100 protein-coding genes, 1 tRNA gene and 2 pseudogenes (1 of these 103 only partly in view) are annotated in these 99,441 nt (G+C 69.3%); 79 read left to right on the top strand and 24 right to left on the bottom strand.

Annotation, left to right across the window (positions count from 1 at the left end; genetic code table 11):
- From VGU65_RS04495 to VGU65_RS04485, 3 genes and pseudogenes are all read left to right on the top strand, one after another.
- Positions 1-145: pseudogene (locus VGU65_RS04495) on the top strand (IS481 family transposase); the annotation flags it as partial.
- 79 nt (positions 146-224) lie between these two features.
- Positions 225-380, top strand: a complete 156-nt coding sequence (locus VGU65_RS04490) for a hypothetical protein (protein WP_327473251.1) — start codon at positions 225-227, stop codon at positions 378-380.
- Between the two features lie 155 nt (positions 381-535).
- A complete protein-coding gene (locus VGU65_RS04485; RefSeq protein WP_327473249.1) occupies positions 536-1,306 on the top strand; it encodes an isocitrate lyase/PEP mutase family protein in 771 nt (256 codons plus the stop codon).
- 67 nt (positions 1,307-1,373) lie between these two features.
- On the opposite strand, the gene VGU65_RS04480 is transcribed toward VGU65_RS04485, so the two are convergent.
- Entirely contained in the window at positions 1,374-1,682 is a 309-nt protein-coding gene (locus VGU65_RS04480) for a 2-hydroxyacyl-CoA dehydratase (RefSeq protein ID WP_327473247.1), read from the bottom strand.
- Positions 1,683-1,844: 162 nt separating this feature from the next.
- On the opposite strand from VGU65_RS04480, the gene VGU65_RS04475 reads away from it, so the two are divergent.
- Positions 1,845-2,168 carry a hypothetical protein gene (locus VGU65_RS04475; protein ID WP_327473245.1) on the top strand — a complete coding sequence of 108 codons (324 nt, stop codon included), beginning with the start codon at positions 1,845-1,847 and terminating at the stop codon, positions 2,166-2,168.
- Positions 2,169-2,226: 58 nt separating this feature from the next.
- On the opposite strand, the gene VGU65_RS04470 is transcribed toward VGU65_RS04475, so the two are convergent.
- Positions 2,227-3,675: a DHA2 family efflux MFS transporter permease subunit gene (locus VGU65_RS04470; protein WP_327473244.1), complete on the bottom strand. Its 1,449-nt coding sequence runs from the start codon at positions 3,673-3,675 to the stop codon at positions 2,227-2,229.
- 149 nt (positions 3,676-3,824) lie between these two features.
- On the opposite strand from VGU65_RS04470, the gene tsaB reads away from it, so the two are divergent.
- Positions 3,825-4,514, top strand: a complete 690-nt coding sequence (gene tsaB / locus VGU65_RS04465; RefSeq protein ID WP_327473242.1) for a tRNA (adenosine(37)-N6)-threonylcarbamoyltransferase complex dimerization subunit type 1 TsaB — start codon at positions 3,825-3,827, stop codon at positions 4,512-4,514.
- Positions 4,515-4,548: 34 nt separating this feature from the next.
- Positions 4,549-5,409, top strand: a complete 861-nt coding sequence (locus tag VGU65_RS04460; RefSeq protein ID WP_327473240.1) for a class I SAM-dependent methyltransferase — start codon at positions 4,549-4,551, stop codon at positions 5,407-5,409.
- A gap of 12 nt (positions 5,410-5,421) precedes the next feature.
- Here the strand turns inward: VGU65_RS04460 and VGU65_RS04455 are convergent, their stop codons facing one another.
- Complete coding sequence (locus VGU65_RS04455; protein WP_327473238.1) at positions 5,422-6,441, bottom strand: YeiH family protein; 1,020 nt, start codon at positions 6,439-6,441, stop codon at positions 5,422-5,424.
- Positions 6,442-6,537: 96 nt separating this feature from the next.
- On the opposite strand from VGU65_RS04455, the gene VGU65_RS04450 reads away from it, so the two are divergent.
- Entirely contained in the window at positions 6,538-7,413 is an 876-nt protein-coding gene (locus VGU65_RS04450) for a LysR substrate-binding domain-containing protein (RefSeq protein ID WP_327473236.1), read from the top strand.
- A gap of 154 nt (positions 7,414-7,567) precedes the next feature.
- Complete coding sequence (locus tag VGU65_RS04445) at positions 7,568-8,230, top strand: UdgX family uracil-DNA binding protein (protein ID WP_327473234.1); 663 nt, start codon at positions 7,568-7,570, stop codon at positions 8,228-8,230.
- Between the two features lie 87 nt (positions 8,231-8,317).
- On the opposite strand, the gene VGU65_RS04440 is transcribed toward VGU65_RS04445, so the two are convergent.
- From VGU65_RS04440 to lexA, 4 genes are all read right to left on the bottom strand, one after another.
- Positions 8,318-11,407, bottom strand: a complete 3,090-nt coding sequence (locus VGU65_RS04440; RefSeq protein ID WP_327473232.1) for an error-prone DNA polymerase — start codon at positions 11,405-11,407, stop codon at positions 8,318-8,320.
- Positions 11,404-12,807, bottom strand: coding sequence for a Y-family DNA polymerase (locus VGU65_RS04435; RefSeq protein WP_327473230.1), 1,404 nt, complete (start codon positions 12,805-12,807; stop codon positions 11,404-11,406). Before VGU65_RS04435 ends, VGU65_RS04440 begins: the two co-directional genes overlap by 4 nt.
- Positions 12,808-12,817: 10 nt before the next feature.
- Positions 12,818-13,489: a translesion DNA synthesis-associated protein ImuA gene (imuA, locus tag VGU65_RS04430; RefSeq protein ID WP_327473228.1), complete on the bottom strand. Its 672-nt coding sequence runs from the start codon at positions 13,487-13,489 to the stop codon at positions 12,818-12,820.
- Positions 13,490-13,655: 166 nt separating this feature from the next.
- The gene (gene lexA / locus VGU65_RS04425) at positions 13,656-14,255 is read right to left on the bottom strand and encodes a transcriptional repressor LexA (RefSeq protein WP_327473226.1); all 600 of its coding nucleotides are present in this window, start codon (positions 14,253-14,255) and stop codon (positions 13,656-13,658) included.
- Between the two features lie 139 nt (positions 14,256-14,394).
- Between lexA and VGU65_RS04420 the strand changes: the two genes are divergently transcribed.
- Both VGU65_RS04420 and VGU65_RS04415 read left to right on the top strand, forming a co-directional pair.
- Positions 14,395-17,988, top strand: coding sequence for a hybrid sensor histidine kinase/response regulator (locus tag VGU65_RS04420; protein ID WP_327473224.1), 3,594 nt, complete (start codon positions 14,395-14,397; stop codon positions 17,986-17,988).
- Between the two features lie 147 nt (positions 17,989-18,135).
- Positions 18,136-18,999, top strand: coding sequence for a LysR family transcriptional regulator (locus VGU65_RS04415; protein ID WP_327473222.1), 864 nt, complete (start codon positions 18,136-18,138; stop codon positions 18,997-18,999).
- Positions 19,000-19,003: 4 nt separating this feature from the next.
- On the opposite strand, the gene VGU65_RS04410 is transcribed toward VGU65_RS04415, so the two are convergent.
- The 6 genes and pseudogenes from VGU65_RS04410 to ftsY form a co-directional block, all read right to left on the bottom strand.
- Positions 19,004-19,549 carry a lipocalin-like domain-containing protein gene (locus tag VGU65_RS04410; RefSeq protein WP_327473220.1) on the bottom strand — a complete coding sequence of 182 codons (546 nt, stop codon included), beginning with the start codon at positions 19,547-19,549 and terminating at the stop codon, positions 19,004-19,006.
- Positions 19,550-19,716: 167 nt separating this feature from the next.
- Positions 19,717-19,792: transfer RNA gene (locus VGU65_RS04405), tRNA-Phe, on the bottom strand.
- A 67-nt stretch (positions 19,793-19,859) separates the two neighbouring features.
- Complete coding sequence (locus tag VGU65_RS04400) at positions 19,860-20,138, bottom strand: oxidative damage protection protein (RefSeq protein WP_327473218.1); 279 nt, start codon at positions 20,136-20,138, stop codon at positions 19,860-19,862.
- A gap of 112 nt (positions 20,139-20,250) precedes the next feature.
- Positions 20,251-21,309 carry an A/G-specific adenine glycosylase gene (mutY, locus tag VGU65_RS04395; RefSeq protein WP_327473216.1) on the bottom strand — a complete coding sequence of 353 codons (1,059 nt, stop codon included), beginning with the start codon at positions 21,307-21,309 and terminating at the stop codon, positions 20,251-20,253.
- Positions 21,306-22,355 (bottom strand): AsmA family protein, encoded by a 1,050-nt coding sequence (locus VGU65_RS04390; RefSeq protein WP_327473215.1) that lies wholly within the window; start codon positions 22,353-22,355, stop codon positions 21,306-21,308. Before VGU65_RS04390 ends, mutY begins: the two co-directional genes overlap by 4 nt.
- 12 nt (positions 22,356-22,367) lie before the next feature.
- Positions 22,368-23,291, bottom strand: a pseudogene (gene ftsY, locus VGU65_RS04385) (signal recognition particle-docking protein FtsY); the annotation flags it as partial.
- Positions 23,292-23,631: 340 nt separating this feature from the next.
- Here ftsY and rsmD point away from each other — a divergent pair.
- The 7 genes from rsmD to VGU65_RS04350 all read left to right on the top strand — a co-directional run bounded on the left by rsmD (position 23,632) and on the right by VGU65_RS04350 (position 29,384).
- Positions 23,632-24,207 (top strand): 16S rRNA (guanine(966)-N(2))-methyltransferase RsmD, encoded by a 576-nt coding sequence (gene rsmD / locus VGU65_RS04380; protein ID WP_327473211.1) that lies wholly within the window; start codon positions 23,632-23,634, stop codon positions 24,205-24,207.
- Between the two features lie 31 nt (positions 24,208-24,238).
- Positions 24,239-24,772 (top strand): pantetheine-phosphate adenylyltransferase, encoded by a 534-nt coding sequence (gene coaD / locus VGU65_RS04375; RefSeq protein WP_327473209.1) that lies wholly within the window; start codon positions 24,239-24,241, stop codon positions 24,770-24,772.
- The gene (locus VGU65_RS04370; RefSeq protein ID WP_327473207.1) at positions 24,765-25,262 is read left to right on the top strand and encodes a hypothetical protein; all 498 of its coding nucleotides are present in this window, start codon (positions 24,765-24,767) and stop codon (positions 25,260-25,262) included. Before coaD ends, VGU65_RS04370 begins: the two co-directional genes overlap by 8 nt.
- A 122-nt stretch (positions 25,263-25,384) precedes the next feature.
- Positions 25,385-25,645, top strand: coding sequence for a YfhL family 4Fe-4S dicluster ferredoxin (locus VGU65_RS04365; RefSeq protein ID WP_327473206.1), 261 nt, complete (start codon positions 25,385-25,387; stop codon positions 25,643-25,645).
- Positions 25,642-27,366 (top strand): gamma-glutamyltransferase, encoded by a 1,725-nt coding sequence (ggt, locus tag VGU65_RS04360; protein ID WP_327473205.1) that lies wholly within the window; start codon positions 25,642-25,644, stop codon positions 27,364-27,366. Before VGU65_RS04365 ends, ggt begins: the two co-directional genes overlap by 4 nt.
- A 105-nt stretch (positions 27,367-27,471) precedes the next feature.
- Positions 27,472-28,338, top strand: a complete 867-nt coding sequence (locus VGU65_RS04355) for an MBL fold metallo-hydrolase (RefSeq protein WP_327473204.1) — start codon at positions 27,472-27,474, stop codon at positions 28,336-28,338.
- The gene (locus tag VGU65_RS04350) at positions 28,335-29,384 is read left to right on the top strand and encodes a TMEM43 family protein (RefSeq protein WP_327473203.1); all 1,050 of its coding nucleotides are present in this window, start codon (positions 28,335-28,337) and stop codon (positions 29,382-29,384) included. Before VGU65_RS04355 ends, VGU65_RS04350 begins: the two co-directional genes overlap by 4 nt.
- 54 nt (positions 29,385-29,438) lie before the next feature.
- Here the strand turns inward: VGU65_RS04350 and VGU65_RS04345 are convergent, their stop codons facing one another.
- The 5 genes from VGU65_RS04345 to VGU65_RS04325 all read right to left on the bottom strand — a co-directional run bounded on the left by VGU65_RS04345 (position 29,439) and on the right by VGU65_RS04325 (position 33,686).
- On the bottom strand, positions 29,439-30,701 hold the full coding sequence (locus VGU65_RS04345) for an EAL and HDOD domain-containing protein (protein WP_327473201.1): 1,263 nt from the start codon (positions 30,699-30,701) through the stop codon (positions 29,439-29,441).
- An 89-nt stretch (positions 30,702-30,790) separates the two neighbouring features.
- Positions 30,791-31,240, bottom strand: a complete 450-nt coding sequence (locus tag VGU65_RS04340) for a flagellar protein FlgN (protein ID WP_327473200.1) — start codon at positions 31,238-31,240, stop codon at positions 30,791-30,793.
- A gap of 7 nt (positions 31,241-31,247) precedes the next feature.
- Positions 31,248-31,574 carry a flagellar biosynthesis anti-sigma factor FlgM gene (gene flgM, locus VGU65_RS04335; RefSeq protein WP_327473198.1) on the bottom strand — a complete coding sequence of 109 codons (327 nt, stop codon included), beginning with the start codon at positions 31,572-31,574 and terminating at the stop codon, positions 31,248-31,250.
- A 97-nt stretch (positions 31,575-31,671) separates the two neighbouring features.
- The gene (gene flgA / locus VGU65_RS04330; protein ID WP_327473196.1) at positions 31,672-32,382 is read right to left on the bottom strand and encodes a flagellar basal body P-ring formation chaperone FlgA; all 711 of its coding nucleotides are present in this window, start codon (positions 32,380-32,382) and stop codon (positions 31,672-31,674) included.
- Positions 32,382-33,686, bottom strand: coding sequence for a methyl-accepting chemotaxis protein (locus tag VGU65_RS04325; RefSeq protein WP_327473194.1), 1,305 nt, complete (start codon positions 33,684-33,686; stop codon positions 32,382-32,384). The genes flgA and VGU65_RS04325 overlap by 1 nt, the downstream gene beginning before the upstream one ends.
- Before the next feature lie 233 nt (positions 33,687-33,919).
- Here VGU65_RS04325 and VGU65_RS04320 point away from each other — a divergent pair, with 233 nt between their 5' ends.
- From VGU65_RS04320 to VGU65_RS04080, 49 genes are all read left to right on the top strand, one after another.
- On the top strand, positions 33,920-34,849 hold the full coding sequence (locus tag VGU65_RS04320; RefSeq protein WP_327473192.1) for a chemotaxis protein: 930 nt from the start codon (positions 33,920-33,922) through the stop codon (positions 34,847-34,849).
- Positions 34,850-35,042: 193 nt separating this feature from the next.
- The gene (gene flgB, locus VGU65_RS04315; RefSeq protein WP_327473190.1) at positions 35,043-35,447 is read left to right on the top strand and encodes a flagellar basal body rod protein FlgB; all 405 of its coding nucleotides are present in this window, start codon (positions 35,043-35,045) and stop codon (positions 35,445-35,447) included.
- On the top strand, positions 35,447-35,869 hold the full coding sequence (gene flgC, locus VGU65_RS04310) for a flagellar basal body rod protein FlgC (RefSeq protein ID WP_327473188.1): 423 nt from the start codon (positions 35,447-35,449) through the stop codon (positions 35,867-35,869). The genes flgB and flgC overlap by 1 nt, the downstream gene beginning before the upstream one ends.
- 9 nt (positions 35,870-35,878) lie before the next feature.
- The gene (locus VGU65_RS04305; protein WP_327473186.1) at positions 35,879-36,529 is read left to right on the top strand and encodes a flagellar hook assembly protein FlgD; all 651 of its coding nucleotides are present in this window, start codon (positions 35,879-35,881) and stop codon (positions 36,527-36,529) included.
- A 19-nt stretch (positions 36,530-36,548) separates the two neighbouring features.
- The gene (gene flgE / locus VGU65_RS04300; RefSeq protein WP_327473184.1) at positions 36,549-37,769 is read left to right on the top strand and encodes a flagellar hook protein FlgE; all 1,221 of its coding nucleotides are present in this window, start codon (positions 36,549-36,551) and stop codon (positions 37,767-37,769) included.
- A gap of 21 nt (positions 37,770-37,790) precedes the next feature.
- Positions 37,791-38,531 carry a flagellar basal-body rod protein FlgF gene (gene flgF, locus VGU65_RS04295; protein WP_327473182.1) on the top strand — a complete coding sequence of 247 codons (741 nt, stop codon included), beginning with the start codon at positions 37,791-37,793 and terminating at the stop codon, positions 38,529-38,531.
- An 18-nt stretch (positions 38,532-38,549) separates the two neighbouring features.
- The gene (flgG, locus tag VGU65_RS04290) at positions 38,550-39,335 is read left to right on the top strand and encodes a flagellar basal-body rod protein FlgG (RefSeq protein ID WP_327473180.1); all 786 of its coding nucleotides are present in this window, start codon (positions 38,550-38,552) and stop codon (positions 39,333-39,335) included.
- Between the two features lie 4 nt (positions 39,336-39,339).
- Positions 39,340-40,020: a flagellar basal body L-ring protein FlgH gene (gene flgH, locus VGU65_RS04285; RefSeq protein WP_327473178.1), complete on the top strand. Its 681-nt coding sequence runs from the start codon at positions 39,340-39,342 to the stop codon at positions 40,018-40,020.
- A gap of 191 nt (positions 40,021-40,211) precedes the next feature.
- A complete protein-coding gene (locus VGU65_RS04280; protein WP_327473272.1) occupies positions 40,212-41,279 on the top strand; it encodes a flagellar basal body P-ring protein FlgI in 1,068 nt (355 codons plus the stop codon).
- A 17-nt stretch (positions 41,280-41,296) separates the two neighbouring features.
- Entirely contained in the window at positions 41,297-42,391 is a 1,095-nt protein-coding gene (flgJ, locus tag VGU65_RS04275) for a flagellar assembly peptidoglycan hydrolase FlgJ (protein ID WP_327473176.1), read from the top strand.
- 117 nt (positions 42,392-42,508) lie between these two features.
- Positions 42,509-44,380, top strand: a complete 1,872-nt coding sequence (flgK, locus tag VGU65_RS04270) for a flagellar hook-associated protein FlgK (RefSeq protein WP_327473174.1) — start codon at positions 42,509-42,511, stop codon at positions 44,378-44,380.
- 11 nt (positions 44,381-44,391) lie between these two features.
- The gene (gene flgL / locus VGU65_RS04265) at positions 44,392-45,582 is read left to right on the top strand and encodes a flagellar hook-associated protein FlgL (RefSeq protein WP_327473172.1); all 1,191 of its coding nucleotides are present in this window, start codon (positions 44,392-44,394) and stop codon (positions 45,580-45,582) included.
- Positions 45,583-45,797: 215 nt separating this feature from the next.
- A complete protein-coding gene (locus tag VGU65_RS04260) occupies positions 45,798-47,216 on the top strand; it encodes a flagellin N-terminal helical domain-containing protein (RefSeq protein ID WP_327473170.1) in 1,419 nt (472 codons plus the stop codon).
- A gap of 60 nt (positions 47,217-47,276) precedes the next feature.
- Positions 47,277-48,674, top strand: a complete 1,398-nt coding sequence (gene fliD, locus VGU65_RS04255; RefSeq protein ID WP_327473169.1) for a flagellar filament capping protein FliD — start codon at positions 47,277-47,279, stop codon at positions 48,672-48,674.
- An 11-nt stretch (positions 48,675-48,685) separates the two neighbouring features.
- The gene (gene fliS / locus VGU65_RS04250) at positions 48,686-49,096 is read left to right on the top strand and encodes a flagellar export chaperone FliS (protein WP_327473167.1); all 411 of its coding nucleotides are present in this window, start codon (positions 48,686-48,688) and stop codon (positions 49,094-49,096) included.
- On the top strand, positions 49,093-49,377 hold the full coding sequence (fliT, locus tag VGU65_RS04245) for a flagellar protein FliT (protein ID WP_327473165.1): 285 nt from the start codon (positions 49,093-49,095) through the stop codon (positions 49,375-49,377). The genes fliS and fliT overlap by 4 nt, the downstream gene beginning before the upstream one ends.
- 112 nt (positions 49,378-49,489) lie before the next feature.
- A complete protein-coding gene (locus VGU65_RS04240) occupies positions 49,490-50,044 on the top strand; it encodes a PilZ domain-containing protein (RefSeq protein WP_327473163.1) in 555 nt (184 codons plus the stop codon).
- Between the two features lie 374 nt (positions 50,045-50,418).
- Positions 50,419-51,843: a sigma-54 dependent transcriptional regulator gene (locus tag VGU65_RS04235; protein WP_327473161.1), complete on the top strand. Its 1,425-nt coding sequence runs from the start codon at positions 50,419-50,421 to the stop codon at positions 51,841-51,843.
- 195 nt (positions 51,844-52,038) lie between these two features.
- Positions 52,039-52,362 (top strand): flagellar hook-basal body complex protein FliE, encoded by a 324-nt coding sequence (gene fliE, locus VGU65_RS04230; protein WP_327473159.1) that lies wholly within the window; start codon positions 52,039-52,041, stop codon positions 52,360-52,362.
- Between the two features lie 60 nt (positions 52,363-52,422).
- Complete coding sequence (gene fliF, locus VGU65_RS04225; protein ID WP_327473157.1) at positions 52,423-54,105, top strand: flagellar basal-body MS-ring/collar protein FliF; 1,683 nt, start codon at positions 52,423-52,425, stop codon at positions 54,103-54,105.
- A 6-nt stretch (positions 54,106-54,111) separates the two neighbouring features.
- On the top strand, positions 54,112-55,116 hold the full coding sequence (fliG, locus tag VGU65_RS04220) for a flagellar motor switch protein FliG (RefSeq protein WP_327473155.1): 1,005 nt from the start codon (positions 54,112-54,114) through the stop codon (positions 55,114-55,116).
- Positions 55,116-55,730 carry a flagellar assembly protein FliH gene (locus VGU65_RS04215; RefSeq protein WP_327473153.1) on the top strand — a complete coding sequence of 205 codons (615 nt, stop codon included), beginning with the start codon at positions 55,116-55,118 and terminating at the stop codon, positions 55,728-55,730. The genes fliG and VGU65_RS04215 overlap by 1 nt, the downstream gene beginning before the upstream one ends.
- Positions 55,731-55,962: 232 nt before the next feature.
- On the top strand, positions 55,963-57,306 hold the full coding sequence (gene fliI / locus VGU65_RS04210; RefSeq protein WP_327473151.1) for a flagellar protein export ATPase FliI: 1,344 nt from the start codon (positions 55,963-55,965) through the stop codon (positions 57,304-57,306).
- Positions 57,303-57,734 (top strand): flagellar export protein FliJ, encoded by a 432-nt coding sequence (fliJ, locus tag VGU65_RS04205; protein WP_327473150.1) that lies wholly within the window; start codon positions 57,303-57,305, stop codon positions 57,732-57,734. Before fliI ends, fliJ begins: the two co-directional genes overlap by 4 nt.
- Before the next feature lie 77 nt (positions 57,735-57,811).
- Complete coding sequence (locus tag VGU65_RS04200) at positions 57,812-58,825, top strand: flagellar hook-length control protein FliK (RefSeq protein WP_327473149.1); 1,014 nt, start codon at positions 57,812-57,814, stop codon at positions 58,823-58,825.
- Between the two features lie 428 nt (positions 58,826-59,253).
- Positions 59,254-59,772, top strand: a complete 519-nt coding sequence (locus VGU65_RS04195) for a flagellar basal body-associated FliL family protein (RefSeq protein ID WP_327473148.1) — start codon at positions 59,254-59,256, stop codon at positions 59,770-59,772.
- Between the two features lie 13 nt (positions 59,773-59,785).
- Complete coding sequence (gene fliM / locus VGU65_RS04190; protein WP_327473147.1) at positions 59,786-60,799, top strand: flagellar motor switch protein FliM; 1,014 nt, start codon at positions 59,786-59,788, stop codon at positions 60,797-60,799.
- Positions 60,796-61,131: a flagellar motor switch protein FliN gene (gene fliN / locus VGU65_RS04185; protein WP_327473145.1), complete on the top strand. Its 336-nt coding sequence runs from the start codon at positions 60,796-60,798 to the stop codon at positions 61,129-61,131. The genes fliM and fliN overlap by 4 nt, the downstream gene beginning before the upstream one ends.
- A 4-nt stretch (positions 61,132-61,135) precedes the next feature.
- A complete protein-coding gene (gene fliO, locus VGU65_RS04180) occupies positions 61,136-61,516 on the top strand; it encodes a flagellar biosynthetic protein FliO (RefSeq protein ID WP_327473143.1) in 381 nt (126 codons plus the stop codon).
- 20 nt (positions 61,517-61,536) lie between these two features.
- Positions 61,537-62,352 carry a flagellar type III secretion system pore protein FliP gene (gene fliP, locus VGU65_RS04175; RefSeq protein WP_327473270.1) on the top strand — a complete coding sequence of 272 codons (816 nt, stop codon included), beginning with the start codon at positions 61,537-61,539 and terminating at the stop codon, positions 62,350-62,352.
- A 286-nt stretch (positions 62,353-62,638) separates the two neighbouring features.
- Positions 62,639-62,908, top strand: a complete 270-nt coding sequence (fliQ, locus tag VGU65_RS04170; RefSeq protein ID WP_327473141.1) for a flagellar biosynthesis protein FliQ — start codon at positions 62,639-62,641, stop codon at positions 62,906-62,908.
- A gap of 24 nt (positions 62,909-62,932) precedes the next feature.
- Complete coding sequence (gene fliR, locus VGU65_RS04165; protein ID WP_327473139.1) at positions 62,933-63,703, top strand: flagellar biosynthetic protein FliR; 771 nt, start codon at positions 62,933-62,935, stop codon at positions 63,701-63,703.
- Positions 63,704-63,710: 7 nt separating this feature from the next.
- Complete coding sequence (flhB, locus tag VGU65_RS04160; RefSeq protein WP_327473137.1) at positions 63,711-64,847, top strand: flagellar biosynthesis protein FlhB; 1,137 nt, start codon at positions 63,711-63,713, stop codon at positions 64,845-64,847.
- Between the two features lie 12 nt (positions 64,848-64,859).
- Positions 64,860-66,953: a flagellar biosynthesis protein FlhA gene (gene flhA / locus VGU65_RS04155; protein WP_327473135.1), complete on the top strand. Its 2,094-nt coding sequence runs from the start codon at positions 64,860-64,862 to the stop codon at positions 66,951-66,953.
- A 123-nt stretch (positions 66,954-67,076) separates the two neighbouring features.
- Positions 67,077-68,534: a flagellar biosynthesis GTPase FlhF gene (gene flhF, locus VGU65_RS04150; RefSeq protein WP_327473133.1), complete on the top strand. Its 1,458-nt coding sequence runs from the start codon at positions 67,077-67,079 to the stop codon at positions 68,532-68,534.
- The gene (locus VGU65_RS04145) at positions 68,531-69,475 is read left to right on the top strand and encodes a MinD/ParA family protein (RefSeq protein ID WP_414655793.1); all 945 of its coding nucleotides are present in this window, start codon (positions 68,531-68,533) and stop codon (positions 69,473-69,475) included. The genes flhF and VGU65_RS04145 overlap by 4 nt, the downstream gene beginning before the upstream one ends.
- Before the next feature lies 1 nt (position 69,476).
- Complete coding sequence (locus VGU65_RS04140; RefSeq protein WP_327473131.1) at positions 69,477-70,280, top strand: RNA polymerase sigma factor FliA; 804 nt, start codon at positions 69,477-69,479, stop codon at positions 70,278-70,280.
- Between the two features lie 45 nt (positions 70,281-70,325).
- Positions 70,326-70,733 carry a chemotaxis response regulator CheY gene (locus VGU65_RS04135; protein ID WP_327473129.1) on the top strand — a complete coding sequence of 136 codons (408 nt, stop codon included), beginning with the start codon at positions 70,326-70,328 and terminating at the stop codon, positions 70,731-70,733.
- On the top strand, positions 70,730-71,371 hold the full coding sequence (locus VGU65_RS04130) for a protein phosphatase CheZ (RefSeq protein ID WP_327473127.1): 642 nt from the start codon (positions 70,730-70,732) through the stop codon (positions 71,369-71,371). Before VGU65_RS04135 ends, VGU65_RS04130 begins: the two co-directional genes overlap by 4 nt.
- Before the next feature lie 2 nt (positions 71,372-71,373).
- Positions 71,374-73,320, top strand: a complete 1,947-nt coding sequence (locus VGU65_RS04125) for a chemotaxis protein CheA (protein WP_327473125.1) — start codon at positions 71,374-71,376, stop codon at positions 73,318-73,320.
- A gap of 1 nt (position 73,321) precedes the next feature.
- The gene (locus VGU65_RS04120) at positions 73,322-74,062 is read left to right on the top strand and encodes a flagellar motor protein (RefSeq protein ID WP_327473123.1); all 741 of its coding nucleotides are present in this window, start codon (positions 73,322-73,324) and stop codon (positions 74,060-74,062) included.
- On the top strand, positions 74,059-75,105 hold the full coding sequence (gene motD, locus VGU65_RS04115) for a flagellar motor protein MotD (RefSeq protein WP_327473121.1): 1,047 nt from the start codon (positions 74,059-74,061) through the stop codon (positions 75,103-75,105). The genes VGU65_RS04120 and motD overlap by 4 nt, the downstream gene beginning before the upstream one ends.
- 31 nt (positions 75,106-75,136) lie before the next feature.
- A complete protein-coding gene (locus tag VGU65_RS04110) occupies positions 75,137-75,598 on the top strand; it encodes a chemotaxis protein CheW (RefSeq protein WP_327473119.1) in 462 nt (153 codons plus the stop codon).
- Between the two features lie 544 nt (positions 75,599-76,142).
- Positions 76,143-76,718: a GspH/FimT family pseudopilin gene (locus tag VGU65_RS04105; protein WP_327473117.1), complete on the top strand. Its 576-nt coding sequence runs from the start codon at positions 76,143-76,145 to the stop codon at positions 76,716-76,718.
- An 11-nt stretch (positions 76,719-76,729) separates the two neighbouring features.
- Positions 76,730-77,221, top strand: coding sequence for a type IV pilus modification protein PilV (gene pilV, locus VGU65_RS04100; RefSeq protein ID WP_327473116.1), 492 nt, complete (start codon positions 76,730-76,732; stop codon positions 77,219-77,221).
- A gap of 23 nt (positions 77,222-77,244) precedes the next feature.
- Complete coding sequence (locus tag VGU65_RS04095) at positions 77,245-78,297, top strand: PilW family protein (RefSeq protein WP_327473114.1); 1,053 nt, start codon at positions 77,245-77,247, stop codon at positions 78,295-78,297.
- Positions 78,294-78,818, top strand: a complete 525-nt coding sequence (locus VGU65_RS04090; protein ID WP_327473112.1) for a pilus assembly PilX family protein — start codon at positions 78,294-78,296, stop codon at positions 78,816-78,818. The genes VGU65_RS04095 and VGU65_RS04090 overlap by 4 nt, the downstream gene beginning before the upstream one ends.
- Before the next feature lie 16 nt (positions 78,819-78,834).
- Complete coding sequence (locus VGU65_RS04085; protein WP_327473110.1) at positions 78,835-82,554, top strand: pilus assembly protein; 3,720 nt, start codon at positions 78,835-78,837, stop codon at positions 82,552-82,554.
- An 8-nt stretch (positions 82,555-82,562) separates the two neighbouring features.
- Positions 82,563-83,066: a type IV pilin protein gene (locus tag VGU65_RS04080; protein WP_327473108.1), complete on the top strand. Its 504-nt coding sequence runs from the start codon at positions 82,563-82,565 to the stop codon at positions 83,064-83,066.
- An 81-nt stretch (positions 83,067-83,147) separates the two neighbouring features.
- Here the strand turns inward: VGU65_RS04080 and VGU65_RS04075 are convergent, their stop codons facing one another.
- From VGU65_RS04075 to VGU65_RS04055, 5 genes are all read right to left on the bottom strand, one after another.
- Positions 83,148-83,780, bottom strand: coding sequence for a DsrE family protein (locus tag VGU65_RS04075; protein ID WP_327473106.1), 633 nt, complete (start codon positions 83,778-83,780; stop codon positions 83,148-83,150).
- A gap of 129 nt (positions 83,781-83,909) precedes the next feature.
- A complete protein-coding gene (locus tag VGU65_RS04070; RefSeq protein WP_327473104.1) occupies positions 83,910-84,806 on the bottom strand; it encodes a c-type cytochrome in 897 nt (298 codons plus the stop codon).
- Entirely contained in the window at positions 84,803-85,444 is a 642-nt protein-coding gene (locus tag VGU65_RS04065) for a c-type cytochrome (protein ID WP_327473102.1), read from the bottom strand. Before VGU65_RS04065 ends, VGU65_RS04070 begins: the two co-directional genes overlap by 4 nt.
- A 141-nt stretch (positions 85,445-85,585) precedes the next feature.
- Positions 85,586-85,852, bottom strand: a complete 267-nt coding sequence (locus VGU65_RS04060; RefSeq protein ID WP_327473101.1) for a flagellar biosynthesis protein — start codon at positions 85,850-85,852, stop codon at positions 85,586-85,588.
- Complete coding sequence (locus VGU65_RS04055) at positions 85,849-87,006, bottom strand: flagellar hook-length control protein FliK (RefSeq protein ID WP_327473099.1); 1,158 nt, start codon at positions 87,004-87,006, stop codon at positions 85,849-85,851. The genes VGU65_RS04060 and VGU65_RS04055 overlap by 4 nt, the downstream gene beginning before the upstream one ends.
- 185 nt (positions 87,007-87,191) lie before the next feature.
- On the opposite strand from VGU65_RS04055, the gene VGU65_RS04050 reads away from it, so the two are divergent.
- The 10 genes from VGU65_RS04050 (at position 87,192) to VGU65_RS04005 (ending at position 96,734) form a co-directional block, all read left to right on the top strand.
- Positions 87,192-87,506 carry an STAS domain-containing protein gene (locus VGU65_RS04050; protein ID WP_327473097.1) on the top strand — a complete coding sequence of 105 codons (315 nt, stop codon included), beginning with the start codon at positions 87,192-87,194 and terminating at the stop codon, positions 87,504-87,506.
- An 18-nt stretch (positions 87,507-87,524) separates the two neighbouring features.
- Positions 87,525-87,887 (top strand): response regulator, encoded by a 363-nt coding sequence (locus VGU65_RS04045; protein WP_327473095.1) that lies wholly within the window; start codon positions 87,525-87,527, stop codon positions 87,885-87,887.
- A gap of 24 nt (positions 87,888-87,911) precedes the next feature.
- Complete coding sequence (locus VGU65_RS04040; RefSeq protein WP_327473093.1) at positions 87,912-89,876, top strand: chemotaxis protein CheA; 1,965 nt, start codon at positions 87,912-87,914, stop codon at positions 89,874-89,876.
- A 211-nt stretch (positions 89,877-90,087) separates the two neighbouring features.
- Positions 90,088-90,591: a chemotaxis protein CheW gene (locus VGU65_RS04035; RefSeq protein ID WP_327473091.1), complete on the top strand. Its 504-nt coding sequence runs from the start codon at positions 90,088-90,090 to the stop codon at positions 90,589-90,591.
- A 12-nt stretch (positions 90,592-90,603) separates the two neighbouring features.
- Positions 90,604-92,334, top strand: coding sequence for a methyl-accepting chemotaxis protein (locus tag VGU65_RS04030; protein WP_327473089.1), 1,731 nt, complete (start codon positions 90,604-90,606; stop codon positions 92,332-92,334).
- Positions 92,335-92,336: 2 nt separating this feature from the next.
- Complete coding sequence (locus VGU65_RS04025; RefSeq protein WP_327473086.1) at positions 92,337-93,209, top strand: CheR family methyltransferase; 873 nt, start codon at positions 92,337-92,339, stop codon at positions 93,207-93,209.
- Entirely contained in the window at positions 93,206-93,856 is a 651-nt protein-coding gene (gene cheD / locus VGU65_RS04020; RefSeq protein ID WP_327473084.1) for a chemoreceptor glutamine deamidase CheD, read from the top strand. The genes VGU65_RS04025 and cheD overlap by 4 nt, the downstream gene beginning before the upstream one ends.
- A gap of 133 nt (positions 93,857-93,989) precedes the next feature.
- Positions 93,990-95,087, top strand: a complete 1,098-nt coding sequence (gene cheB / locus VGU65_RS04015; RefSeq protein WP_327473082.1) for a protein-glutamate methylesterase/protein-glutamine glutaminase — start codon at positions 93,990-93,992, stop codon at positions 95,085-95,087.
- Between the two features lie 16 nt (positions 95,088-95,103).
- Positions 95,104-96,285 carry a methyl-accepting chemotaxis protein gene (locus VGU65_RS04010; RefSeq protein ID WP_327473081.1) on the top strand — a complete coding sequence of 394 codons (1,182 nt, stop codon included), beginning with the start codon at positions 95,104-95,106 and terminating at the stop codon, positions 96,283-96,285.
- 149 nt (positions 96,286-96,434) lie between these two features.
- A complete protein-coding gene (locus VGU65_RS04005) occupies positions 96,435-96,734 on the top strand; it encodes an STAS domain-containing protein (RefSeq protein ID WP_327473266.1) in 300 nt (99 codons plus the stop codon).
- A gap of 46 nt (positions 96,735-96,780) precedes the next feature.
- Here the strand turns inward: VGU65_RS04005 and VGU65_RS04000 are convergent, their stop codons facing one another.
- Entirely contained in the window at positions 96,781-97,107 is a 327-nt protein-coding gene (locus VGU65_RS04000; RefSeq protein ID WP_327473080.1) for a hypothetical protein, read from the bottom strand.
- Positions 97,108-97,218: 111 nt separating this feature from the next.
- Here VGU65_RS04000 and VGU65_RS03995 point away from each other — a divergent pair, with 111 nt between their 5' ends.
- The 3 genes from VGU65_RS03995 to VGU65_RS03985 form a co-directional block, all read left to right on the top strand.
- On the top strand, positions 97,219-97,800 hold the full coding sequence (locus VGU65_RS03995) for an RNA polymerase sigma factor (protein ID WP_327473078.1): 582 nt from the start codon (positions 97,219-97,221) through the stop codon (positions 97,798-97,800).
- Positions 97,797-98,231 (top strand): hypothetical protein, encoded by a 435-nt coding sequence (locus VGU65_RS03990; protein WP_327473077.1) that lies wholly within the window; start codon positions 97,797-97,799, stop codon positions 98,229-98,231. Before VGU65_RS03995 ends, VGU65_RS03990 begins: the two co-directional genes overlap by 4 nt.
- Before the next feature lie 206 nt (positions 98,232-98,437).
- A protein-coding gene (locus tag VGU65_RS03985; RefSeq protein ID WP_327473075.1) for a M13 family metallopeptidase crosses the window boundary here: on the top strand, positions 98,438-99,441 show its start. Its footprint extends 1,066 nt past the window's final position; the window shows 1,004 of its 2,070 coding nt (coding positions 1-1,004); the start codon lies at positions 98,438-98,440; its stop codon lies beyond the right edge, outside the window.

The raw sequence follows: 99,441 nt of genomic DNA, 5'->3' as shown, positions 1-99,441 counted from the left end.
CAGCTACGAGCACTCTGCCCAGCGCGCCGCCCATTGGCTGACCTGGCTACACCAGTACAACTGGCATCGGCCACACGCCAGCCTGGATTACCGGGCCCCAATCACCCGCATCACCATGAACAACCTGGTGGGTTTACACAGCTAGTCCCTAAAGTTTTCGACAGCGCGCGGGTCCGCTGCGGGGTCTACTGTCCCCAGCCCATCGGGGGCTCAAGGAGACCGACATGAGCGAGAAGACCTGCGCGGCCTGCGATTGCGACCTGGACGAGAATGCCATCCAGGTGCGCATCGGCGGGCAGGCCGTGGAAGTGTGCTGTGACGATTGCGCCGTGAAACTCAAGGAGGCGCACGCATCGGCCAGCGCATCGCAGCGAGGCTGAACCGCCCGCCCCGCTCGCCTCCTGCACGAGCCGGACCGCTTTCCAAGTTGAACCTGGGCCAGCGCTGCCTTTGCGGCCGTGGCGCCAGCCGGCAAGTAACGCGCGCCTCTTCGGTGGCTTAGGCTGACCTGCAATTCCCATCATGGAGACCCACAGTGACCACGCAAAACGACAAGGCCCGGCTGTTCCATTCCCTGCACGTGCGCGGCCAGCCGCTGGTGCTTTTCAACGCATGGGATGCCGGCAGCGCGCGTGCCGTCGCCGCGGCCGATGCCAAGGCGATCGCCACCGGCAGCTGGTCGGTCGCCGCCGCCAACGGCTTCAGGGACGGCGAATGCCTGCCGCTTGCGTTCGCGTTGGATAACCTGCGCAGGATCGTCTCTGCGGTAGCGCAGCCGGTGACGATCGACCTGGAAAGCGGCTATGGCGATGCGCCCGGCCAGGTCGGCGCCACCGTCGCGGCGGCGCTGGCGGCCGGCGCGATCGGTTGCAACCTGGAAGACAGCTTTCCTGCGGACGGCCGCCTGCGCGATACCGGCGAACAGGCCGTGCGACTGGAGGCGGCGCGCCGCGCGGCGCAGGGCGCAGGCGTGGCGATGTTCATCAACGCGCGTACGGACGTGTTCTTCCAGAAGCCGGCCGAGGAGCACGACATGGCCATGGTGGAGGAAGCGCTGCAGCGTGCGCGTGCCTATGCCGATGCCGGCGCCGACGGCTTGTTCGTGCCCGGCGTGGTCGCCGCGCCGCTCATCGCCCGCCTGGCCGAAGCCTCGCCACTGCCGATCAACGTGATGGCGATGCCCGGGGTCCCCGGCCGCGCCCGCCTGGCCGAGCTGGGCGTGGCCCGCATCAGCCACGGCCCCGGTCCCTACCGCGGCGCCATGCACTGGGTGACCGAGGCCGCCAGGGACGCGATGGCCGGGTAGGCGCCTCGCGTCGACGGGCAGATCCTTTCCACCAAGGGACGCTGTGGCCTGGGGCTAAGCTCGCCGGCTAGCCCGGCTTCTTAGGGCGACGCTTGCCCTTGGCCTCCTGCCCGGCGATGAGGCCTTGCAGGTAGGCGATTCCTTGCTCTTCCGGGAAGAAGGCCACCACGTCGGCCACGGTCAGCGAGTAGCGCTCACACAGGACCATGAATTCCGCCCTGGCCTGGGCCAAACGGTCTCCGGATGATGCATTCCTTGGCATATGCCTCTCCTTGGCTTGTGGTTCGCTCTTGCGGTCCAGTGCGGCGAGGTCTTCCTGAAACTGGCGAAAGTCGTAATTGCTGGGCTTCATAGGCGCACGTTCAATATGCTTCATTCTTGCATGGGCCGGTGACCATGCTGCCAGACCAGCCGCCGTGCGCCTCGGCCTCGGGCCACCGCATCGCCTGCGGGCGGATGCCTCCAACTCAGGCTCCCGGCTTCTCGCGGTGGCGACGCCGTGCGCGGGATGCTCGCTCCACTTAGAAGGAGCACGGCCATGAACAGGCAACCGAAACAGGCCGGTCACGGGCTTCGCGGCAAGCCATCCCGGGCCGGCGCCGCGGAACCGACCCGCGCAGCCGACGCGCCGCACCAAGATGGCGGCCACCTCAATGACATCCGGCGTGAGCGGCTGGACACGCTCGAGTGGGCCGATGACCGCACCGCCGCCCTCGACCCCAACCGCGGCGGCGTCGAGCAGGATCCGATCGACGATCTGCTGGGGGGCCGGCAGGCGAATGCGGACTACCGCGAAGAAGCCAACCGCGTGACGCCTACGCTCGGTCCCGAAGACCCGGCCGAGGACAGGGGCGACCATTGACCGCCCGCGGCGCGGGCAGGGTTCCGTCCCGGTCAGCGGGCGGACGGGCCCGACCCGCTCAGTGCGCCGCGGCGGGCGCATCGCCGGATGCCAGGGCCGGGCGAGGGCGCAGCAACGTGCCGCCCAGCAACGCCGCCAGCAGCGCAAAGCCGGTGCCGGCCAGGAATGCCGTGCGATAGCCCATGTTGAGCGCGACCGCCTGGGCCGCGCCGGCGTCCAGCGCCGCCCCGGTGCGCGCGGCGGCCAGGCTGGCTAGCACCGCCAGGCCCAGCGCGCCGCCCATCATGAAGGCGGTGTTGACCACGCCCGAAGCCAGGCCGGAGTCGCGCGGCTGGACGTCGCCCATCGCTGCCAGCAGCACCGGGTTGAAGGCGATGCCCGCCCCCAGGCCCAGCAGCACCATGCCCGGCAGCACGTCGATCAGGAAACGCCCGTCCGCCGGCGCCCGCGCGAACAGCGCCAGGCCCATCGCCGCCACCAGCAGGCCGCCGGCGAGCGGGCGACGGATGCCGAAACGCATCACGATGCGCGCGGACAGGCCCAGCGAGCAGGCCGCCATCACCAGGTTGCCCGGCAGGAAGGCCAGGCCCACCTGCATCGGCCCGTACCCCAGCACCAGCTGCAGGTAGAGCGCCGAAAGGAAGAACCAGGCGAACATCGCGCCGGCCCACAGCACGCCGACCACGTTGGCGATCGCCAGGTTGCGCAGGCGGAACAGGGTCAGCGGCACCAGCGGCGCGCGCACGCGCGCCTCGATGGCCAGGAACAGCACGAACAGCATCGCCGCTCCGGCCAGCATGCCCAGCGTGCGTGCCGACAGCCAGCCGGCCTCGTTGCCGCCCACCACGGCGTACACCGCCAGGATCAGCGCGGCAGTGACCGCCAGTGCGCCGCCCACGTCCAGATGGCGCATATCGCTGCTGCCGTGCATCGCCGGCAGCAGCCTTAGCGAGGCGGCGAACACCGCCAGGCCGATCGGCAGGTTCACCAGGAACACCCAGTGCCAGCTCAGCGTGCTCACCAGCAGGCCGCCCAGCAGCACGCCCACGCTGCCGCCGCCGGCGCAGACGAAGCCGTACACGCCCATGGCCTTGGCGCGCTCGGCCGGTTCGGTGAACAGGTCCATGATCAGCGACAATGCCACCGCCGTGACCACCGCGCCGCCCAGGCCCTGGATGCCGCGCGCGATCACTAGCCATTCACGCGAGTGCGCCATGCCGCAGGCCAGCGAGGCGACCGTGAACAGCGTGAGCCCGAGCAGGAACAGCCGCCGGTGTCCGAACAGGTCGCCCAGCCGCCCGCCCAGCAGCAGGAAGCCGCCGTAGGTCAGCACGTAGGCGTTCACTACCCAGGCCAGCGTGGCCTCGGAGAAGCCGAGGTCGGCGCGGATCGAGGGCAGTGCTACGTTCACGATGGTGGTGTCCAGCACGATCATCAGCACGCCCAGGCACAGCACGGTGAGCGCGAGCCAGCGGCTGTCGCGTGAAGCGGTGGAGGCGGTCGGCATGTTCGGACTCCTTGGGCGCGGCGCGCATGGCAGAGACGGGTGGGGGGAATCACGCTTGTGCTCCACGACGCGTGGGCGGTCAGCGGATCGACATGCCGCGTCGGCGGCCTTTTCCCGCGAGGCCGGCGCGGATGCGACAATCTGCGCTCATGAACCTGCTCGCCCTCGAAACCAGCACCGAAGCCTGCTCCGTCGCCCTCGTCCACGGCGAGGAAGTGATCGCTCGCAGCGAACTGGCACCCCGCAGACATGCCGAACTCGCGTTGCCGATGGCTGACGCGCTGCTCGCCGAGGCCGGCATCGGCCGGCACGCGCTGGATGCCATCGCGGTCGGCCGCGGCCCCGGCGCGTTTACCGGCGTGCGCCTGGGCGTGGCGTTGGCGCAGGGCATGGCGCTCGCGCTGGATCGCCCGGTGGTGCCGGTGTCCTCGCTCGCCGCCCTGGCGCTGGAGGCGCCGGAGGACGAGCCGGCGATCCTGGCGGTGATCGATGCCCGCATGGGCGAGGTCTACGCCGCCTGCTACCGCCACGACGCCGCCGGCGGGCTGGTCGCGCTGGACGAGGAGCGGGTGTGCCTGCCGCAGGCGCTGGAGCTTCCGGAAGCCGATCGGTGGATCATCGTCGGCAGCGGCTGGTCGACCTATGCGGACGTGCTGCGCGGACGCCTCACCGGCGCGCTCGTGCAGGCTCACGGCGAGCGCTATCCGCAGGCCCGCCATGTCGCCGAGCTCGCCGTGCGCGAGTTCCGCGCCGGCCGCGCCGTATCGGCCGAGCAGGCGCTGCCGGTGTACCTGCGCGACAAGGTGGCGTTGACGCTGGCGGAGCAAGGCAGGGCTTGAGCGTGCTGCCACCTGCCGTTGCCGGGGGTGTGGGGTGAGCCGGGCACTGCACGACCTGCTCGGGGAGATCGAACGGGATCGCACCCTGCTCGAACCCGGCCGCCTGCGCGAGCGCGGTGCGGCGCTCGACCGGCTGGAAAACCATCGCCTCGGCGCGCCGGCTGCGGAGGCGGGCCTGCACGAGCGCATCGGTGCCTTGTGCGCCGCCCTGGAGGCCATCGATGACCAGCTGCACCGCAGTATCCGCCAGGACATCCGGCGCGGCGCCGGTGCGCAGGCGCTGCTCGGGCATGCGCGCGTGGCCGGCCCGGATCCGAATGCGGCAGACGGCGCCACTGCCGGCGACGGCTACGACCACCTGGACACGCTGGTCAGCGGCGTCCTGCAGATCGAGGCGCCCCAGGGCCGGCTCGCCGGGCTCTCGCAGGAAATGGTGTTCTACCAGCCCACGCCTGCGCGCCACATCTTCGACCTGCTTGCCCGCACCGGGCTGGGCGCGGACGACGTGCTGATCGACCTGGGCTCCGGGCTGGGCCAGGTCGCGCTGATCGCCGGCATCTGCAGCGGCGCACGCTGCATCGGCATCGAGTGGGAGGCGTCCTACGTCCAGAGCGCCCGGCGTTGCGCGCAGGCGTTACAGCTGGATCGGGTGGGCTTCGTGCAGGGCGATGCGCGGACGGCCGACCTTTCGGCCGGCACGGTGTTCTACCTGTACACCCCCTTCAAGGGCGCGATGCTGCGCGAGGTGCTGGACCGGCTCGAGGCCGAGGCGTCCATCCGCGAGCTGCGCATTTGCACGCTGGGGCCATGCACCGCGACCGTCGCGCGGGAACCCTGGCTGCAGGCGGCCGACGCGTGGGAGCTGCATCGGCCGGCGGTGTTCCGCAGCGGCTGAGGACCACCCGGTCTAGAGCCGCCCGATCACCAGTTGCACCAGCAGGCTGCTCACCGCCACCGCTGCCCACACGCCCAGCCCCAGCAGGATCGGTCGCGGGCCGCTGGCGATCATCTTGCGCAGGTTGGCCGACAGGCCGATCGCGGTGAGCGCCACGATGATCAGGAACTCCGCCGCGCCGTGGATCGACGGCTGGATCGCCACTGGCACCAGCCCGGCGGTGCGCGCCGCCGAGGCGACCAGGAACCACAGGATGAACCACGGGAAGATGCGCTTGAGGCTGAAGTCGCTGGCGCCTTTCTTCTTTTCGCGCATCGCCACCATCACCGCCAGCGTGATGCAGACCGGGATGATCAGCGTGGCGCGGGTCAGCTTGACGATGGTGGCGTAGTCGCCTGCCGCGTGGCTGTAGCTGTAGCCGGCGGCGACCACCGAGGAGGTATCGTTGATCGCGGTGCCGGCCCAGAGCCCGAAGCCCAGGTCCGACAGGTGCATCAGATGGCCCAGCAGCGGGAACAGCAGCACCGCCACCACGTTGAACAGGAAAATGGTGGAAATGGCGAACGCGGTGTCGTGCTCGTCGGGCTTGATGATCGGCGTCACCGCCGCGATGGCCGAACCGCCGCAGATCGCGGTGCCCACGCCGATCAGCACCTTGAGCTGATCGTGCACGCCGAGCGCGCGACCCAGGCCCCAGGCGGCGAGGAAGGCGGTGCTCATCGTGACCAGGGTGACCGACAGCGACTCCAGCCCCGTCTTCGCCACCTGGTCGAGGCTGAGCCCGAAACCCAGCGCGATGATCGACCACTGCAGCACCTGCTTGCCGGCGAACTGGATGCCCGGCGCGAAACGCGGCCCGGGCGCGGCGGTGTTGCGCACGAGAATGCCCAGCACGATGCCGATCACCGGCCCGCCGACCAGCGGCGCCCGATGCCCGAGCCACCAGGCCGCCAGCGCGATGGCCAGCGCCAGGCCCAGGCCGGGCAGGCGGTCGGACAGGGTGGGAGCGGTGGGGGCGGCAAGGGCACTCATCGGGGTATGCGCGTACTGAAAACGATGCGTGCATTGTCCGTATGGCAAAGGATCAGGAAAACTTTGCATTCCTGATGGCTGCTATAAGATTGGCTGATGCTCAACATCACGCCCCGCCAGCTCGACGTGTTCGTGCAGACCGCGCTGCACGGCAGCCTGCGCGCCGCCGCCGGGCGTGTACACCTGACCCAGCCCGCCGCCAGCATGGCGCTGGCCGAACTGGAGCGGCAGCTCGGCGCACCGCTGTTCGACCGCGAGCGCGGGCGGCTGCGCCTCAACGCGCGCGGCCGCGAACTGTTGCCGCGCGCGCAGGAGTTGCTGGAACGCCATGCGGAACTGGCCCGCATCGGCCAAGGCGACGCGGATGCGCTTGCCGGCGAGCTGCGCATCGGCGCCAGCAATACGGTGGGGAACTACCTGGTCGGCGACCTGCTGGGCGACTTCGTGCGCGCGCAGCCGCAGGTGGCGATCCGCCTGCGCGTGGCCAATACCGACACCATCGCTGCGCTGTTGCTGGACCACGCGCTGGACCTCGGCTGCGTGGAGGGCCTGGTCGCGCATCCGCAACTGGAGCTCAAGCCCTGGCGCGAAGACCGGCTGCGCGTGTGCGCGGCGCCGGACCACCCGCTGGTGCGCAAGCGCTCGCTCAAGCCGGCGGACTTCGCCGGCGCACGCTGGGTGCTGCGCGAGCCTGGCTCGGCCACGCGCGCCACCAGCGAGCGCGTGCTGGCGCAGTTGCCGCCCGGCGAGACGGTGCTGGAGCTGGACCAGATCGAAGCGATCAAGCAGGCGGTCGCCGCGGGTTTCGGACTGGCCTGCCTGCCCGAGGTGGCGCTGGCCGATGCGCTGGCCACCGGCCGGCTGGTGGCGCTGAAGACGCCGTTCCTGGACCTCAAGCGCACGCTCTCGCTGCTCTTGCACCGGCAGAAGTACCGTAGCGCCTTGCTGGAAGCCTTCCTGCGCACGATCTAGCCGGGTCCCTTTCCTTCCTGCATTCGGGGGAAGGCTCATGAGTGGACGGTTTGATCCTTCCCCTGAGTCCGCAGGGATAGGGTTAGGTCGTGTGGATCAAGCAGCGGCACCCTTGCCGGCGGATTCACCCCAGCGCCGCTAGCGTCCGGTGGCCATGCCCACGCGTCCGGCCAAGAACCCCTTCGGCGTCCCGCTGGCCAAGCCGGTGGACGAGGTGCCGGCCGGCGCGCTCACCACGCTGCGGCGTAAGGCCCGCGATTGCCACGCCTGCCCGCTGTGGCGCTACGGCACGCAGACCGTATTCGGCCAGGGGCCGTCCAGCGCATCGGTGATGTTGATAGGCGAGCAGCCTGGCCTGCACGAGGATCGCGAAGGCGTGCCGTTCGTGGGGCCGGCCGGGCAATTGCTCGATCGCGCGCTGGGCGAGGCGGGGCTGGATCGCGCGACGCTCTACCTCACCAACACCGTCAAGCATTTCAAGTACGAGATGCGCGGCACCGCCAAGCTGCACAAGCGCGCCAATGCCGCCGAGCAGGCCGCCTGTCGCATGTGGCTGGCGGCCGAACTGCTGCGGGTGAAGCCGAAGCTGATGGTCGGCCTGGGTGCGATGGCGGCGCACACGATGTTCGGCAATACCTTCCGCATCACCGCCGAGCGTGGGGTATGGCGTCCGCTGGGCGAGGGTGCGCAAGGGTTGGCGACCTGGCATCCATCGGCCGTGTTGCGCATGCCGGAGGAGGAGAAGCGGCACCAGGCGTTCGATGAGCTGGTTGCGGATCTGCGGGCGGTGACGCAGGCGCTGGAGAGGTTGGGCTAGGGCGAAAAGCCTCCCCCTCTCCCCAGCCCTCTCCCCCGGCCCCGCCGGGGGAGAGGGTTGGGGAGAGGGGGAGGCCTTTGCTCCGGATCAATGGAAATTCCGCGATCGCACGTCGAGCTCTCCCAGCAGCGGCGTCAGGTCCTCGAGCTCGCGTGCGATGAGGTGCTGCACGCCGTGCTGGCTTTCCAGGTGCCCCTCCACCGCGAGCAGCCGCGAGGCGAGCAGCACGCGGCGCTGGCGCAGGACCACGCGGCGCCAGATCACCACGTTGGTGAGGCCGTGCTCGTCCTCCAGCGTCACGAACACCACGCCGCTGGAGGTCTGCGGCTGCTGGCGCAGGGTGACCAGCCCGGCGACGCGCACGGGACGGCCGTTGGGCAGGTCGGGCAATTCGTTGGAGGCTCGGTAGTGCTGCGCGCGCAGCCGTGATCGCAGCAGGCGCAGCGGATGCGGCCCGAGCGTGGTGCCGGTGAGCGCGTAGTCGGCGCGCAGGTCCTCGCCGCGGGTCGGCAACGGCAGCGTGACCGGCTCGCTCTCGGGCGTGCAGCCGGGGAACAGCGGCAGCTGCGGCTCAACCCCGGCGATCGCCCAACGCGCGCGATGGCGATGGCCTGCCAGCGCGCGCAGGGCGCCGGCATCGGCGAGCAGGGCCTGGTCGCGGCGGTCGAGCCTGGCGCGGGCGCACAGGTCCGCCACGTCGGCGAACGGGCATTGCTTGCGGGCTGCTGCGATGGCGTCTGCAGTCGATTCGGAGAAGCCGCGCACCAGCCGCAGCCCCATGCGGATCGCCGGCTGCATGCGCGCGTCGCGCTCGGGCTCCAGCGAGCAGTCCCAGTCGCTGTGGCGCACGTCGATGGGCAGCGTGCGCATGCCATGCCGCCGCGCGTCCTGCAGCAATTGGTCGGGCGAGTAGAAACCCATTGGTGCGGAGTTGATCAGCGCGCAGGCGAACGCCGCCGGCTCGTGGCACTTGAGCCAGCTGCTCACGTAGGCGAGCAGGGCGAAGCTCGCCGCGTGCGATTCGGGAAAGCCGTAACTGCCGAAGCCCTTGATCTGCTCGAACAGGCGCTCGGCGAAGTCGCGGGTGTAGCCGTTCCTGAGCATGCCGGCGAGCAACTTGTCCCGATGCGGTTCCAGTCCGCCTTTGCGTTTCCAGGCGGCCATCGAGCGGCGCAGCGCATCGGCTTCGCTGCCCGTGAAATCGGCAGCCTCCATGGCGATCTGCATCACCTGTTCCTGGAACAAGGGGACGCCCAGCGTGCGTTTCAGGACCTTCTTGAGCTTTTCCGAAGGGTAGTCGACCGGATCCTCGCCATTACGCCGGCGCAGGTAGGGATGCACCATGTCGCCCTGGATCGGGCCGGGACGCACGATCGCCACCTCGATCACCAGGTCGTAGAACTCCTTCGGCTTCAGGCGCGGCAGCATCGCCATCTGTGCGCGCGATTCGATCTGGAAAACGCCGATGGTGTCGGCGCGGCTGATCATGTCGTAGGTGGGCTTGTCGTCCTTGTGGTCCTTGTTGATGCCGGCGATGGTGTAGTCGCCGCGACCGTTCGCTCTCAGCAGGTCGAAGGTCTTGCGCAGCGCCGTGAGCATGCCCAGCGCGAGGCAGTCGACCTTGAGCATGCGCATGGTGTCCAGGTCGTCCTTGTTCCACTGGATCACCGTACGCCCGTCCATCGCGGTGTTCTCCACCGGCACCAGCGTCGAGAGCGGGTGCTCGGAGATCATGAAACCGCCCGGGTGCTGGGAGAGGTGGCGCGGGAAACCGATCAGCTGCGCGGTGAGGGCGAGTACCTGGCGCATCAGCGGCGTGTCCGGATCGAAGCCGCGTTCGCGCAAGCGGTCCATGGGCGGCACTTCGCCGCTCCAGCGATCCAGCGTGGCGGACAGTTCGCCGGCAAGCTCCGGCGACATGCCCAGTGCGCGCGCCACGTCGCGGACCGCGCCGCGGCCACGGTATTCGGTGGCCACCGCGGTGAGCGCGGCGCGGTCGCGGCCGTAGCGGTTGAACACGTACTGCAGCACTTCCTCGCGCCGCTCGTGCTCGAAGTCGACGTCGATGTCCGGTGGCTCGTCGCGATCGGCCGAGATGAAGCGCTCGAAGAGCAGGTTGCTCGTTTCGGGATCGGCCTCGGTGATGCCGAGCACGTAGCAGACCAGCGAGTTGGCCGCCGAGCCGCGGCCCTGGCAGAGGATCTCCTTCGAACGCGCGAAGTGCACGATGTCTTGCACGGTGAGGAAGTAGGACTCGTATTGCTTGGTCCCGATCAGGGCCAGTTCGCTCTCGATCTGCTCGCGCCACTGCGCCTTCGCGCCGCCCGGCCAGCGCCAACGCATGCCTTCTTCGACCAGCTGCCGAAGCCAGGTGGTCGGCGTGTGACCTTCCGGCACCAGCTCGTGCGGGTAGGTGTACTCGATCTTGTCCAACTCGAATACGCAGCGCTGCGCGATAGCCACGCTCTGGGCCAGCAATTCGGACGGATAGATGGCCGCGAGTGCGCGTCGCGTGCGCAGGTGGCGCTCGCCGTTGGGGAACAGGCGATGGCCGGCCTGCGCCACGGTGGTGTGGTGGCGGATCGCGGTCATCACGTCCTGCAGCCGGCGGCGGGCGCGCACGTGCATGTGCGCGTCGCCGGCGGCGACCAGCGGCAGGCTCAGGCGCTCGCCCAGGGCACGCAGCGCGGCCAGGCGCGCGTCGTCGTCGGGACCGCGATGCAGCTCCACGGCGAGCCAGCAGCGGCTGGGGAAGCGCTCCTTCAGCCACGCGGCTTCGCTTGCGTCCGGCTCCTGGCCGGGCAGCCACAGTGCGAGCAGGCCTTCGGTGTCGCCGAGGTCTTCGCGCAGCGACTTGTAGCTGCCCTTGGGCGCGCGGCGGCGGGCGGCGGTGATGAGCTGGCACAGCCGCGCGTAGCCCTGCCGGTTCTCGACCAGCAGCACGCACTTGGGGCCGCCGTCGAACTGGAATTCGCTGCCGACGATCAGCTTGAGGCCGGTTTCGCGCGAGGCTTCCAGTGCGCGCACGATGCCGGCGAGGGTGCATTCGTCGGTGATCGCCAGCGCGGCGTAGCCCTGTTCCTTGGCGCGCTCGAACAGCTCCATGGCGACCGACGCGCCTCGCTGGAAGCTGAAGGCGGAAAGGCAATGCAGTTCGGCATAGTCGGGGAGGCTCATGCGAACCACCCGTGCAGCATGAAGCCCGCGCGTTCGCCGGCGGGACAGAACGCCCAGGCCCGCTGCCCGGCTTCCGTCTCGACCACGTAGTAGTCGCGCCGCACCTCGCCGTCCCACCAGCCGCTTTCGATGCGCTCGGGGCCGGCCAGGATGCGCGAGATGCGTTCGCGCAGCGGGATCGGCTGGGGCAGCAGCCAGCCGGGGCGCGGCAGGGGCGGCGGCGTGTCGCTGCTGCCGTGGTCGCGCCAGGCGCGTTCGGGGCGGTGGTCGGCGTGGATCGCCAGGCCGTGCACGGCCTCGTCGCCCAGCCGCGCGCGCAGGCGTTCGCGCAGTTGCTCCCAGGGCACCGCCTGCTGCGGGCGCACGTCGAACAGGTCGCGTCCGGCAGGCACGAATGGCGGCAGCTCGCGTGCGATCAGTTGCAGCGCGCGCACCGGCGCGGCCAGCTGCACGGGATCGAGCCGGCCGCGGGCCAGTTCGAACAGCATGGCGGCGTCGCGCTCGGGCGCGAGCAGGCCGACCGGCACTTCGGTGGCGGCGCCGCGGTCGTGCTCGAGCTTCAGCACGAAACGCTGCACGCCGCCGTCGCGGCCGGCGAGGTAGGCGGCGAGATCACCGGTCAGGCGCCGCAGCGGGAACAGCAGCTGGCCGGTGGCGCCGATCTCGTAGTTGAACTCGATGCGCGATTCGAAATGGTCGGGCGGCTGGTAGCAGTCCAGCGGCGTGGCCAGTGCACCGGCGAGGCGGTCGAGTTGGTCGAGGGTGTCGGTGCCCGCGCGCCGGCCCAGCGCCGCGCGCGGCAGCGCGTAGACCTGGGCCAGCCGGCGCAGGCCCATGCGGCGCAGGCTTATGGCCGCCTGGGGAGGAAGTCCTGCGCGCTCCACCGGCAACTGTCCGAGCGCCTGCTTGAGCGGCGCGTCGTGCGTGATCGCCAGGCCGTCGTGCACGCCGGCGAGGGCACGTGCGGCCCACGGGTTGGGCGCCAGCGCGATGCGATGGCGGAAACCGAGCGCGGCCAGTTCCTCGCGCATCAGGGTTTCCATGCGCGGCCACGGGCCGAACAGGCGGAAGCTCGCCTCCACCTCGATCAGCAGCGACGCGGCCATCTGCCGGCTGACCTGGGCGCCGTAGCGATACGCCCAGGCGGCGAGGAAATCGTGCCAGCGCCCGGTCTCGGCCGGATCGTGCTCGACCGCGGCGAAGCGCGCGCAGATCGCCTGCGCGGTGGCCAGCGGCATGCCGGCACGCAGGCCCGCCGCCTTCGCCGCGGCGTTGGCCGCGCGCAGCATGCGCCGCTGCACCGGGCCTTCGACCAGCACCAGCGGCTCGTCCGGCGCGGCATGGCGGCGCAGCACGCCGTCGAGCGCGAGTTGCGGCAGCAGGATGCAGGCCCACAGCATGGCGCGTGCCTCAGGCGCGGTCCGGCACGGCGGTACGCGGGTCATTCGGAGGCGCCGGCGATTCGCCCACCGGCAGCGGCCAGGACAGAGGCCGTGCCGGCGGGTTGCCGCCGCGGCACTTGAGCACGCGCAATTGCGGCGGGCGCACTTCGAGCGCCAGGCGCAGCGCCGCGGGCGAGGCGTGCGCGGCGGCCGAGGAGGGGCGCAGCGCCAGTCCCAGGCACTGCCCGGTTTCCGCCGCCAGCTGCAGCCGGCGCAGCGTGCGGTCGTCCGGCTGCTGCGGCCAGCACAGCACGGCGGCACAGGCCGCCGAGCGCAGGCATTGTTCGGCGGCCCAGGCCGCGTCGCGCGGTTCGGCGCGCACCACTTGCAGACGGTCCAGCCGCACGCCGGCGTTGGCCCAGGCGGCAGGGAAGGGCAGGTAGGGCGGTGCGACCAGCGCGACCAGACCGCCCGCTTGCGTGAGCCGCGCCAGCGTGGGCCACAGCAGAGCCAGCTCGCCGATGCCGTCCAGCGGCAGCAGTGCCTCGCTCAGCGCGGCCTCGGGCCAGCCGCCGCTGGGCAGTACGGCATCCAGCGCGGGGAAGCCGGTCGGCTGGCGCGAGGATGGGCGCGCCTGCGGCTGGCCACGCCACAGGCGGCGGGCGTCGAGCAGGCTGTCGAGGGCGACGACGCTGTTCATGCGTGCATACCCGTAGGGTGGGCTGCGCACGAGGCGACCGCTCGGCAAGGCTTCCACCTGCGGGGGAAGGTACTCGAAGGGCGGGTGGGGGCGAACGGAGCGCGGCCTTCCCTACTGGCCGCCGCCGGGAGGCGCATGCGCCCGCCACGGCCTGCACGGGCGTCCATCAGCCAGACCTCACCAGCCCCGCGAACAGGCCTTCGATGGCGAAGTCGCCGGCGCGCGGATCCACCTCGATCGGCGCGTACGCCGGGTTGCGCGGCAGCAGGCGGATGCGGGCGCCCTTGCGTTCCAGCCGCTTGACGGTGAACTCGCCCTCCAGCCGCGCCACCACGGTCTGGCCATGACGCGCCTCGGGCGTGCGGTGCACGCCGATCAGGTCGCCTGGGAGGATGCCGTCGAGCAGCATCGAGTCGCCGACCACTTCCAGCAGGTAATCGGGCCTGAGCCGGAACAACGAAGCATCCAGCGCGACCTCACGGCGCACCTGCGCGTCCGAGCCGATCGGCCGCCCCGCCGCCACGCGGCCGAGCAGCGGCACCTGCAGCGTCTCGACGGCTGGCCTCTGGCGCAGGCGGATGCCGCGCGCCTGCCCGGGCACCAGCTCGAGGTGGCCCTCGCGCGCCAGCGCCTCCAGGTGCAACCGCGCGGAACGGTTCTGCTTGAGCCCCAGCGCCGCGGCAATCTGCATCTGCGAGGGCGGGTAGCCGTGCGCGGCGATGTGCCGGTGCAGGTAATCGAGCAGAGCTTGGCGGATCGGGGTCATGGTTTACTAATCTTAGTACATCGGGGAAGGTCGCGGCAGGGGTGGGCTTTTTGGCATCATTTCGTGAAGGGGAATCCGGCGGCTTGCCAAAGGCGTGAAGACCCAGGGGACTGCGATACGTCCACGACGGACTTCAAGCATGTGGGGGAAACTCATGGTGTCCGCTTTGCTGCTGGGCGTTGGCTTGCTGCTCGGCGCGCCCGCGGCAGGCGTGAACGTGCCCGCCTCGCTGCCGGCCGGGACCCTCTCGACCAGCGCATTGCCGACCCCGCAGTTCCGCCGCTACGGCAGCGCCAACGGCCTGCCCAGCAGCCTGGTCTACACCGCGGTGCAGGCGCCGGACGGCACCATGTGGTTCGGCACCAAGAACGGCATCGCCCGCTTCGACGGCGTGGAGTTCAGGACCTACCGCCACGTGGCCGGTGACCCCGGGTCGCTGTATGGCAATGGCATCTCCTCGCTGCTGATCGACACGCAGGGCCGGTTGTGGGCCGGCGGACTGGACGCGGGCCTCAACCGCTTCGATGCGGCCAGCGGCACATTCCAGCACTGGGCCCACGACCCGGCCGATCCGGCCAGCCTGGTGAGCGAGAAGGTCTGGGCACTGGCGCAGACGGCCGACGGCAGCCTCTGGGTGGGCACGCGATACGGCCTGGACCGGATGCGCGCGGACGGGCAGTTCGAACACGTGGTCAACCCCTTGCTCGGGTCCACGCCTGCCGATTTCGGCGAAGTGGCCTCGCTCTACGTCGATCCGCACCAGCGTTTATGGGCCGGCAGCAGCCATGGCCTGTTCCGGCGCGATCCGGACGGCAGCTGGTACCGCGTGCTGCCGGCCGATCCGGAGCAGACCGTGGATGCCTGGCACATCGACGGCAACGGCGAGGAGGTGCGCATCGCCACCGTGCGCGGGCTGCTCGTGGTGGGCGCCGATGGCCTGGCGCACCGCTTCGCCGAGAACCAGCTGCCCGACACCAACGTGATGGTGAGCACCCGCGATCACGACGGCCGGTTATGGATCGGCACCCAGCGCGGGCTGTTCCTGCAGCAGCGGCCCGAAGACCCGGTGATTCCGGTGATGGACCGGCCTGTCCTCTACGGCAACCTGCCCGGCACCTGGGTGTGGCAGCTCTACGTCGATCGCGAAGGCGGCCTGTGGGTGACCATGCTCGACGGCGGCGTGGCCTACCTGGCGCCGGGCTGGTACGGTTTCAGCCGCTACACGCACATCCCGGACGACCCCGCCAGCCTGCGCGACTCGGTCGCCACCACGATGGCGCGCGGGCGCGATCGACGGCACGTCTGGGTGGGCGAGCGCGGCGGCCGCGTGGACCGGCTCGATCCCTATACCGGTGCGGTCGAGCACGTGCTCTCGGGCCTGCGCGGCGACGTGGTCGGCATGACCGAGGGCGACGGCGGCAAGCTCTGGGTGGCCGTGCAGGGCGCGCTCTACCGCGCCCAGGGCAACCAGGCCGACCGCGTCGATCCGGACGGGGCGATGATCCGCCATCCACTGGAGGTCGAGCCCGGCCCCGACCGACGTCTGTACGTGCGCACCTTCGGCGAGGGCCTGTTCCGGATCGATCCGGACACCCTCGCTGTCGCCCCGGTGCCGATGCGACACGCCGACGACAAGATGCTCTGGGGCGCGCAGATGACGCTGAACGACCGCGGCGCGTTCTTCTACGCCAGCGAAGGCGGCCTGATGCGGCTGGACCCCACGCACACCTTCTTCGAGCCGGTGCCTGGCGGGCCGACCGGCGTCTCGGTGGAAGCCTTCGGCTTCTCGCCCGATGGCCTGTGGCTGGCGACCCCCGACGGGCTGGAGCACTACCGCTACCGCGGCGACGGCCTGGCGCTGGCGCGGCGCGTGGACATGGCGCAAGGCTGGCCCTCGGTCGTGGTTGTCGACATGCGCGTGGACGCGCGCGGGCGCGTGTGGATCTTCGGCAGCGGCGGCCTGTGGCGTTTCGACCCGGATTCGGGCCACTTCCGCTCGTTCGGCCTGCAGGACGGCCTGAGCAACACCGAATTCGCCCGCGGCTATGCGTTGATGCCCGACGGCAACCTGTACTCGCCGACGCTGGGCGGCGTGGTCGCCTTCAATCCCGATCGCGTGCGCGAGCAGGCGACCGTGCCGCAGCTGGCGCTGACCCGCGTTCGGGTGCGTCGCCACGGTCACCTGGTCGATCTGCCGCTGGGTCCGGGCCCGATCGAGGTGGACTGGCGCGACCGCGAGCTGGGTATCGAGGCGCGGGTGTTTTCCTACGTCGACCCTTCCGCCAACCGCTACCGGTTCCGGCTCGATGGCCTGGACAGCAGCTGGGTGGATGTCGACAGCCGTGGCGAACGCGAGTTCGCCGGCCTGGGTGCCGGCGACTACACGCTCCAGGTGATGGCCGCCGGCGCCGGCGGGGCCTGGGCGCACCTGGACGCGCCCTTGCGCATCCACGTCGAAGCGCCGCCGTGGGCGCGCTGGTGGGCCTGGCTGGGCTACGCCCTCACGCTGGCGCTGACCGTGTGGCTGGTGCTGTGGGTGTGGCGCCGGCGCATCGCGCAGCGCCACCGCATCGCCCTGGCCGAGCAGCAGCGCAGCCTGGCCGAGGAGGCCAGCGCCGCCAAGACCCAGTTCCTGGCGACGCTCAGCCACGAAATCCGCACGCCGATGACCGGCGTGATGGGCATGGCCGAGCTGCTGCTGGCCACGCCGCTGAAGCCCGAGCAGCGCGAATATACCCTGGCCATGCAGCGTTCCGGCGGCATGCTGCTCAAGCTGCTCAACGATGCGCTGGACGTCGCGCGCATCGAGGCGGGGCGGCTCAACCTCGAGCCTGCGCCGTTCGATCCGCGCCAGCTGGTCGAGGACGTGGCGCAGCTGCAGCTGGGCCACGCGCAGGCCAAGCGCCTGGGCTTCCTGGTGGAGGTGGCAGAGGACCTGCCGTCGCGGGTGGTCGGCGACGCGGTGCGCATCAAGCAGGTGTTGCTCAACCTCACCCACAACGCGCTCAAGTTCACCGAGTACGGAAGCGTCGAATTGCGCGCGCTGCGCTGCAACGAGGGCCTGGTCTTCAGCGTCACCGATACCGGTCCGGGCATTCCCGAATCGGCGCGGGCACGCCTGTTCCAGCGTTTCGAGCAGGTCGACGGCCCGCAGCGGCGAGCCGGCACGGGCCTGGGCCTGGCGATCTGCCGCGAGCTGGTCGGCATGATGGGCGGCAGCATCGAGCTGGAATCGCGCCTGGCCCACGGCAGCACTTTCCGCGTGCGCCTGCCGCTGCAGCCGCCCGAGGGGGCCGCCGCTGCGCTGCCCGCCGCGCACGCGCCGCTCGGCCGCGCACTGCGCGTGCTGCTGGTGGAAGACGACGCCATCGTCGCGGCGGTGATCCGCGGCCAGCTCGAGCGCCAGCACCATCGCGTCTGCTACGTCGCCAACGGGCTGGGTGCGCTGGCCGAACTGGAGCAGTCCTCCTTCGACGTCATGCTGCTGGACCTGGACCTTCCCGGCGTGGATGGCTTCCAGGTCGCCCGCCTGGTGCGCCAGCGCGAGGAGCCCGGCCAGCGCATGCCGATCGTCGCCATCACGGCCCGCGCCGGCGGCGACGAAGAGGCGCGCGCGCACGAGGCGGGGATGGATGCGTTCCTGCGCAAACCGTTCAGCGGCGAGGCGCTTGCCGAACTCTTCGTGCGGCTGGTGCCGCAGGCGGTTGCCCTCGAGGCCAGCGTACCCGCCTGACCGGCGCGCAGCGAACGGGGCGGGCCGCCCTGCGCTTGGCGCCTGCGCGGGAGCTTGTGTTCGGCGGCGACATCCGGATCATGGGAAAAAGCGGCGCTCCTGAAACCGCTTCGGTAAGCATTCCATCCTTCCCCGGCCTTCTCCGCGATGAAGCCTTCCAAAGCGCTCGATCTGGATGCGGTCAACGCGTTCGTCCTCACCGCCGACCTGCAGAGCTTCACGCGCGCGGCAGCTGCCCTGGCCACCACGCAGTCGGCCATCAGCCTCAAGCTGCGGCGGCTGGAAGACCAGTTGGGCCGGCGTTTGCTGGAACGCACGCCGCGGCAGGTGCGGCTGTCCGCCGAGGGCGCGCTGTTCCTCGAGGCGGCCCGCTCGCTGATGGGTGCGCACGAGCGGGCGATGGCATCGTTCAAGATCGAACGGCGCCGACTCACCGTCGGCATCAGCCAGCTCATCGTCGGCAGCGAGCTGCCGGCGTTGCTGCGCCACATGAGCGAGCACGATCCGCACCTGCTGCTGGAGTTGCGGGTGGCCGGGTCGCGCGAAGTCATGCAGGCCTACGAAGAGGGCACGCTCGATGCCGCCCTGGTAGTGCAACCGGAAGGCCGGCATGCCCAGGGGGAAACGATCTACAAGGAGCAGTTCGCCTGGGTCGGTGCCGCCGGCTGGCGGCCGCGGCCGGGCGAACCGCTGCCGCTGTCGACCCAGGGCGAATCCTGTTCGATCCGTGCCGCCGCCGTGCGCGCACTGGACCAGGCGGGCGTGGCCTGGACCGAGGTCTTCATCGGCAAGGGCGCCGCGGTGCTCGGAGCGGCTGCCGCGGCCGGGCTCGCCATTGCGGTGCTCGCCCGGCGCGCGGCCCCGGGCGGTACCGCCGATCTGGGATCGGCCTTGTCGCTGCCGCCGCTGCCCAGCCACGACGTGGTGCTCTACACAGCGCTCAACGACCACCGTTCACGCCAGGCACTGCACGCGCTGGCCGGCGCGTTCAGGCAGCTGGCCCAGGGCTAGCGGATCAGTCGACCCGCCGCCACACCACTTCGCCGTGGGCACCATCCGACGCGCCGCTGCTGGGCTTGGCGACGATGTAGGTGAGCTGGTCGCCGTCGCGGGTGTAGTGGGTGGTTGCGCCGCGGCCGTTCCAGTTGGGGAACGAGGCCTGCTCGATGTGCGTGGTCATCTTGTCGCCCTGGATGGCGATGCTGCCGTAGTGCGCGTTCACATCCAGCGACGCGGCGCGGTATTCCCCGGGCGTGCCCCTGGACTTGTCGCCCGTGGCGAACGGCATGCGCTTGGCGCGGGCGATCAGCATCATGTAATGGCCTTGCGCGTCGATCATCCAGCGGCCTTGCGGGTCATGGCCATAGAGTTCCACGCGGTGCCCGCCGGGATAGACGTTGTCGCAGCGGACCAGCGTCCACGCGCCGACCAGCCAACCGGGTACCGATGCCGACATCGCACCGGCAGGAGCCGCTTTGCCCTGCGGTGCCGCATGCACCGCCGTGGTGGCCAGCGCCAGGGCCGCGACGCAGAAAAGAACGAGGTTTCGATAGGCTTGCATGGCAATCCTCATGGATAGGGAAGCACGCGCAGACTAGTAGTCGCGCCACGCCGGCCAACAGGGGGCCAAACCGCATTTCAGCCATGGTCGAATCGAATGGCTCGCTGTCCTGCTGGACACCGGGCAAAAACAAAGCCCGCCGAAAGGGCGGGCTGAGTCATCTTCGATGGTGGCCGGGGACGGAATCGAACCGCCGACACGGGGATTTTCAATCCCCTGCTCTACCAACTGAGCTACCCGGCCAGGAAGAGGGCAGCGCGCGGGGCGTGCTGCGTGGAGCCGCGCATTTAAGCGGATGCGCGCGCGTGCGTCAAGGTTCGTCGGGGGAGACGTAGCCGGCCGGCTGGGCGACTTCGCCGCCGCCGAAGAAGTATTTCTCCATCTCGCCTGCGAGGAACTGGCGGGTCTTGGCCTCCAGCGGATTGAGGCGGTATTCGTTGATCAGCATGGTCTGGTGAGCGAGCCACTGCTGCCAGGCCTGCTTGGACACCTGTTCGTAGACGCGCTGGCCGAGCGGGCCGGGCCAGGGGGCGAAGTCCAGGCCTTCGGCGTCGATGTCGAGCTTGGCGCAATGCACAGTGCGGGGCATGGTGGTTTCCGGGGACTTTGGAGCGTCCTTCGACATCTGCCTGCGGCCTACGCTCGGGACGAACGGTTGGGGTGGATTCGAGCGCCGTTGGCCTGTGCCCGGGACGGAGGGATCAGGCTGAGACCAGGGTCTCGAGCAGGCTGCGCACCGGGGCGGGCAGGCCCAGGTCAGGCCATTCGTCGTGGGCGCACCAGCGCAGGGTCTGATTATCGGCGATGGCAGGGTGGGCTGTCGCGCCGTCGAAGAGCAGTGGCTCCACGGCGAGGCGGTAATGGCTGAAGACATGCACGAACGGCGCGAGCGCCTGCGCATCGTCCAACTGCGCGTGATTCTGCGCCAGACGCCACGCGGAGTCGTGGTCCGGCGCTTCGGGCAGGCTCCACAGGCCGGACCAGACGCCCTGGGGCCCGCGCCGCTGCAGCAGCACGCGTCCGCCGGTATCGCGCAGCACCAGCATGGTGGTATGGCGCGTGGGCAGCACCTTGCTGGGCTTGGGCGTGGGCAACTGGGCGGTGCGGCCTTCGCGGCGCGCGATGCAGGCTTCGGAAAGCGGGCAGGCCGGGCACAGCGGGCGCGAGCGCACGCAGAGGGTGGCGCCCAGGTCCATGATGGCCTGGGTGTAATCGGCCACGCGCTCGCGCGGGGTGTGGGCGTCGGCGTGCTCCCACAGCTTCTTCTCGATCGGGGCCGTGCCGGGCAGGCCTTCGATGCCGTGGAAGCGCGCAAGCACGCGCTTGACGTTGCCATCGAGGATGGGGAAGCGCAGACCATGCGCCTGGGCGAGGATGGCGCCGGCGGTGGAGCGGCCGATGCCCGGCAGCGCGGCGAGCGCATCGAACTCGCGTGGCAGTTCGCCGCCGTGGCGTTCCACGCACAGCTGCGCGGCGCGATGCAGGAAGCGCGCGCGCCGGTAGTAGCCCAGGCCCGACCAGAGCGCGAACACCTGGTCCTCCGAGGCGGCGGCGAGCGCGGGGAGGGTCGGCAGAGCCTCGGTGAAGCGCAGGAAGTAGGGGATCACCGTGACGACCTGGGTCTGCTGCAGCATCACTTCGGACAACCAAACGCGGTAGGCGTCGCGGCGACCTTCGGGTGCCGGCGCCTGCCAGGGAAGGTCGCGGCGCCCGTGGCGGTCGAACCAGGGCAGCAGGTGGGCAGCGAGCGTGGAGGTCATCGGGAGGTGCTGGTGGCGGGAGCAGGACCGCTCGCCGCGGGCGAGGGCGTGAGTTCCAGCCGCAGGCCCTCAACGCGTACGCCGCCAAGGTCGAGGCTGGTTGCGTCGAGGTGGCCGCTGCCCGGCGGCGCCGCCAGCTGCGGCCCATGCTCGTCGTGCATGCGCGTCCACCACTGCGCGACTCCCAGCGGCGGCAGGCGCAGGTCGATATGGTTGCCCGGGCCGTCGAGCTTGAGCGCCAGCAGCAGCGGATCGTTCTGGTTGGCCGGCGTGAGGTGCAGCGACATCTCGTAGCGGCCGGCGTCCGCATGCTCCAGCGAACCGGCCAGCGTGGCCGCCGCGTCGGCGGCGCCGTGCCAGTGTGCCTCGCCGGTCAGGCGCATGGACAGCGTGGCGCCTTGGGTAAAGTCCAGGTCGATGTCGTTCAGCTGCAGCGCGTTGCCCTGGATGCGCGGCGTGGCGGTGAGGCGCAACTGCATGGGCGTGCCTTCGGCGTCCTTGGCCGAGACCACCAGCGGAAACGCCCGGCCCGAGAGCAGGCTGCCGGCGTCCAGCGAGAAGTCGCGCAGCAGCAGCTGGTTGCCGCGCACGAGCGTGCCGCGGGCGATGCGCACGCCAGTGTCGATGCGCGGAATGTTGGGCGGCGCGTTGGCCGGCCGCGGCGGCATGCCGGACAGCCACGCCTGCAGCGCGTCCAAATCGACCCGGGGCGCATCGATCTCCAGACGCGAGATCACTGTCGGGCCGCCGAAAAGCGTGCGCCAGGGCAGCGCGAGGCGGCCGCTGGCGGCCAGCAGGATCGGCATGCTGGCGCCTTGCGCGGTGAGGGTGAGGCCCTGCAGTTCCAGCGCCGGGCGCGGGAACAGCGTAGGGCTGGCCGGGCTGGCCAGGCTGAGCTCGAGACCGGCGGCTTGCGCCTGTTGCTGCAGCATCGCGGTGAAGCGATCCGGCTGCAGCAGCAGGTAGACCGTGACCAGCAGCGCGACCAGGCCGGCGGCGAGCACCCCGGCCAGTCCCAGCAATGCGAGGCGCAACCGGCGGGTCATCGCCGCGCGCGCTCAACCACGCGCCAGCGTCGCCGGCAGCAGGCCATCGACATAGGCGCGCGCATCGAAGCTGCGCAGGTCGGTGGCACTCTCGCCCAGGCCGACGAAGCGGATCGGCAGACCGAACTCGCGGGCCAGCGCGAACACCACGCCGCCCTTGGCCGTGCCGTCGAGCTTGGTGACCACCAGCCCGGTCACGCCTACGATCTGCTGGAACTGGCGAACCTGGCTGACAGCGTTCTGGCCGGTGGTGCCGTCGATCACCATCAGCACCTCGTGCGGCGCGTCGGCGTCAAGCTTCTTCATCACGCGGGCGATCTTGGACAGTTCGTCCATCAACCCGCCCTGGGTGTGCAGGCGGCCGGCGGTGTCGGCGACCAGCACGTCGGCGTTGCGCGAGCGGGCCGCCTGCAATGCGTCGAAGATGACGCTCGCCGCATCGGCGTCCTGGCCCTGCGCGATCACCGGCACGTTGTTGCGCTCTCCCCAGGTCTTCAGCTGCGCCACCGCGGCGGCGCGGAAGGTGTCGCCGGCGGCGAGCAGTACCTGGCGGCCCTCGTCGCGCCATCGGCGTGCAAGTTTTCCGATCGTCGTGGTCTTGCCCACGCCGTTGATGCCTACGGTGAGCACGACGAAGGGCTTGTGGCCACCGACCTCCAGCGGCTGCTGCACCGGCAGCAGCATCGCCACCAAGGCCTCGCGCAGTGCGGCGAGCAACGCGTCGGCGTCGGCGAACTCGCGTTTGTGCATGCGCTTGCGCAGACCCTCGACCAGCGTGGTGCTGGCCTCCACGCCGACATCGGCGGTGATCAGGATGGTTTCCAGCTCATCGAGCAGGTCGTCGTCGAGCTTGGGATGGCGCACGAACAGCGAGCTCAGACCCTTGGCGAATCCGCTGCCGGCAAGCCGTTCGCGCCAGCTGCGCCTGGCCGGCGCAGATTCGGCCGTGACGGCCGGCGGCGGTTCGTCGACCACGTCCGGCTCGGCGGCAGCGAGCTCGGCGCGTGCCTCGTCCAGCACCGGGCTGGCGTTGTCCAGGGCAGCCACGTCGGCGGCATGCGTGTCGGCGGGTGGTGTCGGGGCCTGCTCGGCGGGCTGCTCCGAAATCGTTTCGGTGGTCTTTTTCTTCCAGAACTTGAGCATCGCGGCAGCGCTTCTAAGACAATGCACGGATGCTAGCACCGGCAACCAGACTGCCCGCTGAGGGCCCATCCATCCGTGCGCGACCGCCATCGGCCGGCCGGCGCGCGGCGGCGGTACTCGGAGCGGCAAGGGCATGAAGGGGGCGCCCGGCCGCATCCGCATCATTGGCGGCACGCTGCGCAATTCGCGCCTGGACGTACCCGATCTGCCGGGGCTGCGTCCGACGCCCGAGCGGGTGCGCGAGACGCTGTTCAACTGGCTTGCGCCGGTGCTCGCCGGCGTGCGGGCGCTGGATCTTTGCGCCGGTACCGGCGCGCTGGGCATCGAGGCGCTCTCGCGCGGGGCGGCATCCGTGCGTTTCGTCGAGCGCGACCCGCGCGCGGCGCAGGCGTTGCGCCAGAACCTGGCGCGGCTGAAGGCCGCAGGCGGCGTGGTTGCCGTGGCTGATGCGCAGGCCTTCCTCGAAGGCCCGTCCGAGCCGTTCGGCCTGGTGTTCATGGACCCGCCGTTCGCGGCGGATCTCTGGGCCCCACTCGCAAGGCGGCTGGAGGACAACGGCTGGCTCGCCCCGCAGGCGTGGATCTATGTCGAATCGCCGCGCGACCACGTACCCGTGCTGCCGCGCCACTGGGCGCTGCACCGCGAAGGCCGCGCGGGCGAGGTGCGCCATGCGCTCTATCGCCGCTGCACGGAGCTTCCGTTAAGCTAGCGGGCAACCTTCGCGGTGCAGCGCCTCCCAAGTGAACAAAGCTCCGGTCAACAAGCGCCTGGCCGTGTATCCAGGCACCTTCGACCCGATCACCAACGGCCATGCCGACCTGGTGACCCGCGCCGCTCCGCTGTTCGAGCGGGTGGTGGTCGCGGTGGCGGAGAGTTCCGGCAAGGGGCCGGGCTTCAGCCTAGACGAGCGCATCACGCTGGCGCGCCTGGCGCTGGCCGACCTGCCCAACGTGGAGGTGCGCGGCTTCAACAGCCTGCTGGCCACCTTCGTCAGCGAGATCGGCGCGGGCGTGATCATCCGCGGCCTGCGCGCGGTATCGGACTTCGAATACGAGTTCCAGCTCGCGAGCATGAACCGCCATCTGATACCGCAGGCCGAAACGCTGTTCCTCACGCCCGCGGAGCAATACAGCTTCATTTCCTCGTCGCTGGTGCGCGAGATCGGTCGCCTGGGTGGCGACATCTCCAGCTTCGTCCACCCGGCAGTGCAACAGGCCATGCGGCAGCGCTGGCGCAAAACCCAAATCCATTCACAGGGAGACACCCATGCGTAAGTACCTGATCGCCGCGACGCTGGCCATGGCCGGCACCCTGGCCCTCTCCGCCTGCAACAAGCAGGAGGACAACCAGCAGGCCACCCAGCAGGCCGCCGCCGCCAAGCCGACCAACCCCAACGACGCCCAGGCCTGGAATGCCTACCTCGGCCAGATCGTGCAGAACAACATGCAGGGCATGACGGCCGAGCGTCCGTACGCCTACCTGGTGCCGGCCGGCGACGACCAGGATTCCAAGGCCAAATACGACCGCCAGATGCAGAACGTGCAGGACACCATCGCCCGCGGCGTGCTGCCGGGCAACCTGCTCGCCTTCGCCGGTCCGAGCTCGGCCAAGACCGCGGATTTCGTGATCGCCGCCTTCAAGGACGCCAAGCCCGGTTCCTTCAAGGACGTGATCGTGCTGTTCATCGGCGACCAGGCCGACAAGGACCGCGTGACGACCGCGCTGCAGCCGACCGGCGCGAACGTGCGCTTCGTGGCGATGTAAAGCCACGCGCGAACCGCTCGAGTGCGCCCGCGATGCCGACGGCACCGCGGGCGTTTTCTTTTGGGCGAAACGAGAGAGCGCGACAGGAAGTAAGGGCGGCGTCTCCGCGCTACCATTGCCCGATGTCCCTGAAAATCCTCGACACCTGCGTCAACTGTGACGTCTGCGAACCCGCGTGCCCGAACAAGGCGATCTCGATGGGCGCGGATTACTACGTGATCGACCCGGCGCTGTGCACCGAGTGCGTGGGCCACCATGACGAACCGCAGTGCATGCTGGTGTGCCCGGTCGAATGCATCGTCGTCGACGACGCGCTGGCCGAGACGCGCGAGCAGCTCGAACTCAAATACCGCCAGTTGATGGCCAAGGAGACCACCGAATGAGTCCTTTTCCGCGTTGGCGCATCCTGCTGCTGAGCCTGCTGCTGACCTGCGGCAGCGCGTCCGCCGCGGACCGGTCGGTACCGGCGGCTCATGCGCCTGCCGCCGCCGTGCAGGCGCAGAGGCCCGGCCACGCGGCCATCGCCAGCGCCAACTTCCGGGCCACCAACGCGGGGCTGGAGGTGATCGCCGCCGGCGGCAACGCGTTCGACGCCGCGGTGGCGGTGGCGTCCACGCTGTCGGTGGTCGAACCGGAAAGTTCGGGGATGGGCGGCGGCTTCATGGCCGTGCTGCGGCGCGCGAGCGACGGGCGCGAGGTGTTCATCGACGCGCGCGAAGTGGCGCCGGCGGCGGTGAACACGAAGGACTATCTCAACAGCGACGGCACGCCCAACCGCGACGCCGCGCTCAACGGCCCGCTGTCGGCCGGCATCCCGGGGGAGCCGGCCGGGCTGGCCTGGCTTGCCGAACACTACGGACGGCTCCCGTTGAAGCAGTCGCTGGCGCCGGCCATCCGCACCGCGCGCGACGGCTTCGAGCCGGACAGCCGCCTGCGCGGCGCGATCGCCGAGCGTGCCGACGACCTCAGGCGCTGGCCCGCCTCCGCCGCCAAGTACTTCGTCGACGGCAAGCCGCCGGCGGCGGGCAAACTCTGGCGCGACCCGGACCAGGCACGCACGATCGAGCTGCTGGCCGAGCAGGGCCGCGACGGTTTCTACAAGGGCGAGGTGGCCAGGAAGCTGGTCGCCGCCGTGCGCGCCGCCGGCGGCAACTGGAGCGAGGCCGACCTCGCCGCCTACCAGGTGAAGGAGCGCGCGCCGATCAGCGTGGACTACCGCGGCTACCGCATCGTCACTGCGCCGCCGCCGTCCTCCGGCGGCGTGGCGGTCGCTGAGATACTCAACATCCTGCGCGGCGTGGAAACCGAGAAGCTCGACCGCGCGCACCGCATCCACTATGTGATCGAGGCGATGCGCCGCGCCTTCCGCGACCACAACGACTACCTGGGCGATCCGGACTTCGTGAAGATGCCGCTGGACATGCTGCTCTCGCCGTACTACGCCGACGGCCTGCGCCAGAGCATCCTGCCCGACAAGGCCACGCCTTCCTCGATGCTGCCCTCGAGCGCAGCGCGCGACCCCGGCCCGCACACCACCCATTTCTCGATCATCGACAAGGACGGCAACATGATCGCCGTCACCTCGACCGTGAATTACACGCTCGGCTCCACCTTCGTCGCCGCGGGCACCGGCGTCCTGCTCAACGACGAGATGGACGACTTCGCGCTGGTGCCCAACAAGCCCAACGTGTACGGCCTGCTCGGCAGCACGGCCAACGCACCCAAGCCGGGCAAGCGCATGCTTTCCTCGATGACGCCCAGCCTGGTGATCGGCGCCGACCGCACGGCGGTGATCGGTTCGCCCGGCGGCTCGACCATCATCACCCAGGTGCTGGAGGGCATCCTCGCCTTCATCGACGGCAAGGACGCCAGCGACATCGTGGCGCAGAAGCGCTACCACCACCAGTTCATGCCCGACCGCGTGGACGTGGAGCCCGGCGTGTTCGACGCGGCTACCACGGGAGAGCTCGAGCGCATGGGCTATACGCTGCATCCGCGCGAGCCCTGGGGCTTCATGAACGTGGTCACCTGGGATCACCGCGACAACAAGCTCGACGCGGCGAGCGACCCTCGTAGGCCATCGGGGCTCGGGAAGGTGCAGTAGGGCGGGCGCCCCGCCCCGGGAGGTCCGGCGCAGGGCACCGGCAGACAGCACCGCCCCCCCTGCGTAGAATCCCCAGGGGCATCCTTTCAGGCACAGGCGACATCCATGCAGCTGTGGTCCCTCGAGGGCAACACGCAGAAACTCGATGGCGGCGCGATGTTCGGCAACGCGCCCAAGGCCATGTGGGCGCGCTGGATCGAGCCGGATGCGGAAAACCGCATCCCGCTTGCCTGCCGCTGCCTGCTGGTCAGGGACCTGGACGGCCGCAACGTGCTGTTCGAAACCGGCATCGGCGCGTTCTTCGAGCCGAAGCTGCGCGAACGCTACGGCGTGGTGGAGGACCGCCACGTGCTGCTCGAATCGCTGGCCGAAGCCGGCCTCTCGCACGAGGACATCGACGCGGTCGTGCTCTCGCACCTGCATTTCGACCACGCCGGTGGCCTGCTGGCGCCGTGGGCCGAAGGCGAGCCGCCACGGCTGCTGTTTCCCAACGCCACGTCCCTGGTCGGCGCCGAGCACTGGCGGCGCGCGCAGTCGCCGCACCCGCGCGACCGCGCCTCGTTCATTCCGGAACTGGCCGGCCTGCTCGAGGCGAGCGGGCGGCTGGAGCTGGTCGAGGGCGAGCATTCGCGGGCGCTGGGCCACTCGGTGCGCTTCCACTTTTCCAACGGTCACACGCCCGGGCTGATGCTGGCCGAGGTCGGCGGCGTGGTGTTCTGCGCCGACCTGATTCCCGGTCGCTCCTGGGTGCACCTGCCGATCACCATGGGCTACGACCGCGCGCCGGAAACCCTGATCGACGAGAAGCGCGCGTTCCTTGAGGACAAGCTGGCCCGCGGCGTGCAGCTGTTCTTCACGCATGACCACGCCTGTGCGCTGGCGCGGGTGACCCGCGACGAGCGCGGGCGCTTCGGTACCGCGGACGAGAAGGCACGCCTGCGCGGCGAGCCGGCCGGTGGGATCGCCGGGTGAGCGGGCCCTCGCGTATCGGTACGCGTGCCTTGCTGCTGCGCGGGAGCGGCGCGCTGCTGCTCATCGCCGGCCTGGGCACGGCTGCGATCACCGAGCGCAGCCTGCTGGTGCATCACCTGGCCGCGGTGCGCCATGGTGGCGATATCGTCGAAGCCGGCTCGCAAGGTCCGCAGCCGGGAATGCATGGCAGCATGGTGCTGGTCTCGGGCACGCCCGAGGTGGTCGAGGCGCCGCGCGATGCTGACTTCAACCTGAGCGTCCCGACGCCGGTGCTGGAGCGCCACGTGGAAATGTTCCAGTGGCGCGAGGTGCGGGTGGGCACCGACCTGCACTACGAACTGGACTGGTCCGAAGAGCTGCAGGACACGGACAAGTTCCGGCAGCCGCACGGTCACGCCAACCCCAGCGCCATGCCGCTGAAGAGCGAGCGTTTCGAAGCGGGCATGGTACGCGTGGGCGGCTTCGCGCTGGGGCCGTTGCTGGTGCACGCGCTGCCTGGCTCGCAGGCGGTGGCTCCCGATCCGTCGAAGCTTCCGGCCAACCTGGCGGCGAGCTTCAGCCTGTACCACGACTACCTGACCACCAGCGCGGATCCCGGTTCGCCGCGCCTGGGCGACATCCGGGTGAGCTGGCAGGCGGTGCCGCTGCAGCCGGTGACGATCCTGGCGCGGCTGGACGGCGATCGGCTGGTGCGCGCCAGCAAGGCGGACGACGGCCAGGGCTACCAGGTGCAGGTCGGCCTGCGCTCGCTCAGCGACGTGCTGCCGGATGTGCCCGAGCCGCCGGAGTTCACCATGGCGCGACGCGGCGCGGCGATCGTGTTGGCCGCGCTGGGATCGTTCCTGTTGCTGTGGGAGCGCCGCCGTCGCGTGAGCGATCCGCTGCTGGCGCTGGCGGTGGGCGTGACCGCGATCGGAGCGGTGTCCTGCGCTTCCTGGCTCGGTGGCGACTGGCCGCCGGTGCTCAACTGGTTCGGAGTGACCGCGGCCGGCGTGCTGGTGGTGGCGCTGCTGCACCGGCGCACCGGGCGGGCCGGCCGAGCCTAATGTCGCCGCCCGTACGGGACGGGCAGGCCGCGGGCGGAACGATAGAGAGCGTCGTCAGGCTGCGGCCGCCGGCGCCTTCGGGTCGGCGAAGGCGTACACCTGGTCCGCCCACTGCGTCGCCTCCAGGTAGATCGCGGCCATGCGCTGGATCTGCTGCGGCTGGACCTGGCCGCTGAGCTGGCCCGCCTCCCAGGCATGGATCTGCTCCAGCAGCGGTCCGAACGGGCCGCCGCCGCCGACCAGTGCGTCGCGGATTTCCGGCACCAGCGGCAGCTGCGCGAGCACGAACTCCATCGGCGCGCACATCAGCGTGTCCAGCAGCGAGAACAGGCCGACAGTGAAGGCCATTTCCTTCTGCTGGCGCGGCATGTTGCCGGCCAATTGTTCGCACATGTGCGCGCGGATCAACGCGGTACGCAAAAGCTCCGGCGGACGGTCGTCCATGCCGCCCAGCGACATGGTGTAGATCCAGTTGCGCATGCGCGTGACGCCGAAGAAGATCGCCGCCTGCTGCACGGACTTGAGCTGCTTGGGCAGGCCGAAGTAGGCCGAATTCACGCAGCTCAGGAGCTTGTAGGAAAGGATCGCGTCGTTGCGGATGATGTCGCCCAGCTCGACCGGGCCGGGGCTGTTCTCCTGCAGCTCGCGCATCAGGCGCAGCATCGACAGGCGGTTGGCCGAAAGCACCGGCACCTCGACCTGGTCGGGAATCAGCAGGTAGCGACCCTGGATCGCCTGCAGCGGCAGCTCCAGGCAGCGCTGGTAGGTGGCGTGATCATCCACTTGCCCCGCGACCACCCAGATGCCGCGCTCGTGCAGGTGTTCGGCGCGCTCGCGCAGTTGCTCGGGGCTGAGCGCCTTGGCGTCCAGCCGCACGAACTGCACCATCTGGACCAGCGCCTCGATCGCGACGGAGCCGTGCAGGTCGGTCGCGCCGGCGTCGTACATCAGCAGGCAGCCGCGCTGCGCCATCTTCTGCAGGCGCTCCATCAGCTCGGCGTCCTCGGCCATGGCCGGCTGCAGCACCACGCCGAAGCGCGGCTGGTGCAGCAGGACGTCCGTCTGCTCCAGCAGCAGCTCGCGCGACAGGGTGAGGAAGGTGCGGTTGCCGCGCACCAGCCGGGTCAGCGCGCCATCGGCCAGGGTCGAGAGCACGCGCTGCATCAGCTCCTGCTCGTCGCCGGCGTGGCGATGGAACATGACCTCGTAGGCGAACAGCTCGCGCTTCTGGTCCAGCATGGGCACCCGCACCACCGGCAGGGGCATTTCGCGGTTGCCGGCGAGGCGGGACTGGGCGGAAGCGGCGGTATCGCTCATGGCTTTGATCTGCTCGCGGGCGGGCCCGCCTTTGGTTGGATCGCCACCGGCCCTGCGGCCCGGTGTCCGTAAGGTTTGTCGTTCGTGCGTCAGGCCGAGGCCAGATGGTGCGAGCGCAGCGCCGTGCGCACCTCGCCAGCCGGGCCGTAGAGTCCCTTGGCGTCGCCGCCCTGGCCGGCCAGCACGGCCAGCGCTTCGCGCACCTGGGTCAGCCGCTGGCTGACCAGGTTGCCGTTGCGCTGGTTCAGTTCGTGGCAGCGCCTGAGCTGCTCGAGCACTTCGCGCCAGCGCGTTTCCACGCGCGCGGCGGCGGCCGGCTCCAGCTTGAGCATCTGCACCCGCTCGGCATCGAGCTGTTCCAGTTGCCGCATCAACGCCTGCTTGCGCTCCCCGGTGCGATCCAGCGCGAGCGCGTCGGCGGCGATCAGCGCCTCGCGTTCGTCGGCCAGGGTCGCGGCAAGCTCGGTGACGGACCGGGAGAGGTCCTCCACCACCGCGGCCAGCGCGGCTTCCAGCTCGTGATGCAGCAGCTTGCCCATGGCTGGATTACGGCTTGGCGGTGCCGGCGATCTGCGCGTCGAGCGCGATCATCTTGTCGGCGATGCGGGCCGGGTTGACCTGGTAGCTGCCGTCGGCGAGCGCCTTGCGGATCTGCTCGACCCGCTTGGTGTCGATCGCGGCGTTGCCGTCGACCTTGGCAGCGTCCTGCAGGGCGCGCGCCGAATCGGTCAGGCGGACACTGTCGTCCTTGCCCGGCACGCTTGCGGGAGCGTCGCTGGCCGTGCTGCCGGTGCCGGTAGCCGTGCCGTTGGTCTGACTGCCCGGTGCCTGGGGCAGGAACGGCAAGCCGTTGTTGGAAATGGTCGTGTTCATCGGTCCTTCTCGAGTCGGTTAGGCCCTGTTCCTTGGGGAATCGGCCGGGGCCCGGAAAACTTTAGCCCCTTCCAATGCTTCGGTTACTGCGGTTCGTTCAGGGGAGCGCCACCACCACGCCGGGGGCGCGTACGACGGCATCCACCACGCGCCCGGAGCTGCCGTTGCGCACGCGCAGGCGGGCGCCCGAATCGCCGCTGCCAAGCGCGGTGCCCTCGGCGCGTACCGCGATACCGCCCAGTTCGGCCACCAGCTGCACGTGGTCGCCTGCGCGCACCATCTGCCGCCCACCCAGCGCGCCGGGCGTGAGCACGCTGCCCGCGGCGAGCGGCCGCGACAGGCTGCGCTCGGCGACCTGGTCCATGTTGTCGATGTAGCCGTAGGGCAGGCGCGCGACGTCGCGTTCCTCGGCGTGCACGTCGGCCGGCACGATGCCGTCGCCGCGGACCAGCGGCCGGCTGGCCACCAGCACCTGGCGCCAGACCGACAACCTTACCGGCACGCGCACGCTCCAGCCGCCGGCCGCCGGGCAGCGCACCAGCACGCTCAGTCGGGGCGCGATGCGGTCGCCTCCCGGCAGGCTCGCCTGCAGCGGCGCGGCGCAGTCGGCTATGCGCAGGCGGGCATCGAGCGGGTCGGACTTCACTTCGACGCGGCTCCCCGGCGCCGCGAGGTGCTGCTGTACGTAGCGTTCGGCCTGGCTGCGCACGTCCGCTTCGGGCGGCGGCGCGGCCAGGGCCGGCAGGGCGGCCACGCCCTCCAGTGGCAGGAGCAGCGCGAGCAGCAGGCAGCGGCGGGGCAGCGTCATCAGGCCTGTGCCAGCAAGGCGGCGAGCTGGCTGACCAGTGCCTCGCGGTCGGCCTCCAGCCGCTGGCTGATCTGCTGGGCCTGGTCGAGCTGGCCTTCGACCAGCAGGCCGACGAAGGCGTTGCCGTGTTCGGACAGGCGCGTGCCCGCCTCGCTCAGCGCGCTGGCGGCCGGATGTTGCGGATGCTGCGCGGCCAGCCGGCGCACGGTGCGGTCCAGCGCTTCGGTGTCGAACCAGCGCCGGTCCAGCGCGCCAGGCTCCAGCAGCGCCAGTTCCATCGCCTGGCGGATGCCCTGCGCCGACTCGCGCACGGTCAGGCTGAGGCTGGCCGGGTCGTTGCCGGCCTCGTGTTCCAGCCAGCCCAGCGCCAGGCGATGGGCCAGCAGCGCGGCGCGGCTGAGCGCCTCGCTCTGCCGGCGTGCCTCGGTGCTGCGCCGTTGCAGTGCGCCCAGCGAGGCCTGTGCCGCGGCGGCGCGAGCCTGCTGCACGTCCTGGCCCTGGCGCAACTGGGCGACCTTCTCGCTGGCGCCGGCCAGCGCCTCGCCACTCTGGCGCATGGCGCCATCGGCCTGGCTCACGCCGGCCTGCGCCTGCTCCAGCCGCTGCATGCCCTGCCGCACGTCGCCGTCCAACTGCTGCGAGAACTCGCCGATCGAACCGGTGACGGTCTCGATCTCGGTGGTGGCCTGGGTGGTCTTCTCGGCCAGTTGCTTGACCTCGTCGGCGACCACCGCGAAACCGCGGCCAGCCTCGCCCGCACGGGCCGCTTCGATTGCGGCGTTGAGCGCGACCAGGTTGGTCTGGTGGGCGATTTCCTGCACCACGCCGGTGAGCTTGCGGATCTGCTCCACCTGTTCGGCCAGGCGTGCCTGGTTGCGGTTCATCGCCGACAGCGCGCTGCGCAGCAGGCGCAGCTGGCCATCGAGCTCGCTCACCCCGGCGCTGCCGCTCTGGCGCGCCTGTTCGACCTGCGTCAAAGCGGTGGCGACCTGTTGCAGCGCCGTCGATATTCCGGCGCTGGCGTCCGTCAAGCGGCCGACGCCGTCGCGGCTTTCCTGGCTGGCCTTGTCCAGGGCGGACTGCTCGCGCCCGAGCATCTGCGCTGCCGCCAGCACCAGGCCTTGCTGTTCGAGGGTCTGCAAGGCCATCGCCGCGGGCTGGCCGGCGTGGAGGCGGGCCAGCAGCGGGGCCAGCACGCGGGCTGCCGCCGGATGCTGGAGCGACAACTGTTCGAGGCGTGCCTCGTCGCCAGCGGCGGCCGCTTGGACCAGCGCGGCCAGGGACCGGCTACGGATCAGGCTCATGGAGATGCGGTTTCCTGCGAATGAGTGTTCAGGACATCGTCTGGATGCGTCGAAACTTGAACAAGCAACGCGTGTGCCAGTGCGAACCGCCGATCCTTCCCCCGCATTGGCCGGAGGAAGGGAGGATCCCGGCGCGGGTGCTGAGGCTGGGGGAGGGATCAGCTCAAGCGGCGGATGGTCCGGCCGATATGCGGTGACGGGCCTGCGGCCCACCGTTCCCCGAGGAGTAACGCATGGCCGGCGCCCTGCTGGAAAACGTCGAACGCCAGACCCGCCTGGCGGGGCACAACCGCGTGGCGATGCTGCTGTTCCGCCTGGGCGAGCCGCAGCTGTTCGCGATCAACGTATTCAAGGTGCGCGAGGTGCTGCGCCGACCGCCGCTGGAGCGCATGCCCGGCGCGCATGCGCTGATCGCCGGCAGCTGCGACTACCGCGGGCAGACCATTCCGGTGATCGACCTGGCCGCGGCGCTGGGCTATCCGCCCCTGACAGACGAGCCGTCCGCGCACCTGATGGTCACCGAGTTCAGCCGCTCCGTACAGGGTTTCCTGGTGTCGGACCTGCAGCACATGGTGCATTGCGAGGGTGCCTCCCTGGTGGCGCCCAGCAGCGCGCTGGGCTTCGGCTCGCGGGTCAACGCGGTGACCCGCATCAACGGCGCGCTGGTCGCGGTGGTCGACGTGGAGCACGTGCTGGCCAGCATCGACGCCTCGCCGCACGAGCTCTCGGCGCAGATGCAGCGCGCCGCCGGTGCCCACCCGCTGAGCCCGCGCCGGGTGCTGGTGGCGGACGATTCGCTGATCGCACGTCGCCGCCTGGTCAGCCTGTTCAAGCAGATGAACATCGAATGCGTGGTGGCGCAGGACGGCCGCGAGGCGCTGGACCGCCTGCACGAACTGGCCGCGCTGCCGCCGGAGGAGGGCGTCAGGCTGGTGGTGTCCGACATCGAGATGCCGCAACTGGATGGTTACGCACTCACCCGCGCGATACGCGAGACGCCCACGCTGCGTCGCCTGAAGGTGGTGCTGCACAGCTCGCTCTCCGGGTTGTTCAACGAAGCGATGGTGCGCGAGGTCAACGCCGACCGCTTCGTCGCCAAGTTCCAGCCGGACCTGCTGGCGCAGGCGGTGATCGAGTTGCTGCCGGACGAAGCGACGGACTGAGGCTCTCCCCGGCCCAGCCGGACGAAAGGGTGGGCGTACGGCGGCGTCGGAAATCCGTCTCCGCCCATGAAACCGGGTTCGGGGGAAAACCGGCACGCCGCGCAAAGCCTTTTGCAGCAAGGCTTCGGGCGGCCATGGCACACAACTTGCCTCCAGCCCCGTGCGGACGTATCGACCCGCGCGGAGGCAAGCGATGAGCCAACCCATCGACAACCTGTTCGGCATGCACACCGGCGCGCTCGCGCTGTGGCAACGCCGTACCGAGGTGCTGGCCAGCAACCTGGCCAATGCCGACACCCCGGGCTACCTCGCCCGCGACGTCGACTTCCGCAAGGCACTGGCCGCCGCCGGCGGCAGCGGCGACGGCAGCCTGCCGCTGGCCGCCCCCACGCCCGGCCAGATCGACCCGACCGCCCAGGCGCGCGACACGCTCGCCTACCGCGTGCCCACCCAGCCCAGCATGGACGGCAACACCGTCGACGCGCAGCAGGAGCAGGCCGCCTTCGCCGCCAACGGCGTGCACTACCAGGCGAGCCTGGCCTTCATCACCGCGCAGATCCGCATGCTGCGCACGGCCATCACCGGGGGCCAGGGCTGATGTCGCTCTTCAACATCTTCAACGTCGCTGGCTCCGGCATGGCGGCGCAATCCACCCGCCTCAACACCGTGGCCAGCAACCTGGCCAACGCCGACAGCGTGGCCAGCACGCCGCAGGCCGCCTACCGCGCCAAGGAGCCGCTGTTCGCGGCGATCCGCAACGGCCTGGACGGCCAGCCGGCCGAGGCCGGCAGCGAGGGGGTCAAGGTGCTCGGCGTCACCGAGAGCCCCAACGCGATCACCAGCCGCTACGAGCCAGGCAACCCCATGGCCGATGCCGACGGCTACGTGTACCAAAGCAACGTCAACCCGGTGGACGAGCTGGTCAACATGATCTCGGCCTCGCGCTCTTACCAGAACAACGTCGAAGTGATGAACACCGCGCGCCAGTTGATGCAGAAGACGCTGGACCTCGGAAAGTAAGGAGCGGCCATGAGCGACATCGCAGTCAATTCCTCCAGTTCCGCCGGCGCCGCCGTGCAGTCCGCAAAGAAGGACAACAAGACGCTCAGCCAGGCGGACTTCCTGAGCCTGCTGATCCAGCAGATGCGCAACCAGGATCCGACCCAGCCGATGGATTCCTCGCAGATGGTCAGTCAGCTGGCGCAGATCAACCAGGTCTCGGCCACGCAGAACCTGCAGGCGTCCTTCGACGCGCTCTCCAAGTCGATGCAGGGCAACCAGCTGCTGCAGGCTTCCAGCATGGTCGGCCACAGCGTCACCGTGCCTTCGGCGGTCGGCAAGCTGCAGGGCGGTTCGCTGGACGGGGCGGTCAACATCCCCGACGGCGGCGGGCGCAGCTTCGTGCGCATCACCGACAGCGCCGGCAACGTGGTGCGAACGATCGATCTCGGTACGCAGGTGGCGGGCCTTGCCGATTTCCACTGGGACGGCGTGGGCGACGACGGCCGACCGTTGCCGCCGGGTAGCTACGGCCTGTCCGCGCAGGTGGGTACCGCCGCGGCACCGACCTACGTCAGCGGCAAGGTCGCCGGGGTGGGCATGACCGGCGCCGACGGCGCCTATCTGGACGTGGACGGCTTCGGCGGCGTGCTGCTGAGCCAGGTCGCGCGCGTCAACTAATTCATCAGGGGAAACACCGATGGCTTTCAATATCGCGCTGAGCGGCCTGAATGCGGCGTCCAAGGACCTCGAGGTCACCGCCAACAACATCGCCAACACCGGCACCACCGGCTTCAAGGGCTCGCGCGCGGAGTTCGCGGAGCTCTACAACTCCGCCGGACGCAACCTCTCGGCCACCGCCATCGGCAGTGGCGTGCGGCTGGCCGAAGTGGCGCAGCAGTTCGGCGCGGGCAACGTGGAGAACACCGGCAACAGCCTGGACTTCGCGCTCAACGGCGACGGCTTCTTCACCCTGCGCGACGGCAAGGGTTTTGCCTACACCCGCGCCGGCTCGTTCCAGCAGGACAACAACGGCTACGTGGTCAACGCCAGCGGCCAGCACCTGCAGGTGTTTCCGCCCGCAGGCAACGGCTTCGACACCAGCACGCTGGTCGACCTGCAGATGACCACCGCGCAGAGCGCGGCCAAGGCCACCGGCAACGTGCAGATGTCGCTGAACCTGCCCTCGGATGCCACCGCGCCGACCACCGCGCCGTTCAGTCCCACCGACCCGCAGAGCTACAATCAGGCCACGCCGTTCACCGCCTACGATTCGCTCGGCGCCAGCCACAACGGCACCGTCTACTTCGTCAAGAACGCGGCGGCCAACACCTGGAATGCCTACCTGTACGTCGACGGCGTGTCCGCCGGCGCGCCGCAGACGGTTTCCTTCACCAGCAGCGGTGCGCTGGCCACGCCGGCCGGCGGCAAGCTCACCTTCCCGGCGATGTCGGTCAGCCCGGGTGCCAACCCGATGGCGCTGTCGATCGATCTCTCCAAGGCCACCCAGTTCGGCAACAGCTATTCGCTCAGCGCGATCAACCAGGACGGCTACCCCAGCGGCACGCTTTCGAGCATCGACGTGTCCAGCCAAGGCGTGGTGCAGGCCAAGTATTCCAACGGGCAGTCCACCGCGCTGGGCCAGCTCGCGTTGGCCAACTTCAGCAACTTGAACGGGTTGCGCCAGCTGGACAACACCAACTGGGCGGCCTCGTTCGATTCGGGCACGCCGGTGATGGGCGCGGCCGGCCAGGGCACCTTCGGCGCCGTGCAGTCGGGCGCGCTGGAAGCCTCCAACACGGCCGACCTCACCGCGCAACTGGTGAACATGATCAAGGCGCAGCGCAACTACCAGGCCAACGCGCAGGTGATCTCCACCGACGACAAGCTGACCCAGACCATCATCAACATCCGCAACTGACGCGGGGGCTGAGGCAATCCCATGGATCGTTCGCTCTACGTCGCCATGACCGGCGCCACGCAGATGATGCGGGCGCAGACGGAAGTGGCGCACAACCTGGCCAACGCCGACACGGTCGGCTTCAAGGCGCAGATGTCGGCCTTCCAGGCGCTGCCGGTGCAGGGGCCGGGCATGCCCACGCGGATCAACGGCGTGGCGCAGGGTGAAGGCGTCGACCTGCGCTCGGGCGCGGAGATCCAGACCGGTCGCGAGTTCGACGTGGCGGTGCAGGGCGACGGCTGGATCGCGGTGCAGGCGGCCGACGGCAGCGAAGCCTACACGCGCGCCGGCAACCTGCAGCTCACCCCCGATGGCCTGCTCACCGACGCGCGCGGCAACCTGGTGCTGGGCGACGGCGGCCCGATCAGCCTGCCGCCGGCGAGCCAGGTGAGCATCGGCAACGACGGCACCATCTCGGTGGTGCCGACCGGGCAGGGCCCGCAGACGATCGCCTCGGTCGGCAAGCTGAAGCTGGTCAACCCGCCGGCCAACCAGCTGGCGCTGGGTAGCGACGGGCTGATGCACCTGGCCGGCGGCGGCACCGCCGACGCCGACCCGGCCGTGACCGTGAAATCGGGCGTGCTCGAATCCAGCAACGTGAACCCGTCGCAGACGCTGGTGCAGATGATCGAGCTCTCGCGCCAGTACGAACTCCAGGTCAAGGCGATCAAGAACGCCGACGACAACGCACAGGCGGCGACCCGCCTGCTGTCACTCACTTAAGTTTCCCAGGAGACATCCATGTTCTCTTCCCTGTGGGTCGCCAAGACCGGCCTCGATGCGCAGCAGACGCGCATGGACGTGGTCTCGCACAACCTGGCCAACGCCAACACCACCGGCTTCAAGAGCTCGCGCGCCGCGTTCCAGGACCTGGTCTACCAGAACCTGCGCCAGCCGGGCGGGCAGACCACCGAGCAGACCGCCGCTCCCTCGGGCCTGATGCTGGGCACCGGCGTGCGCGTGGTCGGCAACGAGAAGCTGTTCACCCAGGGCAACATCGAGCAGACCGGCAATTCGCTGGACCTGGCTATCCAGGGCCGCGGCTTCCTGCAGGTGACCATGCCCGACGGCACCACCGCCTACACCCGCGACGGTTCGCTGCACATGGACCAGAACGGGCAGATCGTCACGGCCAACGGCTATGCGGTGGAACCGGCCATCACCATCCCGGCCAACGCGCAGTCGATCACCATCGGCAGCGACGGCACGGTCAGCATCACGCTGCCGGGACAGGCCGCGCCGCAACAGGTGGGCACCGTGCAGCTGGCCGACTTCATCAACCCGGCGGGCCTGCAGCCCAACGGCGACAACCTGTACCTGGAGACCGCCTCGAGCGGCACGCCGCAGCCGGGCCAGCCGGGGCTCAACGGCCTGGGCACGCTCTCGCAGGGCGCGCTGGAGAGCTCGAACGTCAACGTGGTCGAGCAGATGGTCGACATGATCGAGACCCAGCGCACCTACGAGATGAATTCCAAGGCCATCTCCGCGGCCGACCAGATGCTGCAGTTCCTCACCAACAAGACCTGATTCCATGCACGCCGCTTTCCGCTTCCTCGCCGCCGCCGCGCTGCTCGCGCTTGCCGGCTGCGCCACCATGCAACCGGGCCACGAGGACGCCCAATGGGCGGCTACGTTGCCGATGCAGCCGGACGTCGCCGCGGCACCGGCCGACGGCGCGATCTACCACGATGCGCAGGGCATGGAACTGTTCTCCGACCCGCGCGCGCATCGGGTGGGCGACATCCTCACCATCGTGCTGGTGGAAAGCACGCAGGCGAGCAAGAAGGCCAGCACCAGCACGAGCAAGACCGACAAGGCCAAGATCGCCTCGCCCACCATTCTGGGCCAGGGTGTCTCCATCGGCGGCAAGGCGGCCGACATCGGCCTGGACGGCGAGCGAACGTTCGACGGCAACGGTTCGTCGAGCCAGTCCAACCAGCTCACCGGCCAGATCACGGTGACGGTGGCGCAGCGTCTGTCCAACGGCAACCTGATGGTGCGCGGCGAGAAGTGGCTGACCATCAACCAGGGCCAGGAGTTGGTGCGCATCGCCGGCATCGTGCGCCCGCAGGACATCGGCCAGGACAACACCGTGCCCTCCACCCGCGTGGCCGACGCGCGCATCAGCTACACCGGCCGCGGCACGCTGGCCGACGCCAACACGCGCGGATGGCTGTCGCGCTTCTTCAATTCCAAGTGGATGCCGTTCTGATGAAGCCGCAGCTTCCCGAGCCGTCGCCGTCCGCCACGGAAACCCGCGGGGTTTCCGCCGCGCCGCCGCCGTCCGCCGACGGCGAACCCTACGATCATTCGCGTGTGGAGGAGACCCGCCGCGCCGCGCTGCGCCGCGCGCTGCAGCGCTGGCGCAGCTTCGGCCTGCACGTGGTGGCCGCGCTCGTGGCGATGCTCGCCTGCGCGCCGCTGCACGCGGACAAGATCCGCGACCTGGCCTCCGTCGGCGGCGTGCGCTCGAACCAGTTGATCGGTTACGGCCTGGTGGTGGGTCTCGACGGCTCGGGCGACCAGACCACCCAGGCCCCGTTCACCACGCAGAGCCTGGAGAACATGCTGCAGCAGTTCGGCATCACCGTGCCGGCCAACGCGCGGCCGCAGCTGAAGAACGCCGCGGCGGTGACCATCACCGCCGAGCTGCCGCCCTTCGCCAAGCCTGGCCAGCAGATCGACGTCACCGTGGCCTCGATCGGCAATGCCAAGAGCCTGCGTGGTGGCGAGCTCTTGATGTCGCCGCTGCGCGGCGCCGACGGCAACGTCTACGCGATCGCGCAAGGCAGCGTGGTGGTCGGCGGCGTGAGTGCGCTGGGCAAGAGCGGCTCCAGCGTGCAGGTGAACATCTCCGCCAGCGGGCGCATCCCCAACGGCGCCTCGGTCGAGCGCAGCGTGCCCTCGTCGTTTGCGGGCGCCGGCGACCTGATGCTCAACCTCAACACAGCCGACTTCACCACCGCCGCGCGCATCGCGCAGGCCGTCAACGGTGCCTTCGGCGCGGGCACCGCCACGCCGGTCGACGGTGGCACCGTGTCGGTGCGCGGTCCGCAGGACCCGGCGCAGAAAGTGGCCTGGCTGGGCATGATCCAGAATCTCGACGTGACTCCCGGCGATGCGCCCGCGCGCGTGGTGGTCAACTCGCGCACCGGCACCGTGGTGATCGGCTCGGACGTCAAGGTCTCCGCCGCGGCGGTGGCGCACGGCGCGATCCAGGTCACCATCAGCGAGCAGCCGCAGGTCAGCCAGCCGGGGCCGTTCTCGCGCGGCCAGACCGCGGTGGTGCCCAGCTCCGACGTGCAGGTCAGCGAAAGCGGCGCGCACATGTTCAAGTTCGGCCCGGGCGTGAGCCTGGACACCATCGTGCGCGCGGTGAATCAGGTGGGCGCGGCGCCGAGCGACCTGATCTCGATCCTGCAGGCGCTCAAGCAGGCTGGCGCGCTTCATGCAGACCTTGTCGTGATCTAGGTCCACGCGACGGAAACATGACGCCCGCCACGCCCGCCACGCCCGCGCTCGACACCTGGACCGACCTGTCCGGGTTCAACCAGCTGCGCGCACAGGCCAAGGGCGACGACAAGGCGGCGCTGCCAAAGGTCGCCAGGCAGTTCGAGGCGATCTTCACCCAGATGATGCTCAAGTCGATGCGCGAGGCCAACGCCAGCTTCGGCGACAACGACGTGGGCGACAGCGAGCAGGGCAAGGCCTACCGCGACCTGTTCGATCAGCAGCTTTCGCTCTCGCTGTCCCAGGGCAACAACGGCCTGGGTATCGCGCGCATGCTGGTGCGCCAGCTCGGCGGCAAGGACGCGCAGTCCACGCCGGCGGCCACCGATGACAAGACCTTGCTTGCCGGCGTCGCTGCCGGTGCACTGCCCGGCGCCACCGCTTCGGGCCTGTTCGCCCCGCTTGCCGCGGGCGCCGAGGCGGGCGCGCGCGCCTTGCTGAATCTGGGGGCGGGTGCGGACGCGCAGGACGGCGCGCTGCTTCCGCTGGCCAGCGACGCCCTCGCCGCGAAGGATTGGCGGGCCACGCTCGGCCAGCTGGCGCAGGGCGCGGCAAACGTGGCCAGCAAGTTCGTTCCGGGCGATCCGGTCGGCTTCGTGCAGGCGATGGCGCCGCACGCGCAGGCCGCCGCCGTCAAGCTGGGCGTCTCGGTGCGCGCGCTGCTGGCGCAGGCCGCGCTGGAAACCGGCTGGGGCAAGCACCTGCCGCAGCGCCATGACGGTTCGAGCAGCTTCAACCTGTTCGGCATCAAGGCCGGTGGCGGCTGGATCGGCGACAAGGTCAGCGTGCCCACGCTCGAGTACGAGAACGGCGTGGCGGTGCGCAAGCGCGACAACTTCCGCGCTTACGCCAGCCCGGCCGACGCGTTCGCCGACTACGCACGCATGCTCACCGACAGCCCGCGCTACGCGCAGGCACTGGGCAAGGGCGAGAACGTCGCCGGTTTCGCGCATGCGCTGAGCCGCGGCGGCTACGCCACCGATCCAGGCTACGCGGCCAAGCTCACCGCCATCGCCAACAGCCCGCAGATGCGCGAGGCGCTGGCGTCGCTGGATGCGGGGGCATTCAAGTGAGAAGCCAAGCTGCCGTCACAGGGGGCATGACGCATGCCCTGATTCCGCCGATCGGGTTTTCGCCGGGCCGCCTGTCGCGGCCCGCCCGCCCGCCTGCCATCCGTCCGGGAAACCATCATGGCTGACCTGCTTTCCACCGGCGTCTCCGGCCTGCTCGCCGCGCAAGTGGGCCTGAGCACCGTGGGCCACAACGTGTCCAACGCCAACACTGACGGCTACAGCCGCCAGCAGGTGAGCTTCGCCGCGCGCGCGCCGCAGCAGGAAGGGCGCTACTACGTCGGCACCGGCGTGGACACCCAGGCGGTGCAGCGCGCCTACAGCCAGTACCTCAACAGCGCGCTATGGTCGGCCGCCTCCGCCCAGGGGCGCGCCAATGCCTACCAGGGCCTGACCGGCCAGCTCAACAACCAGCTTTCCGGCAGCAGCAACCTGCAGAGCTCGCTGGACAGCTTTTTCGGCTCGGTGCAGGACGTGGCCAATGCCCCGGCGGACGCCTCCGCCCGCAGCGTATTGCTGGCCCGCGCCGGCGGCCTGGCCAGCACCTTTCATGCACTGTCCGGGCAATTCGACAGCCTGGGCGGGCAAGTGCAGCGCCAACTCGCCGATACGGTCGCCGCGATCAACAGCGACAGCGCCGGGATCGCCAAGCTCAACGAGCGCATCCGCGCCTCCACCGGCCAGCAGCCGTCCGACCTGCTCGACCAGCGCGACGCGCTGATCAAGAAGCTCTCGGGCGAGGTCGGCATCAGCGTGGCGCCGCAGAACGACGGCACCCTGAGCGTGTTCGTCGGCAACGGGCAGGCGCTGGTCAGCGGTACGCAATCCTACGATCTGGGTACCGCGCCCAACACCTATGACGCGACCCGGCTGGAAGTCGTCGACAAGGGCACCGGCGCGGTGCTGAGCAGCCGCATCGGCGGAGGCACGCTGGGCGCGCTGCTGGATTTCCGCAGCAACGTGCTCGACCCCGCGCAGAACCAGCTCGGTCGGGCCGCGCTGGCGCTGGCCGACACGTTCAACGCGCAGCACGCGCAGGGCGTGGATCTCAACGGCCAGCTCGGCGGCACCTTCTTCAACATCGCCGGCCCTGCCGTGCAGGCAGCCGGCAGCAATACCGGCAGCGCCACGCTCACGGCGAGCATCAGCGACATCGGCGCGCTCGGCAGCCAGGACTACGTGCTGAGCTACGACGGCAGCGCCTGGAACCTGCGCGACGGCAGCGGCGCCACGGTGGCGATGACCGGCACCGGCACGGCCGCCGATCCGTTCAAGGCCGGCGGCCTGAGCTTCACCCTGGGTGGCGGCGCCGCCAACGCCGGCGACAGCTTCCGCATCCAACCCACCCGCAATGCAGCCGGCGGCATAGGCGTGGCGATCACCGATCCGAACAAAGTGGCTGCAGCCGCACCGCTGGTGGGCAGCGCGGCGGGCGCGAATACCGGCAACGCCGCCGTGGGTGCGCTCACCGTCGCCGACGGCAGCAACCCGAACCTGTTCACCGCCTCCAGCATCGTGTTCTCCTCGCCGACCAGCTACAGCATCGACGGTGGCCCGGCGCAGACCTTCACCGCCGGCACGCCCATCGTGCACAACGGCTGGAGCCTTGCCCTCTCGGGCTCGCCCGCCAACGGCGACAGCTTCACCGTGAAGGCCAACACCAACGCGCGCGGCGACAACGCCAACGCGCTCAAGCTCGGCGCGGTGGCCAACCTGGGCGTGCTCGATGGCGGCGCGACCAGCGTAGGCGGCGCCTACGGCCAGCTGGTCGGCCAGGTCGGCAGCGCCGGTTCGCTGGCCGACGACGCAGCCAAGACGCAGACCGCCGTCTACAACCAGGCGATGGCCGCGCAACAGAGCGTCAGCGGCGTCAACGTCGATGAGGAAGCGGCCAACCTGGTGCGCTTCCAGCAGGCCTACCAGGCGTCGGCGCAGGTCATCAACGCCGCCAACACCGTGTTCAACGCACTGCTCGGCGCGTTCAAGGGCTAAGGGCCACCGTCATGAGAGTCTCCACCAGCTGGATGCAGCAGCAGTCGGTCAACACGATGATGGAACGGCAGGGCGACCTGTCCGGCATCCAGACGCAGATGGGCACCGGCAAGCGCATCAACCAGCCCTCCGACGATCCGGTGGGCGCGACGCGCGCCGTGGAACTGACTCATCTTGGCGCCGACACCGACCAGTACCAGCGCAACATCACTTCGGCCAACGCGCGACTGGGATTGGAAGACAAGACGCTGTCCTCGGTCGGCAACGTGCTGGGCCGCGTGCGCACGCTGCTGCTGCAAGGCATGAACGCCAGCCAGACGGCCGAGTCGCGCAACGACATCGCCACCGAGATGGTGCAGCTGCGCGACCAGTTGTTGGGCATGGCCAACAGCAAGGATGCGCAGGGCGACTACATCTTCGCCGGCAACCGCACCGGCGCCGCGCCGTTCGTCTCGCAACCTGGCGGCGTGAGCTATGTGGGCGACCAGGGCCAGCGCATGGTCGCGGCCGGCCCGGGTCTGCAGGTCGCCACCGGCGATCCGGGCAGCGCGGTGTTCATGGACACTCTCACCGGCAACGGCAGCTTCGCCGTGGGCGCGGCCGCCGGCAACACCGGCAGCGCGCTGGTCGGTGCCACCGGCGTAACCGACGCCAGCGCGTGGAACGGCGGCAACTACCAGATCGTGTTCACCGCGCCCAACGCCTACGAGGTGCGTGATAGCGGCGGCGCCGTGGTCAGCAGCGGCGCCTACGATCCGGAGAAGGGCGGCACGATCGCCTTCAAGGGCGTGCAGGTTGCCTTCAGCGGCACGCCGGCGGCGAACGACAGCTTTGCGGTGGCCCCTTCGTCCAAGCAGAGCATGTTCGATACGCTCGACGGCATCATCGGAGCGCTGCGCCAATCCACGAGTGAGACAGGCTTGCAGAACGCGCTCGGCGGCCAGCTTGCCAACCTCGACCAGGCGATCGGCACGGTCACGCAGACGCGCGCGGGAGTGGGTGCCCGGATGAATGCGCTGGACCAGCAGGGCTCGCTCAACGGCGACCTCACCCTGCAGTACAAGACCGCGCTGTCGGACGTGCAGGACCTCAACTACTACGACGCGGTGAGCAAACTGAGCCTGCAGAGTTCCGCGCTGCAGGCCGCGCAGCTGACCTTCAGCAAGCTCCAGAACATGACGTTGTTCGATTATCTCAAGTGATGCGGTCCGTGTTCGGCCGGCGCGACTTGCGACGCCTGGAAGTGAAGGGTGGGCGCGGGAAGATGCGACAGGAAAATGCAGAAAGAGCAGTTGACCCACTCAAGTTTCCATGGTGAGGGTCGAAAAAGGGTCTGAGGCGGCGGTGTTCCCAATCGGCATCCCGCTGACTACCACCGCCGACCAACGGCACCCAAGACCCTAACGGAGACATTCCCATGGTCATGAGCGTTCTCACCAACATCATGTCGCTCAATGCGCAGCAGAACCTGTCCACGACGCAGAGCAAGCTGGCCACCGCCATCCAACGCCTGTCCTCGGGCATGCGCATCAACAGCGCGAAGGACGATGCCGCCGGTCTGGCCATCGCCACCCGGTTCACCACCCAGATCAACGGCCTGAACCAGGCCGTGCGCAACGCCAACGACGGCATTTCGCTGGCGCAGACCACCGAGTCGGCGCTGAACGAAGTGACCAACAACATGCAGCGCATCCGCGAGCTGGCGGTGCAGTCCGCCAACGCGACCAACTCCGACAGCGACCGCGCCGCGCTCGACGCCGAAGTGCAGCAGCGCCTGGCGGAAATCACCCGTATCGCCAGCCAGACCAGCTTCAACGGCCGCCACGTGCTCGATGGCACCTTTGGCCAGGCTGCATTCCAGGTCGGCGCCAACGTCGGCGAGACCATCTCGGTGAACCTGAGCCAGGGTTCGCGCGCCGACCAGTTGGGCCAGATCGCCACCTCCACCAGCGGTGCGGTCACCGGCAACGCGCTGACCAACGGCGGCGTCACCATCGCCGTGGGCAGCGGTGCGGCCGTTTCCATCGGGGCATCCACCGCCGGCGGCGGCGCCGGCCAGACCGCCAGCAGCGCCTTTGCCAAGGCCGCCGCGATCAATGCGTCGGGCGTGGCTGGCCTGACCGCGACCGCCTCCAACAGCGTGACCGGCGCCTTCACCAGCACCGGCGGCGCCGCAGGCAACACCTATACGCTGAGCATCAATGGCGTCAGCATCTACAATGGCACGGACACCAGCGGCGCCGCGCTCACCGGCAGTGCCGTAGCCGCACAGGTCAACCTGTACTCGACCCAGACCGGCGTGTCCGCCAGCTTCACCGGCGGCAACCTGACCTTCTCCACCTCCGATGGCCGCGACATCAACATTGCCCAGACCCTGGGCGGCGGCGCCACTGGCGGCGTTGCCGCAGGCGTCGTGAAGAACAACCAGGGCACCGTGACCTTGAGTGCGGCGGACAACATCACCATGACCGGCGCCTACGCCGACCTTGGGTTCGCCTCCAACACCATCACCAAGGACACCAACACGCTGGCGTCCACCAGCGTCAAGACGGTGGCCGGCGCCAACGACACGATGAACCGTATCGACGCCGCGCTCGCCACGATCAGCTCGATGCGCAGCAACCTGGGCGCCGTGCAGAACCGCTTCCAGTCCACCATCGCCAACCTGCAGACGATCTCGCAGAACCTGGATGCCTCGCGCAGCCAGATCCAGGACGCCGATTTCGCTGCCGAGACGGCGAACATGTCCAGCGCGAACATCCTGCAACAGGCGGGTGTCTCGGTTCTGGCCCAGGCCAACTCCAGCACGCAGAGCGTCCTGAAGCTGCTCCAGTAACAGTGCGGTATCGGGCGGCCATGGCGACATGGCCGCCCTCTTCATTGAGGGTTTGCGACCATGGCTGTCACCGTCGGCTCCACCAGTACTCCAACTTCGGGCATCCTCACCGCCGCGGGCGTCGGATCAGGATTGGACGTAAACGGCCTGGTCAGCCAACTCGTCGCCGCGAAGCGGGCGCCCCAGCAGAGCGCCATCGACAATCAAAAGGCGTCTGCGCAGACCCAGTTGTCCGCACTGGGCCAGGTGACGGCGGCGCTTTCGGCGCTGCAATCGTCGTTGTCGTCGCTCAATGACGGCAGCGCGTTCACGGTGCGCAAGACGAGCGTGGGCGACAGCACGCTGCTGAGCGCCAGCGCGAGCAGCACGGCGACCACCGGCAACTATTCAGTCAACGTGACGCAGCTGGCCACGGCACTGAAAGCTTCGTCGGCAGCCTTTGCGAGCGATACCACGAACGTCGGCACCGGCACGCTCACCATCAGCGTGGGCAGCCAGCAGATGAGCCTGTCGATCGACAGCACGAACTCCTCGCTCGCTTCGATTCGCGACGCGATCAACAACGCCAGCAACAATCCCGGCGTCAGCGCCACGATAGTGACGGGAACCGACGGTGCGCACCTGAGCATCAGCAGCACCCAGACCGGCACGGCTAACGTTTTCAAAGTGACCAGCAGCGGTGGCGACGGTGGCTTGGCTGCGCTGAACTACGATCCGAATGCGACCACGGGAAACAAGCTGAGCGTCGTTACCGCCGCAAAAGACGCCACCTACACCATCGATGGCCTGGCAGGCAGCAGTTCGCAGAACACGGTCACCACCGCGATCGACGGCGTGACACTGAATCTCACCGCGGTCGGCACGACGACGGTCACCGTTGCCAACGACGCCAGCGCCGCTACCACGGCCATCGGCAACTTCGTCAACACATACAACAGTTTCGTGGGGATATATAACAACCTCACCCAGTACGACCCCACCAGCGGCACGGCCGGCGCCCTGATCGGCGACGCCACGCTCAACGGCATCCAGAGCACGTTTTCCAAGATCGTCGGCGGTGCCGTCAACGGCAACACGCTCGCTTCGGTGGGCATATCGCTGCAGGTCGATGGCACCCTTCAGCTCGACAGCGGCAAGCTGGCTACCGCCATGAGCGGCGGGGGCGGCACGGTCAAGGCTTTCTTCAGCGGCACCGGCGGTTTCGCCGCCCAGTTCAGCACGCCGCTGGATGGATGGATCGGCAGCAGCGGCATCCTCGGCACGCGAACCAGCAACATCAACCAGCAACTGAGCGACCTGGCCAACCAGCAAACCGCACTGGACGACAGCATGGCTGCGCTCACGGCGCGCTACCAGGCGCAGTTCAACGCCTTGGATGCCATGTTGGCCAAGCTCAACAGCACCAGCAGCTACCTAACCCAACAGTTCGACGCGCTCAACGGCTCGAGCAAGAAGTAACGGAGAACGCCATGGCATTCGGACAGGGCGCCATCGCCTACCAGCAGATCCGCTCGCACGGCGGCGTGGAGTCGGCCGACCCGCATGGCCTGATCACGCTGCTCATGGACGGTGCCCTGGAGCGCCTGATCACCGCGCGCGGCCACATGCAGCGCGGCGAGATCGCCGCCAAGGGCGAGGTGATCGGCCGCTGCATCGACATCATCGGCGGCTTGCGCGATTCGCTGGATCCCGCGGTGGAGACCCCGCTCGTCGGCCAGCTCGACGCCCTGTACGACTACATGAGCCGGCGCCTGCTGCACGCCAACCTGCGCAACGACGTCGCCGCGCTGGACGAGGTGAGCGCGCTGCTGCAGAAGATCCGCACCAGCTGGGTACAGGTGCCGATGGAGGCGCGCCGCGCCGCCGGCGCCGCCGCATGAGCACGCCGGAGCCGCTGGCCCTGGCCATGGCGCTGACACGCGCCATGCTCGAGGCCGCGCGCGCGGGCGACTGGGAGCAAGTCCTCGCGCTGGAAGATCAACGCCATCCGCTGGTGAAGCAACCCCTGGCAGGGGATGAAGACGGTGTGCGCCAGCTCGGCGAACTGCTTACGCTCGACCGCGAACTGCAGGCCCTGGTGGTCCAGGCGCGCGACGCGGCGGCCAGGCGGTGGCAGGCCGCGCACGACGGCGTCCGCGCCGTCGCCGCCTATGGTGGTTGACCCCCTCCGGGACTGAGAGCAATGGTCGTCCCGCGGCGAACCCCAACATCAGCGGCCTGGGCCCGGTGCTTGCATACTCACGGGCCACGAAACTACCCGCCGGAAACCCGTCATGACCGCCAGTGCCTGGAACGAGTTCGAGCAGCGGCTTGCCTGCGAGGGCAGCTGGCATGCCGACAGCCAGGCGCTTGCCTGGCCGGTACCTGAAGCGCTGTCCCAGCGCCTGGCCGAGCGCAATGCGGCCGCGCTCGCCACCGTCTCCGCGCTGGAGGAGCGCCGCGCCGACAATGCCGACGACGACGATCCGGTGATGCAGGAACTCATGCGGCTGGACGCCAAGCTCAACGCCTTGATCGACATGGTCAGCCGCGTATCGCTGTCCGCCGACGCATTGCCGCCGCGCCAGGTGCTCAGCTTCAACGCGATCGGCGCCGTGGTGCCCGATGCCCTGGCAAGCGTGGGGGAGGAGCTGCTGCTGCGCCTGCGCTTCGATGCATGCCCCAGCGTGCCGCTGGAACTGCCCGCGCGCGTCGACCGCCGGCTCGGTGACGGCCGCACCTTTATCGCCTTCCGGGGACTGGGCGATGGCGTCGCTGCGTCACTCGAACGTTTCGTGTTTCGTCACCACCGACGCAAAGTGGCAGGTGCGCGCCAGGCCAACGCATGAGTCCGCTTTGGGCCATGTGAGTTGGTCCGCGTCTGGCACGTGAAGAACTTCACACTTTCGCAGGCTCACGCGTCGTCCGTTTGACGATCGACGACGCGGCGGTGTCACGCAAGGTCACTCGCCGACGGACCCATGGCGCCGGCAAACCGTCGCCGTTGCCGCATCCGCGCATCACGGCGCGTCGACATTTCCTTCACAGGTGACGCATTAGGGCCATCCGCGCGTCCGCGGACAGTGCGGACACGTGCCTGCGCTGGCCTTCTTCTTGCTCCTTCCTCCACGCAGCCGACGACGGAAAGCCGGCATAGAGCATCGCGAACACTGCGGGACGGTCGGCGGTTCGTCGGATTGGGTGTCCAAGGGGAGGCAATTAAATGAGCAAGGTCGATTTCCTGGTGATCGAATCGAACGAGGCGCGGGCCGAGTCCATTCTGTCTGCGTTGCACTTCCTCGGTTACCACCCGCAGCGGGGCGAAAGCTGCATCGCTGCGGACGAATCGACCCAGGCCTGGCGCGCCGTCTACGTGGGCACGATCGCCGACACGACCGAAGCGGAGCGCCAGTTCGCGCTGCTGGGCGATGCCGCCGGCCATGTGCCGGTGCTGCTGGCCAGCGATTCGGCCTGGGCCACGCGCCTGACGGCCGCCAGCTCGCCGTTCGCTTCCCGCATCGGCATGGTGGAGTTCCCGCTGCGCTACGAGCAGCTGGCCGAAGTGATGCGCAGCCTGTATGCGCGGCTGCTTGGCGGCCGCCGCGGCGAACTGCGCTTCGTCGGCGAATCCGGGCCGATGCGCCGCGTCAATGCGCTGATCCGCCAGGTGGCGCCGTTCGACTCCAGCGTGCTGGTGCTTGGTGAATCGGGCACCGGCAAGGAGATGGTCGCGCGCACCATCCACGAGTGTTCGCCCCGCCGCGACAAGCCGTTCGTAGCGATCAACTGCGGTGCGATCCCCGCCGAACTTCTGGAAAGCGAGCTGTTCGGCCACGAGAAAGGCGCCTTCACCGGCGCGATCAGCGCGCGCAAGGGCCGCTTCGAGCTGGCCGAGGGCGGCACGCTGTTCCTGGACGAGATCGGCGACATGAGCCTGACCATGCAGGTCAAGCTGCTGCGCGTGCTGCAGGAACGCGTGTTCGAGCGCGTCGGCGGCACCAAGAGCCAGCGCTGCGACGTGCGCATCATCGCCGCCACCCACCGCAACCTCGATCAGGCGATCGCCAACGGCCAGTTCCGCGAGGACCTGTTCTATCGCCTGTCCGTGTTCCCGCTGGAGATGCCAGCGCTGCGCGAGCACCTGGACGATCTGCCGGTGCTGATCACCGAATTCAACCAGCGCTTGGCGCGCCGTGGCCTGTCCAGCGTGCGCTTCTCCGCCGGCGCTCTCAATGCGCTGCACCAGTACGCCTGGCCGGGCAACGTGCGCGAGCTGTGCAACCTGGTCGAGCGCCTGGCCATCCTCTACCCGCACGGCGAGATCCGCGGCAGCGACCTGCCGGAGAAATACCGTGGCCGCCAGGCCATGGAGGAGGTGCCGGGCGTTTCGCTGCTGGCGCTGATGGAAGGCGCCGCCGCGCCCGCGCTGATGGACGCCGCCGCCAACGCCGGCGACGCCACCCTGCTGCCCGAGGGCGGCATCGACCTGAAGGATCACCTGGCCGACATCGAGGTGGGCCTCATCCGCCAGGCGCTCGACGTCACCGGTGGCGTGGTCGCGCATGCCGCCAAGCTGCTGCGCATGCAGCGCACCACGCTGGTGGAGAAGCTGCGCAAGTACGGACTGCAGAACAGCCTGGCGGCTTGACGCGTGTTTGCCCTCCCCGGCGCAGTCGGGGGAGAGGGCTGGGGAGAGGGGGGCTTGGCTTTATGCCCAAGCAAAACCCAAACCCAAATGCCTCCCCCTCACCCGACCCTCTCCCCCGGCGGAGAGGGCTAGAGGAGCTCTGGCACAGCTCGTGCAGTCATACCAACCAAAGCCGCCACGCGCCGGAATCCCGACATGAGCACCATCGACGTCAACAACTTGCTCGCCCAGATGCGCCAGCTTTCCGCCCAGGTGCGTCCGGCGGAAACGGCACTGAAGGCCGCGCCTGCCGCCACGGCGGATTTCGGCGCGCTGCTGAAGCAATCGATCGCGAACGTGGGCGACAGCCAGCAGCACGCCGGTCAGATGGCCGCCAGCTTCGAGCGTGGCGATGCGGGCGCGGACCTGGGACGCACGATGGTGGCGATCCAGAAGGCCGATCTCTCGTTGCGCGCGATGACCGAAGTGCGCAACAAGCTGGTCGATGCCTACAAGGACATCATGAACATGCCGGTCTGACGACGACCGGCCTTGAGAGGCCGCGCGTTCCTTCTTCAGCTTTACGGATGACCCTTCCTCATGGCCGACAACGCCATCGCGACCACCACCGACAGTCCCGCCAATCGCTTCGACCTCAGGCAGCTCGCGCGCAGCCCCGCTTCGCGCCAGTTGCTGCTGCTGGTCGGCATGGCCGCGGCCGTGGCGCTGGGCGTGGCGGTGGTGCTGTGGTCGCGCGGCCCCAACTGGGGTCTGCTCTACGCAGGCCTGGGCCAGCAGGACGCCGCCGCCATCACGCAGGCGCTGCAATCGACCAACACACCCTACAAGCTGGGCGACGACGGCGGCTCGATCATGGTGCCGGCATCGGACCTGGCGGCCACCCGTCTGCGCCTGGCCGGGCAGGGGCTGCCGCAGGGCACCGCCGCCAGCGGTGCGGTGCCGCAGGCCGAATCGCCTTTCGGCATGAGCGACCTGGCCGAGCGCACGCGCTATCAGCAGGCGCTGGAGGCGGACCTGGGCAACACCATCGGCAGCCTGCAGGGCGTGCGCTCGGCGCGCGTGCACCTGGCGATGGCCAAGCCTTCGGCCTTCATCCGCGACGACCGCCAGGCCAGCGCCTCGGTGCTGGTCACGCTCTATCCCGGCCGGCAACTGGATGCGAGCCAGGTGGCGGCGATCGTGCACCTGGTCGCCGCCTCGGTGCCTGACCTCGATCCGCGTCGGGTCTCGGTGGTCGACCAGCAGGGCCAGCTCTTGACCGGCACCGACCCGGACAGCGCCGCCGCGGTGGGCGACAGCCGCCTGCGCCTGGCTACGCGGATGGAGAACACCTACGCCCAGCGCGTCGAGCAACTGCTCACGCCGCTGGTAGGCCCGGGCAAGGTGCATGCGCAGGTGTTCGTCGACCTGGATTTCAGCCAGACCGAAAAGGCCACCGAGACCTTCGACCACGACCATCCGGCCCTGCGCAGCGAGCAGACCAGCAGCGAGCGCCGCGGCAACGGCGGTCCCGCTGACGGCGGCGTGCCCGGCGCGCTCAGCAACCAGCCGCCGGTGATGGCGGCGCAGCCGACCGCCGCCAACCCGAATGCCGGCGGCAAGCCCGCCGCGCCCGCCGCCGCCACGGCGCAGGCCGACAACGGCGACAGTTCCTCCAGCGCCACGCGCAACTACGAGCTGGACCGCACCATCAGCCACACCAGCGACCCGGCCGGCCGCCTGGCACGGCTGACCGTGGCCGTGGTGGTCGACAACAAGAGCGTGGCCGGCCCCAAGGGCGGCACCAGCACGCCGTTCACCGCGCAGGAACTGGCCCATCTGACCGACCTGACCAAGAACGCGGTGGGCTTCAGTGCCACGCGCGGCGACAGCGTCAGCGTGGTCAACCAGGCCTTCCAGCAGGCGCCCTCGGCCGACGCGCCCGAGCAGCAGCCGTTCTGGCAGCGCCCCGGCATGCTGGACCTGATCAAGCAGGCGATCGGCGTGCTGATCGCGCTCGTCGTCGCCTTCGGCCTGCTGCGCCCCTTGCTCAAGGGTCTGCTGCGCGGCGCGCCGCAACCGGCGCTGGCCGCGGCCGGCCGCGTGCCTACGGTTTCCGTGCGCGTGGCCGATGACGGGGAAGACGAGCGCAGCCGGCTCGCTGCACCGACACAGGTCATCGGCTATGAACAGAAAGTGGGGCTGGCCCGGCGCATGGTCAGCGACGACCCCAGGCAGGTCGCCCAGGTGGTCCGCAATTGGGTTGGCGAGGATGGCGGCTAAGCGTCGATGAAACAGGAAACCCACATCACTGGCGCCCAGCGCGCCGCTATCCTGCTGCTCACGCTGGGGGAGCAGGATGCCGCCGAGGTGCTCAAGCACCTGTCCGCGCGCGACGTGCAGGCCGTGGGCCAGGCCATGGCCGTGCTCACTTCCGTTTCGCGCGAGCAGGTCGACCAGGTGCTCACCAGGCTGCATGACGACATGGGCCGGCAAACCGCGCTCGGCGTCGGCACCGAGGAATACATCCGCAAGATCCTCACCAACGCGCTGGGCGAGACCAAGGCCGGCAGCCTGATCGACCGCATCCTGCTGGGCCGCTCCAGCAAGGGGCTCGAATCGCTCAAGTGGATGGAAGGGCGCGCCATCGCCGAGATGATCGGCCAGGAGCACCCGCAGATCATCGCGCTGGTGCTGGCGCACCTGGAGCACGACCAGGCGGCCGAGGTGCTCGGCTACCTGCCGGCGCGCACGCGCTCGGACGCGATCATGCGCATCGCCACACTCGACGGCGTGCAGCCGCACGCGCTGAACGAGCTCGATGAGATCATGGAGCGCCAGTTCTCCGGCAACACCAACAAACTCAAGTCGGCCAGCGTCGGCGGCCTGAAGGCCGCGGCGAACATCCTCAACGCCATGGAAACCAGCCGCGAGGCCGAGCTCATGGCCGCCATCCGCAGCCACGACCCGGGCCTGGGCAGCAAGATCGAGGACCTGATGTTCGTCTTCGACGATCTGGTGGAGCTCGACGACCGCTCGATGCAGGCGCTGCTGCGCGAAGTGCCCTCGCCGCGCCTGATCGTGGCGCTCAAGGGCGCCGAGCCTTCGATCCGCGAAAAAATGTTCGCCAACATGTCCAAGCGCGCAGCCGACATGCTGCGCGACGACCTGGAAGTGGCCGGTCCCGTGCGCGTGTCCGAGGTGGATGCGGCGCAGAAGGAGATCCTCGGCATCGCCCGGCGCCTGGCCGACGCCGGCCAGATCAACCTCGGCGGCTCGGATGACCTGGTCTGATGAGCGCCGTGCTCAACCGCGACGCCGTCGCCGGATACCAGCGCTGGGAACCACCGCAGATGGGCCAACCGCCGCCGCCCGAGCCGGCCGAGGCCCCCGCCCATCCCACCGTCAGCGACCTGGAAGCGCTCGAACGCCAGGCACATGAGGAAGGCCATGCCGCCGGTTTGGCCCAGGGCCTGGCCGAGGCGCGCGCGCAGGGCCGCGAGCAGGTGGCACGGCTGGAGTCGATCTTCACCCAGGCCGCACGCCCGCTCGATGCCCTGGACACGGCGGTGGAGCAGGAGCTGACGCAGCTCGCCATGCTGGTCGCACGCCGCGTGATCGCGCACGAGCTGGCTGCGCGCCCGGAGCTCGTCCTCCAGGCCGTGCGCCAGGCCGCCGCCGCGCTGCCCTCCGCCACCCGCGAGCTGCGCGTTCGGCTGCACCCGGACGACCTGGCGCTGATGCGCGAATTGGATGCGGCCGAAGCCCACTGGCAGTTGGTCGCCGACCCTGCGCTCGCGCGCGGCGACTGTCTGCTCGAAAACGGACGCTCGCGCCTGGACGCCCGCGTGGAAACGCGCCTGGCCGCGATGGTCGACGCGGTGCTGGGCGACGAGGCAGAGCCGTGAATCCGGTGCTAGCCGGACCCTGCTCCCTCTCCTCCGGCGCAGCCGGGGGAGAGGGCTGGGGAGAGGGGGAGTCACTCGCAGCAGGCTTCCCCGCGAGCCCCGCCCCTCACCCCAACCCTCTCCCCGAAAGGGAGAGGGCCCCGGATCGCGCGAGCTTGCACCTTTGCTCCGACTTTCGCAGCCCCGACCGGAAGGACAAAAAGGCTCCTGCTCGCAGCGGCAGAGCCAGCCCATGACCCGCGCTGCCTGGACCAAACAACTGGCTCGCCGCCGCCAGCGCGCCGAGGCCGCGCACACGCTCTTCGTCGAAGGCCGCCTGCGCCGCGTGGTCGGCCTCACCCTCGAGGCCGAGGGCTGTGAAGCCGCGCTCGGCGCGCGCTGCCTGGTGGACACCGCCGACGGCAGCCAGCTCGACACCGAGGTGGTCGGCTTCGCCGACGAGCGCCTGCTGCTGATGCCGGTCGGCGATATGCACGGCGTACTGCCCAACGCGCGCGTGCGCCCGCTCGCCCATGCCGGCGGCCTGCCGGTGGGTGCCGGCCTGCTCGGACGCGTGATCGGTGCCGACGGCGTGCCGCTGGACGGGCGAGGCCCGCTGGACACCGGCGAGCACGCCGCGCTCAAGGCCGAGCCGATCAACCCGATGGAGCGCAAGCCCATCGACACTCCGCTGGATACCGGCGTGCGCGCGATCAACGCGCTGCTCACCGTGGGCCGCGGCCAGCGACTGGGCCTGTTCGCCGGCTCCGGCGTGGGCAAGTCCACGCTGCTTGGCATGATGACCAAGTACACCGACGCCGACGTGGTGGTGGTCGGCCTGATCGGCGAACGCGGCCGCGAGGTGAAGGAGTTCGTCGAGCACACCCTGGGCGTGGAGGGGCGTCGCCGCGCGGTGATCGTCGCCGCGCCGGCCGACGCGCCGCCGCTCAAGCGCCTGCGCGGCGCGCAGTACGCCACCGCCATCGCCGAATGGTTCCGCGACCGTGGCCAGCGCGTGCTGCTGCTGATGGACTCGCTAACCCGGTACGCCCAGGCCCAGCGCGAGATCGCCCTGGCCATCGGCGAGCCGCCGGCGACCAAAGGTTACCCGCCGTCGGTGTTCACCATGCTGCCCGCGCTGGTCGAGCGCGCCGGCAACGACGCCGATGGCGTGGGCTCGATCACCGCGTTCTACACCGTGCTGACCGAGGGCGACGACTACCGCCATGACCCGATCGCCGACGCCGCGCGCGCCATCCTGGACGGCCACATCGTGCTCACGCGCGACCTGGCCGAGGCCGGCCACTATCCGGCGATCGACATCGAGGCCTCGATCAGTCGCGTGATGCCGGCGGTGACCGAACGCGAGCACCAGCGCGCCGCGCAGCGCTTCCGCCAGGTCTATTCGGCCTACCGCCAGCAGCGCGACCTGATCGCGGTGGGCGCCTACCAGAAGGGCTCGGACCCGCAGGTCGACCAGGCCATCGTCATGTGGCCCAAGTTGCGCGCGTTCCTGCAACAGGAAGTGGACGAACCGATGGACCTCGCCGACGGCATCGCCGCTCTGAACGCCATAGCCGCCGAGGCGGCACAATGAACAAGCGTGCCGATCGCCTGCAGCCTGCCGCCGACCACGCCAAGCAGCGCAGCGAAGATGCCGTGCTCAGGCTCGCCGAGCAGCAGCAGCGCTTGGCCAAGGCCGAGCGCCAGCTTGCCGAGCTGCGCGGCTATCGCCAGGATTACGCCACGCCGCCGAGCGTCGGCGGTTTGACGGCCACCGCACTGATGAACCGCCAGCAATTCGTCGAACGCATCGACCGCGCCATCGCCCAGCAGGTGCTGGAGATCGAGCGCCAGCGGCGGCTGCTGGATCAGGCGCGCACGCAATGGCGAGATGCGCATGCCCGCGAAGCCGCGCTGGACAACGTGATCGACCGCTACCGCGAGCAGGACCGCAAGGCCGAGGAGCGGCACGAGCAGAACCAGATCGACGAGCGCATGCAGTACCGGCGGCCTGCTCGGTGAGCATGCACGCGCTTGGCGTGAAGTTTGCTGCTCCCCGCCTGATGCCTGTTGCCTGACGCTACCCCGAGGAAGTGCCCATGAGCGCGACTACCGTCGCAGTGAACCCCGTCGCCACGCCGCCGCCGGCGCGCCCGGCCGCCGACCAGGCGTCCTCCGCCGGTGATCACCGCTTCGACCGCCACCTGGATGCCGCACGCCAGCAGCAGGGCGACTCGCGGGACACCTCCGCGCACGACGACCACCACGAGGCGCAGGCCAAGCCCGCGTCGGAGGCCGCCGCGGCAAACAAGCCGCAGGCCGAGGCACCCGCCAAGGAACCCGTCAACCCCGATGCCGCCGCGTTGGCGGCCGCCATGCTCGCGCTGATCGGCCAGGCAGCGCCGGCCAAGCCGCTGGCCCAGGCCACCGCCGCGACGCACGTGCAGGCCAAGGCGGTCACCGGCGCCCAGGCGCGTGCCACGCCGGCCGCGCTGGTGCTGCTGGCCGGTGCCGCGGCCGCCGCCGAGGCCGCGGCCGCCAAGCCGGCCGTCGGCGTGGATACCGGCGCGCTCGCGCCGATGCTGGCCAAGCCCGCGGAGCAGAAGGATGCATCGGTGGATGCCGTCCAGCTGGCAGGCCTGGCGAACACACCACTGGCCACCCCCGACAACACTTCCGTCGCGGCCGCGCCCGCGCACAGCCTCGACATCGCCAGCCCGGTCGGTACGCCGGCCTTCAACCAGGAACTGGGCCAGCAGATCGCCTGGCTGGGTTCGCAGGACGTCAAGCAGGCCCGCATCCGCCTGCACCCGGAGGATCTGGGCGCGCTCGACGTCAAGGTCAGCATCAACCACGACCGCGTCGACGTGAGCTTCGCCGTACAACACCCGGCGGCCGTCCATGCACTGCAGCAGACGCTGCCGCAACTGGACTCGCTGCTCGCCCACCACGGACTGGCACTGGGCCAGGCCGACGTGGGGCAGCGCCAGCAGCAGGGCGAAGGCGCCCGCGGCGGTGAAGCGGGCAGTGCCCGTGGCGATACGGACATCGAGCCGGCTGCCGTCGTCAGCACGCCGGTCGCTGCGCTGGGGATGCTCGACACGTTCGCGTGACCGGCTCGCCCTAGAGCCAAGGGCTCCCCCTCTCCCCAACCCTCTCCCCCGGCTGCGCCGGGGGAGAGGGAGCTTGTGTCTCGCAGCGGTCCAGGGCGAGGAGAGCGTTTGCGTCACTCTCCCCGGCTGCGCCGGGGTCGGGACGAGGCGGGCTTTTGCCCCCTCTCCCCCGGCGCAGCCGGGGGAGAGGGGGAGGCCTTCAGGCGTAGCCATCACACGCGGCCACCCATCCCATCCTCCACCGCCGACATCCAGACACCTGCCGTGATCGCGACGCGCCTGCGCTCCGTCGCGCGTCAAGAAAGCGCCGCGCCGGCCGCAAACCTAGCCAGGCCAGGGCCTCCGGTCGTGGCATGCGGATTGCTACATGGACTTGGCAGGCAGCGCCCCGGCGTTGCGAAAAACAAAAAAAGGATTCGAGGTAAGGCATGGCAATGACGGAAGACGAAGTGGCGGTAGCCGTGGCTTCGGCCAAGAAGCGCCGCTCCCCGCTGGTGATCGGCCTGGTGGTGGCGCTGCTGGCGCTGTCTGGCGTGGGCGCCTACGCGCTGACCGCCATGCGCGGGCACGACAAGAGCGCCGCCGCGGCCGACAAGGACGGCGGCGACGCCAAGCCGGCCAAGCCGCAGCCGGAACTCTTTCTGCCGCTCGATCCCGCCTTCGTGGTCAATTTCCGTGACGACGATGCCATGCGTTACCTGCAGGTCGGCGTGACCCTGATGGCACACGACCAGGCCGCGCTGGACACCGTCAAGAGCGTCGACCCGGTCGTGCGCAACGCCCTCATCATGCTGTTCAGCCGCCAGGACTACACCATCCTCAGCGACCCCGCCGGCAAGCAGAAGCTGCAGGCCGACGCGCTGGCGGCGGTGCGCAAGATCGTCGAGGCGCGCACCGGCAAGCCCGGCATCGACGCGCTGTACTTCACCAGCTTCGTGATGCAGTGAGGCCACCGCACCCATGAGCGATCTTCTTTCCCAGGACGAAATCGACGCGCTGCTCGACGGCGTGGAGGGCGGTTCGGTCGCCACCGGCGAGGACGAGCCGCTGCCGGCCGATGCCGTGCAGTCCTACGACTTCACCCAGCAGGACCGCATCGTGCGCGGCCGCCTGCCCACGCTGGAGATGGTCAACGACCGCTTCGCGCGCTTCTTCCGCCTGGGCGTGTTCAACGTGCTGCGCAAGAGCTGCGAGGTGTCGGTGCTCGGCGTGAAGATGGTCAAGTTCGCCGAATACGTGCACAGCCTGGCGGTGCCGAGCAACTTGAACCTGGTGAAGATCAAGCCGCTGCGCGGCACCGCGCTGGTGGTGTTCGAGCCGCGGCTGGTGTTCACCGTGATCGACAACTTCTTCGGCGGCGACGGCCGCTTCCACGCCCGCATCGAGGGCCGCGATTTCAGCGCTATCGAGAACCGCGTGATCCAGATCATGCTGAGCGAGCTGTTCGGCGCCATGACCGAGGCGTGGAACCCGGTGCTGCCGCTGGAGTTCGAATACCTGAACTCCGAGATCAACCCGCAGTTCGCGAATATCGTCAGCCCGACGGAAACCGTGGTCGTTTCGCGCTTCCACGTCGAGCTCGACGGCGGCGGGGGCGAGATCCACCTTACCCTGCCCTACGCGATGGTCGAGCCGATCCGCACGCTGCTCGACGCCGGCGTGCAGAGCGACCTTGCCGACCGCGACGACCGCTTCACCGAGCACCTGCACGAGGAGGTGCTCGACGCCGAGGTCGAACTGAGTTCGTTGCTGCTCGAGGCGCAACTTTCCATCGGCGATTTCCTCGGCCTGCGCCCCGGCGACGTGATCCCGGTGACCCTGCCCGAGATGTGCACGGTCTTCGCCGAGGACGTGCCGGTGTTCCGCGGCCGCTTCGGCCAGGCCAACGGCCACACGGCGATCCAGTTCCAGGCCCATGTCGGCCGCCGCGAGATGCGCGCGTCCGGCGAGTTCACAGAGAAGAAAAGCGCATGATTTCCAACGACGCCGCGGTCGTGGACCGCATCGAATCCGACGCCCTGAACGGCTTTGCCGTCGAGGGCGGCGACGTCAACCTGGACATGATCCTCGACGTGCCGGTGACCCTGGCCATGGAGGTCGGCCGCACCCGCATCAGCATCCGCAACCTGCTGCAATTGAACCAAGGCTCGGTGGTGGAGCTGGACCGCGCCGCCGGCGAGCCGCTGGACGTGTTCGTCAACGGCACCCTGGTCGCGCACGGCGAGGTGGTGGTGATCAACGAGAAGTTCGGCATCCGCCTGACCGACGTGGTCAGCCCGGCCGAGCGCGTGCGCAAGCTGCGTTGACCGGATGCTCGTGTTGATCTTTGCCGCGCCGGCTGCCGCGCCCGACATCAACGTCGGCGGGGAGTTGTTGCGTGTGCTCCTGAGTCTGGCCGCGGTGATCGCGCTGATCTTCGTGGCCGGCTGGATGAGCCGCCGCCTGCAGGCGCGCAGCCTGCCGGGTGGCCGGCGCATCCGCTGCGTGGAATCGATGGCGGTGGGTGCCCGCGAACGCGTGCTGCTGATCGATGCCGACGGCAAGCGCCTGCTGGTCGGCGTGGGGCAGGGCGGCATGCGCACCCTGCACGTGTACGAGGGCGCGGCACCGGCTGACGCCAGCCCGCCGGCTCCGCTGCCGGCAGCTCCCAACTTCGCGCAACTGTTGTCGCGCTGGAAAGGCAAGTCGTGAAAGTGCAGGTTGTGAAAGTGATGTCGATCCGCGGCGCGCGCTGGTGGTTCGCGCTCGCGCTGATGCTGTTGCCGCTGGTCACCTTCGCCGCGCCCCAGACCGCCCCGCCTGCTCCGGCGCCGCTGTCGATGCCGGCGAGCCCAGCCAGCCCGGCGGGTGCCGGCATTCCCGTGCTGACCGTGCACGACGCGCCGGGCGGCGCGAAGAACTGGACGCTGTCGCTGCAGCTCCTGGGCCTGATGACGGTCCTCACGCTGCTGCCGGCGATCCTGCTGATGATGACTTCGTTCACGCGGATCATCATCGTGCTGGGTTTCCTGCGACAGGCGCTCGGGACGCAGTCGACGCCGCCCAACCAGGTGCTGCTGGGCCTGGCACTGTTCCTCACGATGTTCATCATGGGCCCGGTGTTCAACAAGGCCTACGGCGACGGCGTCAAGCCGTACATGGACGGCCAGATGACCGCCGAGCAGGCGCTGCCGGCCGCCAGTGCGCCGTTCAAGCGCTTCATGCTCGATCAGACCCGTGACGCCGACCTGCAGCTGTTCACCCGGCTGGCCAGGGAGAAGCCCTACGCGAGCAAGGACGACGTGCCCTTCCGCGTGGCGATGCCCGCGTTCCTGACCTCGGAGCTCAAGACCGCGTTCCAGATGGGCTTCCTGTTGTTCATCCCGTTCCTGATCATCGATCTCGTCGTGGCGAGCGTGCTGATGTCGATGGGCATGATGATGGTTTCGCCGATGATCATCTCGCTGCCCTTCAAGATCATGCTGTTCGTGCTGGTGGACGGCTGGACGCTGCTGATCGGCACGCTGGCGGGGAGCTTCTACACATGAGCGCCAAACGCGCCTCAGCCCTCCAACTTCCTCGCCCCCGGCGGCTGCCGGGGGAGAGGGTCGGGGAGAGGGGGAAGCCTTTCGCTCTGGCTTTCGGATCTTTCTGCCGCCCGTCGGTACCCGAGTCGCTTTCTCTTGCTTCCTGCGTCCGCTTTTTCGACGTGCAGGAAATCGACGGCAAGGGCCTCCCCCTCTCCCCAGCCCTCTCCCCCGGCGTGGCCGGGGGAGAGGGAGCGGGCCGCGCCGGCTTGTAGCTCTTCCGATTCCCCATTCCCGGCTCCAATCCATGACTCCTGAATCCGTCATCGCCTTCGGCCAGCACGCCCTTTACGTGGCGATCCTGGTCTCCGCGCCGCTGCTGCTCACAGCGCTGACCGTGGGCCTGCTGATCGGCGTGATCCAGGCGGCCACGCAGATCAACGAGATGACCCTCTCGTTCATCCCCAAGCTGATCGCGATGGCGGTGGTGGCGCTGGTCACCGGGCCGTGGATGCTGCGCACGCTGGTGCAGTTCACGCGGCAGCTCATCGAGGGGCTGCCCGGTGCCGTCAAGTAGCGGGGCCGCGTGATGGGCGGTGGCGTGGCAGCGGTCGACCTCGTCCAGATCGAGCAATGGCTGGGCGGCCTGCTGTGGGCGATGGGCCGGGTCGGCGGACTGTGCCTGGTCGCGCCGGTGCTGGGTGCGCCGATGATTCCCGCACGCATCCGCGTCGGCCTGGTGCTGATGCTGACCCTGGTGCTGGCGCCGCTCGCGCCGGCGGCGATGGATCCGCTGAGCGCGGCCGGCATCGCGACGATGCTGAGCCAGATCCTGCTCGGCGCCGCGGTCGGCTTCGTACTCAAGCTGGTGTTCGAGGCGGTGGCCTTCGGCGGCGAGCTGGTGGGGCAGGGCATGAGCCTAGGCTTTGCCGAGATCGTCAATCCGGCCGGCGGCGGCAGCACGCCGGTGCTCAGCCAGTTCTATACCGTGCTGGTGACGCTCCTGTTCCTGGCGCTCAACGGGCACCTGCGGCTGATCGAGCTGCTCGCCGGCAGCTTCCAGACCTTGCCGCCCGGGCCGTTGGCGATCAACGCCGATGGCCTGCATGCGGTGGTGATGTTCGGCGCGCACCTGTTCGCCGGTGCGGTGCGCGTGGCACTGCCGGCGGTCACTGCGTTGCTGGTGGTCAACATCGGCTTTGCCGCAATCAGCCGCGCGGCGCCGTCGATGAACCTGTTCGCGGTGGGTTTCCCGATCACCCTCTGCCTGGGCTCGATCGCCTTGTGGCTGGGCCTGCGCGCGCTGCCCGGGGCGTTCGAGACCCTGCAGGACAGCGCCTGGTCGCTGATGCACGAACTGGTGGGGGGCTGACCATTCCATGGCCGAGAACGACGACCAGGAACGCACCGAACAACCATCCGAAAAACGCCTCAGGGAGGCGCGCGAAAAAGGCGACGTCCCGCGATCGCGCGATCTCTCCGGCGCACTGGTGGTGCTGGCCGGCGTCTCGGCGCTGCTCTCGGGCAGCGAACGGGCGATGGATCACGCACGCATCATCTACCGGCTGGGCCTTTCCTACAGCCGCGAGGCATTGTTTTCCGATGCGCTGCCGGGCCGCGTGCTGGGAATGGCGGTGCACGAGGCGCTGTTGCTGTTCGCGCCGGTGGCGCTGGCCACGCTGCTGGCCGTGTTCGCGGGCCCCATGCTGCTCGGCGGCATCAGCTTCAGCGGCCAGGCGCTGCTGCCGAAGTTCGAGCGGCTGAACCCGGTGCAGGGACTCGGCCGCATCTTCGCCATGCGCGGGCTGGTGGAGCTGGGCAAGACGCTGCTCAAGCTGCTCTTCATCGGCGCGGCGCTGGCGCTGCTGCTCAAGCATTCGGTGGACGAGCTGCAGGCGCTGGGCCGTGCCGACGTGGCCCTGGGCGTGGCGCGCGCGATGTCGCTGCTGGGACGCTCGGCTCTGCTGTTCGGCGCGTTGCTGGCGCTGATCGGCGGCGCGGATGCCCTTTACCAGAAGTTCGACCACGTCAAGCGCCTGCGCATGACCCGCCAGGAACTGAAGGACGAGGCCAAGGAGACCGAGGGCAACCCCGAGCTCAAGGGCCGCATCCGCCAGGTGCAGTTCGAGATGTCGCGCCGGCGCATGATGCAGGAACTGCCCAAGGCCGACGTGGTGGTGACCAACCCCACCCACTTCGCCGTGGCGCTCAAGTACGACGAGAACGGCGCCGGCGCGCCGCGCGTGATCGCCAAGGGCGTGGACGTGCTGGCCCAGCAGATCCGCCTGGTCGCCGGCGGCCACCGCATCCCGACGGTCGAGGCTCCGCCGCTGGCACGCGCCTTGTATGCCACCACCTCGCTGGGCCGGGAAATCCCGGTTTCGCTGTACGTGGCGGTGGCGCAGGTGCTGGCCTACGTCTACCAGCTGAAGCAGGCGACGGCGCGCGGCGACGAGCCGCCGCCGGCGCCAAGGCCCGAGGTCGATCCGGACCTGATGGGCCCATACAAGCTCTAAGAGGAAGCGCAGATGGCCGCCGCAGGCGCAATGGAAAGTCTCAAGCAGCTCGGGCGCCGCGGCGTCGGCGCGCCGGTGGTGATGCTGGCGATGCTGGCGATGGTCATGCTGCCGTTGCCGCCGTTCCTGCTGGACATGTTGTTCAGCTTCAACATCGCGCTGTCGCTCGTCATTTTGTTGGCGGTGATCTACGTCATGCGGCCGCTGGAATTCGCCGCTTTTCCGACGGTCGTGCTGATGGCGACGCTTTTGCGTCTCGCCCTGAACATCGCCTCGACCCGCGTGGTGCTGCTGCACGGCCATGACGGCCCGGCGGCGGCCGGCAAGGTGATCGAGGCCTTCGGCGAGTTCGTGATCGGCGGCAATTTCGCGGTCGGCCTGGTGGTGTTCGCGATCCTGACCATCATCAACTTCGTGGTGGTCACCAAGGGCGCCACCCGCGTGTCGGAAGTGACCGCCCGCTTTACCCTGGACGCGATGCCCGGCAAGCAGATGGCCATCGACGCCGACCTCAACGCCGGCCTGCTGACCCAGGAACAGGCCCGCGAGCGCCGCCAGGAAGTGCGCGAGGAAGCGGACTTCTACGGCTCGATGGACGGTGCCTCCAAGTTCGTCCGCGGCGACGCCACCGCCGGCATCCTGATCCTGTTCATCAACATCATCGGCGGTTTCTTCGTCGGCATGCTGCAGCACGGCCTGGGCGCCGGCGAGGCGGCCAGGACCTACACCCTGCTGACCATCGGCGACGGCCTGGTCGCGCAGGTGCCGGCACTGATGCTCTCGATCTCGACGGCGGTGATCGTCACCCGCGTGTCCAAGTCGCAGGACATGGGCAAGCAGGTGATCGGCCAGGTGTTCGGCCAGCCGCGCGCGCTGGCGGTGGCCGGCGCGGTGCTGGGTGTGATGGGCCTGATCCCCGGCATGCCGAACCTGGCTTTCCTGCTGCTGGGCGGTTGCTGCGGCGGTGCGGCCTACCTGATGATCAAGCGCGAGCGCGAGACGCGCGAGAAGCTGGCCGAGGCCGTCGCCGAGCCGGCCGCCGCAGCGGCGGTGCCGGCCGAGCGCATGGAACTGGGCTGGGACGACGTCGCCAGCGTCGATCCGCTCGGCCTGGAAGTGGGCTACCGGCTGATCCCGCTGGTGGATACCCACCAGGGTGGCGAGCTGATGGGCCGGATCAAGTCGGTGCGGCGCAAGCTCTCGCAGGAATTCGGCTTCCTCGTCCCGGCGGTGCACATCCGCGACAACCTCGACTTAGGTCCCAACACCTACCGCATCACCCTGATGGGCGTGCCGATGGGCGAGGCCGAGGTGCACAGCGAGCGCCTGCTGGCGATCAACCCCGGTCGCGTGCACGGCCCGCTGCAGGGCATCCAGACCAAGGATCCGGCGTTCGGCCTCGAAGCGGTGTGGATCGAACAGGGCCAGCGCGACATGGCGCAGAGCCTTGGCTACACCGTCGTCGATCCGGCCACCGTGGTGGCCACGCACCTGTCGCACATCCTGCAGACCCATGCGCACGAGCTGATCAGCCACCAGGACGTGCAGCAGCTGCTGGACCGCCTGGCGCAGACGGCGCCCAAGCTGGTCGAGGACCTGGTGCCCAAGCGGCTTTCGCTGGGCGTGGTGGTCAAGGTGCTGCAGAACCTGCTGGCCGAGCGGGTGCCGATCCGCAACATGCGCAGCATCGTCGAATCCTTGGCGGAGAACGCGGGGCAGAGTCAGGATCCCGGCATGCTCACCGCCGCCGTGCGCGTGGCGCTGGGCCGACAGATCGTGCAGGAGATCACCGGGTTGGGCACCGAGGTCCCGGTCATCACGCTGGCGCCGGAGCTGGAGCAGATCCTGATGAACTCGCTCTCCGGCGGCGGCGTGGCCGGCGCGGCGGTGGAGCCGGGTCTGGCCGACCGCCTGCAGCAGAGCGTCGCCGACGCGGCGCGCCGCCAGGAAATGGGCGGCGAGCCGGCCGTGCTGCTGGTGCCGCCGCAGCTGCGGCCGTGGCTCGCGCGCTTCACCCGCCACGTGGCACAGAACCTGCACGTACTGGCCTACAACGAGGTTCCTGACAACCGCAGGGTGCGGCTGGTGCAGGCGCTGGGACGTTAAAGGCCGGGAGACGGGCATCGTGGTTCGCAACTCGTACATGCAGGCAACGCAAGGCCTCCGGGCCGGCGCGACGCGCGCGGAGGCCGACGGCGCGATGGCTTCGACCGGCTCGCGGAGCAGTCAATGAAGATCAAACGTTTCGTGGCGCCGGACATGCGCCAGGCGATGCGCGAAGTGCGCGAGGAGCAGGGCCCCGATGCGGTGATCCTGTCCACGCGGCGGCTGGACGAGGGCATCGAGATCATTGCCGCGGTCGACTACGACGAGGCACTGGTGCGCGAGGCCGCACGGCATGGCGCCGCGCCGGAGCCGGCCTCGATGTCGCCGGCGCTGCCGGCCCACGCCGCCGGTCCGGCCACGCGGCCTCCACCGCCGCCGGTGCGGGAGGCGCGCGTCGATACGATGGCACACGCCAATCGTCCGACGCCGGCCGAAGACGCCAAGGCCTCGCCCCGGCACGCTGCTGTGGAGAGGGAGCAGCGGCCGACGCGGCCGGAGGCGCGCGCCGCACATGCCACGTCCCGCGCCCAGGCTGACGTTGCGCCGGCCGGGAACCAGGCGCAGGCCGATGCCCGTGCCCAGAGCCAGGGCCAGCCGGCGCCCGAGGCACCGGCCGAGCCGGCGCCGGTGCATCCGCTGATCGAGCGCGCCGCGGCCGACACCGTGCGCATGCGCGCCGAGCTTTCCAGCCTGCGCGAGATGCTGGAGATGCAGCTCTCCAGCCTGGCGTGGAATGACATGGAACGGCGCCAGCCGATGCACGCCCGCGTGCTGCGCGAACTGACCCGCCTTGGCATCGACGCCGACGTCGCCCGCGCGCTGGCCGAAGAGCTGCCCGCCCAGATGACGCCCGAGCAGGCGCGCTACCTGCCGCTGGGCATGTTGAGCCGCGGCCTGGCGGTCAGCGGCCGTGGGCGCTCGGACGAGGGTGGCGTGACCGCGCTGGTCGGCCCGACCGGCGTGGGCAAGACCACGACGCTGGCGAAACTCGCGGCCCGGGCGGTGGTCCGCCATGGCGCCTCGCAGGTCGCGCTGGTCAGCACCGACCACTACCGCATCGGCGCAGCGGCGCAGCTGGAACACTACGGCCGCCTGCTCGGCGTGCGCGTGTATCCGGCCTACGACGCCGACAGCCTGCGCCAGGTGCTGGGGTTGCTCAAGGGCTGCCACACCGTGCTGGTCGACACCGCCGGACTGGCGGGGAACGACCCGCGCCTGACCGAACAGCTCGATGCGCTGCGCGAGGCCGGCGAGCTGCGCGCCTGCCTGGTGCTGGCAGCCAACGCGCAGGCGCAATCGCTGGACGATGCCGTGCGCGCCTACCTGCCGATCAGGCCGCACGCGGCGATCCTCACCAAACTCGACGAAGCGCCCAGCCTCGGCGGCGCACTTTCGGTGCTGATCCGCCACCGGCTGGCGCTGGACTACACCACCGACGGCCAGCGCGTGCCCGAGGACATCGCCGCCGCCGATGCGCGCCTGCTGGTATGCCGCGCCGCGCAGGCGCTCAAGGGCAATGCGCCGGCCGCCGACGAGGCGATGCTGGCAGAGCGTTTCGGGACGATGGTGGCCCAGGCATGAGCGGAACCCTTGCAATGAACCAGGCGTGGGGCTTGAAAGACATGTTCAACGCGATCACGGGCGATCGAAACGACGCGCCGCCCGCACCGCACCGGCCGCACCAGGCGGTTCAGCTCGCCGTGCCGCGCCGCCGTTGCCGCGCGATCGCGGTGGCCGGCGGCAAGGGCGGCGTGGGCAAGACCACCGTGGCGGTGAACCTCGGGATGAGCCTGGCCATGGCCGGCCGCGACGTAATGCTGCTGGACGCCGACATGGGCCTGGCCAACGTCGACGTGCTGCTGGGCCTGGCCCCCTCGCGGCACCTGGGCCACCTGCTCGACGGCAGCGCCACGCTGGAGGAACTGGTGCTCGAGGCGCCGCACGGGCTGAAAGTGATCCCCGGCGGGTCCGGCGCGCGTCGCCTGGCGCAGCTGGGCAACGGCGAGCACGCCGCCGTGATCCGCGCCTTCGACGAACTGCCCAAACCGCCGGATTACCTGCTGGTGGATACCGCCGCCGGCCTCTCGGACAACGTGGCCATGTTCGCCGCCGCCGCCGACGACGTGATCCTGGTGGTCTGCGACGAGCCGGCCTCGATCACCGACGCCTATGCGCTGGTCAAGGTGCTCTCGCGCGATTTCGGAGTGCGCCGCTTCCGCATGGTCGCCAACCTGGTGCGCAACCTGGGCGAGGCCCGCGCGTTGCACCAGAAGCTGGCCAAGGTGAGCGACCGATTCCTGGACGTGGTGCTGGACTTCCTCGGCATGGTGCCGCAGGACGAGCGCCTGCGGCAGGCGATCCGCCGCCAGAACGCGGTGGTGGACCTGTGGCCGGCGGCCCGGTCATCGCAGGCATTCAAGCAATTGGCTGGTGCGGTCGATAACTGGGAAGAACCCGCGCGCGCGGGCCTGGACCGCATCGCTTTCTTCGGTGGCCAGGCCGTACCGGCTGCGGGGTGGTGAGATGAGCGTGGCATCGGAATACCTCCAACTGCAGAAACAGAGTGCAGATGAGTTGGTGCGTCAGCACGCGCCACTGGTGCGTCGTATTGCCTATCACCTGATGGGGCGCCTCCCGCCGAGCGTGGACGTGGGCGACCTGATCCAGTCCGGCATGATCGGCCTGCTGGAAGCCGCGCGGCACTACGCCACCGACCGCGCCGCCAGCTTCGAGACGTACGCCGGCATCCGCATTCGCGGCGCCATGCTGGACGAGCTGCGCAAGACCGACTGGACCCCGCGCTCGGTGCACCGCAAGGTGCGCGAGGTCGCCGAGATGGTGCGCCAGATCGAGATCGAGACTGGCGCCGATGCGGAGGATGCCGAGATCATCAAGCGGCTGGGCATCAGTGCCGAGGAGTATCACCAGGTGCTCGCCGACGCCGCCAGCGCGCGGCTGCTCAGCCTCACCGCGCCGGACGACGGGGACGGCTCGCTCGCCTTCGACGTGGCCGACCAGGCCAATCCCGGACCGTCGGAGAGCATCGAGCAGGACGGTCTGCGCCAGGCGCTCGTCGATGGCATCTCCAGCCTGCCCGAACGCGAGCAGCTGGTGATGTCGCTGTACTACGAGCAGGAATTGAACCTGAAGGAAATCGGCGCCGTGCTGGGCGTGACCGAGTCGCGCGTGTGCCAGATCCACGGCCAGGCGATCGTGCGCCTGCGCGCGCGGCTGGGCGACTGGCGTGACGGGAATGGGGAATCGGAAATGGGCGAGCGCAAAGGCAAAAGCCGGCGCTCCAACACCGAACGCTCCGCTCCACGCTGACCTATTGACGATTAACGATTCCCCATTCCCTTTTCCAGAGGAAACATGGACAAGAACATGAAGATCCTCGTGGTGGACGATTTCTCCACCATGCGGCGCATCGTCAGGAATCTGCTGGTCGAGCTCGGCTTCAGCAATCCGCTGATCCAGGAGGCCGACGACGGCAACAACGCGCTGATCATGCTGAAAGGCCAGCCGTTCGACCTGGTCGTCACCGACTGGAACATGCCCAACATGACCGGCATCGATCTCTTGCGCGCGATCCGCGCCGAGCCCTCGCTCAAGGGCATGCCGGTGCTGATGGTGACCGCCGAGAACAACCGCGATCAGATCATCGCAGCGGCGCAGGCCGGCGTGAACGGCTACATCGTCAAGCCGTTCAACGCGGTCACGCTCAAGGAGAAGCTCACCAAGATCTTCGAGCGCATCGCCGCCGCGGGAGCCAGCGCATGAGCGCCGTACTGTCCACCCTCGACCACGGTTCGATGCCGCCGGAACTGCAGGACCTGCTCAACAGCACCGACGGCACCGCCTTCGAACAGGCGCTGGATGCGCTGGTGCGCCAGCGCGAGCAGCACCTGTTCCGCGCGCTCGGCCTGCTTGCACGCGATCTGCACGGTGCTGTCAGCCGGCTCGGCCACGACCTGGCGCAGGAGGGCGTGCCCGGCAGGGTCGCCGACGTGCGCAAGCACCTGAACGATGTGCTGGAGATGAGCGCGCAGGCGGCCCATCGCAGCATCGACTTCGCCGAGCGCATGAGCCCCGAGGCCGACGCGCTGGCGCAGAACGCCGAGCAGGTCGCCGCCTGGGCCAAGCCCGGCGATCCCGCCGCGGTGCTGGCCAACCAGGCCGTGGCCTTCGCCGCGAACTGCCGCGAGGGCCTGAACGACATGGTGATGGCGCAGTCCTGGCAGGACCTCTCGGGCCAGCGTATCAAGAAGGTGGTCTACTTCATCGAGTCGGTAGAATCCTCGCTGCTGGAACTGGTGCACCTGACCGGCGCCCTGGCCGGCCGCGAGCCGCCCCCGGTGGTGGAGAAGATCTCCGGCCAGGACGAGGCGGACCGCCTGCTCAGCGAATTCGGCTTCTGAGCATGGATCCCTCGCTCGACGCCGAACTGCGCGACGATTTCCTGGTCGAGGCCGGAGAACTGGTCGAGCGCCTGTCGGAACAACTGGTCGAGCTGGAGGCCAATCCGCGCGACGCCGATTTGCTCAATGCGGTGTTCCGCGCCTTCCATACGGTGAAGGGCGGCGCCGGCTTCCTCGCCATCGAGCCGATGGTGCAGTTGTGCCACCACGCCGAGGACCTGCTCAACGTCGCCCGCAGCGGCGCGCTGGTGCTGGACTCGGGCCGGATGGACGCGCTGCTGGAAGCGCTGGACCTGCTCAACGCGATGATGGACGCGCTGCGCAGCGGCGCCTCCATGGCGATGCCGCCGCCGGCGCTGCTCAAGCGGTTGATGCCGGGCGCCACGGCGCCGGCACCTGCCGCGCCGCCGGTGGCCGCGCCCGTGGCCGTGCCGCCGGCCGACGGCAGCATCGACGACAGCGAATTCGAAGCGTTGCTCGACAGCCTGTACGGCACCGCCGCGCCGGGCACCGTGCCCCCGGCGGCGCCCTCGCCGGCCACGATCAACGACGACGAGTTCGAGGCGCTGCTGGACAATCTTCACGGTAGTGCGGCGCCGGGCATAGCCACGCCGGCGGCGGGCAACGCCATCGCCGACGACGAATTCGAGGCGCTGCTGGACGACCTGCACGGCAAGGGCGGTGCGGCCGGAGCGACGTCGGTCGCGCCGCCGGTATCCGCTGCCGCGCCGGCACCGGCCGCTGCAGCGGCGCCCGCTCGCGCCGCCGCTCCGGCGGAAACCAGCGTCCGCGTCGACACCGGCCGCCTCGACGCGCTGGTCCATCGCGCCGGCGAGCTGGTGCTGGTGCGCAATCGCCTGCAGAGCCTGGCGCAGAAGAGTGGCGACGAGTCGTTGGCGCAGGCCGCCGGCGAATTGGACCGCGTGGCGGACGAACTGCAGGGCGCCGTGTTGTCCATGCGCATGCAGCCGGTCGGCCGGCTGTTCCAGCGTTTCCCGCGCATCGTGCGCGACCTCGCCCGCCAGTTGGGCAAGGAAGTGGACCTGGTCACCGAGGGCGAGGGCACGGACCTGGACCGCAGCCTGGTCGAGGCGCTGGCCGATCCGTTGATCCACCTGCTGCGCAATGCGCTCGACCATGGCCTGGAAATGCCGGACGAGCGACTCAAAGCGGGCAAGGCACGGCGCGGCACGGTGCGCCTGTCGGCCAGCCAACGCGGCGAGCGCATCGTGATCTCCGTGGCCGACGACGGCCGCGGCATGAATCCGGAGGTGCTCAAGCGCAAGGCGGTGGAGAAGGGCGTCATCGACGAGGCGCAGGCCGCGCGCCTGTCCGAGGGTGAGTGCTACGAGCTGATCTTCCGTCCGGGCTTTTCCACCGCCGCGCAGATCTCCGACATCTCCGGCCGCGGCGTCGGCATGGACGTGGTCAAGACGCGCGTGGCCGAACTGGGCGGCACCCTGCAAGTGCACTCCAAGCTCGGCCAGGGCAGCGAACTGCAGCTGACCGTGCCGCTGACCCTGGCGATCCTGCGCGTGCTGATGGTGCGCGTCGGATCGCGTCTGTTCGCGCTGCCACTCTCCAACGTGGAAGAGGTCTTCGAGCTCGCCGCCGGACAGGACCGCATGCTCGATGGCCGCGTGGTCGCCAACCACCGGGGCCGCGCGTTGCCGCTGGGCGACCTGGCCGGCTGGGCTGGCGTGGTCGGCCTGCCTGCGCGGCACGTGGTGGTGCTGCACATCGGCCACCAGCGCATAGGCTGCCTGGTGCACGAAGTCCTGGGGCGCGAAGACGTGATGGCCAAGCCGCTGGGTCCGCTGTTCGAAGGCCTGCCCGGCATCGCAGGCGCCACCGTGACCGGCGACGGCCGCCTGGCGCTGGTGCTCGACCTTGCAGGCCTGGCCGACGAGGGCGGGCAGCTGCTTCCATCCCTGAGGGCGGCGGGCTGACATGGATGTGGTGAGCCTCACCGGCACGATCCTGGCCTTCCTGGTCATCATCGTGGGCACCATCCTCAAGGGCTCGACCGTCGGCGCATTGATCAACCCGGCCGCGTTCGTGATCGTGTTCTGCGGCACCGTCGCCGCGCTGATGGTGCAGACCCCGGGCGGCGTGCTGCGGCGCGCGCTGGGCATGCTGCCGATGGTCTACCGGCCGCCGGCGTTCCACCCGTCCGACCTGATCGGGCGCATCGTCAACTGGAGCGAGATCTCGCGCCGCCAGGGCCTGCTCGGCCTGGAGCCGCAGATCGACCAGGAAGTCGACGGCTTTGTGCGCAAGGGCTTGCAGATGCTGGTCGACGGCGGTGAGCCCGATGCCATCCGCGGCGTGCTCGAGGTGGAGCTGGAGGCGCGCGAGCACAACGAACTGGTCGCCGCCAAGGTCTTCGAGAACGCCGGCATCTACTCGCCCACGATGGGCATCATCGGCGCCGTGATGGGCCTGATGGCGGTGATGCAGAACCTGGCCGATCCGAGCAAGCTCGGCCACGGCATCGCCGCCGCCTTCGTCGCCACCATCTATGGTGTCGGGCTGGCCAACCTGCTGATGCTGCCGATGTCCGCGCGGCTCAAGGGCCTGGTGCGCAAGCAGACGCAGATGCGCGAAATCCTCGTCGAAGGGCTGGTCTCAATCGCCGAGGGCGACAACCCGCGGCAGATCGAGGCCAAGCTGCAGGGCTACCTGTCGTGAAGCGCAAGCACCACGAGGATCACATCAACCACGAGGCGTGGGCGATCCCCTATGCCGACCTGATGACCCTGCTGCTCGCCTTCTTTGTGGTGATGTACGCAGTGTCGGTGGTCAACGAGGGCAAGTACCGGGTGATGTCCGAGTCGATCATCGAGGCGTTCAACGGTTCCAGCCACGTCATCGCGCCGATGCCGGCCGAGCGGGTCAAGCCGCGCAACGTCGACCCCGCCATCGCCACGCCGCCGGGCCAGCCCGGTGCCGCCACCGCGCCGGTCGCGGTGCCGATCCCCTTGCGTCCGGCGCCGCTGCGTGCGGTCGCGCAGCGCGCGCCGCACGAGACCCTGCGCGAGGTGCAGGCCGCCCAGGAGGCACAGCGCCAGGCCAACCTCACGCGTATCCAGAATCAGGTCGAAAAGGCGCTGCAGCCGTTGATCGACAAGCAGCAGGTGGTGGTGCGACGCAACCCTAACTGGCTGGAGATCGAGATCCGCACCGACATCCTGTTTAGCAGCGGCGTGGCGCAGCTTTCGCGCCAGGCCGACGCGGTGCTGAGCAGCCTGGCCGGCATCCTCGCGCCGTTCGGCAATCCGCTGCGGGTCGAGGGCTACACCGACGACAAGCCGATCAACACGGCCGTCTATCCGTCCAACTGGGAACTCTCCGCCGCGCGCGCGGCCAGCGTGGCGCGGCTGTTCAGCGAGAACGGGGTCAGTCCCGACCGGCTGGGGATCATCGGCTGGGGGCAATTCCGCCCGGCCGCCGACAACGCCACCGCGGAAGGGCGTAACCGCAACCGCCGCGTGCTGGTGGTGGTGCTGAGCGACCACGCGACACCGGTGCGCTATTCGGGCGACGCCGAGCAGGCCGCCGCCCAGCTCGCCGTGGCGGCGTCCACCGCTCCCGCAACGCCCGTGGCTGATACCGCTTTGCTGCCGACGGCCAACCTGATCGAGGCCGCCGCGCCGCCCGATGCCTCCGCGCAGGCCCGCCCGATCCGTATCGCCGAGCCCCCGCTGATCGTCACCCCGGAGCGCGGCAAATGAGCCTGCGCCACCATCCTGGAGCCTCAAGGCCATGACTTCCCCGGCCACCCCTTCGACCGCCCCGCACTGGCTGACCTTCCAACTGGACGGCCAGGCTTACGCCGCGCCGCTGGCGCAGGTGAGCGAGGTGATCCGCATGGCCGAGGTGACCCCCGTCCCCGGCGCTGCCGCCGACCTGCTCGGCGTGCGGCACCTGCGCGGCCGTGTCGTGCCGGTGCTCGACGGCCGCCGCCGCCTCGGGCTGCCCCCGTGTGACGCCGACAGTGAGGGCGTGCGCGTGGTTATGCTGACCCACGCCACGCATTGGATCGGACTGCGCGTGGACGCGGTGGGCGAACTGCTCGTCCCCGACGCCGCCGTCGCCGCGCCACCGCCCGGCCGCGCGGCACGCACCGACGACCCAGTCACCGGCGTGCTGCCGTGGAAAGGCGGCTTCGTCGCGCTGCTCGACGTACGGCGCCTGTGCCGGCTGCCGCAGACCGAGACGGCCTGACAGGCAGATACCGGCGGCCGAACCTTTTGCTGTTGCCGTGCGCATCCGAGCCGCTCTGGCGGGCGTGACAACGCCGACGTCCTGCACCCGCGCTCCAGACGCGAAGCGAATCCTCCCCCGAACGCGGGGAACGTGCCGGCAGGCGGATGGGGCGCTCCTGGGCGGGACGCTCGACCGAGCCTCCAGCTTGACCACCCCTGCGGGCAAACCTTCGACGGGAAGGATCGACGCCACTGCTCGCATTCCGTTTGCTGGAACGGGGGCTTTTCCGTACCAGCCTCAGTCGGCTTGCCATCCAATCTGCGCGCATTAAAATACGCGCAACGAAAGTAATTGCGCACAAATTCAGCATGATTTTGCGATCGTAATTCCCTGCCCGACCAGCGGTAGCGAAATTCCGACGAATGGTCGGCAGTCACGATGTGCCTGCCATGCATAATGATTGCGCATCCGCTGACCACTGGCGCGCATGGCGCTTCAAGCTCGGAAGGTGCGCCCAGAAAGGCTCGTGCCGGCATGGGTTCGATTAAAGTGGGGGGGATCGATGAAAATGCCCGGCCGCCAATGGCGATTGCCGATTTACGGTTTTACGCTTATCGAATTAATGGTGACAATCGCTATTGTCGCCATTCTTTCAGCCATTGCATTGCCGAGTTTGCGAAGCTACGTAATGAATGCGCGCCGTGACAGCCTCGTCGACGGCTTGGTGGCGGCACTCCATTACACCCGGAATCAGGCTTTGGATCTGGATCAGCCGGCGTCCCTGTGCGCCGGAACCGCCGTTCCGACCGGTACCTCCTGTCCTTCCGGCAGCTGGGCGAGCGGTTGGGAGGCCATCACGGTCCCGAGCAGTGCATCCGTGGCGACGCAGTTGTCCACGCATGCGCTCAAATCCTCGGGGACGACGCCCTCCATCACGGCCGTGCATGGCAGCACGTCTTTCGACTTCAATGCGCTGGGATTGGTGCCGGGCATAACGACCGGCAACGAGACCCTGGTGGTGTGCGACTCGCGCGGCGCGCCCAAGGCCAGGGCGGTGCAGATCAACGCCACCGGATATATCCAGTCCTCCTCCGTTCCCGGCGCCGCGCCCGACGGCTCGGCCTTGACCTGCCCCTGAGCGGTGTGAACATGCAACGAGCCCAACGCGGTTTCACCCTGATCGAAGTGCTGGTGGCGGTAGTGGTCGTTTCGCTGGGCATGCTGGGAGTCGCCGGCACCTTGCTCACGGCCACCCGCAGCGCCAGCTCGAACTACCTCAAGCAGCAGGCCGTGCAATACGCCTATGACATGGTGGATCGCATTCGCGCGAACGCCGTGGTTGCGCAGACCTCCAGCGCCTATTCGGCCAGCTTGGCCGCGCCCTCGGCCACTGCCCCGTCGCCGGACTGCGGCGTGAAGCCCTGTACATCGGCACAGATGGCCGCCTACGACATCTGGCAGTGGCAGACCGGCTTGAAGAAGGATCTGCCCTCGGGATTGGGCTCGGTCAACGTAGCCACCGGAACCGGAGGCAGCACCGTCACCGTGGTGGTGCAATGGAGCGACCGGCCCGCACAGTCCGCGTTCGGCGCAAGCAAGACCGCGGCAAACCCGACCTTCACGCTGGTTACCGTGCTATGAGAGCGAAACCGACAACCCGCCGTGTGAAGGGGTTCGGACTGATCGAGCTGATGATCGCCATGGCGATCGGCCTGGTCGTGGCCGCTGGCGTGATCGTGATCTTCGTGGCCGAACGGCAGGTCTACAGCAACTCGTCCGCGCAGGCGCTGATCCAGGACGCCGACAATGCGATTTCGGCGGTCATCTCGCCGGTGGCGCGCGGCACGGGTTTCGTGGGCTGTGGCGCGATCAGCCGCGGCATCGTCTCCTACATCGGCACGCATGCCACGCCCCTGACCTTCGATACCACCAGCAGCGTGAAGGGCTTCACGGGCACCGTCCCCACGCAGGTCGTGGACAACAGCGCGAACGACACCACGGCCAAAGACTGGACGCCCGCCCTGGACGCCTCGCTGGTGAAGGCTGGCGGTGCGGAGCAGGGCAGCGACGTGATCTCGATGATCGGGGCGGCCCCGGGCGCTTCGCCCATCGGCGTACAGGCTCCCGTGCTGGGCAGCCCGATCCAGGTCAACGATGTCAGCCAGCTCAATAAGATCAACAGCGGCGGTCCGCAGATGGTGGCCATCTCGGACTGCGGCAAGAGTTCTGCCTTCGAGATCACCAGCATCAGTGGCACCAACCTGGCCTTCGCCAGTGGACCGAACGGCACGCCGGCCTATCCGAAGGATTCGCAGATCATCCCGCTGCAGCAGACCGTGTTTTTCGTGGGCAAGGGTGATTCCGGCCAAAGCGCCCTGTTCCGGGGGGTGATGACGCTGCCGGCCAACGGCGCGGCATCCGGCGCTGCCTGGACCGTCACCGAAATGGTGCCGGGCGTGATCGCCATGAAGGCCCTGTACGGCATCGGCCCTGCGTCGCAGGCGACCGAGTACGTCGACGCCAGCGGTGTCACCGACTGGTCCGCCGTCACCACGGTCAGGCTCGGCTTCCTGGTCGAGGGAAACCTCGGGTCCGCGCCCATGCCCAGCGGACCGCAGACCTACCAGGTGCTGAACGCGGCGATCACGGTGCCGGCCGACACGCGTCTGCGCCACGTGTTCAACATGACCATCAACCCCCGGAACGACACGCTATGAGCATTTCGCGCGGGCATGCGCCGCGGCAGGACGGCATCGTGCTTCCGGTGGTGTTGATCCTGCTCCTGGTCCTCACGATCGCCTCGCTGCTCATCATCGAGCAGATCAGTTCGCAGACGCGCATGGCCACCAACGCCGCGGTCAGCCAGATTGCGTTGCAGGCCGCCGAGAGCGAGCTGACCGGGGTCATCAGCGGACTGAACAGCGGCACTATTTCCTCGGCGCCGTCTGCGTACTACGGCAATACCGGGGGCAAGTATTTCTTCAACGCCAGCAACTACGGCAGCAGCAACCCGCTGCCCTGGAAGAGCAACGCCAACTGGACCGCGCTTACGTCTTCCACAACGCTTTGCAGCGCCTCAGTGCCGGCGGTCAGCGAGTGCAAGTACATGATCGAAATGCTGCCTTCGGTCCGCGCCAAGGGCGGCAGTGTCGTGAGGGTTTTCCGCATTACCGCTCGCGTCGTGGGCCCGGGTAACCACGGCGTGGTGATGCTGCAGGCGCTCTACCAGAAACCATGACTTGCGGATCATCGCCATGACCATCGCTAAGCCCCGCGTCCTTCGTCCGCTCAACACCGTGTTCGTTGCGGCTGTCGGCGTGTTCTTCTGCGGCGCATTGAGCCTGTCGCCGGCCGCCCGCGCGGCGACCGCCTCGCCCCTGCCGATCTCGCAGATTCCGTTGACCGTCGCGCAGCCGGTGCATCCACAGGTCTTGTTCGCGCTCGGTAACTCGCAGTCGATGGACGGCGACCTGAGCGGCGCGATCATGACCGGCTCGGGCGCCTTCGGCAGCACCACCGGGCTGTCTTCGCTCAACACCTCCAGTTCCCCGATCAACTACGTGGTGCCCAGCGGATTCACGCCGCCGCTCAATGCCGGCAGCAGCGTGCCGGCCGGCAGCAGCACGGTGCTTGCGCCCTATACCGTCAACAGCAGCGGCGCCGAGTACGACACCAGCAGCGGCGGCACGCAGTACGACAACAGCGCCAGCCGACTCAACGTGGCCAAGGCGGGCATCAGCGCGATCCTGCAGCAATACATGCCCAGCACCGACTTCGCGTTGATGGACTACAGCGCGCCCAGCTCCTCGGTCTACACCACCTGGGTGTATCTGATGTCCGCCGAGGGAGGCTTCAGTTTTTCGTCGTCGAACACGAACCCGCCGACGGGCACCCGGTACATAGCCAATCCCTGCTACGGCTACGGCAGCGCCTCGTCCAAGGTCAAAAGCAACTGCGCGTCGATCGACAGCACGTTGTACGGCGGCAGCATCGCCACCAAGCCCTACATGTTGATCGCCGCCTCGAGTGACGACCCGGACATCAACGACGTCCTCTATGCGAGTGGGCTCTCGGGCGTCTTCGACACCTACAACCGCAGTGGCGGCGATCCGCGGTCCCCGTTCCCGCCCAACTTCACGCTCGCCCAGTACAACAGCGGCAGCATCTCGGTGGGCTACGACAGCAGCTCGCCGAACAACGGCGGGTTCTCCACCAATCCGACGAACGCGGGCTACGTGCCTTATTCGACGCAGGTGCTCTACGCCGAGCGTGGATTCGGTTTTTATTCGACCGCCTCGGCGACCACCGGCAACACCGTGGTGAAGATGACCACGGCGGGCCTGTCGCCCACGACCAGCTCCGTGAACACAGCGCTGACGGCCTTTGCGCCGGCCTTGAAGCCGGAGACCAGCAGCGGCTCGTCGACCGAAATCAAAGCGTTGACCGTGCAGTCGCCGCTGGCGGGACTGCTGAAGGGCGCCCAGGCGACGCTGAAAAGCAGCCTGCCCACGAGCAGCAACGGATGCGCGCAGCCCAAGCAGTACGTGGTCCTGATCACCGACGGCCTGCCTACGCAGGACCTGGCCAACAATCTCTGGCCGCCCCTGGGCAGCGCATCGGCCAACGGCTACGGCGTGACTGCCACGTTCAACACGGATGGGTCGCTCAAGACCACCAACGACCAGGCGCTGACCGACACCATCAGCCAGCTGCAGGCCCTCAATCAGGCCGGAATCCAGACCTACGTGATCGGCCTGGGCGCTGGCGTCGACTCCACCAAGAACCCGCAGGCGGCTGCCACGTTGGCGGCGATGGCGGTGGCCGGCGGCACCGCCTCGGCCAGCGCGGACAAGTATTTCAAGGCCAAAAGCCCGGCCGCGCTGGTGAACGACCTGCAAGCGATCCTGGCCAACGTATCCAGCCAGAACAGTTCCTCGAGTTCCGCGGCCGCCAATTCCACCTCGTTGAATGCGAACTCGATGGTCTACCAGGCCACGTTCACCCCGGGCGCCTCCACCGACAACGCGTGGATCGGCGACCTGGACGAGTACGGCATCAGCACCGGCGCCGTGATCAGCACCACGCCCACCTGGAGCGTGCAGGCCCAACTGGACACCCAGGGAACCGCCCGCAACATCGCCACCTGGGACCCGTATCACACGGACAGTTCGGGCGCCGTGGCGCCGGTCGGCGTGCCGTTCCAGTGGAGCAACCTCTCGACCACCCTGCGCGGGCAGCTGCAACCCTCCGACAGCAACGGACAGATGCGCGTCGACTACCTCAGGGGCAGCCACACAGAGGAACAGACCAGCGGCGGGCCGTTCCGGAACCGCGCGCACCTGCTCGGCGATGTGGTCGACAGTTCGCCCGCCTTCGTCGGGCCGCCGTCCAGCTATTTCCCGGACGGTTCCTACCAGACCTTCGTGACCAACAACGCCAGCCGCATGCCAATGCTCTATTTCGGCGCCAACGACGGCATGCTCCACGGGGTTTCGGCGGCGACCGGCAACGAGCAGATGGCCTTCATCCCGAACGGGGTGTTCGGTAACCTCTATGCGCTCACCGATCCGCTCTACTACTACCACCACCAGTTCTTCGTCGACGGCTCGCCGCAGGTAGGCGATGCGCTGCTCTCCGACGGCAGCTGGCATACCCTGCTGGTGGGTGGGGAAAACGCCGGCGGCAAGAGCGTCTACGCGCTGGACGTCACCAACCCTGCGGGCTTCACCTCCGACACCAGCGTCGCGAGCGCGGTGAAGTGGGAATTCACCGACGCAGGCATGGGCCTCAGCTACGGTACGCCCGTCATCGTGCGCTCCAATGCCGTCACGGTGACCGATAGCTCGAACAATGCCAAGGTGAACGGTTTCGCCGTGCTGTTCGGCAATGGCTACAACAGCCCAAGCGAACAGCCGATCTTCTATGCCGTCAACGCGTCCGACGGCAGCGTGATCGCCAAGATCAACCTGTGCTCGGCCTCCGGCGTGCCGGCCAGCGCCTGCAGCAGCAGCCTGCCGAACGGGTTGTCGGGCGTGGCGGCGGCCAATTCCAGCGGGTTGGTGGGCGTGCCCGCGGACATGGCCTACGCAGGCGACCTGCAGGGCAACCTGTGGGCCATCAACATCAGCGACGCCAACCCGTCCAACTGGACCGTCAAGCTGTTGTTCCAGGCACGCGACAGCTCGGGCAATGCGCAGCCCATCACCTCCACGCCATCGCTGACGCCCAATCCCAACTTCCCGACCGAACTCGGCCTGATGGTCTACTTCGGCACGGGGCGCTTCTTCGTCACCGGCGACCTCACCACGACCAACCCGCAAAGCTTCTACGGCGTGTGGGACAACAGCGGCGACCTGGGCAGTTATCCCTCGGGCACCGCGCCAACGATGCCCTACACGCGCAGCAACCTGCAGGCACAGACCTTGTCGCTCGGAACCTTCACGAGCGGCTCGACCAGCACGCCGGTGATCCTTTCGAGCAACAACACGGTCAACCTGACCTATTCGCCCATCACCATCAACAATCCCTCGCCTCCGCCGGCCACGCTGTCGCTGTCGCCGCAGGAGGGCTGGTACTTCGATCTCACACCGCTGGGTGGCGGCGCCAGGTCGTATACCGACTCGCAGGTGGAAAGCGGTGGCGTGCTCTTTACCATCAACGTGCCTCCGGGCGGCACCGGCTCGATATGTGGCCTGCCGACGTCCTACCTCATGAACGTGGCCTACGGCACCGGCGGCCCGTTCTCCCGGGCCGCCATCGGGCTCAACGGCGGTGCCAGCGTGGGACCCGGCAATACGGTGAACGGCCAGAATCCCACGGGCGTGTTCGTGTCCAACGCCTATGCGGCCGCCCCGACGACCATGCGGACCGACAGCGGCGCGAACCTTCAGATCATCAGTACCGCCAATGGGCTTAAGGCCGTACCGACCATTGGCGACAAGTCCGGCCGCGTCGGCTGGTGGCAGATCCAATGAGGCAGACGATGACCGCTACGACCCCACGCGCCCTCGACACGCAGGTTATGGCCCCAATGGCCAGATCAGGTCGGCGAGGCTTTACCCTGATAGAACTGATGGTGACGGTGGCGATCGTTGCCATCCTCGCGGCGATCGCGATACCAAACTACCTGCGCTACGTCCAACGCAGCCGGCGGTCCGACGCCTACGCAGCGTTCTCCCTGGACCAGGGGATACTGGAGCGCTGCTACGCGCAGACGTTTGACTACAGCAAGGTCAACTCCACGCCGCCGCCGGCCGGCTGCAACGCCCTGCCGGCCGCCTCGCCAGGGGGGTTCTATGCGATCACCCTGGCCGCAGGCACGTCCGGCTCGCTGTCCACTTCGTACAAGCTCACCGCAAGCCCCGCGTCGGGATCGCCGCAGGCGCGGGATACCACTTGCGCAGCGATCAGCGTGACCAGCGAAAACGTGAAATCGGCGTCCGATACCGGCGGCAACGATCAGACCGCCACCTGCTGGCAACAATAGCGACCGGGCCGGACAGGGCCCGGCGCCCGCTGGACAGGCCCACCGGCTTTCACACGGCGCAGCAGGCGCTAAGGGCTGGTGCTACTCGGGCTCCTTGGGCACCTCCCCATAGCCCACGGCCTGCAGTTCCTCGCGTGCGGTCAGGGCCGAGAGCGCCAGCGTCATGCCGGGGCGGATGTCGGAGGCGACGAAGTTCTGGTGGCCCAGCGCCTGTCCGCAGACCACCATCGACACGTTGGCCTGGCGCAGTTGCTTGATGACGTCGGCGTTGGGGTTGGGGTGGCCGAACTTCTCCTGGTAGGCCTCGTCGGACAGGGCCAGGTCCACGCCCTTGCCGTAGAACAGCACGACCAGGTGCACCTTGTCGTCCGGCACGCCGGCGAGCGCGTAGAGGTTGAGCAGCTTGGCGGCGGTATGGAGACGCGCATTGATGCCGCCGCGTTCGCGGCCGTCGCCGTCCACGTCCACGTACAGGCGATGGTCGGTGGCGACCGAGGGCATCAGCGCATGCGGGCCCACCGGCAGCACGCCGCCGGCGGCTTGGATGCGCGGGTAGGTCAGACGAGGGTCCGGCACCGAATTGCGGGTGGCCAGCGCCACCACTATGGCGCAGGCGACCAGCAGCAACAGCGCGGTGCCGCTCCACAGCAATACCTTGCGAGCGGGTGACGTTGCGAGCTCATCAGACATGGCGGTGGCTTTGCTGTAGGACATTTCGACCTCCGTTCGAACGGTTGCCTGCGAAAGGCACCTGTCCAGTGTAGGAAAGGTATGTGAAGCACCGGGCAAGGCTGGCGGCCGCGGCTGGCCGGTAGGGCGCCATGTACATGGCTGATGTCTCTCTCAGCGTGCGGGCCGCGAGCCGAGCAGGCGGCCGTTGACGCGCTGGCCGTAGAGCGACATGGGGGTGTCGTGGAAGGCCTTGCGGGTGGCGGCGAGGTCGCCGGTGTAGCGGGGATCCTGCGGGCGCTCGTGGGCGTCCATGAACATCGCCACGTCCCAGGCGTCCTGGTCGCTCAGCATGCCGCCGCGGCCCAGCGGCATGTTGGCCTTGATGAAGGCGGCGGCCTTGTCCAGCTCGTGCATGCCGGCGCCCCAGTTGAACGAGTCCTTGCCCCATAGCGGCGGGAACACGTAGCGCCCGGCGGCCTGCTGGCCCTGGCCGTCGGCGCCGTGGCAGAGCGCGCAGTCGCGGTCGAACACGGCCTGGCCGCGGGCGTAGTCGGGCGCCTTGGCCGGGGCGGGCACGCGCGGGTAGCCGGCGCCCGGGAGCTTCACGCCCAGCGGAGCGCCCTGCGCCATCCAGTAGGAATAGGTCTCCAGCGCCACGATGACCCGGTCCTCCAGCGGCGGCGCCTTGCCGTTCATGCTGTACATGAAGCAGCCCTGCAGGCGCTCGCCGTAGCTGTTCACGTGGCCATTCTTCTTGCGGTACTGCGGGTACATGCCATAGGCGCCCCACAGTGGCGAGGAGCCGGCCAGCCGGCCGGCGTCCAGGTGGCAGTTGGCGCAGTCCAGGCCGTTGCCCACGTAGGCGGGCGCGTTCTGGCGGGTGTGCCGGAAGATCTCGCGGCCCAGACGCACCATGTCGCCATAGGGGCCCGGCGGTATCGCCGATTCGGGCGGCGGCACGAAGACGGGCTGCCGCCCATCGGCGGCGCGGGCCAGCGGCAGCAAGTGGCCGACGCCGGCGGCCAACGCAGCCAGGGCGAGCAGGGCAAGGGCCGACAGGCGCTTCATCGGGTGTCACCGCGCACGGCCGGTTGTGCGGCGAACCATTGCGCCACGGCGGCGATGTCCTGCGCACTGAGCGCGCGGCTCAGGTGCCGCATCAGCTCCAGCGGATCGTTGCGTCGCTCGCCTCGTTGCCAGGCCGTGAGCTGTGCCGCGATGTAGGCGGCCGGTTGCCCCGCCAGCGGCGGGAAATGCGCGCCCACGCCCACGCCTCCAGGCCCGTGGCATTGCTCGCAGGCGGGTACGCGGTCGGTCCAGCGCCCGCGCGTGGCGAGCATCGCTCCAGGCCCGTCGTCCGGCAGCTTCGGCGCCGCGGGCGGCCGGGGGGCAGGCAGCCGCGCGTAGTACGCCGCCACCGCGGCGCGCTCGTCCGCCGACAGCGCGCGCGCGATCGGCTGCATCACGGCATGGAGGCGCGTGCCGGCGGCGTAGTCGGCCAGTTGCTTGCGCAGGTAAGCGGCATCCAGGCCGGCCAGCCGGGGGAATCCCGCTGCCGTCTGGCCGCCGCCGTCGGCGCCATGGCACGACTGGCACGCCGGCACGCCATGGCTGTTGCCCTGGCTCGCCAGCGCCTGCGCCGTCGTGGCGTGCACCACCAGCGGACACGCCAGCGCGACCCACGCGGTCACCGCGAGACGCCTCATGCCTCTGCTGCACATCGCAAGCTCGTCCGTCGAACACCGGGCTCAACAATAGCGAGGCCGGCGTAGAGAAAACGTCAGGATGAGCCCGGCTTTGCACTGCCGGCAGCCTTGCCGGACGAGCAGCGAGTGCCTGCCCGCGCCTTATGCCGCCGATTCTTCCGCCGCGTCGTAGACGCCGGCGAGCACCGCGGCGGCGGCCGCGTAGAGCAGTACCGGCACGTCGTCGCGCAGGCGCAGGGCAGCCAGGATCGAAGCGACCTGGGGGTCATGGTGCAGCGGCAGCCCCAGCGCGCGGGCGCGGGCCAGCAACAGCTCCAGCGCCTCGGGCGGCAGCGGGACGGTCCTGGCTTCGGGGCCGGCCAGGCGCAGGGTGACGCGGCGCCGCGGCGGGGGGAGGCCGGCGTTCATGCGGTGGCCTTCAACAACAGGGCGCTGGCCTGGCCGTGGCCGTGCGGCAGGCCGGTTTGGCAGCTCAGCTGGTCCAATTGCAGGCCGCTGGCCGCCAGGCGCTGGCGCAGTGGGGTGAACTGGCGTTCGAGCCGCTCGGTGGTCGCGCTGCGTTCGGCCCACAGGCGCACGTTCAGTCGCAGGTCGCGCAATTGCAGCTCGCCCTGTACCGGGCCGAGCGCGGGCAGGTCGAGGGCGAAGCCCAGGGTCCAGCTTTGGCCGCCGACCTCCGTGTCCTGGCCATGTTCGAGGTGGATCTGCAGCACGTCGCGGCCGTGCGTGCCCTGCAAGGGGATTTCGATCATCCACGCCTGTGCCGCGGCGGCATCGAGCTGGGCGATTTCAAGCCTGGCGAGCGCGGCATGGACGTCGCCGCGCAGGCGGGCGAGCAACTGGCCGACGTCATCCTCGGTCGGCGCTTCGGCCAACGGCAAGGGCAGTGGCGCGCGTGGCTGCGCCTGCAGGCCGCGCTGGCGCAGCGGCGGTGGCGTGTCGGCGCCGCTGGCGGGCACGTGGGCAGGCAGGCGCGGCTGGCGGTCGAGCAGGGCCGCCAGGCGCAGCAGCACGCTCTTGAAGTCCTCCTCGCCGAGCGGCAGCGGGTTGGCGCGCGGCTGGGCCAGTTGGGATTCGAGGAACAGGCCGCTGCGCGCGATCGCTTCGCGCAGGCCGTCGGCGCGGGTGAGTTCCTGCGGCGTGCGCACGCCCTGGTCGAGCAGTGCCAGCGCGGCACGCACCTCCGGCGGCAACTGGCGCACCACCGGGCGCTGCGCCAGTGCGCCCAGCGTTGCCAGCAGGGGCGCATAGCCGTTCTGCTGCGGCAGGCGTTCGCGCAGGGCGCGCTGTACCAGCGGATCGGCGCCGCCGCCGGCGATGATCTCCAGCAAGGGCGGGTTGCCCATGGCGAGCACGCGGACCTGGAACTGCGAGGGCAGCGGAATGCCCAGCGGATCGGTTTCCACCGTGAGCGCGCCGATCTGCAGCACCATCCGGCCCTGCTCGCCCATGCCCATCGGGCGCGCGGCCAGCACGGCGCCCACGCGCCAGCTTTCCGCGGCGGTGCCGGAGGCGGCACCCGCCCAGGTCATCGCGGCGAGGCTGGTGGGTTGGATGATCACGCGCTCTCCTGCCTGCCGGGAAAGGCCGGTTCCGTGCAGTCGGTAAAGGCATCGGCCAAGCGGACGATAACTTGAATGCGGCAGCCATGCCCGGATCGGCGAGCCATCGCCGAAACCGGCTAAAGCCCCCCGGCATCGCGCCGATAAAGCCCTACGCAGGGGCCCGGTACGTAGCGGAGGCAAGCATGGGCAGCAAACGAGAACACGGTGCGCCGACCACGGTCGAGATCGGCCTGCCGGCGGACTGCCGCATGGCGGCACAGACGGCATTGCTGGCCGATCTGCTCGGTGCGCTGGATGCACCGGCCACCCGGATCGATGGCCGCGCGGTCGAACGCGTGGATACCGCGGCGCTGCAATTGCTGACGCTGTTCCGCCGCGAGGCGCTCTCGCGCGGCTGCGTGGTGAGCTGGCGCGGCGCCAGCACGACCTTGTGCGAGGCGGCGGACACGCTTGGCCTGGTCAAGGTACTGGATCTTCCGGCAGCGATGCCGGCGTAACGCAAACGAGGAAAGAAGATGGCAAAGATTCTTGCGGTGGACGATTCGGCTTCGATGCGCGGCATGGTGGCCTACACCCTGCGCGGCGCCGGCCACGAAGTGACCGAGGCGGAGAACGGCCAGCTTGCGCTGGACGCGGCTTCGGCCAATGGTTTCGACCTGGTGCTGGCCGACGTCAACATGCCGGTGATGGACGGCATCAGCATGGTGCGCGAACTGCGCACGCGGCCCAACTACAAGGGCGTGCCGATCCTGATGCTGACCACCGAGTCGCACACGGACAAGAAGATGGAAGGCAAGGCCGCCGGCGCCACTGGCTGGCTGGTCAAACCGTTCGACCCGGAGCAGTTGCTGGCCACGGTCAAGCGCGTGCTCGGCTGATCCGAAGAGCAGAGAGAGTAGGCGATGAGCACGGGCGGCCTGGCGCAGTTCCAACAAGTCTTCATCGAGGAAAGCCTGGAAGGGCTCGACACGATGGAATCCTCGCTGCTCGCGCTGGACGAGGGCGGCGACGGCGAGCTGGTGCACACCATCTTCCGCGCGGCCCACTCGATCAAGGGCGGCGCGGCCACCTTCGGCTTCCCGGAAATGGCTTCCTTCACCCACGAGGCCGAGTCGCTGCTGGACGAGGTGCGCGGCGGCAAACGCGCCATCGACAAGCCGATCATCGAGCTGCTGCTGCGCTCGGTGGATTGCCTGCGCGGCATGTTCGACCGTGCCAAGGCCGGGGCGCCGCTCAACGACGCCACCTCCGAGGGTGTGCGCGGCGAGCTGGCGGCGATGATGGGGCGGGCCACGCCGGCACCCACCGCGCAGGGGCGCCGCGCCGGCGACCAGGCCGAGGCCTGGATCATCCGCTTCCATCCGCACGCGGGCATGCTCGCCGGCGGCAACGATCCGCTGCGCCTGATCCGCGAACTGGCCGGACTGGGCGAGTTGGTGGTCGAGGCCGACCTGTCGCGGCTGCCGGCGCTGGCCAAGCTCGATCCGGCGCAATGCCACCTGGGCTGGTCGATCGAATTGAAGGCGCCGGTCCGGCGCGAAGACATCGCGGCGGTATTCGACTGGGTCGAGGACGAATGCGACCTGGCCATCGAACCCAAGCCCAGCGCCGTGGTGACGCCCGCCGCGCCGCCGGTGCCGGCGAGCATCGCCGAGGCGGCCGCGCGCGGCACGCGCGAGGCCAATGCCGAGTCGAGCTCGGTGCGCGTGGCGATCGACAAGATCGACAGCCTGATCAACCTGGTAGGCGAGCTGGTCATCACCCAGGCCATGCTCGATACCTTCCGCGAGGAGTTCGACCCCTCGCGCGTGGCACTGCTGCAGCAGGGCCTGGCCCAGCTGGCCCGCCATGCGCGCGAGCTGCAGGAAAGCGTGATGGGCATCCGCATGCTGCCGATCGCTTCGGTCTTCAACCGCTTTCCACGGCTGGTGCGCGACCTGAGCCAGAAACTGGGCAAGCAGGTGAAGCTCGAACTGCACGGCGAGCAGACCGAACTGGACAAGACCGTGCTGGAGAAGATCGGCGACCCGCTGGTGCACCTGGTGCGCAACGCCATCGACCACGGCCTGGAATCGCCCGAGAAACGCCGCGCCGCCGGCAAGAACGAGACCGGCACGCTCAAGCTGGATGCCTTCCACCGCGGCGGCAACATCGTGGTGGAGGTGTCCGACGACGGCGCCGGCCTCAACCGCGAGGCGATCGTGCGCAAGGCGATCGAGCGCGGGCTGGTCAAGACCGGCGAGGGCATGAGCGACGAGGCGGTGGCCGAGCTGATCTTCCAGCCGGGCTTCTCCACCGCGGCGGTCACCACCGACGTTTCTGGCCGCGGCGTGGGCATGGACGTGGTCCGCCGCAACGTGGCCAACCTCGGCGGCACGGTGACCATCCGCAGCAAGGCCGGGCAGGGCAGCGTGTTCACCATCACCCTGCCGCTCACGCTCGCGATCATCGATGGCCTCACCGCCGCGGTGGGCGAGGAGCGCTACATCGTGCCGCTGGTGTCCATCGTCGAGAGCGTGCAGCCGAAGGCCGACGCCCTCAGGACGATGCCCGGCGGCGGCGAGCTGTTCCGCTTCCGCGGCGAATACCTGCCGCTGCTGCGTCTGCATCAGCTGTTCGGCTGCGCCGGTGCCCGGCAGGCGATCGAGGATGGCCTGCTGATCGTGGTCGAGGGCGACGGCGGCCGCGTGGGACTGTTCGTCGACGGGCTGATCGGCCAGCAGCAGGCGGTGGTCAAGTCGCTGGAAGCCAATTACCGACGCGTACAGGGCGTCTCCGGCGCGACCATCCTGGCTGACGGCTCGGTGGCGCTGATCGTGGATGTGGCCGGCGTGACCCGCCTGGCCCGCCGTAGCAAGGCGGCCTGAACCGCCTTCGCGTGACCGTGGACCGGCTGCCCTCGGCACGCCGGCCGCATGGCGATACACGATGCGCCCATGACGGGCGTTGCCCGGGGATGGCGCGGTCCGGTCACCGCCTCCGGGCGGGTTCCCGGCTCAAGTTCCCGCCCGGGACGCCGACATCCTTGAACGAAGAAGGACGCTTCCGAGGCGTCCGCCATCCCAGGTAACAGCTCCCATGCACGAAGAAAACAACGCCACGTCCGCGGTGCAGCAATTGACCATCCATCTGGGCGCCGAGGAGTACGGCATGGACATCCTGGCCGTGCGCGAGATCCGCGGCTGGACGCCGGTGACCCGCATCCCGCAGGCGCCGTCCTACGTGCTGGGCGTGCTCAACCTGCGTGGCGCGATCGTGCCGGTGCTGGACCTGCGCCTGCGCTTCGGCCTGCCGCGCGAGGAGTACACCGCGACCACGGTGACGGTGGTGGTGACCGTCGCCGGCCGGCTGTTCGGTGTGGTCGTGGACGCGGTTTCCGACGTGCTGGACGTCGAAGCCGACCAGATCCGCCCGGTGCCGGACATGGGCACCACCGTGGATACCGAGTACCTCAAGGGACTGACCACCGTCGGCGAGCGCATGGTGCTCCTGCTCGACGTGGACAAGCTGTTGCAGCCGCAGGACGCGCAGATGCTGGAAGCCGCCTTGCCCGCGGCTGTCGATGTTAAAGCCGTGGCCTGACAGGACCGACCGATGAAAATGCCGAAACTGAAGTTCAAGATTCCTGCCCTCACCGTGCGCGCCAGGCTGCGGCTGGTGCTGGGCATGCTGATGGTCATGCTCGTCGCCGGCGCCGTCATCGGCATCGGCTCCATGCAACTGCAGAACGACAGCATGCACTCGATGTACGAGCAGGAGATCCTGCCGGCGCAGAACGTGGCGCTCATGCGTGCCAAATCTCTGATGCAGTTCATCGTGCTGGGCGAGGCCGCCTCGCACGTGGACAACCCCGACCTGCTCAAGCAGAAGATCGCCGAATACGGGACCTACGAGAAGGCCTTCACGGACGCGAAGAAGAAGTTCGAATCCTTCCCCAAGAGCGCAAAGATCGCCGCGCAATACAAGAAATACACGGCCGACGAGTCGGACTACGTGGCCGCGATGAAGGACATGTCCGATGCGCTTGCCCAGCACGACGCCGGCGCCCGTGACGTGCTGGAAATGGAAGTGCGTCCGCTGATGCTCATGCGCCTGGACGTGTTGAGCAAGCTGGTCGAGATGCAGGGAGAGGAGGCGCGGGAGGACTATCAGGCTCAGGAAGCGCGCTTCAAGATCATACGTGCGGTCAGCATCGGCGCGCTTGCCGCGGGCCTGCTGATCGCCGTCTTCATGGCGCTCTCGCTCAGCCGTTCGATCATGAGCACGCTGGCCCAGGCCGGCCGCATCGCCCGCGAGATATCCCAAGGCAAGCTCGGTCACGCCATCGAGGTCAAGCGCAATGATGAGTTGGGCCAGTTGCTGGAAGCCTTCCGCACCATGGACGAGCGCCTCTCGGCGATCGTCGGCGAGGTCCGCCACGGCTCCGGCGCGGTGAGCACCGCCGCCCAGCAGATCGCCCGCGGCAACGACGACCTGTCGCAGCGTACGCAGGAACAGGCCTCCAGCCTGGAGGAAACCGCCTCCTCGATGGAGGAGATGACCTCCACCGTCAAGCAGAATGCCGAGAACGCCAGCCACGCCAACCAACTGGCCCGCGGCGCCCGCGAGCAGGCCGAGCGCGGCGGCGAGGTGGCCTCGCAGGCGGTGGTGGCGATGAAGGAGATCAACGCCTCCAGCCGTAAGATTTCCGACATCGTAAGCCTGATCGACGAGATCGCCTTCCAGACCAACCTGCTCTCGCTCAACGCGGCCGTGGAAGCGGCGCGCGCAGGCGAGCAGGGCCGCGGCTTCGCGGTGGTCGCCACCGAGGTGCGCAACCTGGCACAGCGCTCGGCCGGCGCGGCCAAGGAGATCAAGGCGCTGATCAACGACAGCGCGGAGAAGGTGCGCACCGGCTCGGAACTGGTCGATCAGTCCGGCAAGGCGCTCGCCGAGATCGTCGACAGCGTCAAGAAGGTTACCGACATCGTGGCCGAAATCGCCGCGGCCAGCCAGGAACAGTCCGCCGGAATCGACCAGGTCAACAACGCCGTGTCGCAGATGGACGAGATGACCCAGCAGAACGCCGCGCTGGTCGAGGAAGCCGCCGCCGCCGCGCGCGCCATGCAGGAGCAGGCCGGCGAGCTGGCCCGCCAGGTGGCGTTCTTTAGGCTCGAGGGCGACGCGGCGCCAACCGCTTCCACCCCGGCGCAGGCCCGTTCGAAGGTGGTGGCCGAGGCCGAGGCGGTCTTCGCCGCGGTGCGCAACACCGCGCCGATGCGCGCCGCCCGGGCGGCCGAGCCGGTGGCGGCGGTGGCCGACGCGGGCGCCTGGAAGGAGTTCTGAGCATGAACGCGGTGGTCGACCACGACAGCCTGGCCGGCCTCGCCGGCCCGGTGCTCGGCGATGGCGACTTCCTGTTCCTGCGCACGTTCGTCTACGAGCACTGCGGCATCGCGCTCAGCGAGCAGAAGCGCCAGCTGGTGCAAGGGCGGCTGGTGCGGCGCCTGCGCGCGCTGGGCATGAAGAGCTTCGGCGCCTATTGCGAGCTTTTGCGCAACGATCCGGACAGCGAGCTGGGTGAACTGGCCAGCGCGATCAGCACCAACGTCACGGCGTTCTTCCGCGAGGTGCATCACTTCGAGGCGCTGGCCAGCGAGATGCTGCCGCGCTTGCTGGAGCAGAAGCGCCGCGAGGGCGACCGCCTGCGCATCTGGTCGGCCGGCTGCTCCAGCGGCGAAGAGCCGTACTCGCTGGCCATGGTCCTGGCCGAGGCGCTGGAGCGCTGTGGCCGCAGCGTGGACGCCAAGATCCTCGCCACCGACCTCTCGCCCGCGGCGCTGGCCGCGGCCCGGAAAGGCGTCTACCCGCTCGAGCGCATCGAGGGCGTCAGCGAGGAGCGGCGCCGGCGCTGGTTCCTGCGCGGCGAAGGCGAGTACGCGGGCCTGGCCTGTGTGCATCCGCGCTTGCGCGAGCTGACCACCATCCTGCCGCTCAACCTGCTGCACGAATGGCCGATGCAGGGACCATTCGACGCGATCTTCTGCCGCAACGTGATCATCTATTTCGACCAGCCGACCAAGCAGAAGCTGTTCCAGCGCTTTGCCCGGCTGCTGCCCGCGGGCGGCCCGCTGTTCCTGGGCCACTCCGAATCCATGCACGGTCTCTCCGACGAATTCGAACTGATCGGCCGCACCATCTACCGGAAAAAGACCGCATGACCCTGGTTGCCGCGAGGCTGCCGCAAGGCCAAGCCATCGCACCCGCCTTACCCGGTTTCGAGCATCTGCGCAGGTTCTGGGATCCGACCCACCAATGCGTGACTGCGAAAGTGCTCCCCGGCGAGTACTACGTGAGCACGCAGGAGGAGATGATCTCCACCGTGCTCGGCTCCTGCATTGCCGCCTGTATCCGCGACAAGCGCCGGTGCGTGGGCGGCATGAACCACTTCATGCTGCCCGAGCCGGTCGGCGAGCGTGACAGCTGGACGGCAGCGGTCGGCCGCGCCGCGCGCTACGGCTCCGACGCGATGGAGCAGCTGATCAACGCCATCCTCAAGGCCGGCGGCCAGCGCCAGCACCTGGAGGTGAAGGTGTTCGGCGGCGGCCGCGTGCTGGCGCAGATGACCGACGTCGGCCGGCGCAACATCGAGTTCGTAGAACGTTACCTGGCCACCGAGAAGCTCGACGTGGCGGCCTCGGACCTGGGCGATGTGTACCCGCGCCAGGTCCAGTTCTTTCCCGCCAGCGGCAAGGTGCGCGTGCGCCAGTTGCGCGGCACGCGCGACGCGGCGCTGGTCGATGGCGAGCGGTACTACCTCAAGCGTTTGGCAAACGATCCGATAAAGGGAGAGGTGGAGCTGTTTTGACCGATGGCGCGGGGTCGTGGGGGCGGAGCATCCGCCGTTCGGCGGTTTCCACCTGCGGCGCAGGCGGATCAACGCCCCAACGACCCGGCGCCATCGCTCCACCCACACACAGGCAAGCTCGAGAAGACAGGCAATGGACAAGGTGCGCGTTCTGGTAATCGACGATTCCGCACTGGTGCGCAAGCTCCTGTCGACCATGCTTGCCTCCGATCCGGACATCGAGGTGGTCGGCACCGCGGCGGACCCGCTGATCGCGCGCGACAAGATCAAGCAGCTCAATCCGGACGTGCTCACGCTGGACGTCGAGATGCCGCGCATGGACGGGCTGACCTTCCTGGAAAACCTGATGCGGCTGCGCCCGATGCCGGTGGTGATGGTGTCCTCGCTGACCGAGCAGGGCGCCGACGTAACCCTGCGCGCGCTGGAGCTGGGCGCGGTGGATTTCTTCACCAAGCCCTCCAGCGACCTGGCCAGCACCTTTGCCGACAGCGCGCACGACATCTGCGCCAAGGTGAAGGCCGCGGCGCGCTCCCGGCCGCGCTCGCGCACGGCCGTGCGCAAGCTGGACGTGGCGCCGCGGCTGTCGGCCGATGCCGTGCTGCCGCTGTCGCAGTCGGCCGGCACGCGCGGGGGCAGCCCGATCATCGCCATCGGCGCCTCCACCGGCGGCACCGAGGCCATCCGCGTGGTGCTCGAAGCCATGCCTCCGGATGCGCCGCCGATCGTGATCACCCAGCACATCCCGGCGGCTTTCAGCGGCCCGTTCGCCGTGCGCATGAACAACTGCTCGGCCATGCGCGTATGCGAGGCGCGCGACGGCCAGCCGGTCCAGCAGGGGCATGCCTACATCGCGCCCGGCGGGCAGCACCTGCTGGTGATGTGGGACGGCGCCAAGCACGTCTGCCGCCTGCACGATGGTCCGCCGGTGAACCGCCACAAACCCAGTGTGGACGTGCTGTTCCGCTCGATGGCGGCGAGCGTGGGCAAGGCCACCGTCGCCGCGCTGCTGACCGGCATGGGCGACGACGGTGCGCGCGGCCTGCTGGAACTGTCGCAGGCCGGAGCAGCCACGCTGGTGCAGGACGAGGATTCCTCGGTGGTGTGGGGCATGCCCGGGGCCGCCTTCAAGCTCGGCGCCGCCCGCGAGGCACTGCCGCTGGACCAGATCGCCGCGCGCCTGCTCAGGCTCGCGCGCCAACCCATCGACAGCGCATTGCGCGTCGCCCTATGAACAGCGGAAGAGTTCCATGAACGCCATCCTTTCCTTCTTCCACACCCGCCACCTGATCGGCTTCTCGGCCAGCGCCGCGGCGCTGCTGGTCAGCCTGCTGTGGCATCCGGCCTGGCTGCCGCCGGTGCTGGTGATCGCGCTGGCCGCCGCCTGGATCGTGGAGGCCCGCCGCACCGCGGCGCACGCCGCGGCCGAGGTCCCCGTCGAGGCCGACAGCACGCCCGTGCGCGAAGCGATGGAGGACGTGCGCAGCGCGCTGGTCGACGAACTGGGCCACGCCACCCGCGAGCTGCACCAGGCGCTGGACCTGCTGCGCGACGCGGTGTTGGAGCTGGGTGGCGGCTTCGACGGCCTGTCGCAGAAGACCGGCCTGCAGCAGTCGCTGCTCAAGCAGATCATCGACGTGCAGAACGGCGGCGTGTCGGTGCAGGACTTCGCCGCGCGCACCGGCGACCTGCTCGAGCACTTCGTCGGCATGATCGTGCAGATGTCGCGCGAGAGCCTGCGCATCGTCTATCGCATCGACGGCATGGCCAAGGAGATGGACGCGGTGTTCGGCCTGCTGAAGAACGTCAATACCATCGCCGAGGAGACCAATCTGCTGGCGCTCAACGCCTCGATCGAAGCCGCGCGCGCGGGCGAGTCGGGCCGCGGCTTTGCTGTGGTCGCCGGCGAGATCCGCAACCTGGCCAGCAACTCCAACCAGTTCAACGAGCAGATCGGCAGCCACGTCGAACGCGCCCGCGCCGCGATGGAGCAGCTGCGCGGCCTGGTCGGCACCATGGCTTCGCAGGACCTGAACGTTGCGCTGTCGGCCAAGGGCGGCATCGACGCGATGATGGCCCACGTCACCGAGTCCGACGCGCGCACCAATGCGGTCGCCGACCAGGTGGTCGAGATCAATCGCGGCCTGGGTTCGGACGTGTCCACCACGATCCGCTCGCTGCAGTTCGAGGACATCCTGAGCCAGCTGCTGCAGCAGACGCGCACGCGCCTGGTCGAGCTGCAGGAAATCACCGCCGATTGCACCCGCGACATCGAGGAGCTGGCCTGCAGCAGGATCGACGCCGAGGCGCTGGAGGCCCGCGCCCAGCGCGTACGCGCCCGCCTGGCGGTCCAGCGCGAGAAGGCCCGCCTGCGCTCGCGCGGTCCCGCGTTGCAGAGCTCGATGGACGCCGGCGAGATCGAACTGTTTTGAACCGTAGAACGGGAAAGCGCCTCCTGCGCTTTCCCGGTTCGCTCGAGTCCGGGACACGCCCGGACTCGACTCCGCCCGCCTGACTCGCGCCCGACGGGCGCGCGAGCCATCCATGGATCGCGTTTTGCCTCCGGAGTAGACCCATGAGCATCAACGTCCACCACGACAGCGACACCGATTGCCTGACCCTGCACCTGGGCGAGCACTTCGACTTCAGCATGCACCGCGACTTTCACGACGCCTGCCTGGGCTCGGGCCTCAAGGCGCGCAGCTACGTGATCGACCTGGGCGAAGTGACCCGCATGGACAGTTCCGCACTGGGCATGCTGCTGCTGCTGCGCGAGCACGCCGGCGCCGACCGCGCCGAGATCCGCATCGTCAACGCCCGCGACGAGCTGCGCGGCACCCTGCGCGTGGCCGGCTTCGACAAGCTGTTCGTGCTGCACTGACCCAGCACGCTTCCTCTCCCCGGAAGGGAGAGGAAGCAGGGCAGGATCACCCCAGCCGGCGCGCGATCCCGTAGAACACCAGATTGCCCAGCCCGGTCGCGACCGCCAGCACGGCCACCAGGCCGGGCGTCAGATCCTGCCATCCGAAGGCCTGGATCAGCGCGAAGCCGAGTCCCAGCGCGACCAGCACCACGCCCCAGTGCAGCGAGGCATGCCGTCGCCGCAGCTCCTCGCTCTGCAGCACCGAGCGCACCAGCTCCTCCGAGCCGCCGACGCTGACCATTTTCTGCCGCACCCGCGCATCGACGATGACCTTGATCGCGTAGGTGATGCAGATGAACAGCGTGATGGGGATGAGATCGCCGAGATTCATGGTTCCTGCTCCTGTGTGGACGGGTTCGGCACAAGAGAGACGGCCGGCGGCGGCATGGTTGCAGCCGAAGGCACTTGCAACCGTTTGCCCTCCGCGCGTATCCCAGCTGCGATGGATACGCGCCTACCCAATCCGGACCGCGAGCTGGTCGATGCCGTACTGCGCGGTGCGCCCGGCGCGTTCGAGCGCCTGGTGCGCGACTACCAGGGCCTGTGCTGGCACATCATCTACCGCATGGTGCGCCACCCCGAGGATGCCAGGGAGCTGTGCCAGGAAACCTTCCTGCGCGTGCACCAGTGCCTTTACCAGTACCGCTACGAAAGCGCCTTGAAGTCGTGGATCGGGCAAGTGGCCTACTCGATCGCGCTGCGCCATCTGCAGCGAAAACGCATCCCGCTGCTGGAGCCTGCCTCTGACGAGGGCGCGAACTCGCCCGTGGAGAACGTAGGCGACGACTTTGATCTGGAGCAGGCCTTCGGCGACGCGCAGATGGCGCGCCGCCTGCATGCCGCGGTCGATGCGCTGCCGCCGGTGCAGCGCACCGTGCTCACGCTCTACCATCTGGAGGAGGCCAGCATCCCGGAGATCGCGGCGATCACCGGCATGGCCTCCGGCACCATCAAGAGTCATCTGTTCCGCGCGCGCCTGCGCCTTCGCGAGATGCTCGAAGGCCGGCTGGGAGTTGCCGTATGAACCACGAACCGCCTTTTTCCACGCCTGTCGATGAAAGCGAGTGGGCCGCACAGGAGCGTGCCCTGGCCGACGAGCGCGCCGGCGCGGCCTCGCCCGCCGGCGACCCACGGGCACGCAGCTATCGCCTGCTGGCGCACGTGCTGGCACAGCCGCCGGACGCGCAGCTGCCGCCCGATTTCGCCCGCCGCATGGCGCAACGCGTGCAGCCGCCCGCGCGAGCGGCCGACAACCGCCTGGAAACCTGGCTGGTCGGACTGCTTGCGATGGCCGGGTTGGTGTCCGCCGCGATCTACGGCAACGCCTGGCTGCCTTCGCTCGACCAGGGCGCGACCGGCGCGCTGCTGGCCAAGCCGTGGCTATGGGCGCTCGTGGCCTGCCTCGGATTCTCGCGCCTGTCGCGCCACTGGCTGCATCACGACCAAGTCCGTTAGCAGGGCCGCGGTCGTGACCTTCCCCCGCGTGCGCAGGGGACGGACTCGGGGTCGAAAGCTCCGGCAGTGCCCCTTCCCCGCGTCCAAGGGAGGAGGTTTGCGCACAGCAAGGGACGGCATGTCCATGCGCCTAGCCCAGAGGTCATGCACGCGCTCTTGTCGCATCGGGGCTATCGTGGGCGCCTGTTTGGCCTGGGAGTAATCAAATGCAAGCGATGCGATGGATGGTGACGGCCGCACTGCTGTGTGGCTCGGCGGTGAGCGCAGGTGCGTTCGCGGCTGCGGCGCAGCAGGGCAAGGCGCCGCTGGGCGTGGACCTGAAGGGCATGGACCGTTCGGTTCAGCCGGGCGACGACTTCGACAACTACGCCAATGGCGCCTGGCGCAAGAACGCGGTGATCCCGGCCGACCGGGCCAGCACCGGCATCTTCCTGGAGGTGTTCCAGAAGGCCGAGAAGCGCAACGCGCAGATCATCCGCGAAGCGGGAGCCGGCCATCCGGCTGCGGGCAGCAATGCGCGCAAGATCGCCGACTACTACGCCGCCTTCATGAACGAGGCGGCGATCGAGAAGGCCGGCCTCGCCCCGCTCAAGCCAGAGCTGGACAAGATCGATGCGATAAAGACCCGCACCGATCTCTCGCGCGTGCTCGGCGGCCAGTTGCGCGCCGACGTCGATCCGGTCAACGCGACCCACTGGGATACCGAGCACCTGTTCGGCCTGTTCGTGACGCAGGGCCTGGAAGATCCCTCGCACAACATCGCCTACCTGCTCCAGGGCGGCCTGGGGATGCCCAACCGCGACTACTACCTCAAGAATGACGCGGAGATGGCCGGCTTCCGCGACAAGTACAAGGCCTACGTCGCCGCCACCCTGCAGCGCGCCGGCGTGGCCGATGCCCAGGCCAAGGCTGGCGCGATCATGGCCCTGGAAACGAAGATCGCCAACGCGCAGGAAAGCCTGGTCGAGAGCGAGGACGTGCACAAGGCGAACAACCCGTGGCCTGCCAACGCCTACGCGCAGAAGGCGCCCGGCATCGACTGGAACGCGTTCTTCGAGGCCGCCGGCCTGGCCGGGCAACCGGTGGTCGACGCCTGGCAGCCCCAGGGCATCAAGGGCCTTTCGGCGCTGGTCGCCAGCGAGCCGCTGGAAACCTGGAAGGCCTATCTTGCCTTCCACACCATCAACGAAAGCGCCGGCCTGCTGCCCAA

The organism is Frateuria sp., assembly GCF_035943815.1.
Taxonomy (GTDB): Bacteria; Pseudomonadota; Gammaproteobacteria; order Xanthomonadales; family Rhodanobacteraceae; genus Frateuria_A.
This window is presented reverse-complemented; position numbering and strand designations above follow the sequence as displayed.

Excerpts from the sequence above, each read along its gene's own strand:
- VGU65_RS04490 (WP_327473251.1), top strand. The coding sequence starts at position 225 with ATGAGCGAGAAGACCTGCGCGGCCTGCGATTGCGACCTGGACGAGAAT.
- VGU65_RS04480 (WP_327473247.1), bottom strand. The coding sequence starts at position 1,682 with ATGAAGCATATTGAACGTGCGCCTATGAAGCCCAGCAATTACGACTTT.
- VGU65_RS04475 (WP_327473245.1), top strand. The coding sequence starts at position 1,845 with ATGAACAGGCAACCGAAACAGGCCGGTCACGGGCTTCGCGGCAAGCCA.
- VGU65_RS04470 (WP_327473244.1), bottom strand. The coding sequence starts at position 3,675 with ATGCCGACCGCCTCCACCGCTTCACGCGACAGCCGCTGGCTCGCGCTC.
- tsaB (WP_327473242.1), top strand. The coding sequence starts at position 3,825 with ATGAACCTGCTCGCCCTCGAAACCAGCACCGAAGCCTGCTCCGTCGCC.
- VGU65_RS04455 (WP_327473238.1), bottom strand. The coding sequence starts at position 6,441 with ATGAGTGCCCTTGCCGCCCCCACCGCTCCCACCCTGTCCGACCGCCTG.
- VGU65_RS04450 (WP_327473236.1), top strand. The coding sequence starts at position 6,538 with ATGCTCAACATCACGCCCCGCCAGCTCGACGTGTTCGTGCAGACCGCG.
- VGU65_RS04445 (WP_327473234.1), top strand. The coding sequence starts at position 7,568 with ATGCCCACGCGTCCGGCCAAGAACCCCTTCGGCGTCCCGCTGGCCAAG.
- VGU65_RS04440 (WP_327473232.1), bottom strand. The coding sequence starts at position 11,407 with ATGAGCCTCCCCGACTATGCCGAACTGCATTGCCTTTCCGCCTTCAGC.
- VGU65_RS04435 (WP_327473230.1), bottom strand. The coding sequence starts at position 12,807 with ATGCTGTGGGCCTGCATCCTGCTGCCGCAACTCGCGCTCGACGGCGTG.
- imuA (WP_327473228.1), bottom strand. The coding sequence starts at position 13,489 with ATGAACAGCGTCGTCGCCCTCGACAGCCTGCTCGACGCCCGCCGCCTG.
- lexA (WP_327473226.1), bottom strand. The coding sequence starts at position 14,255 with ATGACCCCGATCCGCCAAGCTCTGCTCGATTACCTGCACCGGCACATC.
- VGU65_RS04420 (WP_327473224.1), top strand. The coding sequence starts at position 14,395 with ATGTGGGGGAAACTCATGGTGTCCGCTTTGCTGCTGGGCGTTGGCTTG.
- VGU65_RS04415 (WP_327473222.1), top strand. The coding sequence starts at position 18,136 with ATGAAGCCTTCCAAAGCGCTCGATCTGGATGCGGTCAACGCGTTCGTC.
- VGU65_RS04410 (WP_327473220.1), bottom strand. The coding sequence starts at position 19,549 with ATGCAAGCCTATCGAAACCTCGTTCTTTTCTGCGTCGCGGCCCTGGCG.
- VGU65_RS04400 (WP_327473218.1), bottom strand. The coding sequence starts at position 20,138 with ATGCCCCGCACTGTGCATTGCGCCAAGCTCGACATCGACGCCGAAGGC.
- mutY (WP_327473216.1), bottom strand. The coding sequence starts at position 21,309 with ATGACCTCCACGCTCGCTGCCCACCTGCTGCCCTGGTTCGACCGCCAC.
- VGU65_RS04390 (WP_327473215.1), bottom strand. The coding sequence starts at position 22,355 with ATGACCCGCCGGTTGCGCCTCGCATTGCTGGGACTGGCCGGGGTGCTC.
- rsmD (WP_327473211.1), top strand. The coding sequence starts at position 23,632 with ATGAAGGGGGCGCCCGGCCGCATCCGCATCATTGGCGGCACGCTGCGC.
- VGU65_RS04370 (WP_327473207.1), top strand. The coding sequence starts at position 24,765 with ATGCGTAAGTACCTGATCGCCGCGACGCTGGCCATGGCCGGCACCCTG.
- VGU65_RS04365 (WP_327473206.1), top strand. The coding sequence starts at position 25,385 with ATGTCCCTGAAAATCCTCGACACCTGCGTCAACTGTGACGTCTGCGAA.
- ggt (WP_327473205.1), top strand. The coding sequence starts at position 25,642 with ATGAGTCCTTTTCCGCGTTGGCGCATCCTGCTGCTGAGCCTGCTGCTG.
- VGU65_RS04355 (WP_327473204.1), top strand. The coding sequence starts at position 27,472 with ATGCAGCTGTGGTCCCTCGAGGGCAACACGCAGAAACTCGATGGCGGC.
- VGU65_RS04345 (WP_327473201.1), bottom strand. The coding sequence starts at position 30,701 with ATGAGCGATACCGCCGCTTCCGCCCAGTCCCGCCTCGCCGGCAACCGC.
- VGU65_RS04340 (WP_327473200.1), bottom strand. The coding sequence starts at position 31,240 with ATGGGCAAGCTGCTGCATCACGAGCTGGAAGCCGCGCTGGCCGCGGTG.
- flgM (WP_327473198.1), bottom strand. The coding sequence starts at position 31,574 with ATGAACACGACCATTTCCAACAACGGCTTGCCGTTCCTGCCCCAGGCA.
- flgA (WP_327473196.1), bottom strand. The coding sequence starts at position 32,382 with ATGACGCTGCCCCGCCGCTGCCTGCTGCTCGCGCTGCTCCTGCCACTG.
- VGU65_RS04325 (WP_327473194.1), bottom strand. The coding sequence starts at position 33,686 with ATGAGCCTGATCCGTAGCCGGTCCCTGGCCGCGCTGGTCCAAGCGGCC.
- VGU65_RS04320 (WP_327473192.1), top strand. The coding sequence starts at position 33,920 with ATGGCCGGCGCCCTGCTGGAAAACGTCGAACGCCAGACCCGCCTGGCG.
- flgB (WP_327473190.1), top strand. The coding sequence starts at position 35,043 with ATGAGCCAACCCATCGACAACCTGTTCGGCATGCACACCGGCGCGCTC.
- flgC (WP_327473188.1), top strand. The coding sequence starts at position 35,447 with ATGTCGCTCTTCAACATCTTCAACGTCGCTGGCTCCGGCATGGCGGCG.
- VGU65_RS04305 (WP_327473186.1), top strand. The coding sequence starts at position 35,879 with ATGAGCGACATCGCAGTCAATTCCTCCAGTTCCGCCGGCGCCGCCGTG.
- flgE (WP_327473184.1), top strand. The coding sequence starts at position 36,549 with ATGGCTTTCAATATCGCGCTGAGCGGCCTGAATGCGGCGTCCAAGGAC.
- flgF (WP_327473182.1), top strand. The coding sequence starts at position 37,791 with ATGGATCGTTCGCTCTACGTCGCCATGACCGGCGCCACGCAGATGATG.
- flgG (WP_327473180.1), top strand. The coding sequence starts at position 38,550 with ATGTTCTCTTCCCTGTGGGTCGCCAAGACCGGCCTCGATGCGCAGCAG.
- flgH (WP_327473178.1), top strand. The coding sequence starts at position 39,340 with ATGCACGCCGCTTTCCGCTTCCTCGCCGCCGCCGCGCTGCTCGCGCTT.
- VGU65_RS04280 (WP_327473272.1), top strand. The coding sequence starts at position 40,212 with ATGCTCGCCTGCGCGCCGCTGCACGCGGACAAGATCCGCGACCTGGCC.
- flgJ (WP_327473176.1), top strand. The coding sequence starts at position 41,297 with ATGACGCCCGCCACGCCCGCCACGCCCGCGCTCGACACCTGGACCGAC.
- flgK (WP_327473174.1), top strand. The coding sequence starts at position 42,509 with ATGGCTGACCTGCTTTCCACCGGCGTCTCCGGCCTGCTCGCCGCGCAA.
- flgL (WP_327473172.1), top strand. The coding sequence starts at position 44,392 with ATGAGAGTCTCCACCAGCTGGATGCAGCAGCAGTCGGTCAACACGATG.
- VGU65_RS04260 (WP_327473170.1), top strand. The coding sequence starts at position 45,798 with ATGGTCATGAGCGTTCTCACCAACATCATGTCGCTCAATGCGCAGCAG.
- fliD (WP_327473169.1), top strand. The coding sequence starts at position 47,277 with ATGGCTGTCACCGTCGGCTCCACCAGTACTCCAACTTCGGGCATCCTC.
- fliS (WP_327473167.1), top strand. The coding sequence starts at position 48,686 with ATGGCATTCGGACAGGGCGCCATCGCCTACCAGCAGATCCGCTCGCAC.
- fliT (WP_327473165.1), top strand. The coding sequence starts at position 49,093 with ATGAGCACGCCGGAGCCGCTGGCCCTGGCCATGGCGCTGACACGCGCC.
- VGU65_RS04240 (WP_327473163.1), top strand. The coding sequence starts at position 49,490 with ATGACCGCCAGTGCCTGGAACGAGTTCGAGCAGCGGCTTGCCTGCGAG.
- VGU65_RS04235 (WP_327473161.1), top strand. The coding sequence starts at position 50,419 with ATGAGCAAGGTCGATTTCCTGGTGATCGAATCGAACGAGGCGCGGGCC.
- fliE (WP_327473159.1), top strand. The coding sequence starts at position 52,039 with ATGAGCACCATCGACGTCAACAACTTGCTCGCCCAGATGCGCCAGCTT.
- fliF (WP_327473157.1), top strand. The coding sequence starts at position 52,423 with ATGGCCGACAACGCCATCGCGACCACCACCGACAGTCCCGCCAATCGC.
- fliG (WP_327473155.1), top strand. The coding sequence starts at position 54,112 with ATGAAACAGGAAACCCACATCACTGGCGCCCAGCGCGCCGCTATCCTG.
- VGU65_RS04215 (WP_327473153.1), top strand. The coding sequence starts at position 55,116 with ATGAGCGCCGTGCTCAACCGCGACGCCGTCGCCGGATACCAGCGCTGG.
- fliI (WP_327473151.1), top strand. The coding sequence starts at position 55,963 with ATGACCCGCGCTGCCTGGACCAAACAACTGGCTCGCCGCCGCCAGCGC.
- fliJ (WP_327473150.1), top strand. The coding sequence starts at position 57,303 with ATGAACAAGCGTGCCGATCGCCTGCAGCCTGCCGCCGACCACGCCAAG.
- VGU65_RS04200 (WP_327473149.1), top strand. The coding sequence starts at position 57,812 with ATGAGCGCGACTACCGTCGCAGTGAACCCCGTCGCCACGCCGCCGCCG.
- VGU65_RS04195 (WP_327473148.1), top strand. The coding sequence starts at position 59,254 with ATGGCAATGACGGAAGACGAAGTGGCGGTAGCCGTGGCTTCGGCCAAG.
- fliM (WP_327473147.1), top strand. The coding sequence starts at position 59,786 with ATGAGCGATCTTCTTTCCCAGGACGAAATCGACGCGCTGCTCGACGGC.
- fliN (WP_327473145.1), top strand. The coding sequence starts at position 60,796 with ATGATTTCCAACGACGCCGCGGTCGTGGACCGCATCGAATCCGACGCC.
- fliO (WP_327473143.1), top strand. The coding sequence starts at position 61,136 with ATGCTCGTGTTGATCTTTGCCGCGCCGGCTGCCGCGCCCGACATCAAC.
- fliP (WP_327473270.1), top strand. The coding sequence starts at position 61,537 with ATGTCGATCCGCGGCGCGCGCTGGTGGTTCGCGCTCGCGCTGATGCTG.
- fliQ (WP_327473141.1), top strand. The coding sequence starts at position 62,639 with ATGACTCCTGAATCCGTCATCGCCTTCGGCCAGCACGCCCTTTACGTG.
- flhB (WP_327473137.1), top strand. The coding sequence starts at position 63,711 with ATGGCCGAGAACGACGACCAGGAACGCACCGAACAACCATCCGAAAAA.
- flhA (WP_327473135.1), top strand. The coding sequence starts at position 64,860 with ATGGCCGCCGCAGGCGCAATGGAAAGTCTCAAGCAGCTCGGGCGCCGC.
- flhF (WP_327473133.1), top strand. The coding sequence starts at position 67,077 with ATGAAGATCAAACGTTTCGTGGCGCCGGACATGCGCCAGGCGATGCGC.
- VGU65_RS04145 (WP_414655793.1), top strand. The coding sequence starts at position 68,531 with ATGAGCGGAACCCTTGCAATGAACCAGGCGTGGGGCTTGAAAGACATG.
- VGU65_RS04140 (WP_327473131.1), top strand. The coding sequence starts at position 69,477 with ATGAGCGTGGCATCGGAATACCTCCAACTGCAGAAACAGAGTGCAGAT.
- VGU65_RS04135 (WP_327473129.1), top strand. The coding sequence starts at position 70,326 with ATGGACAAGAACATGAAGATCCTCGTGGTGGACGATTTCTCCACCATG.
- VGU65_RS04130 (WP_327473127.1), top strand. The coding sequence starts at position 70,730 with ATGAGCGCCGTACTGTCCACCCTCGACCACGGTTCGATGCCGCCGGAA.
- VGU65_RS04125 (WP_327473125.1), top strand. The coding sequence starts at position 71,374 with ATGGATCCCTCGCTCGACGCCGAACTGCGCGACGATTTCCTGGTCGAG.
- VGU65_RS04120 (WP_327473123.1), top strand. The coding sequence starts at position 73,322 with ATGGATGTGGTGAGCCTCACCGGCACGATCCTGGCCTTCCTGGTCATC.
- VGU65_RS04110 (WP_327473119.1), top strand. The coding sequence starts at position 75,137 with ATGACTTCCCCGGCCACCCCTTCGACCGCCCCGCACTGGCTGACCTTC.
- VGU65_RS04105 (WP_327473117.1), top strand. The coding sequence starts at position 76,143 with ATGAAAATGCCCGGCCGCCAATGGCGATTGCCGATTTACGGTTTTACG.
- pilV (WP_327473116.1), top strand. The coding sequence starts at position 76,730 with ATGCAACGAGCCCAACGCGGTTTCACCCTGATCGAAGTGCTGGTGGCG.
- VGU65_RS04090 (WP_327473112.1), top strand. The coding sequence starts at position 78,294 with ATGAGCATTTCGCGCGGGCATGCGCCGCGGCAGGACGGCATCGTGCTT.
- VGU65_RS04085 (WP_327473110.1), top strand. The coding sequence starts at position 78,835 with ATGACCATCGCTAAGCCCCGCGTCCTTCGTCCGCTCAACACCGTGTTC.
- VGU65_RS04080 (WP_327473108.1), top strand. The coding sequence starts at position 82,563 with ATGACCGCTACGACCCCACGCGCCCTCGACACGCAGGTTATGGCCCCA.
- VGU65_RS04075 (WP_327473106.1), bottom strand. The coding sequence starts at position 83,780 with ATGTCCTACAGCAAAGCCACCGCCATGTCTGATGAGCTCGCAACGTCA.
- VGU65_RS04070 (WP_327473104.1), bottom strand. The coding sequence starts at position 84,806 with ATGAAGCGCCTGTCGGCCCTTGCCCTGCTCGCCCTGGCTGCGTTGGCC.
- VGU65_RS04065 (WP_327473102.1), bottom strand. The coding sequence starts at position 85,444 with ATGAGGCGTCTCGCGGTGACCGCGTGGGTCGCGCTGGCGTGTCCGCTG.
- VGU65_RS04060 (WP_327473101.1), bottom strand. The coding sequence starts at position 85,852 with ATGAACGCCGGCCTCCCCCCGCCGCGGCGCCGCGTCACCCTGCGCCTG.
- VGU65_RS04050 (WP_327473097.1), top strand. The coding sequence starts at position 87,192 with ATGGGCAGCAAACGAGAACACGGTGCGCCGACCACGGTCGAGATCGGC.
- VGU65_RS04045 (WP_327473095.1), top strand. The coding sequence starts at position 87,525 with ATGGCAAAGATTCTTGCGGTGGACGATTCGGCTTCGATGCGCGGCATG.
- VGU65_RS04040 (WP_327473093.1), top strand. The coding sequence starts at position 87,912 with ATGAGCACGGGCGGCCTGGCGCAGTTCCAACAAGTCTTCATCGAGGAA.
- VGU65_RS04035 (WP_327473091.1), top strand. The coding sequence starts at position 90,088 with ATGCACGAAGAAAACAACGCCACGTCCGCGGTGCAGCAATTGACCATC.
- VGU65_RS04030 (WP_327473089.1), top strand. The coding sequence starts at position 90,604 with ATGAAAATGCCGAAACTGAAGTTCAAGATTCCTGCCCTCACCGTGCGC.
- VGU65_RS04025 (WP_327473086.1), top strand. The coding sequence starts at position 92,337 with ATGAACGCGGTGGTCGACCACGACAGCCTGGCCGGCCTCGCCGGCCCG.
- cheD (WP_327473084.1), top strand. The coding sequence starts at position 93,206 with ATGACCCTGGTTGCCGCGAGGCTGCCGCAAGGCCAAGCCATCGCACCC.
- cheB (WP_327473082.1), top strand. The coding sequence starts at position 93,990 with ATGGACAAGGTGCGCGTTCTGGTAATCGACGATTCCGCACTGGTGCGC.
- VGU65_RS04010 (WP_327473081.1), top strand. The coding sequence starts at position 95,104 with ATGAACGCCATCCTTTCCTTCTTCCACACCCGCCACCTGATCGGCTTC.
- VGU65_RS04000 (WP_327473080.1), bottom strand. The coding sequence starts at position 97,107 with ATGAATCTCGGCGATCTCATCCCCATCACGCTGTTCATCTGCATCACC.
- VGU65_RS03995 (WP_327473078.1), top strand. The coding sequence starts at position 97,219 with ATGGATACGCGCCTACCCAATCCGGACCGCGAGCTGGTCGATGCCGTA.
- VGU65_RS03990 (WP_327473077.1), top strand. The coding sequence starts at position 97,797 with ATGAACCACGAACCGCCTTTTTCCACGCCTGTCGATGAAAGCGAGTGG.